This window comes from Solirhodobacter sp. (assembly GCF_964715405.1).
Genome location: NZ_CBAICG010000011.1, coordinates 1 through 111,308, shown reverse-complemented (window position 1 = coordinate 111,308; position 111,308 = coordinate 1). Strand labels below are relative to the sequence as shown.

The following is a 111,308-nucleotide window of genomic DNA, read 5'->3' as shown; positions in this document are numbered from 1 at the left end:
CAAGGCGCATCCGCAGAGGCAGTTACACCAGCGTCGACGATCTGGAAGCCGCCATCTACGACTACCTCGGGCAGCACAACACAAAACCAAAGCCGTTCACTTGGACCAAAACAGCCGAAGACATCCTCACCCGTGAACGACGCGCGCTGGACAAACTCGATGAAGTCAGAGGAAACAGGTAGCAAGCGTCAGACTCAGAACACTAGCCTTCACGAATGCGTGATCGGTTCGGGCGCTTCGGCAGGTCAAAAGGGGCTGATTTTTCGCTGTAGTAGATCTGTAGTAGGATTTTGGCGCTTGGAAATTGCGCAACAAAATCAACATCTTGCAAGGATGAATGGCAGCCCGTAGGGGAGTCGAACCCCTCTTACCAGGTTGAAAACCTGGTGTCCTAACCGATAGACGAACGGGCCGCGGTTGGTGGGGCGGATTTAGGGGAAGCGGCCGTGACTCGCAAGAGGAATTTTCGCAAATTCGTCATGCCATTGCGGGAACAGGGCTTCAGGCCCGCGCCGCATCCTCCAGCCGCAGTTGCACCTTGGTGCGGCCGCCCCAGGTGTTCAGCTCCAGCCGCCCGGCCAGATGGAAGCGGCTGGCGCCCGGCGCGTCCAGCAGCGGGCCAAGCGGGCCGTCGAAGGCGCCGAAGGCCACCGCCTCCAGCTTCGGGCAGGTGGTGTCGCCGAAGGTCAGGCGCAGGTGCTGCTCGCCCATTCGGCGGCTGCTGACGGCCTGCGCAGCGAAGGCGAAGCGGGGGGCGGGGGCGGCGGCGCCGAAGGGGCCCGCGGACTCGATCTGCTCGATCAGCGCGGGCGTCACCGTGCCGGGCATCAAGAGGCCGTCAAGCCGCAGGTCGGCGGGGCCGCCCGCGCCCGCGCCCTGCTTCGCGAGCAACTCGCCCAGCCGTTCCATCGCCGCCTCCAGCTTGTCGCGCGCGACGGTCAGGCCCGCCGCCATCTTGTGCCCGCCGCCCTTCAGGAGCAGTCCTTCGGCGGCGACCCGGTGGATCGCCGCGCCAAGGTCGACGCCGGAGACCGAGCGGCCGGAGCCCTTGCCCACGTCTCCGTCGAGGCCGATCACCACGGCGGGGCGGTTGGTGGCCTCCTTGAGCCGGGCGGCGACGATGCCGACCACGCCGGGGTGCCAACCCTCGCCCGCCGCCCAGACCAGCGGGCCATCAAGGCCCCGCGCCGCGGCTTGGCGCAGCGCGGCCTCGCGCACCCGCAACTCGATCTCGCGGCGTTCGGTGTTCAGGGCGTCCAGCCGTTCCGCCAGAGCCGCCGCCTCATGCGGGTCGGCGGTGGCCAGCAGCCGGGCACCAAGGTCGGCGGCGCCGATCCGCCCGCCCGCGTTGACGCGGGGGCCAAGCAGGAACCCGAGCGCATAGGGCGTCGGCGCCTCGGTCATCCGCGCCACGTCGGCAAGGGCGACCAATCCCGGCCGTTCGCGCCGCGCCATCACCTTCAACCCCTGCCGCACCAGCGCGCGGTTGACCCCGGTCAGCGGTGCCACATCGGCCACCGTCGCCAGCGCCACCAGATCGAGCATCGCCATCAGGTCGGGGCCGGGCGTGCCCTCGGCGCGCAGCAGCCGGTTCGCCTCGACCAGCATCAGGAACACCACCGACGCGGCGCAAAGGTGGCCCAGATCACCCGACTCGTCCTGCCGGTTGGGGTTCACCACGGCCAGCGCCGGGGGCAGCGTCTCGCCGCCCAGGTGATGGTCCAGCACCACCACGTCGCAGCCCTTCGCCGCCGCGATGGGCTCATGCGAGAGGGTGCCGCAATCGACGCAGAGGATCAGGTCATGCGCGGCGGCCAGCGCCTGCATGGCGGGCACGTTGGGGCCGTAGCCTTCATCGATGCGGTCGGGGATGTAGAGCGTCGCCTGCCGCCCCATCGCGCGCAGCCAGATCAGCAGCAGCGCGGCCGAGGCGCCGCCGTCCACATCATAGTCGGCAAACACCGCGACCCGCTCGCGCGCCCTCACCGCGTGCAGGAACCGCGCCGCCGCCGTGCCCATGTCGCGCAGGCTGAGCGGGTCGGGCAGCAGGTCGCGCAGCATCGGTTCCAGAAACCGCGCCGCCTCCTCGGGCGCCACACCCCGGCGCACCAGCGTCATCGCCAGCGGCGCGGGCAGCCGGGTGGTCTGCGCCATCGCCTCGGCCAGCCGGTCCTCCTCGGCCGTGGGGCCGACCCAGCGGCGGCCCGTCGCTGAAGTCTCGACCCCGAGGAAGGCGCGTGTCACATCGCCGCCGATCACTTCACCGGCGTGCGGTAGGTCATCCGCCGCACCGAGCCGGTCTTGGACCGCATCAGGATCGTCTCGGTGGTCAGCCAGCCGATCTCGCGCTTGATGCCGTGCACGATCGACCCGTCGGTCACGCCGGTCGCGGCAAAGATCACGTCGGCGGTCACCAGTTCGTCGCGGGTGTAGATGCGGTTCAGGTCGGCGATTCCGGCGCGGGCCGCACGCGAGCGTTCGTCATCGTTGCGGAACAGCAGCTTGCCATACATCTGCCCGCCCATGCACTTCAGTGCCGCCGCTGCCAGCACCCCTTCCGGCGCGCCGCCCGAGCCCATGTACATGTCGATGCCGGTGATCTCGTGTTCGGCACAGTGGATGACGCCGGCCACGTCGCCGTCGGTGATCAGCCGGATCGAGGCGCCCGTCTTGCGCACCTCGGCGATCATCGCCTCGTGGCGCGGGCGTTCCAGGATGCAGACGGTGATGTCGGAGGGCGCGCAGCCCTTGGCGCGGGCCAGCGCCGCGATCCGCTCGGTCGGCGACATGTGCAGCGTCACCGTGTCCACCGGATAGCCCGGCCCGATCGCGAGCTTTTCCATGTAGACGTCGGGCGCGTGCAGTAGCGTGCCGCGCGGCGCCATCGCGATCACCGTCAGCGCGTTCGGCATGTCCTTGGCGGTCAGCGTGGTGCCCTCCAGCGGGTCGAGCGCGATGTCGACAGCCGGGCCGCTGCCGGTGCCGACCTTCTCGCCGATGAACAGCATCGGCGCCTCGTCGCGCTCGCCCTCGCCGATCACCACGACACCGTTGATATCGAGCAGGTTCAACTGGTCGCGCATCGCGTTGACGGCGGCCTGATCGGCGGCCTTCTCGTCGCCGCGCCCGATCAGGCGGGCGGATGCCAGCGCCGCGGCCTCGGACACGCGGGCCAGGCCCAGCGACAACAGGCGGTCATGAAATTCGACGGCATCGGCCATGGGATCTTCCTTCGGGTGCAATGTCTCGCGCCCGTCCTAGCCCGAAGCGCGCCCCCGGAACAAGTCGCGCTTGCGCTAACAGACGCGGGAGCGCGCCATCGTCTGGCCCCGGCTGCGAACGATCACCTGCAGCAGCAGACCGATCATCAGTGCATTGCACAGGTGCCACAGGAAATGCGTGCCCAGCGGAAAGCCGGAACAGACCGTCCGGTCGATGGTGCGAAAGGCCAGAGAGAGACTGAACGTGGCGGCGGCGCCAAGGATCCAGCCGCGCATCGGGTGATGCCGGACCCAGGTGATCGCGGTGAAGACCGCCAGTGCCAGCACGGCCGGCGCATATTGGCCCGAGCCGTTCAGCGGGTCCGGCCGTGCCGGAAGTGTCGGCGCGGTGCCCTCCTGCGCTGCCGACCAGGCGATATAGAGGAAGAGGGCGAACAGCCCCACGGCGGTCAGCGGATGTGGCGTCCGCCGGCCCATCCGCGCGATGGCGACATAAACGAACACTGAAACGAAGGCCCAGATCGGCAGCGTGTCTGCCAGTTCCGACCAGCGCAGGGCGAAGGTATGGAACAGGAACGAACCCACCCCGATCGCCGCCGCCAGCGCGATCAGCGCCAGCACCAGCGGGTCACGGTCGCCGCGCGCCCGCGCCACCCGCGCGCCCCAGACTGCGGCAAGCAGGAAGGCGAGGTTGCTTAGTGCATTCACCGGCTCGGCCCAGAAGGCGGTGCTGGTGCGTTCGCAATAGAGGTCGACGGGCTGGAACCAGTCCATGCCCTCAGACCGGCTCGATGCGCAGCGCGACTGCTTCGCCCACCATCACGCCGGTGGCGGCAAAGCCCGCCAGCGCCAGGTCGATCGCGTCGCGCGTCGTCTTGTGCGTGACGATCAGCACCGGCGCGGTACCGTCGGCGTGGCCATATTGCCGCATCCGGTCGATCGACACGCCGGCCTCGCCCAGCACGGTGGCGATCTTCGCCAAAGCGCCCGGCTTGTCCTGCAGGGTCATGCGCAGGTAATGCGCCGCGGGCGCCGTCGCCTTGGCCGGGATCGGCGCCGTCAGCGAGGCGGCAGGTCGCCCGAAGGTGGACAGCCGCGTGCCGCGCGCCAGGTCGATCACGTCGCCCATCACCGCGCTGGCGGTCGGGCCTTCGCCCGCGCCCGCGCCGCGCAGCACGATCTGCCCGACCGAGTCGCCCTCCAGCACCACCATGTTGGTGCCGCCGGGCAACTGCCCCAGCGGGCTGTCGGCGGGCACCAGGCAGGGCGACATGCGCTGTTCCAGCCCGCGCCCGGTCATCTGCGCCACCCCCAGCAGCTTGATGCGCAGCCCCATGTCGGCGGCCTGCCGGATGTCGTCGATCGAGACGCGCTCGATCCCCTCCAGGTCCACCGCGTCGAAGCTGACGCGGGTGCCGAAGGCGATGGCCGCCAGCAGGGCCAATTTGTGCCCCGCGTCGATCCCGCCCACGTCCAGCGTCGGGTCGGCCTCGACATAGCCCAGCCCCTGCGCCTCGGCGAAGACCTCGGCATAGGGCAGGCCGGTGTTTTCCATCCGGGTCAGGATGTAGTTGCAGGTGCCGTTCATCACGCCCATCACGCGGGTGATCTGGTTGCCCGCCAGCCCCTCGGTCAGCGCCTTGATCACCGGGATGCCACCGGCCACCGCTGCCTCGAAGCGGATCACCGCGCCCTTTGCCTCGGCCGCCTCGGCGAGCCGCTGGCCGTGATGGGCCAGCAGGGCCTTGTTGGCGGTCACCACATCCTTGCCCGCCGCGATGGCGGCTTCGGTCGCGGCCCGCGCTGCGCCCTCGGACCCGCCCATCAGTTCCACGAAAATGTCCACGTCGGCGCGCTGCGCCAGCGCCACCGGATCGTCTTCCCAGGCATAGGCCGACAGGTCCACGCCCCGGTCGGCGGTGCGGTTGCGCGCCGATACGGCGGTGATCACCACCGGTCGCCCGCCGCGCGCCGCGATCAGGTCGGCGTGGCGCTGCACGATCTTCACGACGCCGCGCCCCACGGTGCCCAGTCCGGCGATGCCAAGGCGCAAGGGGTCGGGCATGGGGCTCTCCGTGGTTCGGGGGTTCCGGCGTCTGTTAGCCTGTTGCGCCCGGCCTTGCAACGCGCCGCTCAGCCACCGTCGCCGTTGCCGTCACGCGCCGCGAGCGCCGCGTTCAGCCGCGCCAGCGTCACCGGGTCCAGCACCGGCGGCGCCAGAGCCGCGGCGCGTGCCCGCAGCGCGCCAACCTGTGCATCCGTCGCGGACGCACGCTGGCTCAAAGTCGCGACTGCGGTGACGGCGGCGCTCCGCGCGGCGATCTCGGGCAGGGGTTGAAGCTTCGGATAAGGGCCGCTGACCTGCGCTGCGGCCTGTCCGGCCGCGCCGAGGTCGGGCAACTGCGCGCAGCCCGCAAGCAGCGCGGCGCAAAGGCAGGTCAGGGTCGCGCGGCGCATCGGCAGGTCCGGGTCTGGTTCCGGCACGACCTTAGCCCCGCGCCGGGTCGGGCCGCAAGCGCCACCCCTTGAACTGAACGGGCGTTCAGATCACTCTGGCGAGATGGCCCGCAAAACCGGATCACATGCCGAGATCACCGGCCCGCGCCTGCGCAGCGTGGCGCGCGACCTGTTCGCGCGGCACGGCTACGCCGCCGTCTCGATGCGCCAGATCGCCGCCGGGGTGGGGGTGCAGGCGGGGGCGCTTTATCTTTACACCCCGGACAAGCAGACGCTGCTGTACGACCTGATGCGCGGTCACATGGACGAGCTTCTCGCCGCGCTTGCCACCGAGCCGATGGCGGCGGACCCGCGCGCGCGCCTTGCCGCCTTCGCCCGCTTCCACGTCCGCTTCCACCTCGACCGCCCGGCCGAAGTTTTCATTGCTTACATGGAGTTGCGCAACCTGACGCCCGCGAATTTCGCCTTGGTCGAGCGCCAGCGCCACGCCTACGAGGACGCGCTGGAGGCGATCCTGCGCGATGGCGTCGCCGTCGGCGCCTTCCGGGTGCCCGATGCCAAACTCGCCACCCGCGCGCTGATCGCGATGCTGACCGGGGTCACGCAATGGTTCCGCGACGGCGGCCGCCTTGCCCGCGCCGAGGTCGAGGCGATCTATGCCGAGATGGCGCTGCGGGCGGTGGGGGCGGGTTAACAGAGTCTTGCCGGTGCGCGCCGAGGCCGTGTGAAAATCGCGGCGTCTCGGCATCAAGCGGCGGAAAAGGCGTGATTTTTCCGATACCGAAACCACACCGAAACCACACCGAAACCGCACCGACGTGGACACCGATTTCGGCCCCAAAGCGGCATCGCGGGCTACCGGTCGTCCAGCCCCTTGCCGTCAAGAATGCGCGGCACAGATTTCTCGATCCGCGCCGCGCGGGTTTTCGATTGCTTGGGCGCGGTGAAGAACAGGTTATAGGCCCGCCGCCGCCCCGGCGTCAGCGCGTCAAAGGCGGCCCGCAGGTCGGGGTCTTCGTCCAGCCGGGCGATGAATTCCTCGGGGTAGACAAGATCGGTGCTCAGGGGCTTGGGCACCTTCATCCCGGCCTGTTCGGCCGCGATGGCGCGGTCGATATAGCTGCGCAGCGTCGGTGCCATCGCCTCGATCTGCGCGACGCTGGTCAGGTGGATCATGCGCATGGACTGCGAGTTCTCGCCCGCCTTCCGGAGGATGCCATCAGGGTCGTCCAGCAGGGCGCCCTTGAAGAACATCAGCCAGCAGTGGTCCTTCAGCCCGGCGAGGGCGGCGACGTTGCCGGTGTTCAGGGAATAGCAGGGCTTGGCCCACTTCAGGTCTTCGGTCAGGGGCGTGTCGAGCAGGATCGCCCGGAGCGCGGAAAGTTCGTCGCGCCAGCTTTCGGCCCGGATCAGGAATTGATCGACCTTGGGGTTCATGGCTGATCCTTCGAACGGGCGGGCCGGAAGGAATCGTAGGCGATCGCCGGTTTTCTGTCCACCGGATCAGGTCGCCGGGCGGACGCCCGGCCCCGTGGGGCCGGACGCCCCGGGGGCGCCTAATGCGCCGGTTTGATGAACGTGCCGTTGCGCAGTTCGGCCATCGCCTGCACCAGTTCCTCGCGCGTGTTCATCACGATCGGCCCGTGCCAGGCCACCGGCTCTTCGAGTGGTGCGCCCGAGATCAGCAGGAAGCGGATGCCCGCGTCGCCCGCCTGCACCGTCACCTCGTCGCCCGCGCCGAAGCGGATCAGGGTGCGGTTGCCCGACAGGTCGCGCATGTTGACCTCGCGGCCCATCACCTCTTTTTCCAAGAGCACGCCCTGCGGGGCCGAGGCGTCGGCGAAGCGGCCCGCGCCCTGGAAGACATAGGCGAAGGCGTTGCGGCGGGTGTCGATGCCGAAGCTTTTGCGCTTGCCGGGTGGGACCGAGATATCAAGGTATTGCGGGTCGGCGGCGATGCCGTCGACCGGGCCGGACCTGCCCCAGAAATCGCCGGTGATGACGCGCACCACGGTGCCGTCATCCTCCACGATCTCGGGGATGTCGGCGCCCTTGACGTCTTGATAGCGCGGCTGCGTCATCTTGAGGTGCGAGGGCAGGTTGGCCCAGAGCTGGAAGCCATGCATCTGGCCCTTGGCGTTCCCCTTGGGCATTTCCTGGTGCATGATCCCGGAACCCGCGGTCATCCATTGCACGTCGCCCGCGCCGAGCAGGCCGCGGTTGCCCAGGGAGTCGCCGTGTTCGACGGTGCCCGACAGCACGTAGGTGATGGTTTCGATGCCGCGGTGCGGGTGCCAGGGGAAGCCTTTCAGGTAATCCTGCGGGCGTTCGTTGCGGAAGTCGTCGAACAACAGGAACGGGTCGGCTTCGCTGGGGTCGCCAAAGCCGAAGGCGCGGTGCAGGTGCACCCCGGCGCCTTCCATCGTGGGTTGGGCGCTGGACTTGGAAATGACGGGTCTGATCGACATGTGCGGTCTCCTTCGTTGGAACCGAAGGTAGTCCTTGCGACGGCGCGCGCAAGTCGCTGACCACGCGCGCTGAGTGTGCGCCACGACACAGAGCGGGGGCAGGCCCGGCCAAAGCGGATTGCGTTCCTCTTGAATCAGAATTCGCCCCAAGACTTGGGCGAACTCTGATGTCCTTGCGTCAGATAGAACGCAATTCGCTCTAGGAGCTGCTGTAGACCACCTGCGGGCTGATGCGCGGCCGTGTGATGACGTAGGAGTTGAGCATCTGCGGTTGCAGCCCGATCTTGAAGGCCGGCGTGTAGCCGATTTTCGTTTCGACCATGATCAGCGTGTCGCTGGCCGCGATCACCGGGAACCGCGAGATCAGGCTTTGCAAGGTTGTGCTGGTCAGCGCGGCGCCCGCCCCGCTCGCGTCAGACCAGACCACATAATACTGCCCGCTTGATCCCAGCGCGGGGTTCCACGAAATGCAGGTGACACGGATCGCGGTGCTCTCGGCCACGCTGCCGTCCAGGTAGGCGTAAAGCGTGTTCATGCCTGTGATGAACGCCGGCGTCACCGTCCCGGTCTGGCGCGAGATCGCATCGGCCAGCGTGTAGGTGGCCTTCTGGTTCCGGGCCAGGGTCTGGAACGCATCGAAATACTGATAGGTCGCAAGATGCGCCCAGATCAGCAATGGCAGTGCCACCAGTGCCTCGGCCGTCACGGCGCCGCGGGTGTCACGAAGAAAGGCGCCAAGTCGTGTTCTGATGCGGTTCATCCTGTCCTCAACTCGGTTCGTTGACAAAGGCCGAGGTCGCGATCAGCGCAAAGCCCCCGGTGGCGTCAAGCGGCAGGTTCAGACCCCAACTGGTGCCTGGGAACAGCGGGTTGACGATGGCGCAGACCCGGATCAGCATCATCTGGTCGCCCACGCCCTGCTGGACGGTGGTCACGGGCTGGATCGTCGCGGCGCGGTTGACGCAGGTGGCGCTGTTCGAGGGCATCGCCCAGGTCGCGGTATTGACGGGCGTCAGTTCGACCAGCAGCGAGGTGCTGCAGTTGGCGATCGTGATGGCATAGCTGCAGATTTCGGTGCTGATCGTCGCGTTCGTCGGGTTGGTGAAATGCCCCAGCCGCAGGTCGCGGACCGTCAGATCCAGCGCGCGCTGCAACATCGTGGCGCGGACCATCAGCCAGCCGGCCTCGAACGACTGGAAGAAGATCATCATGAAGATCGGGAACACCATCACGAATTCAACGGTGGCGTTGCCGGCCTCCGACCGTCTGGCGGCCCGAAGGCGCTGCCAGACGTTGTGCAACATCTTGGTCATTGCGTCAGCCTCAAGTGAACGATGCTCGATGCGATGGTCGCGAACACGGTCGAGATCTGGGTGCCTTCCGCGTCGAAGTAGAACGCCGGGCTGGTGGCGCAGTCGGTCAGCACCGAGGCGCCGTGCGTCGTCGTCTGGAAGCCGATCGCATAGATCAGCACCCCGTTCGCCTTGGCCGCCGTGCAGATGTTGTGCAGGTTCGTGTCCATGGTCGTGGCCTGCACCTGGGTGACGATCTTGTTCATCCAGGTGGTTGCACCCGAGCTGCCGTAGACCGCGCCGATGTAGGTGTTGACGAAATACTGCACCGGCCACTTCGCCCAGATCTGCGGCCAGGTCCATTGCGTCGCGGTCGCCGCCGCCTTTGTGTCGGACACGGTGATGTTGGTGCAGGACGAGGTGCAAGGCTGCGATTTCGCGCCCTTGTAGTAGTTGGACGTGTGCCACTTGGCGTCGTAGCTCCAGTAATAAGGGGTGGAGCCCTTGGTGGAGTCGTACCATGACCAGTAGGTGGAGGTGCCGCTGACGAAGTAGCCCGAGTTGCCGGAATAATAGCCGGGGTTGATCTGTCCGCGCGTGGTGTTCTCGCCGTCGGTCATGACGATCAGCACCTTCATGAAGTTGCGGTCGTTGTAGGCCGCCGGGCGCCCGGCATAGGCCGATGTCAGCGTGCCGGCCGAAATCAGGTTGTTCACCACCGGCTGGAAAGCCGGGTCCAGCGTCGCGGACGCCCATTTCACCCCGGTGTCGATCGAGGTGTTGCCGCTGGCCTGCAAGCTGTTGATCAGGGTATGCAGCGTCGCGGGGTTGTTCGAGAACACCACCGAGTCGCGGTAGGAGTTGCTGTTGCAGTCGATGTTCGACATCGAGCTGCCGGTATCCCAGCTATCCATGTACGGGGTGCGCTGCAACAGCGTGGTCGTGCTGACCGCGGTGGTGTTGAAATCGCTCGGCTGGAGGTCGATGCACTGGGAGACCGTATTCTCGCTCGTCACGTTCAGGTTGGCCATCAGCGTGTCGCCGATGCTGAGGTGCGAGTCGTAGGGCATCAGCGACATCGTCAGCGCGCCGGTTTCCACATTGGTGAACATCTGGTCGACGAAGCTGTTCGCCGCCGCGATCAGCGCGAGGATCTTGGTGGTGTACTGCGTCGTCGTGGTGCAGGTCGTCTTGCCCCTGCTGGTCGTGCAGGTGGTGGTCGTGCCCGACACCGCCTGCTGGGTCATCGAGCCCGAGTTGTCGAGCGCGATCGCGACCTCGACGTTGCCGATGCTTTCCTCGGCCGCGCTGGCCCCGTTCGCGGTGAGCGTCTGGATCCCCTCAAGCTTCATGAAATAGGTCGGCAGGCTCGCCGTGGTCGTCGCCGTCACCGAACGCGCGTTGGACGCGGTGTTGACCACGACCGACGTCAGATAGGGGGTCATCCCGGCCTTCGCGAAGTAGTCGTTCACAACCGCCGTCGGATCAAGCGTCTGGTCGAGGTTGGCGGCTGCCAGCACCGCCTCGTCGCTGGTGTTCTGGATCGCCGAGCGCATCCGTTCATGCCGCATCAGGTCGACCGCCATGCCGCTGCACATGAAGATCAGGATGATCAGCATCATCGCGAAGAAGGTCATCGTGCCGGTTTCGTCGGCGCGGAAATGCGACACCTTGAGCATGAGGGTCCGGGCAAGACCCTTGGCATCAGAGTTTCCGCGTTGAAATCGTTTCATGGCCTGCGTCTCCCGGCAGCTGTGCCGCTGATACTCATCAATCTTCACCGTCGACCCGGGCATTGGCGGCAGCCCGGACCGATCCATCATCTTGCATTTACACCAATGCCTGCGGCCGAATTATGGCGCCCTTAACCGGAAATCGGTCGAGATCGGGGCAGCCCTTCAACACTGCGCCGCGTTCGTCGGCATTGTTCCCGATCTGGCGACATCCGGCCATTCGGGCCGCCGCCGCCTGCGGGCGCCGTCGGCACGCGATCACCCCGTCGCGCCCGCACGACATGGCCCGATTCGCATTTCCACTTGCCAAAGGGGTGTTTTCCGGGGCGCAAACCTGTCAATTGTCGCCCCAGGGGAGGCCGCATCAAGGGCCCCCTTCGTCAGGGAGGACGATCTATGGCCGTCATGGGGGAACCGAGTTTCCGCGATTCCGTCGACATGATGTTCAACCGCGCGGTGGCGCTGATGGACCTGTCGCCGGGGCTGGAACAGAAGATCCGGGTCTGCAACTCGACTTACACGGTGCGCTTCGGCGTCCGGCTGCGCGGCAAGATCGAGACCTTCACCGGCTACCGCTCGGTGCATTCCGAACACATGGAGCCGGTCAAGGGCGGCATCCGCTATGCGCTGAACGTCAATCAGGACGAGGTCGAGGCGCTGGCGGCCCTGATGACCTACAAATGCGCGCTGGTCGAAACGCCGTTCGGCGGCTCCAAGGGCGGGTTGTGCATCGACCCGCGCCAGTATGAAGAGCACGAGCTGGAGCAGATCACCCGCCGCTTTGCCTATGAACTGATCAAGCGCGACCTGATCAACCCCAGCCAGAACGTGCCCGCCCCCGACATGGGCACCGGCGAGCGCGAGATGGCCTGGATCGTCGATCAATACGCCCGGATGAATACCACCGACATCAACGCCCGCGCCTGCGTCACCGGCAAGCCGATCAACGCGGGCGGCATCCAGGGCCGGGTCGAGGCGACCGGGCGGGGTGTGCAATACGCGCTGCGCGAGTTCTTCCGCTACCCCGAAGAGCGCGCCGCCTGCGGCCTGTCGGGCGATCTCGACGGCAAGACGGTGATCGTGCAGGGCCTTGGCAACGTGGGCTACCACTCGGCGCTGTTCCTGAGCACCGAGGACGGCTGCAAGGTGAAGGGCATCATCGAGTTCGACGGCGGGCTCTGGGACGAGGACGGGTTGGATATCCAGCGCGTCAAGGACTGGATGGCCACCCACAGCGGCGTGAAGGACTACCCCGACGCAACCTATGTGCCGAACGGCAACGTATTGCTGGAATCCGACTGCGACATCCTGATCCCGGCGGCGATGGAGGGGGTGATCAACCTGTCCAACGCCGACCGCATCAAGGCGCCGCTGATCATTGAGGCGGCGAACGGCCCGATCACCTTCGGGGCGGACGAGATCCTGCGCAAGAAGGGCATCGTCATCATCCCCGACATGTATGCCAACGCGGGCGGCGTGACGGTCAGTTACTTCGAATGGGTCAAGAACCTCGGCCACATCCGCTTTGGCCGGATGCAGCGGCGCCAAGAGGAAGCGCGCCACCAGATGCTGATCGACGAGCTGGAGCGGCTGTCGTCCGACAAGGGCCTTGGCTGGACGCTCTCACCCGGCTTCAAGCAGGGCTACCTGCGCGGGGCGGGCGAACTGGAGCTGGTGCGCTCGGGTCTCGATGACACGATGCGGACCGCCTACCAGTCGATGCGCGAGGTCTGGCACGGCCGCAACGACGTGACCGATCTGCGGGTCGCGGCCTATATCGTGGCGATCGGGCGGGTGGCGAAAAGCTACCGTTCCAAGGGGTTGTGAGGGCAGAAGCGAGGGGCTGTCTGTCCCTCGCGCTCCCCGAGGATACTTGCAGACCGAAAGTGGGGGGCGCCCCGCTCCGGTCTGGGCGGTCAGGGCAAAAACGACTGATTTTGTCGCATGCTGGCGAGGTTTCGGTCCGCCCGTCCTTGTAAACCGGGGATATTCCCGGTTCACTTGGACCGGAACGTGAAGGAGCGGCGTCATGCGCTATTCGGGCCTCAGGGTCATCAAGGAAGGGTTGTTCGGCAACAAGGGCTGGACACCCGCCTGGCGCAACCCGGACCCCAAGGCCGACTACGACGCGATCATCATCGGTGGCGGCGGGCACGGGCTGGCCACCGCCTACTATCTGGCCAGGAACCACGGGCTGACCAGGATCGCGGTGCTGGAAAAGGGCTACCTCGGCTCGGGCAACATCGGGCGCAACACCACCATCGTGCGGGCGAACTACTTCCTGCCGGGCAACAGCGAGTTCTACAGCCACTCGATGAAGCTGTGGGAGGGGCTGGAGGCCGACCTCAACTACAACGTGATGCATTCGCAGCGCGGGCTGATCAACCTGTTCCACTCCGACGGGCAGCGTGACGCCTTCGCCCGGCGCGGCAACGCGATGATCAATCAGGGCGACGACGCGATCCTGCTGGACCGCGAGGGGGTGCGCCAGCATCTGCCCTATCTCGATTTCGAGCAGACCCGCTTTCCGATCTACGGCGGCCTGTTGCACCCGCGCGGCGGCACGGCACGGCACGATGCGGTAGCCTGGGGCTATGCGCGCGGCGCCGATCAGCGCGGGGTGGACCTGATCCAGAACTGCGAGGTGACCGGGATCGACATCGAGAACGGCCGGGTGACCGGCGTGCAGACCACGCGCGGCGCGATCAAGGCGCGCAAGGTCGGCATGGTGGTGGCCGGGCGGTCGGGTCAGGTGGCGGCGATGGCGGGGATGCGGCTGCCGATCGAAAGCCACGTCTTGCAAGCTTTCGTGACCGAAGGGCTGAAGCCGGTGATCAACCACGTCATCAGCTTCGGCATGGGGCATTTCTACATCAGCCAGTCCGACAAGGGTGGCCTCGTGTTCGGCGGCGACCTCGACTTCTACGCCTCTTACGCCTCGCGGGGGAACCTGCCGATGGTCGAGCATGTGATGGAGGCGGGCATGACGCTGATGCCGATGATCGGGCGCGCGAAGCTGCTGCGGTCCTGGGGCGGGATCATGGACATGACGCCGGACGGCTCGCCCATCATCGACAAGACCCACATCGAGGGGCTGTTCGTCGATGCGGGCTGGAACTACGGCGGCTTCAAGGCCGTGCCCGCGTCGGGGTGGTGCATGGCGCATCTGATGGCGACGGGCGAAAGCCACGCCGTGGCGCGCCGGTTCAAGCTCAATCGTTTTGCGACGGGGCATCTTCTTGATGAAGAAGGCACCGGCAGCCAGCACAACCTGCACTGAGGGATCACAAATGCGCATCACCTGCCCCCTCTGTGGCCCCCGCGACCGGCGCGAGTTCACTTATTACGGCTCGGATGACTATCTGCGCCGACCCGGCGAGGGTGCGGCGCCCGAGGCGTGGGACGCCTACCTGCACCTGCGCGACAACCCCGCCGGGGTGACACGCGACCTGTGGTATCACGACATGGGCTGCTCTGCCTGGCTGGTGGTGGAGCGCAATACGGTGACACATGCGGTGCTGTCGGTGCGGCTGGCGGCTGAAGCGGAGGGCGCGGCATGAGGATCGACGGCAAGGGCCTGATCGACCGCAAGGCGCCGCTCAACTTCCGCTTCGACGGGGTGACCTACAGCGGGTTCCGGGGCGACACGCTCGCCTCGGCGCTGCTGGCGAACGACGTGCGGCTGATCGGCCGCAGCTTCAAGTACCACCGCCCGCGCGGCGTGCTGACGGCCGGGTCGGAAGAGCCGAACGCGCTGGTCGAGGTGCTGGAGGGCGCGCAACAGACGCCGAACGTGCGCGCCACGGTGCAGGAACTGTATGAGGGGCTGACGGCGCAAAGCCAGAACCGCTGGCCCTCGCTGCGCCATGACGCGCTGGCGGTAAACGACCTGATGGCGCCGTTCTTCAGCGCGGGGTTCTACTACAAGACCTTCATGTGGCCGCGCGCGCTCTGGGAACGGCTTTACGAGCCGATGATCCGCCGCGCGGCGGGGCTGGGCCGCCTGTCGGGCAAGCATGACGAGGGGCTTTATGAAAAGGCCTTCGCGTTCTGCGACGTGCTGGTGATCGGCTCCGGTCCGGCCGGGCTGATGGCGGCGCTGACCGCCGCGCGGGCCGGGGCCGAGGTGATCCTGGCCGAGGAAGACAGCCGCATGGGCGGCCGTCTGCTGGCCGATGCCGGCGAGATCGACGGCCAGCCGCAGCGCGACTGGGCCGAGGGCGTGCTGGCGGAACTGGCGGCGATGCCCAACGTGCGGCTGATGACGCGCACGGCGGTGACGGGGGCCTATGACCACGGCACCTATTCCGCGCTGGAGCGGGTGGGCCTGCACGTGGCCGCCCCCGGCGCCCGCCCGCGCGAGTGTTTCTGGCGCATCGTGGCGGGGCAGGCGATCCTGGCCGCAGGGGCCTTGGAACGCTCGATTGCCTTCGCCGACAACGACCGGCCGGGCATCATGATGGCATCGGCCGTGCGCGCCTATGTCAACCGCTGGGGCGTGGCGCCGGGCCGGGCGGTGACGGTCTTCGCCAACAACGACAGCGCGCGCAGGACGGCGGACGAGATGGTGGCGGCGGGCATCAAGGTGGCCGCCGTGATCGACAGCCGCCCCGACGCATCGGTCGATGGCGATTATCGCGTCTATCGCGGCGCGCAGGTGGTGGGCACGGCCGGGCGGCATGGCCTTGAATGGGTCGCCGTGCGCGACCAGAACGGCGAGCGGCGGATCGAGACCGATTGCCTTGCCGTCTCGGGTGGCTGGAACCCGACCCTGCACCTGACCTGCCACATGAACGGGCGGCCGGTGTGGACCCCCGAGATTGCCGCCTTCGTGCCTGCGCCTGGCGCGGCGCCGGGGCTGACGGCCTGCGGCGCGGCGGCGGGGGTGTTCACGACGGCCGGATGCTTGCAGGACGGCGCGCGCGCCGCCGGGGTGGCGCTGGCCGCGCTGGGCCGGGCCGCGCCCGACCTCGCGGTGCCGAAGGCCGAGGACGGCGCCTATGCGATCAGCCCGCTCTGGGTGGTCGAGGGCGACAAGCGCGCCTGGCTCGACTTTGCCAACGACGTGACAGTGAAGGACGTGCGGCTGGCGGCGCAGGAAAACTATGCGTCGGTCGAACACATGAAGCGCTACACGACCCAGGGCATGGCGCCGGATCAGGGCAAGAATTCCAACGTTGGCGCGCTGGCGGTGCTGGCCGATGCGACGGGCCGGGGCATCCCCGAGACCGGCACCACGACGTTCCGCCCGCCCTACGTTCCCACCTCGATCGCCGCGATCGGCGCCGGGGGCCGGGCCGAGGGCTTCGCGCCGCAACGCTTCACCACCAGCCATGACGCGAGCGTGGCGCGCGGCGCGCCGATGATCGAGGCCGGGCTCTGGTATCGCCCGAGCTATTTCCCGCGCCCCGGCGAGGCGAACTGGCGCGAATCCTGCGACCGCGAGGTGGGCTATGTGCGCGAGCGGGTGGGGGTCTGCGACGTCTCGACGCTGGGCAAGATCGACATTCAGGGCCGTGATGCGGGCGCCTTCCTCGACTTCGTCTACACCAACACGTTTTCCACCCTCAAACCGGGCCGCGTGCGCTATGGCCTGATGCTGCGCGAGGATGGGTTGGTGATGGACGACGGCACCACCGCCTGCCTTGCCGAAAATCACTACCTGATGACCACCACCACCGCGGCGGCGGGTCTGGTGATGCGGCACCTCGACTTCGTGCATCAGGCGCTGCGTCCGCACTGGGATCTGCGCTTCATCTCGGTCACCGAGCAATGGGCGCAGTTCGCCGTGGCGGGGCCGAGGGCGCGCGACCTTTTGAACTCGGTGCTGGACGAACGTCTGAAGCCCGAGGACTGGCCCTTCATGGGCTGCGGGTCGGTCAGCGTGTCGGGCGTGCAGGGGCGGCTCTTCCGGATCTCGTTCTCGGGGGAACACGCCTATGAAATCGCGGTTCCCGCCCGGTATGGCGCCGCGCTGTTCCGCGACCTCGTGGCGCGGGCCGAAACGATGGGGGGCGGCGCCTACGGGATGGAGGCGCTGAACGTGCTGCGGATCGAGAAGGGCCTGATCACCCATGCCGAGATTCACGGCCGCACCACCGCCTTCGACATCGGCGCGGAAAAGATGGTCGGCGCGAAGAAGGATTGCATCGGCAAGGCCTCTGCCGCCCGCCCCGGCATGGTGGGGCCCGAGCGCGAGCAACTGGTGGGCCTGCGCCCGATCGACCCCGACCGTCAGATCGGCGCGGGGGCGCATCTCTTCCGCAAGACCGACCCGGCGAAACGCGAGCACGATCAGGGCTATGTCACCTCGGTCTGCTGGTCGCCGACGGTGGACAGCTACCTTGGCCTTGGCTTCCTGATCGACGGGCGCGCCCGGCATGGCGAGACGGTTCGCCTCGTCGATCATCTGCGCAAGGTCGAGGTGATGTGCGAAGTGGTGGACCCCGTGTTCTTCGATCCGGAAGGAGGCCGTGCCCGTGGCTGAACTGATCGCAACCTCGGCGACCGAGGGGCTGGTGCCGGTCACGCATGGCGCCTTCACGCTGACCGATGCCGGGATTGCGCGCATCACCTCGGTGGCGCCGTTCGCGGGCCAGCAGGGGGCCGTGTCCGACGCGCTGACGGCGGCACTGGGGCTGGCCTTTCCGGCGCCGAACGCGACCCAGGCCAAGGGGGACGCGCGCATCGTCTGGTCCGGGCGGGGGCAGGTCTTCGTGCTGAACGCCGATCCGGTGGCGCTGGACGGGCTTGCCGCGCTGACCGATCAGACCGACGCTTGGGCCGCCCTGCGGCTGGCGGGGCCGGGGGCTGATCAGGTGCTGGCGCGACTGGTGCCGCTGGACCTGCGGCCCTCGGCCTTTGGCGAAGGTGCGGCGGCGCGCTCGGCGCTGGGTCACATGATGGCGGTGATCTGGCGCGACGGCGAGGGGTTGGTGATCCTCGTCATGCGCTCGATGGCCCGTACCGCGGTGCACGAGATCGCGGCGGCGATGTCGGCGGTCGCGGCGCGGACCTGAAGGGCTGACCCGACCGGCCCGGATGGGGCTGACAAGCTCTGGACTTGGCCCCCGCGGGGGCCGATATTCGCGCCATGAGTCTGCCCCCCGGATTTCTCGAAGAATTGCGCTCGCGCGTGTCGCTCTCCCAGGTGGTGGGGCGCAAGGTCGTGTGGGACATGCGCCGCTCGAACCAGGGCAAGGGTGATTACTGGGCGCCGTGCCCGTTCCATCAGGAAAAGTCGGCCAGCTTCCACGTCGATGACCGCAAGGGGTTCTACTACTGCTTCGGTTGCCACGCGAAGGGCGACGCGCTGACCTTTCTGCGCGAGACCGAGAACATGGGCTTCATGGAGGCGGTGGAACTGCTGGCACGCGAGGCCGGGATGCCGGTGCCCGCGCGCGATCCGGTGGCGGCGCAGCAGGCCGACCGGCGCGGGCAACTGGCCGAGGTGATGGAACAGGCGGTGCAGTTCTACCGGCTGCAACTGCGGGCCGGGGTGGGCGGCGTGGCGCGCGACTATCTGGCGCGGCGGCGGTTGCCGGAGGCGTCGCAGGCGCGGTTCGAGCTTGGCTGGGCGCCCGATGCGCGGCAGGCGCTGTGGTCGCATCTGCGGGCCAAGGGCGTGGCGGGCGACCTGGTCGTGGATGCGGGGCTGGCGGCGCGGCCCGAGGGCAGCGGCGAGCCTTATGACCGGTTCCGGGGCCGGGTGATCTTTCCGATCCGCGATGCGCGCGGGCGGGCGATCAGCCTTGGCGGCCGCGCGCTCGACCCCAACGCGCGGGCGAAATACATCAACGGGCCGGAAACCGAACTGTTCGACAAGGGCCGCAGCCTGTACAACCACGGCCCCGCGCGGGATGCCGCAGGCAAGGGCCAGCAACTGATCGTGGCCGAAGGCTACATGGACGTGATCGCGTTGGTCGAAGGCGGCTTCGAGGCAGCGGTGGCGCCGCTCGGCACGGCGGTGACCGAGGAGCAGTTGCGGCTGATGTGGCGCATTCACCCCGAGCCGGTGATTGCGCTGGACGGCGACGCGGCCGGGCTGCGCGCCGCGTTGCGGGTGGTCGACCTGGCGCTGCCGTTGCTGGAGGCGGGGCAGGGGCTGCGCTTTGCCATCCTCGAAGGCGGCAAAGACCCGGATGAGATCCTGCGCGGGCCGGGGGCTGCGGCGTTGCAAAAGCAACTCGACGCGGCGCTGCCGATGGTCGCGCTGCTTTGGCGGCGCGAGACCGAGGGCAAGGTCTTCGACAGCCCGGAACGCAAGGCGACACTCGACAAGACGCTGCGCGCCGCGCTGACGCGGATCAAGGATCCCTCGATCCGGGCGCATTACGGCGAGGCGATCAAGCAACTGCGGTGGGAGCTGTTCGGCACCCGGCGGCCGCCCGCCAACCGTCGGGGTTCGGCGTCCTTCACGCCCCTGGCGCCGCTGCCCTCGACCCGCGGCTCGCTGCTGGCCGCCGACGATGCGGCCACCGGCGAGCGGCTGCGCGAGGCGGTGATCCTGGCCACGCTGATCGCGCATCCCGCGCTGATCCACCGCTTCGAGGGCGAGATGGAGCGGCTGGAGTTGCACGGGGCGGGCTACGACCGGCTGCGCGACGCGATTCTGCGCCATGCCGACATCGACGATCCGGCCGCGCTCAGGGAAAAGATCGCGGCGGTGGCGGGCGATGACCTTGAAAGGCTGTTCGCGCTCGCCCACGTGCGGATCGCGCCACCTGTCCGCGAGGCGGGCGATTCCGAGCTAGCCGCGATGTGCCTGGCCGAGGAACTGGCGAAGCTGGAGGCCGCCCGCGGCGTGCAGCGGGAGATCAGCGAAGCGTCGGAGGATCTTGACGGCCTGGCCGACGAGGGCGTGACCTGGCGCCTGACGCAGGCCGCCGACGCCCACAACCGGGCCGGACGCGCGCATAACGAGGATGGCAACGACCTTGGCGAGGACCGCGCGGCCCTGTCGGCGCATCTGCAAAGCCTGATCGATGCCGAGGTCTGGGTAAAGAAAAAGGGCTGATCTCTTTCCGCCCCTGTGATTCGCGCTATTGATTCGATACACCGGCCGAACGATTCGGCCTTCGCGAGGAGCTTCCATGGCTGCCAAAGACACTGACGACGCCAAGACCGAAGAGCAGGAAGCCGACAGCTCGCTTGACATGAGCCAGGCGGCCGTCAAGCGGATGATCGCCGACGCGCGCGAGCGTGGCTACATCACCTATGATCAGCTCAATCAGGTTCTGCCGCCCGAACAGGTGTCGTCGGAGCAGATCGAGGACGTGATGTCGATGCTGTCCGAGATGGGCATCAACGTCATCGAGAACGACGAGGCCGAAGAGGGCGAGGCCGAGGGCGGCGAACTGGTCGAGGTTTCGACCTCGCGCGAGGTCGCGGTGTCCACCTCCACCACGGAAACGCTCGACCGCACCGACGATCCGGTGCGGATGTATCTGCGCGAGATGGGCTCGGTCGAACTGCTCAGCCGCGAAGGCGAGATCGCCATCGCCAAGCGCATCGAGGCCGGCCGCAACACGATGATCCTCGGGCTCTGCGAAAGCCCGCTGACCTTCCAGGCCATCACGATCTGGCGCGATGAACTGCTCAGCGAAGACATCCTGCTGCGCGACGTGATCGACCTTGAGGCGACCTTCGGCCGCACGATGGACGAAGACGGCGAACTTGAGGGCGCGAGCCTCGAGGGGGTCGAGGTCGGCGGCGGGTCCGCCCGCGCGGCGGGCGGTGCGGACGAGCCCGAGCTGGATGCCGACGGCAACCCGCTGATGCGCTCGGACGACGACGAGGAGGACGACGAGCAGTCCAACATGTCGCTGGCCGCGATGGAGGCCGCGCTGAAGCCGCGCGTGCTGGAAACGCTGGAACAGATCGCGGGCCACTACGTCCATCTTGCCGAGATGCAGGACCTGCGCATGTCGGCGACGCTGAACGAAGACAATACCTTCACCGCCGAGGCCGAGGCCGCCTATCAGAAGCTGCGCAGCGCGATCGTCGAGCTGGTCAACTCGATGCACCTGCACAACAACCGGATCGAAGCGCTGATCGACCAGCTTTACGGCATCAACCGCAAGATCATGTCGATCGACTCGTCGATGGTGAAGCTCGCCGATCAGGCCCGCATCAACCGGCGCGAATTCATCGACGAATACCGCGGTTACGAGCTTGACCCGACCTGGCTGGACCGCATGGCCGACAAGGCGGGGCGTGGCTGGCAGGCGCTGATCGAACGCAGCCGCGACAAGGTGGAGGAACTGCGGTCGGAAATGGCGCAGGTCGGCCAGTATGTGGGCGTCGACATTTCCGAGTATCGCCGGATCGTCAATCAGGTCCAGAAGGGCGAGAAAGAGGCGCGGCAGGCCAAGAAGGAAATGGTCGAAGCGAACCTTCGCCTCGTCATCTCCATCGCCAAGAAATACACCAACCGCGGGCTGCAATTCCTTGATCTTATTCAGGAAGGCAACATCGGCCTGATGAAGGCGGTGGACAAGTTCGAGTATCGGCGCGGCTACAAGTTCAGCACTTATGCAACATGGTGGATCCGGCAGGCGATCACCCGCAGCATCGCCGATCAGGCCCGCACCATCCGCATTCCGGTGCACATGATCGAGACGATCAACAAGCTGGTGCGCACCGGGCGGCAGATGCTGCACGAGATCGGCCGCGAGCCGACGCCGGAAGAACTGGCCGAAAAGCTGCAGATGCCGCTGGAAAAGGTTCGCAAGGTGATGAAGATCGCCAAGGAACCGATTTCGCTGGAAACCCCGATCGGCGACGAGGAAGACAGCCAGCTTGGCGACTTCATCGAAGACAAGAACGCCATCCTGCCGCTGGAATCCGCCATTCAGGAAAACCTGAAGGAAACCACGACGCGGGTGCTGGCCAGCCTGACCCCGCGCGAGGAGCGGGTGCTGCGGATGCGGTTCGGCATCGGCATGAACACCGACCACACGCTGGAAGAGGTCGGCCAGCAGTTCTCGGTGACGCGCGAGCGCATCCGCCAGATCGAGGCGAAGGCGCTGCGGAAGCTGAAGCATCCGAGCCGGAGCAGGAAGTTGCGGAGTTTCCTGGATCAGTGAGGGGGGAGGTGCTCTGTCGCCAGCGGGCGATCTAACGGTAAAGTCCTTGTTGTGCGATTTCCCAAGTCACGATAACGTTATGGCGGCGTGGCGATTGCAAAGGGATTAGGGATGCCGCTACTTGCTCTATTGGTTCCCGCGCTGGTGCAAGTGCTTACGAAGCCGTGGATTTACGTACTCGTAATATCTTGGTTTGTGGTCTCCCGCTTCAACATCGGCATCTTTGCTACGGAGGCGCGGGACACAATTCTTTCCTTATGGCCGCTCTTGATAATTTTTCTCGTTTTCTTGCTCTTGCGGGAGGTGGTGCGCCTCAAGCTTGGCAATCGAGGAAGAGATAAGTGATAATGAATCGCCGTGATACAGTTGTTGTTTTTCGTCAAATGCTGCTGATGGTATGTGGGTTTGTTGTCGGGTTGAGTGTGGCTGTTGTAAAGACCAACTCTCAAATTGCAAAGGTTATGCCGAATTCAGCGGTGAGAGAGGTTTTACTTTTCGCATCTCCTTTTCTTATTTTAGGGGTCATGTCATTCGGGCTTGCAAATCGGTCGTTTTCGACGCGGAATCTGTTGTCCGAGTGGGCTTTGATTGCTGTTGCCTACCTAGTTTTTTTGCTCGTTGTGCTGCCCGTGACGTTTCCTCGCCATATGCTTGAGTGCAAGGCGTGGGGCTGGTTTTGCATGAATCAGAGTCTTGGGCCAAACTTCATTTATGACCTGCCTGTGGCAATACTGATCTTTGTACTTGGCCGTTGGTTGTGGTCCCGCGAAATCAAACGTTCTGCATAGCGGTCAGGCTCTCGCGGGGATTGGCCGTCAACAGCGTGGCGGCTATGGCCAGTAGTGTTGACCACATGTACGCGATCACGTACATTCCCCCGCATGAAACACACCACCTCCACCGAACTGCGTGCGAACCTCTCGGCCATGATGGACCGGGTGAATGATGACCATGAGCCTGTGCTTGTGACGCGCGCGAACGGGCAGCCGGTCGTCATGATCTCGCTGGAGGACTACGAGTCGATGGACGAGACGGCTTATCTGCTGGCGACGAAGGCGAATCGTGAGGCCCTGCGGCGGTCGATCGCGCAGCTTGATCGCGGCGAGGTCGTGGTCAAGACGATGGAAGACCTCGACCGCCTCGCCGAGGGATGAACGTCAGTTTCACGGCCGACGCGTGGGAGCAGGTGCTGCATTGGCAGGCCACTGACACGGCGATATTCGGCAAGATCGCGACCCTGATCAAGGAATGCCAGCGTCATCCGTTTGAGGGCACCGGGAAGCCCGAGCCTTTGAAGGGCAACCTTGCGGGGTTCTGGTCGCGCCGCATCACCCGCGAGCATCGGCTGGTCTATAAACCGACCGCAGATGCGCTGATCATCGTCCAGTGCCGGTATCACTACTGACGGGCGTCAGGCGAGATACTTGCCGAACCACGCCACCGTCCGACCCCAGGCCAGTTCCGCCGCCGCCTTGTCGTAGCGGGGCGTTGTGTCGTTGTGGAAGCCGTGGTTGACGCCGGGGTAGATGTGCGCCTCGTAGACCTTGTGGTTGGCGTCGAGGGCGGCCTGATAGGCGGGCCAGCCGCCGGTGATGCGGGTGTCAAGCTCGGCGTAGTGGAGCAGGAGCGGGGCCTTGATGCGCGGCACGTCGTCGGCCTTGGGTTGCTGGCCGTAGAAGGGCACGGCGGCTGAGAGTTCGGGGTAGGCGACGGCCGCCGCGTTGGCGACGCCGCCGCCGTAGCAGAAGCCGACGATGCCGACCTTGCCGGTGCTTTCGGGGTCGGCCAGCAGCACCTCGACCGCGGCGAAGAAGTCGTTCATCAGCTTGACCGGATCGACCTGCTTTTGCAGCGTGGTGCCGTCCTCGTCGTTCCCCGGATAGCCGCCGACCGAGGTCAGCCCGTCGGGCGCGAGGGCGAGGAACCCGGCCTTGGCCAGCCGCCGCGCCACGTCCTCGATGTAGGGATTGAGCCCCCGGTTCTCGTGCACCACCACCACGGCGGGCAGTTTTGCGGCGCCGTTCGCGGGCCGCACGCGGTAGGCGCGCACCGAGCCGTTGCCGTTGGGCGAGTCGTAGTGCGTGTAGCCGGCGTGGATCGCGGGGTCGGTGAAGCTGACCTGCTGGGCCAGCGCGTAATCCGGGCTGAGCATCTTCAGCAACGCCCCGGCGGTCAGCCCGCCGACCGTCCATTTCGTGGCACGCTCAAGGAACTCGCGCTTGGTGATCACGCCGTGGGCGTAGTGATCGTAAAGGTCCAGCAGGTTCTGGTCGAAATCCCTGGCGGTCAGGCGGGTCATGGCGCGTCTCCTTGGTCTACCATGACAGCTAGGATAGCGGACAGGGCCGACAAGGTGGATCACCAAGCCGGGATCAATCGGTGCCCGCCCGTGTCGCGCGCGACACCCTGCGGCCCGGCGATCTAGTGGGCTTCGCGACCCTCTACCCAAACTGTGGCGGCTCGCCTATAGTGCCTGTGGACAAGTCAGGATCGCCCCCGAGGGAGAGAGCATGCGCTGCCCGTTCTGTGGAAATATCGACACCCAGGTGAAGGACTCGCGCCCCGCCGAGGATCACGTTGCGATCCGGCGGCGACGCTTCTGCCCGGCCTGCGGCGGGCGCTTCACGACCTACGAGCGCGTGCAACTGCGCGACCTCGTGGTGATCAAGAACTCTGGCAAGCGCGAGGATTTCGACCGCGACAAGCTGGAACGCTCGATCCGCATCGCCATGCAGAAGCGGCCGATCGACCCCGAGCGGATCGACCAGATGATCTCGGGCATCGTGCGGCGGCTGGAAAGCCTGGGCGAGACCGATGTGCCATCAAAGGTGATCGGCGAGATCGTGATGGAGACGCTGGCCCGGATCGACACCGTGGCCTATGTGCGGTTCGCCAGCGTTTACCGCAACTTCCAGGCGGCGGGCGATTTCGACAAGTTCATGCTGGAGCTGCGCCCGCAGCCCGGCGCGGAAGAGTGACAGCCGAAGACGACGCCCGGCACATGCGCCACGCGCTGTCGCTGGGCGCGCGTGGGCTGGGGCAGACCTGGCCCAACCCGGCGGTGGGCTGCGTGCTGGTGCATCAGGGCCGGATCGTCGGGCGGGGCTGGACGCAAGCTGGCGGCAGGCCCCATGCCGAGGTGCGCGCGCTGGCGCAGGCCGGGACGGCGGCACGCGGCGCCACCGCCTATGTCACGCTGGAACCCTGTGCCCACCACGGCAAGACGCCGCCCTGCGCCGAGGCGCTGATTGCCGCCGGGGTGGCGCGGGTGGCAACCGCGCTGACCGACCCCGACCCCCGGGTGGCGGGGCGCGGGCACGCGATGCTGCGGGCCGCGGGGATTGACGTCACCGAGGGGATCGAGGCCGCCGCCGCCCGCCGCGCCCATCGCGGGTTCCTGAGCCGCATCATGCAAGGTCGTCCGATGGTCACGCTGAAGCTGGCCACCAGCCTTGACGGGCGCATCGCCACGGCGGGCGGCGAAAGCAAATGGATCACCGGGCCCGAGGCGCGCCATGCCGTTCACGCGATGCGGGCCGCGCATGACGCGGTGCTGATCGGCGGCGGCACCGCGCGGGCCGACGATCCGCTGCTGACGGTGCGCGGCTTCGGGCCGCTGCGTCAGCCGGTGCGGCTGGTGGCGGCGCGGCGGCTCGATCTGCCCGAGGGCTGGCAACTGGCGCGGACGGTGGCCGAGGCGCCGCTGTGGCTGCTGCACGACCCGGCGCAGGTGACCGACGTGCAGCGCGCGCATTGGCTGGGCGTGGGCGCGCGGCTGATCCCGGTCGCGGCGCCGGACGGGGGGCATCTTGCCCCGGCGGCAATGCTGCAGGCGCTGGGGGCGGAAGGGCTGACGCGGGTGTTCTGCGAGGGCGGTGGCGCGCTGGCCGCATCGCTGCTGGCCGCCGGGCTGGTGGATGACCTGATGCTGTTTTCGGCCGGTCTGGCGCTGGGGGCCGAGGGGCGGCCGGGGATCGGCGCGCTTGGCATCGGCACGCTGGCCGGGGCGCCGCGCTTTCGGCTGCTGTCGGTCGAACCGCTGGGCGGCGACGTGCTGCAACGGTGGGAACGGGTCAGCCCTCGGCCGTGAACTGCGCCGAGACGGCAACCCAGCCCGGCCCCTGCCGCGTGACGACGGCCATCAGCACCGTGGCGATCCGTCCGCCATCGCTGCCATCGGCGTTCAGCACGCCACTGAGCACAAAGCGCTGATGCACTACCGCCGCGCCGGGGCCGAGGACGCGCAGCTTGGCGCGCCCGGTCACCAGCCGGGCCCGGGCGAAGGCGCCCTTGAATTCGGCCGTCAACGTGCGTTCGATCGCGACGCGACCCTCGGCCCAGTCGCCGGTCAGGCTGAGGAAATCCGCATCCTCGGCGAAAAGCTGGCCAAGGGTCGCGATGTCCTGCGCCAGCCACCCTTGCGCAAAGCTGCGGGCGAAGCCCTCGGCACTGTCGGCGGCCATCAGTTCCCCCGCACCATCTTGCCCGGATTGAGCAGCCCCGCCGGGTCGAGCGTCCGCTTGATCTGCCCCATCACATCCCACCCTGCGCCATGCTCACGTTCCATGTAATCGAGTTTCCCCATGCCGATGCCATGCTCGCCGGTCACCGTGCCGCCAAGGCGCAGCGCGCGGTCGGCCATCCGGTCGGTCAGCCGTTTCGCCTCGGCCGCCTCGGCCGCGTTGCCCGGCGTGACCAGCAGGATCGCGTGGAAATTGCCGTCGCCGACATGGCCGAGGATCGGGCCGGGGATGAACGAGGCCGCAATGTCGGCCCGCGTTTCCTCCACCGCCTCGGCAAGGCGCGAGATCGGCACGCAGACATCCGTCACCCAGGCGGTGCAGCCGGGACGCAGGGCGAGGCAGGCGTAGTAGGCGTTGTGCCGCATCCGCCACAGCGCCGCGCGGTCTTCGGGGCGCGAGGCCCAGCGAAAGCCTTCACCGCCCGCCTCGGCCACGATCTCGCCAAAGCGTTCGGCCTGTTCGGCAACGGCGGCAGGCGAGCCGTGGAATTCGACCAGCAGGTGCGGCTGTTCCGGCATCCCGGCGTGATCACGCGCGTTGAAGGCGGCGACGGTGGCGGCATCGACGAATTCGATCCGCGCCATCGGAATGCCCGACTGGATGGTGGCGATCACCGCCTCGACCGCCGGACCGATCGCCGGGAAGGCGCAGACGGCGGCCGAGACCGCTTCAGGCTGGCCCTGCAGGCGGAGCGTCAGTTCGGTGATCAGGCCCAGCGTGCCCTCGGCCCCGACAAAGAGCGCGGTGAGGTCATAGCCCGCCGAGGATTTGCGCGCCGCCGTGCCGGTGCGGATCACCCGGCCATCGGCCAGCACCACCTCCAGCGCCAGCACGTTGTCCCGCATCGTGCCGTAGCGCACCGCCGTGGTGCCGCTGGCGCGGGTGGAGGCCATGCCGCCGAGCGAGGCATTGGCGCCGGGATCGACCGGGAAGAACAGCCCCGTCGCGCGCAACGCGGTGTTCAGCGCCTCGCGGGTGAGGCCGGGCTGCACACGGGCCACCATATCCTCGCCCCGCACCTCCAGCACCTGTGCCATGCGGGCGAAATCCACCGTGACCCCGCCCTTCAGCGCCAGCGCGTGCCCTTCCAGTGAGCTGCCCGCGCCCCAGGCCGTGACCGGCACGCCGTGGCGCGCGCAGATCGCCATCAGCGCGGCGACCTCGGCGGTGGTTTCGGGGTAGGCGACCGCGTCGGGGGGCAGATGGGGGAAATGCGTCTCATTCCGGCCGTGCAACTCGCGATCGGCGGCCGAAGCGACCAGACGGGGGCCGAGTAGCGCGCCAAGCTCGCTCAACGCCGCGGGCGGCAGATTGGACATCCTGAACCTCGCACGGCTGGAGGCCGCGGGCCGCCGCGGCGCCCCTGTCATGGCAAAAGCGCGCTGCCTACGCAATGGGGCGCCGCCGGTTCAGACCCGTTCGAGCGCGACTTTGCCGGGGCGGAAGGCCCGATGCCCGGTTTCGACCAGCCCGGCCCGCCTGCGCGCACGACCCGGGCTCCCTGGGCAGTCCGGATGCAGAGGCGGGCGGGCCGGGCGACTTCCTTTCCAGCTCAGATCGGCGCGGTTGCAGCCATCAGCCAGACCAGCGCGCTGTCGCTGACGCGCGGGCCGATCATCGCCCAGACGGTGGCATGGTAGGCGTTCAGCCAGTCCCGTTCGCCGCGCGACAGGGCGTCGGCGTCGATCAGGCGGCGGTCGATCGGCACCCACGTCAGCGTTTCGAAGGCCAGCATGGCACGATGCGCGTCGCCACCGGGCAGGGGCGCTGCCTCTTGCACCACCACAAGGTTCTCGATGCGGATACCAAAGGCGCCCTCACGGTAATAGCCGGGCTCGTTCGACAGGATCATGCCGGGTTCGAGCGGCACCTCGGAAATGCGCGAAAGCCGCTGCGGCCCCTCGTGCACCGAAAGGTAGGCGCCGACGCCATGCCCGGTGCCGTGGTCGAAGTCCTGCCCCGCCAGCCAAAGGTTGTAGCGTGCGAAGCCATCGAGGTCGCGGCCCGCCAGCCCCTTGGGCCAGCGCACGCGGCTGATGGCGATCATGCCCTGCAACACGCGGGTAAAGGCGGCGCGTGCCTCGGCTTGCGGTTCGCCCAGGGCCACGGTGCGGGTGATGTCGGTGGTGCCGTCAGGATATTGCCCGCCCGAGTCGACCACCAGCAACTCGCCCGTCGCCAGCGCCCGGTTGGTTTCCTCGGTCACGCGGTAGTGCATGATCGCGCCGTGCGGGCCCGATCCGCAGATCGTCTCGAAGCTGATCTCGCGCAGGCTGTTGGTGGCGCGGCGGTAGCCTTCCAACGCGGTGACCACGTCGACCTCGGTCAAGTCGCCCGGCGCATTGGCGTCGAGCCAGGCGAGGAATTCCACCATTGCGGCGCCGTCGCGCAGGTGCGCCGCGCGCATCCCCTCGATCTCGGCCGCGTTCTTGCGTGCCTTGGGCAGCAGGCAGGGGTCTTGCCCGGCCACGGTCCTGATCCCCGCCGCGTCAAGGATGTGCCAGACCGCCAGCGGGGCCGTTGCGCGATCGACCCGCACGGGGCCGGTCAGCGCCTTCAGCGCGGCGGCGAAATCGGCGGGCAGCGCTAGCACCGCGTCGCCCAGATGCGCGCGCACCTCGGGCGTCAGCTTGGCGGGGTCGATGAACAGAGTGACCGACGCATCCGCGCGCAGGATCGCAAAGCCATGCACCACCGGGTTCCGCGCCACGTCGCTGCCGCGGATGTTGAACAGCCACGACACCGAGTCGGGCAGCGTGATGACGCAGGTGGCCTGCCCGGCCTTCGCCAGTTCGGCGGCCAGACGGGCGCGCTTGTCGGCCGATGATTCTCCTGCAAGCTCAAGTGGATGCACGATGACCTTGCCACACGGCGGGGCGGGTTGATCGGGCCAGATCGCATCCACCATGTTCGCCACCGGCTTCAGCGTGACCCCGGTTCCCTCCAGCGCGGCCTCGATCTTCGCGATCTCGTCGGCGGTGTGCAGCCAGGCGTCGAAGCCAACCGCGCCGCCGTTCGGCAACTGATCCTTCAACCAGTCGCCCGGCTTGATCTCGGGCCAGGGCACCGGGGTGTAATGCGCAAGGTCCACCTGTCCCTTGACCTGCACCCGGTAGCGTCCGTCGATGAAGACCCCCGCGATGGTCGGCAGCGCGATGCAGAACCCGGCCGAGCCGGTGAAGCCGGTCAGCCATTGCAACCGCTCGTCATGCGGGGCGACGTATTCGCCCTGATGCACGTCGGCGCGGGGGATGATGAAGCCGGTCAGGCGCTCGGCGGCAAGCTTTTCGCGCAGGGCTGCAAGGCGGGGCGGCCCCTGCTCGGGCCGGGCGGTCACTCCGAACGATTGGAACATCAGCGGCGCCCCCCATACATGCGGCCCATCGCACGGGCGCGCAACTTCGGATCGGCCTCGAACAGGCCCGCCAGTTGCTCGGTGATCGCGCCCGCCAGTTGCTCCACGTCGGTGATCGTCACGGCGCGCTGGTAATAGCGCGTGACGTCATGGCCGATGCCGATGGCGATCAGTTCGACGGCCTTGCGCCGCTCCACCATCGCGATCACGTCACGCAGGTGTTTTTCGAGGTAATTCGCGGGGTTGACCGACAGAGTTGAGTCGTCGACCGGCGCCCCGTCCGAAATCACCATCAGGATCTTGCGCGCCTCGGGCCGGGCCACCATCCGGCGGTGCGCCCATTCCAGCGCCTCGCCGTCGATGTTCTCTTTCAAGAGCCCCTCTTTCATCATCAGCCCAAGGTTCTCGCGCGAGCGGCGCATCGGCGCGTCGGCGGATTTGTAGATGATGTGGCGCAGGTCGTTCAGGCGGCCCGGCTGCTGCGGGCGACCGTTCGCCAGCCAGCGTTCGCGGCTTTGGCCGCCCTTCCAGGCGCGGGTGGTGAAGCCGAGGATCTCGACCTTCACCTGACAGCGTTCCAGCGTGCGGGCCAGCACGTCGGCGCAGATCGCGGCGATGGAAATCGGGCGGCCACGCATGGAACCGGAGTTATCCAGCAAGAGCGTAACCACCGTGTCGCGGAACTCGGTGTCCTTCTCCTGCTTGAAGGATAGCGGGGTGGTCGGGTTCGCGACCACCCGCGCCAGCCGCCCGGCGTCAAGGATGCCTTCTTCGAGGTCAAAGAGCCACGAGCGGTTCTGCTGCGCCTGAAGCCGCCGTTGCAGCTTGTTGGCCAGCCGCGACACGGCGCCCTTCAAGGGTTCCAACTGCTGGTCAAGGTAGGTCCGCAGCCGTTCCAGCTCGGCCGGGTCGGCCAAGTCCTGCGCGCGGATTTCCTCATCGAAATCCGTCGTGTAGACGGTGTAGTTCGGGTCCGCGTCGGAGTGGGGCGCGGGCGGCGGCGGTTCCAGCGGCGCCTCGCCGTCGGGAAGTTCCGCCTCGTCCGACATGTCGGCGTCGGGCGCTTCCTCCATCGAGACCTGGGCCTGGCTCTGGTCCTGCGTCTCGTCCTGGCTGTCCTCGGGGGCGGCGTCGGCCTCTTCGGTGTCGTCCTGATCGTCGCTCTGGCTATCGGGGTTGTCCTCGTCCTCCTCGGCCGAGTCCTCGCCTTCATCCTCGCCCTCGTCGGGGTCGTCGCCCAACTGGTCGCCATAGCCCAGATCGGCGATCACCTTGCGCGACAGCCGCGCGAAGGCCGCCTGATCGGCCAGCACCTCGCCGACCTTCTGCAGATCGCCGCCGGCCTGGCTGTCGATGAAGCCGCGCCACAGGTTGGTGACGTTCTCGGCGCCCTTGGGCAGGTCGCGGCCCGTCGCCAGTTGCCGCACGAGGAAGCCCGCGGCGGTCGCCAGCGGCGCATCCTCGCGCCGGGTGATCTGGCTGTAGCCCTTGCGGTCGGCCTCATGCGCGATCTTGGCGTCGATGTTGGTCGCCGTCCCCGGCATCTCGCGCGCGCCCACGGCCTCGCAGCGCGCGGTTTCCATCGCCTCGTAGAGGTCGCGCGCCATCTGGCCCTGCGGGGTGTATTTCGCATGCGTCTTGACGTCGTGGAAGCGGTGGCGCAGCGCAAAGGCATCGGCGGTGCCACGCGCCAGCATCACCTCGTCGCGCGTCATGCGGCGGCTGACCTGCGGCAGGCGCATGGTGTCGGCCGTCATCCCCGGCGGATCGACCGAGTAGCTGACCGTCATCTCGGCATCATGCGCGATCGTCTTGGTCGCCTCGGCGAGCGCCTTCTTGAACGGCTCGGCGGGGTTGTCGGGTTTGGTCATTGTGGCGCTTTCGATCTCAGCTTTGCCAATTCTCGCTCAAAGACCCTGGGCTCGAGCCTTTCTTGAATCGCGGAGGTAAATTCCCGCTTCAATAATCGAATGCGGTTTTCGATAGTTTCAGCGTTAGTCCGCTCGTTGCCGCTATTCTTGGAAAGAAATTGTTCCAACAGCAAGTCATAAACTTCAACCAGGCAATCTAGAGGAAGCTGTCTGATACCAGAGTAAGCGGCCTGTTTATTCTGGCCATATTTATCATGATCTTTGTTGGGCAACAGCCATCGACCAGTATCAATCAAGGCCGTAAGATCAGTTAAGATCGAAGAAATCTGCCCTGAATCACTAAGGTTACAAGTGAAATAAGTGTATGCCTCAGAGGTCGCATCCTGGCATCGCGATGCCCATTCAAAGATCGCCTTTCGGTGAGCTTGTGAAGCGTTAAATTCGGCTATTCTAATAGACGCTTCAGATAGCTTTCGTGAACGCCAGTTTGCGTGGATTGAGACTGCTGCCGCACCCAGAGACACTACTGCAGAGAAGGCAGCAATTAGAGTCTTTGGATCAATGTTCGCAATCCAATCATTCATACCGATTTCACCGCATCGCCGTGCTCGCCGCGCTTTCCGGCAGTTCCTCGTTGAAGCAGCGCTGGTAGAACTCGGCCACGGTCTGGCGTTCCAGTTCGTCGCACTTGTTCAGGAAGGTCAGCCGGAAGGCGTAGCCGATGTTGCGGAAGATCTCGGCGTTTTGCGCCCAGAACATCACGGTGCGCGGGCTCATCACGGTCGAGAGGTCGCCGTTCATGAAGGCGGTGCGGGTCAGGTCGGCGACCGTCACCATCTGGCCAACGGTCTTGCGGCCCTTGTCGGTGTTGTAATGCGGCGCCTTCGACAGCACGATCGCCACCTCGGCATCGTGGCTGAGGTAGTTCAGCGTGGCGACAAGGTTCCAGCGGTCAAGCTGCGCCTGGTTGATCTGCTGGGTGCCGTGGTAAAGGCCGGTGGTGTCGCCCAGGCCCACCGTGTTCGCGGTGGCGAACAGGCGGAAATAGGGGTTCGGCGTGATGACCTCGTTCTGGTCCAGCAGGGTCAGCTTGCCGTCCGCCTCCAGCACGCGCTGGATCACGAACATCACGTCGGCGCGGCCGGCGTCGTATTCGTCGAACACGATCGCGGTGGGGTTGCGCAGCGCCCAGGGCAGGATGCCTTCCTGGAATTGCGTCACCTGACGGCCGTCGACCAGCTTGATCGCGTCCTTGCCGATCAGGTCGATCCGGCTGATGTGGCTGTCAAGGTTGACGCGCACACAGGGCCAGTTCAGCCGGTTCGCGACCTGTTCGATGTGGGTCGATTTCCCGGTGCCGTGGTAGCCCTGGATCATCACGCGGCGGTTGTAGGCAAACCCGGCAAGGATGGCGAGCGTGGTGTCGGGGTCGAACTTGTAGGTCGTGTCCTCGGCCGGCACCCGTTCGGTGCGGGTCGGGAAGCCCTTGACCTTCATGTCGGTGTCGATGCCGAAGACATCGCGGACCGAGATTTCCTCGGTCGGTTTCGCGTTCACGTCGATCATGCCGTCGGCCATATTCGTTTCCCTTCCGGACGCCTTCCGCGCCCGTTCCTCAACTCAACCAAAGTGTGATGGAACATATCGCGGGGGGGTGCAAGGGGAAGGGCGACATGTGGTCGCCCGTTCGCGTCAGTCCTTGAAGAACCGGCTTTCCTTGATCTGGTCCCAGGCCCAGACCACCTCTTGCAACCGGTCCTCGTCGGCGCGGTTGCCGCCGTTCATGTCGGGGTGCAGGTCTTTCACCAGCACCTTGTACTGCTTGCGGATTTCCATCTTGGTCCAGTGGTCGCGGGCGTCGAGAATCTCCAGCGCCTTGCGCTCGGTCGGCGGCAGCTTGCGGGTGGTGCTTTGCGCGCGGCCCGGATTTTGCGTGGCATTCGGCCCGAGGATCTCCATCGGGTCTTCGACGCCCAGCCGCGACCAAGCACGGTCTTCCTCGCCGCGTTTGCCGAACGGCTTGGTCTCGCGGTTCCAGACGCGGTCGCTGTCGATGCTCTTCTGAAACTCCTCCTCGGTCTGGCCAGTGAAGAAATTCCACTTCAGGTTGTATTCACGGACATGGTCGCGGCAGAACCACAGATACTCATCCAGATGGTCGGGCGACTTCGGCGCGCGGTACTGCCCGGCCTCCTTGCAGCCGGGATGATCGCAGCCGCGAGTCGAGGTTTCGAAGGCGCCCGACATGCCCCGCCGGGTCTTGGTCCGGCGTTTCTTGTCCGCCGTGACGCGGATGTCGAACTCGAAGGGGGGACGTTGGGTCATGCGCGTGCCTTTCCGACTCGGACGCAAGAGTTTAGGGTTTTTCGCGTGACGTAGAAGGGGGCTGACCAGATAAAATGAGCATGAGCGCGGAAATCGAACGCCGACTGACGGCGGCCTTCGCCCCCGAGGCGCTGACGGTGGAGAATGAGAGCAGCCGCCACGCCGGACACGCCGGGGATGATGGCACCGGCGAGAGCCATTTTCGGGTCACCATCCGCGCCAAGGCGCTGGGCCCGATGAGCCGGATCGAGCGGCATCGCGCGGTGCACGCGGCTTTGGGCCCCGAGGTGGTGGGGCGCATCCACGCGCTGACGCTGGACGCGGCGGGCTGAGGCGTTACTCGGCGGGCGGCGTGGCCTTCTCTTCGCGCGGGGCCACGGTCGCCGGGCCTACCGATGGCGTGGCGCCACGGTCGCTGAACGGCGACACCAGCCGCGGCACGCTTTTGCGCGGGGTCGCCAGCGTGTGAATGCTGGCAAGCTTGGTGGCGACCGCATCAGACAGCGCATCGCTGGGCGGCAGGTCGGCGGCGACGGGTTCGGCGGGCTGCGGCACCACCGCCGCGGGCGCCGCCAGCGCGCGGCGGAACACCAGCATGTTCTGGTAGCTGGTCGAGAGGCGCTGGGCCAGACCGTGACGCTCTTCGCAGGGCAGGGTGTCGGCGCGCACATATTCCCAGCCATCGCGGCCAAGGCTGTTCATCAGCGTCGTCAGGGCAAGGGCAAAGCGGTCCTCGGTGCCCTTCACGCCACGCGCCTTTTCGCCCCGTTTGGGGGCTGGCACCACCTTGTACTCGTACCGCGTCATTCAAACCCCCGCTGGAAATTTCTTGCTTTGCGTCAAAGGTTAACCGCTTCCGGTTGTCGAGTCCAAGACAGGATTCGCCCCACCCGCCACCGCCCAGATGAGGGGTGCGCGAGAGGTGATGGCCCAACTGGTGGTGGGGCGTGCCGGAGGATGCGGCGCGGTGCCGGAAGACCGCAGCCGGGAATCAGAGCCCCAGCTTCTGCGCCACCATCGCATTCACCACGGCCGGGTTGGCCTTGCCGCCGGTCGCCTTCAGCACCTGGCCGGTGAACCAGCCCGCCAGCTTGGCGTTGACGCGGGCCTTTGCCACCTGATCGGGGTTGGCGGCAATCAGCGCATCCAGCGCCGCCTCGATGGCGCCGGTGTCGGTGACCTGCTTCATGCCGCGCGCCGCCGCGATCTCGGCGGGGTTGCCACCCTCGGTCCACAGAATCTCGAACAGGTCTTTTGCCATCTTGCCGCTGATCTCGCCCGAGGCCAGCAGGTCCAGCACGCCGCCCAACTGTCCGACTGTCACCGGGCTGTCGGCGACGTTGCGGCCTTCCTTGTTCAGCCGCCCGAACAGCTCGTTGATGACCCAGTTCGCGGCCTGCTTGCCATCCCGGCCCTGCGCCACCTGTTCAAAGAACGAACCCGAGTCGAGATCGGCGGTCAGCACGTTGGCGTCATAATCGGTCAGCCCGAAATCGGCCATGAAGCGCGCCTTCTTGGCGTCGGGCAGTTCCGGCATCGTCGCCTTGATGTGATCGACCCAAGCCTGCTCGATCTCCAGCGGCAGCAGGTCGGGGCAGGGGAAGTAGCGATAGTCGTGTGCCTCTTCCTTCGAGCGCATCGAGCGCGTCTCGTTGCGGTCGGGGTCGTAAAGCCGGGTTTCCTGATGCACGGTGCCGCCATCCTCCAGAATCGCGATCTGGCGGCGGGCCTCGTAGTCGATTGCCATCTGGATGAAGCGCATCGAGTTCATGTTCTTCAACTCGCAGCGGGTGCCCAGATGCGAAAAGTCCTGCGTCGCCTGATATTTCTCATACTGACCGGGGCGACACACCGACACGTTCACGTCGGCGCGCAGGTTGCCGTTCTGCATGTTGCCATCGCAGGTGCCGAGGTAGCGCAGGATCTGGCGCAGCTTGGCGACATAGGCCGCCGCCTCCTCCGGTCCGCGGATGTCGGGGCGGCTGACGATCTCCATCAGCGCGACGCCGGTGCGGTTGAGGTCGACGAAGGACATCGTCGGGTCCATGTCGTGGATCGACTTGCCCGCGTCCTGCTCCAGATGGATGCGTTCGATCCGCACCAGACGCGCGATGCCGGGGGCCATTTCCACCAGAACCTCACCCTCGCCGACGATGGGGTGGTAAAGCTGGCTGATCTGATAGCCCTGCGGAAGGTCGGGGTAGAAGTAGTTCTTGCGATCAAAAGCCGAGGTCAGGTTGATCCGCGCCTTCAGCCCCAGCCCGGTGCGCACCGCCTGTTCCACGCAGAATTCGTTGATCACCGGCAGCATCCCCGGCATCGCCGCATCGACGAAGGCGACGTTGGAATTGGGTTCCGCGCCGAACTGCGTGGACGCGCCCGAAAAGAGCTTGGCGTTGGACGCGACCTGAGCGTGGATCTCCATGCCGATCACCAGTTCCCAGTCGGCTTTCGCGCCCTGGATCACCTTGGGTTTCGGGGCGTCAAACGTCAGATCAAGCATCGCGGGCGTCCTTCTTGTCGGTCGGCCTAATTAGGCCAAGCCGGGGGCGCGGGGCAAGGGGCGGCTAACGCCAGAGGTGCGCCGACCCGGCCAGCAGCCCCTGCAGCTTGGCCAGCGCCCGGTTCACCGCGCCGGGGTGCGGGATCACGCCGCTGGCCAAGCGGTCGGCCACCACCTCGGCGGGGCAGGGCAGGCGGCTGACCGGGTCGTGATAGCGCGGGTAGGCGATCAGCGCGGCATGGGCCAGCGCGGTCCGGTCGGGGCGCTTGTGGCGGCGGGCAGGCACGCGGCCAAGGTCGCGCGTCAGGCCCCACCCGGCATAGAACGGCGCGCCGAGGCAGGTGACGGGGATGCCGCGCAACAGCGCCTCGAACCCCAGCGCCGAGGTCATCGTCCAGACCTCGTTGACCTCGGCCAGCAAGGCGGCCGGGTCGGCGTGGCGCACGACGGCATCGGCCAGCAGCGTCAGGTCTTGCTCGGGCACCGCGCCCTTGCGCAGCCCCGCCTCCACATCCGGGTGCGGTTTGTAGATCACCACCGCCTCGGGATTGTCGAGCCGGACCCGGCGCAGCAGACCAAGGTTGGTCGCCACCACGTCGGCGCCCTTCAGGATCGAGGCGTCATCCTCCACCTGACCCGGCACCAGGATGCGGTGGCCCGGCGGCAGATCGGGCAGCGCCGTGCCGCCAAGGTTGTATTTGGTGATCCCGTCGCGGATCAGCCGGGCCACCAGCCGCTCGGCCCGCAGCACCCCGCCGGGGGGCGGGCCCGCGGCGATCAAGCGCTCCAACCGGCTTTCGTGGCCGGGGTCGTAGTAGATGCCCAGATCGTCGGTCACCAGCGACAGCGGCGGCACCAGTTCGGCACCCAACCCGCGCGAGCGCAGGAAGCCGTCTTCCACGCGCCACAGCGGCACTTCGGCGTGCAGGCGCGGGTCGTCCTTTCCGGCCCAGACCAGCAGCGCGCGGCCCGAGGCGCGGGCGGCGACCAAGGCGTGCGCCGGGTCGTTGATGAACCGCAGCCGCCTTTCGCGGCCGAACACCTTCTGCAACGGCGCCCGTTTCCACAGCCGTATCCCGACCGCGATGTGCCCGGCGCGATCCTCGCGGAAGGCGCGCACCTCGGCCTCCAACTGGTCCACCGCCTCCTCGAACCGGCACAACCGATCGCGGCAGGGGTCGTACCAGGTGGGCGCCAGGATCATCGCGGCGGCGAAAAGCTGCACCTTGGTCAGCTTGCGTTCCCGGCGCGGCACCGGGTTTTCGTCGGCCGTCAGACCCCATCCGGCATAGAACGGCTGGCCGAACACGCGCGGGCGGTGGCCCGCCAGGATCGCCTCGAACCCCAGTTGCGACGACACGGTGTAAACCGCGATGGCGCCTTCCAGCAGCTTCCACGGCGACACGGGCGCGGTCAGCAGGCTGATGCGGTCGGTCGCGTGCTCCGGCCCGTAGTGGCCGGGGCGCAGGCCCGCGGTGGTTTCGGGATGCGCCCGGATCACGATGCGGGCGCCGGGGTGTTCCTCCTGCGCGAAGACCAGCATCTCGCGGAAGGTGTTGGCCGTGGCGCCGCCGTGGCGGATCGAGGCGTCGCCGCGGGTCTGGTCGATCACCAGCACATAACCGGGCGGGGGCGGCGGCAGGGCGGGATCGTGGCTGTTGTATTTCGACAGGTCGGCCGCGATCAGCCGCCCGATGCCGTCACGCGCGCGCGCCAGCAGCGCGCCATCATCCAGCGGATGCTTTGTCAGCAGCGTTTCCAGATCGCTTGGCACCGAGGCGTCGAAATGCACGCCGCGCCGGTCGATCAGCAGGCCCAACGGCGGCTCGCCCAGGCGGCCGGGGCGGATCGAGCGCAGAAAGGCATCCTCGATCCGCACCAGCGGAACATTGCGCCGCGCCGCCACCGCCTCGCCCCGCGCGGCCAGCGGGCTGCGCCCCCAGACGCCGACCAGATCGCCCGGTCCCGGCAGCCCCAGCGACGGCGGCAGGCCCGCCAGCGTCAGGATGCGGCGGACCCGGCCGGGGCGCAACAACCCGCCCGCGTAACAGAAAAGCCGCCGGGAAGACTTCTCCCCGGCGGCTTCGGTGTTTCGGTCGTCGGCCATGCGGCCTATTTGCCCGAGAGCGTCGTGCCCAGGCTGTTGCCCGTGGCGGCGGTGCTGAGGGTCTGGGCACTGTTGAGGGTGCCGGTGAACACCGACAGCGATTTCTGCCACTGGACGAAGGGCGCTTCGGTCACGAACACGGTATCGCCATCGCGGACCATGAAATCGCGCGCGTTGAACATGCCGTTCGGCGCGGTCAGGTCGAGCACATAGATCATCCGCTGGTCGCCGACCAGATCGCTGCGCCCCAGCACCGAGTTTGCGATCGGGGCGGGTTCATTGCGGAACACGAAGACCCCTTTGGGATCGGCGAGCCCGGTGTTCAGGCCGCCAACCTGCGCGATCGCCTCGATCGCCGACAAGGTCTGGGTGGTGAACTGGATGCGGCTCTGGGTGCCGGTTGCGCCCAGCACTGTGAAGGCGCGCAGGTCGCGCTGGACATAGATCTTGTCGCCGCCGCGCAGCGCGATGTCGAGCGCGGGGTTGGTGTAAAGGTCGTTCAGCCAGACGTTTTCGGATTTCCTGCCGCGCGTCACGATGATCTCGGCGGTATCGACCGCGATCCCGACGCCGCCGGCCTTGGCGATCATCGCCGACAGGGTGCGGGTGGATTGGGTGATCGGATAGACCCCCTGCACCGCCACCGAGCCCTCGACGGTCACCGCGGAGCCGTCGCCGGCAATGCGGCCGATCGAAACCTGCGGGTCGGGGGTCTGGGCCGCGAGCTTGCGGGTGATCTCGGAGCGCAGCGTCTCGGGCGAGTCGCCCGCGGCGTGGATGCGGCCCGCGTAGGGCACATAGATGAAGCCCTGGCCATCGACCTCGACATCGGCAAGCACGGTGGCCTTCTGCCCGGGCAGGCCCAACAGCGGGTTGGCCACGTTTTCATAGACCGACACGGTCAGCTTGTCGCCCGACTGGATGGTGTCGGGGCCAACCAGCCCGGCCTTGAGGAACGCCGAGGTGAACCCCAGCGCGGGCATCACCGAGGTGGCGCGGGTCACGCGGTCGTTCACCTGAACCACAAAGGCGTCACCCTTCTTGAGCTCGGAGCCGGCGAAGATTTCGCCTTTGCTCGGACCACTTCGCGGCACGCCGCAGGCGGCAACCGCCGCAACGAGGACGAAAAGGGCCAGACGTTTGGCCCCCTTGAACGGGATCGGGATCACTGCTCGGGCTCCTTCTCGGGAAACTGCCTCAAGTTTTTTGTGCAAACCTACAGAAAGGCGGGATAAAAAGCCAGACAGATCACACCGCCCTAGTTTACGAGCCGCAACTGTTGCCGCGGGGCCGCGTTTCCCGAGCGCAGGGCGTCATAGGGGTCTTCCGGCGCCAGGATCATGTCGATCACCTGCCGCAGCAATTCGCGCCGTCCGCGCGCCGAGTAGAAGCCGCCCGGCACCTGCGAGGTTTCGAGCAGGAAATGCCGGTAGTCGCGGTAGGCGCGGCTGTCGGGGCGCGTCGGATGGGCGAAGAACTCGGGCAGCGACTGGGTCGAGACGAACTCAGGCTTGGCGTAGACCGCCTTGCCGAAGACCTTGAGCGGCAGCCCGCGCCACAGCGCCTGTTGCGCGGCGGTGGAGTTCACGGTGACCACGGTGCGGGCATGGTTCAAAAGCCCGGCCAGCTTGCCGCCGCGCACGAAATGCACCCGGCTGGCAACGCCGTGCATCTGTGCAAGGTGGCGCAGGTCGTCCTTCAACGGCACGCGACCGTCTTCGAGCGGATGCGCCTTGAACACCAGATGGTGGTGCGGTGGCGCGCCCTTGGCGAAGCCCTCGACGCAAAGCGCGAGGAACTCGCGCATCGTGGTGAACGGGCTGTGCATCCGGAAGCTGGCATCATGTTCCAGTTGCAGCAGCACGAGATGATAGGGAAAGCCGCCGAACTTGATGCGCTGGGTTTCGAGGAAGCGTTCGACCTTGTGCACCGGCATCAGCAGCAGTCGGCGCAGGTAAAGCCGGAACTCGGCCGCCACGCCGATGTCGCGGTGTGGCCGGAAATTGCGATAGGCAGCGTTCCGCGTCAGCACGAACCAGTGGTAAAGCGCGCCGTAAAAGACATGGTGGCGCATGTCGCCCCAGCGCGCGGGCGCGTCCGGCAGGTCCATGTCCAGTTGCGCCAGCGCCACCTGCATCTGCGGCACCGTCATCTCCATCAGCCGGGAGTGGCCGTTCACCCCGCCGCGTTCGTAGGTCACCCAGAACGGCCGCAGATAGCCCTCTTCGAACACATGGACGGTCAGTCCCGCCGCCTGTGCGATCTCCACCGCCTGGGCGTGGATCGGGCGGGTGTCGCCATAAAGCACGATGTCGGTGATGCGGTGCGCGGCGATCAGCGCGCGGAAGGTCGCGGGCCAGTCTTCGGGGCGGCCGGTGTAGGGGATGTAGCCGCCGGCGCGGAACCAGAACGCGCGGTCGCCCTGATTGAAGCCGACGCGCCAGACCTCTGCCTTGGCCGCGCGCAGCATCGTGCCGAGGCGGTGGAAGAAGGGTCCGTGCGGCCCTTGCAGAAAGAGGAAGCGGCGACCCGCCCCCGAACCGTCATGCATTCTCGCCTTGTCCCTGTGCGCCGGGCGCGCGGCCCGGTCCGGGTATGGATTGTATCCCGATTGCCCACAATGCCCGATGCGGTGCGGCGCCACTGCGGCAAGCCTGCGACAAGATCGCGGCAAGGGATGAAGATTTCCCCTTTCCGGCGGCTCTTGTCAGGATCGCGCCGGGCGTTTACCCCGGTCGGGCAGGGGGATCGCAGCATGTTCACCGGGATCATCACCGACATCGGCCGTATCGTGGCGCTGGACCAGCGCGGCGACCTTCGCGCCCGGATCGCAACGCGGTATGACGTGATGGGAATCGACATCGGCGCCTCGATCGCCTGCGACGGGGTCTGCCTGACGGTCGTCGATACCGGAACGGCGCCGCAGGGCTGGTTCGACGTCGACATCTCGGCCGAGACGGTGTCGAAGACCAACATCGGCGGCAACCGCTGGAGCCCTGGGCGCCGCATCAACCTGGAACGCGCGCTGCGGGTGGGTGACGAGCTGGGCGGGCACATCGTTTCGGGCCATGTCGATGGCGTGGCCGAGGTGATCGCGATGCGGACCGAGGGCGACAGCACACGGGTGACCTTTCGCGCGCCCGAGGCGCTGGCGGGCTTCATCGCGCCGAAGGGGTCGATCGCGCTCAACGGCACTTCGCTGACCGTGAACGAGGTGCAGGGGGCAGAGTTCGGCGTGAACCTGATCCCGCATACCCGCAAGGTCACGACCTGGGGCGAGGTGGCGCTGGGCGATCTGATCAACCTCGAAGTCGATACGCTGGCGCGCTATGTCGCGCGGCTGCGCGAATGGGGCGGATGACCGGCGGACAGATGCTGGCGGGGCCGGGCCACAACGGCGGACCGACGCTGGAGCCGGGCTTCACCTGGCGCAAGCACTGCTGGACCAGGGCCCGCGCCGAGCTGCTGCCACACCTGCCGCTGGAGGTGCTGCGCACCCGCGTGCGGCGGGCGGCCGAGCTTGGGCTGGACTACCGCACCTATGCCTCGGTCCGCGCCGCGACGGGGCATGACGTGCTGGCCTTCCTGTTTTCGTCGAATGCGCTGCGGGTGTTCGCGCCGGCGCCCGCGCTGCCGCAGGACCGGGCCGCGAAGCTGGCAACGATCCGCGATGCGCTGCGGCTTGGGCTGGCCAGCGCGCGGCTCGAACCGGCCGATCTGGCCGCCACCGCATCGCTGGATGCGGCCCACCCCGCCCCCGCCGCCCTGGCGCCCTGGGCGTTGCAGCGGCAGGCCATCCGCGCGGCGCTTTCTCCCGCCCGCCTGCCGGGTGACCGGGTCATTCTGGTGGGCGACATGGCGCTGGAACGCGAGTGGTGCGCGGCGGGCGGCCTGGCCGGTTACCTGACGGCCGAGCGCTATTTCGGGGCGGCGCAAGCCTGAGCGGCTCTGGCCTTCGCCGCCGCCTTGCGCTAGGTGCAGGCGATGCGGAGGGCCCACCGATGACCGACACCAGCAAGACCGAATATTCCGATGCGATCTCCTCGATCGAGGAGATCATCGAGGACGCCCGCAACGGGCGGATGTTCATCCTTGTCGACCACGAGGATCGCGAGAACGAGGGTGATCTCGTCATTCCGGCGCAGATGTGCACGCCCTCGGCGATCAATTTCATGGCGATGCACGGCCGTGGGCTGATCTGCCTGGCATTGCCGGGCGCGCGCGTCGACGCGCTGGGCCTGCCGCTGATGAGCCCGAAGAACTCCTCGCGCCACGAAACCGCGTTCACCATGTCGATCGAGGCGCGCGAAGGCGTTACCACCGGCATCTCGGCGCATGACCGCGCGCGCACCGTCTCGGTCGCCATCGACCCGACCAAGGGCGCCGCCGACATCGCGACGCCGGGTCACGTCTTCCCGCTGCGCGCCCGCGAGGGTGGCGTGCTGGTGCGCGCCGGGCATACCGAGGCGGCGGTTGACGTCTCGCGGCTGGCCGGGCTGAACCCCGCCGGTGTGATCTGCGAGATCATGAACGAGGACGGCACGATGTCTCGCCTGCCCGACCTGGTGGCCTTCGCGCAGCGTCACAACCTGAAGATCGGCACGATTTCCGATCTGATCGCCTACCGCCGCCGCCATGACAACCTGGTGAAGGTGACCAAGGAGCGGATCATCCACTCGGAATTCGGCGGCGAATGGGCGATGCGCATCTATGCCGACGACACCCAGGGCGCCGAGCACATCGCGCTGATCAAAGGCGACCTGTCGGGCGAGGCGCCGGTGCTGGTGCGGATGCATACGCTGGACCCGCTTCTGGACGTGATCGGCCTTGGCGGGCCGGGCCGCGCGGCCGAATTCGGCCAGGCCATGCGGCTGATCGCGAAAGAGGGGCGGGGCGCGCTGGTGCTTTTGCGCGACACCCAGATGAAGCTGGTGACCGAGGATGCCGTGTCGCCGCAGACGCTGCGGCAATACGGCGTTGGCGCGCAGATCCTGTCGTCGCTCGGGATCAGCAAGCTGACGCTTCTGACCAACTCGCGCACACCCAGGGTGGTCGGACTGGAGGCCTATGGCCTGTCCATCGTGGGCACCCGCCCGATTCCGAAGGAGTGAGTGATGGCCGGAACCGAAACGCATACCACCCTGCCGCTGCCGGTTTTCGACAAGCCGGTGAAGGTGCTGATCGTGGTCGCGCCCTACTACAAGGACATCGCAGACGACCTGATCGCCGGGGCCCGTGCCACGCTCGACGCGGCGGGCGCCACGCATGAACTGATCGAGGTGCCGGGCGCGCTGGAAGTGCCGCCCGCCATCGCGCTGGCCGAACGGCAGGCGAACTTTGACGGCTACGTCGCGCTTGGCTGCATCATCCGGGGCGAGACGACGCATTACGACACGGTCTGCAACGACAGCTCGCACGGGCTGATGCTGCTGGGCCTGCAGGGCGCCTGCCTTGGCAACGGCATCCTGACCGTCGAAAACCGCCAGCAGGCCGTGGTGCGCGCCGACCCGGCCGAGCAGAACAAGGGCGGCGGTGCCGCTGCGGCGGCCTTGCACCTGATCGCACTTTCGCGCAAATGGGCGGCCCAGACCAAGGGGATCGGCTTCAAGCCCGCGGGCGAGCCGGTCCGCATCGCAGAGGACCACAGGACCGCATGACCGCGAAGCCCGACAAGCGCCGGATGCGTTCCGCCGCGCGCCTTTACGCCGTGCAGGCCCTGTTCCAGATGGAAGTCTCGGGCCAGACGGCCGAGGCCGTTGCCAGCGAGTTCGAGACGCACCGGTTCGGTGCCGTCTACGACGAGGACGAGATGGCAGAGGGCAATGTCGAACTGTTCCGCAAGCTGGTGGGCGACGCGGTGAACTGGCAGGCCCGCATCGACCAGATGACCGATCGCGCGCTGGTCGCCAAATGGCCGATCGACCGCATCGACCCGACGCTGCGTGCGCTGTTTCGTGCGGCGGGCGCTGAACTGATCCAGCCGGGCACGCCGCCCAAGGTGGTGATCACCGAATATGTCGACATCGCCAAGGCGTTCTTTCCCGACGGGAAAGAGGGCAAGTTCGTCAATGCCGTGCTCGACCACATGGCGCATGAAGCGCACCCGGAGGGACTCTGATCCGGCTGTGGCGCTTGGCCGCGGGAAATCCGCCGACCTGCGGAAAAGTCCGTTTGACTTTGCCCCCGAGCCGTTATGCTGTTGTCACAATGTGTAAGAGGAGTCGCCTGATGCCAAAGCTGGTTCGCCTGTACATTCTGCACGTCCTGATCGGCTTCGGCATCTCGGCAGCGTTCTGTGTCACGATTGTCTGGCTGAATGTGGCCGGGCTTCGCCATCTGGTGCTGGAGACCGACATGGGCTGGGTCGCGGCGGCGATGCTGTTCGTCTCGAACGGGGTCGTGTTCGCGGGCGTCCAGTTCGCGATTGCCGTGATGCTGCTGGCCGAGGATGACGAGGGCCCGCGCGGCGGTCGCCGCCAGCGGGTCGCCAAGGCTTGGCTGCCGGTCGCCATTCCGGCGCGCGAGAAGCCCGCGATGGACCGCCGTCCGCGCTGAGCGCCGCGACAGGTTTCATCGGTCCGCCCGGGCGTGATGCTCGCGGCGGGCCTTTTCATGTCTGCGCGCCGCATCGGCGGTGTGGGGAAGTGGTGGCGGGAACCGCGGCAACCGTGCGGGCGTGAATTTCCCGAGAGCCTGGATGACCAGGTGGGCGCCAGATACCGAGACCACGATCTCGGCAGAGCCAGCTCCCTCGGAGAAGCTTATCGGCCACTGGAAAAGGGCCCGTCACGGGAAGGGCAGAAGCCCGCCAAGGCCCAAGATAGTCCTGCCTCGCCGCCACGGCAAGGGCCCTGCTGATCGCGCGCCCACTGGACTTTTGTTCACGTCTTGTTCATATCTGTGCCATGCTCGACGATTATGCCCCCGGTCAGTTGCTTGCGCGTGGTGTTTGCCGCCACCTGCTGGGCCATGATTTCGTCAGCGTGGTCGAACTGGTCCCTGCGCCGGGCCTGCGTGTCGATGTGATGGCGCTGGGGCCGAGGGGCGAGGTCTGGATCGTTGAATGCAAGTCGAGCCGCATTGATTTCACCAGCGACCGCAAGTGGCAGGGCTATCTGGACTGGTGCGACCGCTTCTTCTGGGCCGTCGACGCCGACTTTCCCACCGAGCTTTTGCCCGACGACACCGGCCTGATCATCGCCGACGCCTATGACGCCGAGATCGTGCGGATGGCGGCCGAGGCAAGACTGCCGCCCGCCCGACGCAAGGTGATGGTGCAGAAATTCGCGCGCCACGCGGCGCTGCGGCTTCAGGCGCTGCGCGACCCGCGGCCGCGCGGCCTGCTGGGCGGGCCAGAGCCCGGCCCCGGCGAGGAAGACGAATAACCTACCGGCGCGGCTTCCTGGCCCCGCCCTGCGGCCTGGGGCTGCCCATCTCGCGCGCCATCCGGGCGGCCGCCAGCAGTTCCTCGGCGATCTCTTCGGCCTCCTCCGGTTCGAAGTCGAGCGGCAGATCGACGCCCTCGCCCTCGACGTAGATGCGCACCATGCCGAGCGTGGTCGGCCCGATCTGCAGGTTTGCGGCAATCTCGCTTTGCTTGTCGATGCTCATGGCGCCCTCCGTTTCGCCCTCGCTACCGCCGATCCCCGAGGCTGGCAAGGGCCGCAGCGCGGGCGGGTCGCGCTTGGCGGGCGCGTGCCGCCTGCCATTCGGCCCGCAGGGAGAGGGGTGATGGACGGCGACAGCATCGAACTGCGCGATCTGGCACTTGGCGACGCGGGCTGGGTGATCGCCCGGCACGCCGAGCTTAACGGGTCCGAAGAGGGCCACCGTGCCGCCTGCGCGCTTTACGCGACCGAGGGCTTCCGGAATGGTCGAAGCGGCACCGACACGGGCTTTCGGGCAGGAGGTGATCGACCAGACCTGGGAGATTTCGCTCTGACAGCGGGTCTGGCCGACATTGACCAGACACCCCTTGCAATCGCCCCCCCGCGGCGGTAGATCGCCCCGGAGTGCCGACATAGCTCAGTTGGTTAGAGCACCAGATTGTGGATCTGGGGGTCCCCCGTTCAAGCCGGGGTGTCGGTACCATCCAACCTATTGATTTTGTTTCTTGCTGTTTGACGCTATGCTTCAACGGGTTGCGAGCTGTGCGGGACGGTCGTCCTGGTTTCACCGGGAAGGGCCGGTGTGCCGAGGTCGGCGTAGCGTTCCACCATCGCCATCGAGGAGTGGCCGAGGATGACCCAGAGCACCATCAGACACTCCCGGACTGCGCCCACCAGGACGCGAAGGTGTGCCTAAGGTCATGATACCTTGGATCTTTTATCCCGGAGCGGGTGCGCGCCGAGGTCCAGAACCTGTTGAACTCGGGGTAGGGGCTCCAGACTCGACTCAGGGGGGCCTGATCGCAGAAAACAAGGTCGTCGAGGGTGTTCGCGCGCAGCTCCTTGGCCCCTACACACGGCCGCGCACCGTGCGGCACGACCCGCTGCTTTCCGTTCTTCACATCCACAGGGCGTTGTTGCAGAACTGCTGTTGAGGCGCGACGTCCCCTTGGCGTCAACCGCTCGTCGGTCCTGCGGCGCGTCACAATGGCCGGCCTTGCCCGCCTCTGGCAGGCCGAGCGGCGCCGCGCCGTTGCACCGCGTTGCGCGCGACGTGCAGGCCGGAATCTCATGCCGCGGCCCGGCAGGGTGCGGAAACATGTGGACAGCCACGCCTTTCCTGCTTCAGCCTTTCCGCGGAGGATGAACGACCAAAAGGAGGAGACCATGCTCGACGCAACCGTGCCCAACCGGGTGCAGACGTTTCTCGATGAGTTCGGCAAGGCGCTGGAGACCGGTGACGTGGCCCGCGCCGCGGCCATGTTCCTTGACGACGGCTACTGGCGCGACCTCGCCGCCTTCACATGGAACATCAAGACGGTCGAGGGCCGGGACCAGATCGCCGACATGCTGACCCACCAGCTTGCCGCAACCGGGCCGAGCGGCTGGCGCGTCGCCGAGGGCGAGATCCCGACCGAGGCGGATGGCGTCACCACGGCCTGGATCGAGTTCGAGACCGCGGTGGCCCGCGGCTACGGTCTGATCCGCCTGAAGGAGGGAAAGATCTGGACCCTGCTGACGACGATGGTCGAACTGAAAGGGCACGAGGAGCCCAAGGGATTTGCCCGGCCGCTCGGCGCCAGGCACGGCGCGGGCAAGAACCGCCTGTCCTGGAAGGAAGAGCGCGAGGCCGAGGCGCGGGAACTCGGCTATACCCGGCAGCCCTATGTGCTGATCGTCGGCGGGGGTCAGGGCGCCATCGCGCTTGGCGCGCGGCTCCGCCAGCTTGGCGTGCCCACGATCATCGTCGAGAAGAACGACCGTCCGGGCGATAGCTGGCGCCGCCGCTACAAGTCGCTCTGCCTGCACGACCCGGTCTGGTACGATCATCTGCCCTACATCAAGTTCCCGGAAAACTGGCCGGTCTTTGCGCCGAAGGACAAGATCGGCGACTGGCTGGAATTCTATACCAGGGTGATGGAGCTCAATTACTGGACGCGCACCACCTGCAAGTCAGCGAAATACGACGACGCGAAGAAGGAATGGACCGTCGTCGTGGATCGGGACGGCAAGGAGGTCGTGCTGCGCCCGCAGCAACTCGTGCTCGCCACCGGCATGTCGGCCAAGCCGAACATCCCGAAGTTCCCGGGGATGGAGAGTTTCAAGGGCGACCAGCACCATTCCTCGCAACACCCCGGCCCGGATGCCTACACGGGCAAGAAATGCGTGGTGATCGGCTCGAACAACTCGGCCCATGACATCTGCGCGGCGCTCTGGGAACACGATGCCGACGTGACCATGGTGCAGCGCAGTTCCACCCATATCGTGCGGTCAGAGACGCTGATGGATATCGGCCTCGGCGGGCTTTATTCCGAGCAGGCGGCGCGGGACGGGATGACCACCGAGAAGGCGGACCTGATCTTCGCCTCGATCCCCTACCGCATCCTTCACGCGTTCCAGATCCCGCTTTACGAGCAGATGCGCGAGCGCGACAAGGACTTCTACGCCGGGCTGGAAAAGGCCGGGTTCGAGCTCGACTGGGGCGACGACGGCTCGGGGCTCTTCATGAAATACCTGCGCCGTGGCTCGGGCTACTATATCGACGTCGGTGCCTCGCAACTGATCATCGACGGCAAGATCAAGCTCGTCCACGGCCAGGTCGCCGAGATCGTGCCCGAGGGCGTGAAGCTTGATGACGGCAGGGTGCTGCCTGCCGACCTGATCGTCTACGCCACCGGCTACGGCTCGATGAACGGCTGGGCGGCCGACCTGATCGGCCAGGAGGTCGCCGACAAGGTTGGCAAGTGCTGGGGTCTCGGCTCGGACACGACCAAGGACCCGGGTCCGTGGGAGGGCGAGGAACGCAACATGTGGAAGCCCACCCAGCAGGAGGTGGTGTGGTTCCACGGCGGCAACCTGCACCAGTCGCGCCACTACTCGCAATTCCTCGCCCTGCAACTGAAGGCGCGCCAGGAGGGCATTCCGACGCCGGTCTACGGGCTCCAGAAGGTGCACCATCTGAAGTGATCGGACGCCGCTCCCTGCGGTAGCCTGCCGCACGGGGCGGGCTACCGCGTTCCTCCGCGGGGCCACGCACGAGAAGGCGTTCGGCTCGGAACCGCCGTTGCTGTGTTCCCGACTCGACAAGGCTCTGAACCCGGTTCAGTCTAGGGCCAGGGTTTGACATCGCTTGCGGCTGTCTGGAAACGGGCCGCAATGGCCATCCGGATACCCAGATCGGGACCGAACTTGGCGATCCGTTCGTTCGGCTGTTTGTTGTCGACCTGTGAACAAGCGTCCAAGGTTGACCCCTTTCGGCGCTGAACGCTGACACTTGGAGGGCCGGGGAGTTTGCGGAAATATCAATACGTTGACAGAACATAGGTGGGGTCATGGCCGGGCGCCGATGGTGGGGTCAAACACAGCGCCGAAACACAAACGTCCCATCAACCCGGCGGCGCCCCCGCGGCGGTCTGGTCGAGCACCGCCAGATACCCTTTCGCCGCCACCCCGTAACCATCATCCGGGGCGAGTTTCATCACCGTCCGGTAGGCGGCACGCGCTTCGTCCGCCCGGCCCAGTGCCGCCAGCGCCTCACCGTCGATCAGCCAGCCCTCGGCGTTGCCCGCCTCGGCCGCGACCACCGCCGCCGCCTGCGCCCGCGCGTCTTCCGCCCGGTTCAGCGACAGCAGGATATCGGCTCGCGTCACCTCCCACGCCGTGCTGCCTGGCACCAGTTTCAGCGCCGCATCGACGGCCACCAGCGCCTCGGGGTACCTGTGCAAGACGTTCAGCATTTCAGCATGCTGGCCCTGAAAATCCGCCACGCCCGGGTCCGCCGCCACGGCCCGCGCCAACACCGCCTCGGCCTTGTCGAAGCTGCCTTGCGACGCGTCGATCGCGCTCATCAGCACGACGGACCCATAGTCCCCCGGCGCCACCTCCAGCGCCTGCCGGGCGTCGTCGGTCGCCTTGGCCATCTGCCCCGCGCGGAATTCCGCCTCGCCCGCCAGAAAGAAGTATTTCGCTGTGCCGGGGTCGAGCGCCTCGGCCTGCATCAGCAGCGCGACCGCGCCCGCCACATCGCCCCGCGCCTGCGCCAGTTTCGACCGGCCCAGCGCCAGGAACTTGTCGTCGCCATCGGTTGCTGCAAGTCCATCAAACACCTTGCCCGCCTCGTCCAACTGCCCCGCCGCCACCAATGCAACGCCAAGGTTGGTCGCCGCCACCGCAAAATCCGGCTTCAGACTCAAGGCGTTGCGATAGGCGACCACGGCGCCGGCGGCATCCCCCTGGCGCAGCTTGATGTTGCCGATCAGGTTGGCCGCCCAGACGGCATCGGGGTGGTGCATCCGCACCATTCGCTCGGCTTCAGCCAGCGCGGCATCGGGATCGGTCTCGGCCCGCGCGGCGGCGGCAGTGAAGGGGTCGAGCAGGTCCAGCACCCGCGCCGCCGCATCGCGGAAATAGTCGGCCTCGCTTTCGGTGCCGATCGGCGGCATCTGGATGATGTCCAGCTTGTCGCGCATCACCCGGATGCGCAGGCTCACCCCGTCGGGCGAACAGGCCGCATCGCCGCAGCGAAACTCGCCGCTGATCCGGGTCTGGTAAGTGTGAAAGAACTGCCGCACATAATAGACCAGCGAGTCGATCGAGACCCCGGAATCCGGGATCGCGAAATCCACCCGCTGGTTGGTCGGCAACGCCGCTATCGCCTGTTTCGACGTGCCCGCGCGAATCTCTTCCTCGTGCAGCCCATCCCACAGCCGGTTCGCCGCCACGTCCGGCGTCAGGCCCCGCGCGGCAAGCGCCGTCGGCACCGGGAAAGGCTGGATGATGACCTGGCTGTGCAGAAACTGGACGGCGACGACCGGCACGATCAGCAGGAACAGCGACAGCAGCGCCACATTGATGAGCAGCATTCGCAGGTCCGAGGTCAGCGTGACGAGCATCGGCACATGGATCCGGCTGTGGTGCGATTTCGCGGCGTCAGCGCCCGGTTTGTCGGCCCCGGCCGACGACTTTGCGGCGGCGGTCTCTGCCGCGGGCGCTTTTCTGCGTGCCGATCGTGCCACCATCACGCCTTTGCCACACTGCGCATCGTATGCCGCCCCACCGCGCAGGCTAGACCGGTGCCGACCGGCGATCAAGCAAGGCTTGAAAGGTGGCCAACGATGGTTGATGCCCTCGGCCTTGGCAGGCTTTTTCCGCATGCCCCAACGCTGTGGCGGTGTAACGCCAGATCGTCCCGCAGGTGAATGTCCACCTCGGCCGATAGTGAATGGCTTCAGACGGCGTTTCTGACCTTGCCGACATGCCAGGAGAGAAAGACGCCCGAGACCAGGAAACCAACTGCAAGCGCAATCAGTCCCGGCACGGTCTCGATGGCGGTGGACTGCCACGCCGTGATGAAGATCGCAAGGAACAGGTTGAACGCGCCCCACAGGAAGTTCGTAAGAGCAGGCGGATTGCCAATGCCGCGCGGTTTTGCGAAAGGCGTGGGGAATGGAACCCCGCTCAACCCGCAACTCAGATGCGGCAGGCAATTGCAGTAGAGTGCGCCCGCCAGGAGACATGTAACGTAAGGCACGAGGACTTCCTTTCAGACGACAATCGCGTGGAGAGCGGTGGAAACGGTCGCTGGGGGGAATACCTTGTCCGTGCTCCTTGCCACGGGCAAGCGGGCCCCGTCGCTGCCCCTGAACAGAGACAAGCACTGGCAGGCACCTGCGTCAACCGGATCGGCACGGGCCAGCCAAGGGCCGCGTCCCATTGACCGTTGGCGTTCTGTCCGGTTCAACCTTGCGATCATGGCGCTCGCCTGCGGCGCGTGGGATATGGACCGGGCCGACATGATCCGGCGCGGTCAAGACCGGCCTCGCGTCCGGGATGGCCTGGACGATCATCGGGCGGGTTCCGGAATTGAAGCGGCGGGCAGCGCGATGCTGGCAAGGCTGGAGCGGTCGAGATCGGCCAGAAACGCCGCCTCGGCGTGGCGCAACCGGGCCTTCAGCCGACAGCCGTGGGTAAGAGCGCAGGTGCCGCCGCCGAGGGCAAAACAATCAACCAGCGCCTGCCCTGCCTCAAGCACGCGGACAATCTCGCCCAGATTGATCTGGTCGGCGGGCCGCGCCAGAATCGCGCCGCCTCCGCCGCCGCGCCGGGTGGTGACAACACCCGCCTGCGCCAGCGCGGCGATGATCTTGGTCAGGTGGTTGCGCGACAGATCGAACTCTGCTGCAAGCTCGGCAGTGGTGAAGGCCCGTTCCGGGTCCGAGGCCATCCGCATCAAGGCGCGCAGGCCAAAGTCGGTGAATGAGGTCAGGCGCATCACGGCTCCGCTAATAGGCATTGAAAATACCTATTAGCGTGGTCAGCCCCTGACGCAAGCCCTGATCGAAGGCTGCGAACTTGCCCGACGGACGGATGTGGATGCTAATCCGATGTGGCGGCGTGCACGAGCGGCAGGGCGGCGGTTTTCAATTCCACGATCGCGGATGCGGCCGGATCACGCGGGCCGAGCCATGCCTCCAGCAGCGCGGGGTCTGATCCGACCTGAACCGCCATATCCCCGGCAAAGCCGAGGAAGGCGTCGAGATTGAGCCCGTTCACCCCGACGATCACCGGGATCGACAACGCCATCGCCTCGGCGATCAGGTCGCGAAATCCGCGACCCTCGGCCTCGTGCTTGCCGAATTTGTTGATGATGAGCACGTCAGCCCCGCGCGATAGCCGCCCCGTGACCAGCGCCACCGCCTGTTCCAGCGCCGAGGGGTCAAGCCGACAGCCCCTGGCCTGCGCCCCCAGCGATTGCGAGATGCGGATCACCGGACCATCGGGCAAGACCCGCACGTCCATGTCGCAAGGATTGGCTTCGCCACGGTCGGTGTTGGTCTGAACCACGCCGCAGGTCCGCCAACCGGCCTGTTGCAGGCGATCCGCCAGCCGGGACAGAAAGAGGTCGATGCCGCCACGGCCGGGCGCCATCGTGTAGGCCAAACGCATCCGGCCGCTCCTTTGCCAGGCTGTTTGCCCTGCGCAAGACGGCAGGACGTCAAGCAGGTCGCCCTGTCGGGCGGCTTCCGTTCCGGCCGGGATCATGATCCGACGCTCTGGCATCTCGTCCCAGGCCAGCCGCCGGTTTGCGCCATCTGCGGGCCTGGGCCGGGCGTGAAGCCGCCCGTCCTGTCGCACGGTCCCCGTCATTTCAGTGCCGTTCGTCCGGCGAGAGGGCGCCGGACTCCGGCCCTTGGTGGAGATGGAAATCCGCACCTTTGACATCTGCCGCAGCCATCAACCCTTCCGCAAAGTCACGCGCGGCGCGGGCCCAGGCGGCTTTTTCGGCGGCTTCGGCCAGCCGGGGGCGGACGGCGGCGAAGGGCAGAACCTGGCCCTCGGCACAGGCGTCAAGCCGGATGATGTGCCAGCCGAAACGGCTGCGCACCGGGGCGGCGGAGATCTGGCCGGGGTCGAGCCTGCGCAAGGCCGCCTCGAACTCCGGCACGGTATCGCCGGGCACCAGTTGACCCAGCATCCCGGCCGTGGCCTTGGAGGAGCAATCGCTGACCTCCCGCGCCAGACGGTCAAACGCTTTGGGATCAGCCAACAGCGTGGCATGGATTGCCGCAGCCCGCAGGCGGGCGGCGTTGACGGTTTCGCGGTCGGATGGATCGGCGGCGCACAGGATATGCGATGCCTCCCACAGCGGGGGAGAGCGGAACCTTGCCGGATCTTTGACCCACACGGCGACAAGATCAGCCTCTGACGGCGGGAAGACGTGAAGGGCCTCGTCCAGCAGCGCGCGGATTTGTGCTTCTTCGGGTGTCTCGGTCAGGCCCGGCGCCACGGCGGCAGGGACAGCCCGAATGCCGCGCCGCGCGGCTTCGTCCAACAGCAGTTTTCGCAGGGTCAGCGCCCGTGCCGCCATGCGCCAGGCCAGCCCCGGCTTGCCCTTGGGCGCCACATGGTTCTGCGCCTCGGCGGCGATGGCGGCAGAGGGGATCATCTCGCCGTTGACGGTGATCTCGGGGAACAGCGGGGCATGCATCGGCCTTACTCCGCCGGTTTGATGGTGGAACGGGGGCGCACTGTAGCCCGACGCGAGCGCACGATCTGCCAACCGGGCCGCAAGACGACATAGCGGACGGGGGCCGACAGCATGTGAACCAGACGGCTGAACGGGAACAGCACGAAGATCGTCAGCCCCAGAAAGATGTGCACCTGGAACAGCAAGGGCGCACCGATCGTATAGCTGGCCGCGCGGCCATCAAGGGTGAAGATCGCCTGCGCCCATTGCATGAATTTCACCATCTCGCCGCCGTCGAGGTTTTGCAGGGAAATGGTGATCGTCAGCATCCCCAGCGTCAACTGGATCAGCAGCAGGCCCAGGATCGCGATGTCCATGTAACTTGAGGTCGCCCGGATGCGCGGATCGGCCAGCCGACGATGGATCAGGATTGCCCCGCCAAACAGGGCGGCAAACCCTGCCACCCCGCCCACCACGACGGCCAGAATCTGCTTGGCGCCATGGCTGATCCCCAGAAGTTCAATCAGCCACAACGGCGTCAAGAGGCCGAAGAAATGGCCAAAGAAGATCGTCAGCACGCCGACATGGAACAGCACCGAACCCAGGATCAACTGCTTGCGGCGCAGAAGTTGCGAAGAGGAGGATTTCCAGGTGAACGGCACGGTCTCATAGCGCGCGATGGAGCCGAGGATCAGCACAGTCAGCGCGATGTAGGGGTAAATCCCGAAAATGAAGTGGTGCATCATCGTCTCCGTCATTCTGCCGCAACCGGGGATGCCGGTGCAGGGGTTGCGGGAATGTCCATGCCGGCCAGAAGGTCACGCACCTGCGGGCATCCGGCGTTGGGGTCCGGGCCGAAGGTGACTTCGGATTCGGCCCAGACCGCATCAAGGGCGGCAAGATCGGTCGGGTCATCCTCGGGCTGGTCCAGCATCGCGGCCACGGTTTCAGCGTCGGCCACGGTGCCGGACAACTGGCGCAGGCCGGCGAACACCGCCGCGTAGACGCTTTCGCGCCGGTCCAGCCGTTTGGCCAGGGTGGCGAAGATATGGGCGGCATCGGCCAGCATCTCACGCGCTTCGGGGGCGGGGCGGGTCGCCAGGAATTCCAGCAGGACCGGCAGATGGTCGGGCAGATCGCTGCTGATCGGGTCAAAGCCCGCCGCGCGGTAGGTTTCGACCAGCGACACCATCGCCGCACCCCGGTCGCGGCTTTCGCCGTGGACATGTTCGAAGAGGTTGAGCGACAGGGTGCGGGACCGGTCGAACAGCATCACATAGACTTCTTGCAGGTCGTAGAGATCACCGCCCGCAAGGGCCTCGACCAGCGGGCGCAGGTCGCGGCGGGCGGCGGCTGTCAGCCGGGATTCGGCGGCAAGCACGCCGCCGATCTCCGGCATCGCGCGCTGCAATTCCGCCGTGGGATAGCACAGGATCAGCGACAGGGCTTTCAGGGTGCGGTCCATCAGAAGGCCTCCGACGGCAGGGTCAGGGTCTTCTTCTTCTTGCCGCCAAACAGCGTGCCCTTGTCGATCGACCCGGTGGAACAGCCGTTGCCATCGGTAAATCCGCAGCCAGAGCGGATGTCGTAAGCCTCTTCCACCTGTTCGCGGTGGGTGGTGGGGATCACGAAACGGTCCTCGTAATCGGCCAGGGCCATGATCTTGTACATGTCCTCGATCATCGCGGGCGACAGGCCGACACGGGCGGCAATCGCTTCGTTGATCACGCCGTCCACGGTTTTTGACCGCATGTAGGACCGCATCGCAGCCATGCGTTCCAGCGCGGTGACGACCGGCTCCTCGGCCCCGGCCGTCAGCATGTTGGCGAGGTATTGCACCGGAATCCGCAGGGCACGCACATCGGGCAGATCGCCGTTCATGCCCAGATCACCGACCTGCGCCGCATTCTGAATCGGCGACAGCGGCGGAATGTACCAGACCATCGGCAAGGTGCGGTATTCGGGGTGCAGCGGAAAGGCGACTTTCCAGTCCATCGCCATCTTCCAGATCGGGCTGGCCTGCGCGGCTTTGACCCAATCCTGCGGGATGCCGTCGGCCAAAGCCTGCGCCACCACCGCCGGGTCGTTGGGGTCCATGAACACGTCCAGATGCGCCTGGTAGAGGTCGGTCACCTCTGGCACATTCGCCGCCTCGGCGATCTTGTCGGCGTCATACAGCATCACGCCGATATAGCGGATGCGCCCGACGCAGGTTTCCGAGCACACGGTGGGATTGCCGGATTCGATGCGCGGATAGCACAGGGTGCACTTCTCGGACTTGCCGCTTTCCCAGTTGTAATAAACCTTCTTGTAGGGGCAGGCCGAAACACACATCCGCCAGCCCCGGCATTTTTCCTGATCAATCAGGACGATGCCATCCTCTTCACGCTTGTAGATCGCGCCCGAGGGGCAGGCCGCCGCACAAGCCGGATTGAGGCAATGCTCGCACAGGCGCGGCAGGTACATCATGAAGGTGTTTTCGTACTGGCCGTAGATTTCCTTCTGGATGTTCTCGAAGTTGTAATCCCTGGACCGCGTGGCAAATTCGCCGCCCAGGATTTCCTCCCAGTTCGGGCCTTTGACGATCTTCTCCATCCGCTCGCCGGTGATCTTGGACCTTGGCCGCGCGGTCGGGAAAGCGGTCATTTCCGGGGCGGATTTCAGGTGGTCATAGTCGAAATCGAAGGGTTCGTAGTAGTCGTCGATTTCGGGCAGGTCGGGGTTGCCGAAGATGTTGGCGAGGATGCGCCACTTGCTGCCCTGCTTGGGTTGCAAGGTGCCCTTGGCGGTGCGCGTCCAGCCGCCATTCCAGCGCTTCTGGTTTTCCCAATCGGTCGGGTATCCGGTGCCGGGCTTGGTTTCGACATTGTTGAACCAGGCGTATTCGACGCCCTCACGGCTGGTCCAGACGTTCTTGCAGGTGACGGAACAGGTGTGACACCCGATGCATTTATCAAGGTTCAGCACCATGCCGATCTGTGCCCGGATTCTCATTCTGCGGCCTCCGTTGCCGGGGTATCAAGCCAGTCAACCTTGCGCATCTTGCGCACGATCACGAATTCATCGCGGTTGCTGCCCACCGTGCCATAGTAGTTGAAGCCATAGCTCAACTGCGCATAGCCGCCGATCATGTGGGTGGGCTTCAAGACCGTGCGCGTCACCGAGTTGTGGATGCCGCCCCGGTTGCCGGTCTTTTCCGAACCGGGGGTGTTCACGATCTTTTCCTGCGCGTGATACATGTAAAGCGTGCCCTGCTTGATCCGCTGGCTGACAACCACGCGGGCGGTCAGGGCGCCGTTGGTGTTGTAGGCCTCGACCCAGTCGTTATCGACCAGGCCCGCCTTTTGGGCATCAACCTCCGACATCCAGACCACCGGCCCGCCGCGGTTCAGCGTCAGCATCAGAAGGTTGTCGGAATAGGTCGAATGGATGCCCCATTTCTGGTGCGGCGTGATGAAGTTCAGCACGACATGCGGCTGGCCGACATCGGTATTCACTGCTTTGGTGATGGTTTTCAGGTCAACCGGCGGGCGGTAGCTGACAAAGCCCTCGCCAAAGGCGCGCATCCACAGATGGTCCTGATAGAGCTGCTGACGCCCCGACAGCGTGCGCCACGGGATCAGCTCATGCACATTGGTGTAGCCCGCGTTGTAGCAGACCGATTCCGATTCAATCCCCGACCAGGTGGGCGAGGAGATGATCTTGCGCGGTTGCGCCGCAATGTCGCGAAAGCGGATCTTGGTGTGATGCGCGCCTTCGGCCAGATGGGCGTGGTGGCGGCCGGTGGGTTTCTCCAGTTCCTCCCAGGCCTTCACGGCGACTTCGCCGTTGGTTTCCGGGGCCAGCATCAGGATCATCTCGGCCGCATTGATGGCGGTATCCAGCCGGGCCATGCCCTTGGTGACGCCCTCTTCCAGCACAACGCCGTTCAGATCGCGCAGGTGCTGCACCTCGACCTTGGTGTCCCAAGTGATGCCCTTCCCGCCATTGCCAAGCTTGTCCAGCAACGGCCCGACAGCCACGAACTTCTTGTAAAGGTTTGGATAATCCCGCTCCACCGCGATAAAGTTCGGTGCGGTCTTGCCGGGAACAAGGTCGCATTCGCCTTTCTTCCAGTCCTTCACATGCGGCTGCGCGAGTTCCCCGGCGGTGTCATGCAGCAGCGGCAGTTGCACGATGTCGGTTTCCACGCCCAAGACTTCGGGGGCAACTTCCGAGAACTTCCGGGCGATGGATTTGAAAATCTCCCAGTCCGATTTCGACTCGTAAGCCGGGTCCACCGCCGCTTGCAGCGGGTGGATGAAGGGATGCATGTCCGAGGTGTTGAGGTCGTCCTTCTCGTACCAGCTGGCGGTGGGCAGCACGATATCGGAATAGACGCAGGTGGTGGACATGCGGAAGTCGATCGTCACCAGAAGGTCAAGCTTGCCCTCCGGGGCTTCCTTGTGCCACTTCGCCTCGGTGGGCATCACGCCGCCCTCTTCACCCAGATCATGGCCCAGCACGCCGTGCTGGGTGCCCAGAAGGTGCTTGAGGAAATACTCATGCCCCTTGCCCGACGATCCCAGCAGGTTTGACCGCCAGACGAACAGGTTGCGCGGCCAGTTTTCCGGCGCGTCGGGGTCTTCGCAGGACATCTGCAAGGCGCCGGATTTCAGACTGTCGGCCACAAAGGCGGGAATGTCCTTGCCCGCCGCCTTGGCCTGTTTGGCCACCACCAGCGGGTTGGTTTTCAATTGCGGGGCAGACGGCAGCCAGCCCATCCGTTCAGCCCGGATGTTGTAGTCGATCAGGCTGACGTCCCAAGCCCCGTCAGGGGCGGTGGGCGACAGGATTTCCGAGGCGCGCAAAGTTTCATAACGCCACTGATCGGTGTGGGCATACCAGGCGCTGGTCGCGTTCATCTGGCGCGGCGGGCGGTTCCAGTCGAGCGCGAAGGCAAGCGGGGCCCAGCCGGTTTGCGGGCGCAGCTTTTCCTGACCGACGTAATGCGACCAGCCGCCGCCCTCTTGACCGATGCAGCCGCACATCACCAGCATGTTGATGATGCCGCGGTAAGCCATGTCCATGTGATACCAGTGGTTCAGACCGGCGCCGAGGATCACCATCGACTTGCCACGCGTCTTTTCGGCGTTGTCGGCAAAGGCGCGGGCGACGGCGATGATCTGATCGGCAGGCACGCCGGTGATCTTTTCCGCCCAGGCCGGGGTATAGGGTTCGTCCTGGTCATAGGTCTTGGCCACCGCCGCACCGCCCAGACCGCGATCCAGGCTGTAATTGGCGCACAACAGGTCGAACACCGTCGCCACCAGTGCGGTTTCGCCATTGGCCAGCGTCAGGCGTTTGGCGGGCACGTTGCGGGTCAGCACATCCGGGTGGTCGCATTTCACGAAATTGGGGGTGGCCTGACCGCCGAAGTAGGGGAAATCGACCCCGACGACCGTGTCATGGTCGCCTTCGAGGATCAGGCTCAACTGCAGGTTGGCCTCGACCCCCTTGGCGCGCTGTTCCAGATTCCACTTGCCCGTCTCGCCCCAGCGAAACCCGACAGAACCGTTGGGCGCCACGACGGTGCCCGAGGTTTCGTCAAAGGCAACGGTTTTCCAGCCGGGATTGTTCGCCTCGCCCAAGGCGCCGTCGAAGTCGTCGGCGCGCAGTTGGCGGCCCGGCACAAGGTGGCCGTTCTGTTCGTCCAGTCGCACCAGCAGGGGCATGTCGGTATATCGGCGGGCGTAATCCTCGAAATACTCGGCCTGCCGGTCAAGGTGATACTCGCGCAGGATCACATGGCCCATCGCCATCGCAAGCGCCGCGTCCGTGCCCGCCTGCGGGGCCAGCCAGATGTCACCGAACTTGGCCGCCTCGGAATAATCGGGGCAGATCACCGCAGAGCGCGCGCCGCGATAGCGCGCCTCGGTGTAGAAATGCGCGTCGGGGGTGCGGGTCTGCGGCACGTTCGACCCCCACAGAAGCAGGAACCCCGCGTTGTACCAATCCGCCGATTCCGGCACATCGGTCTGTTCGCCCCAGGTCTGCGGGCTGGCGGGCGGCAGATCGCAATACCAGTCGTAGAAGGACATGCAGGTGCCGCCCAGCAGCGACAGATAGCGGCTGCCCGCCGCATAGCTGACCATCGACATCGCCGGAATCGGCGAGAAGCCGAAGACGCGGTCGGGGCCGTAGGTCTTGGTGGTGTAGGCGTTGGCTGCGGCAATGATCTCGGTCGCTTCGTCCCATGTGGCGCGCACAAAGCCGCCCTTGCCACGGGTCTGCACATAGGACGCCCGCGCCTTGGGGTCGCCTTGCAGCGCGGCCCAGGCGGCGACCGGTGCCATCGTGGCGCGAAGCTTGCGCCACTCGCGCATCAGACGGCCCCGGATCAGCGGGTTTTTCACCCGGTTGGCGGAGTAAAGATACCAGCTGTAGGACGCTCCGCGCGCGCAGCCCCGCGGTTCGTGGTTGGGCATGCCGGCGCGGGTGCGCGGGTAATCGGTCTGCTGCGTCTCCCATGTCACGATGCCGGATTTGACGTAGATTTTCCAACTGCAGGACCCGGTGCAGTTCACCCCGTGGGTCGAGCGCACGATTTTGTCATGCCGCCAGCGGTTGCGGTAGACATCCTCCCAATCGCGGTTCTCACGCGTGACTTGGCCGTGACCGTCGGCAAACTGTTCAAGTTCCTTGGACTGGAAGAAATTCAAGCGGTCCAGAAGATGGCTCATGGCTTTGTCCCTCGGGCTCAGACGGATTGCGCAGAGGCGCTTGCGCCCCGGCCATGTTCGATGTCGTGCAGCAGGCCGCCGCGCCGGGTGTAAAAGGCCCAGGTCAGCACCAGGCAAAGGACGTAGAAGGCAAGGAACGCCCACAGCGCCGCCACCGGGCTGCCGGTCATCGCGATGGAACTGCCATAGGCCTTGGGGATGAAGAAGGCGCCGAAGGCTGCGATCGCGCTGGTGAAGGCGATGATCGCGGCACCTTCGCGGCCGGCCTGGCGCTGTTGATCCTCGCGGCCCAGCTTTGGCATCAGGCGCGGAATCTCGCGGCCCATGATGATCGGGATCATCTGGAAGGTCGAAGAGTTGCCGACCCCGGTCAGGAAGAACATCACCATGAAACAGCCGAAGAAGCCCCAGAAACTGCCCGCCCCGCCTGCCGAGGGAAGGAAGCTGATCACGCCGAACACCGCGATGATCATGCCGATGAAGGTCCAGAAGGTCACCCGCCCGCCGCCGAACCGGTCAGAGACCCAGCCCGTTCCGGCCCGGCTCAGCGCGCCGACCAGCGGGCCGAGGAACACGTATTGCAGCGCGTTGACGTCGGGGAACATCAGCTTGCTCAGCAAGGGGAAGCCTGCGGAATAGCCGATGAAGCTGCCGAAGGTGCCGGTGTACAGGATGCACATCAGCCAGTTGTGCTTGCGGCTGAAGATGATGGCCTGTTCGGCAAAGCTGGCCCTGGCGTCGGCAATGTCATTCATGCCAAGCCAGGCCGCAACCGTGGCGGCAATGATGAACGGCACCCAGACAAAGCCCGCGTTCTGCATCCAAAGCTGGCCACCCGCCGTCATGGTCTGCGGCTGACCACCCAGCGCGCCGAACACGCCCGCGGTGATGATGATGGGCACCAGGAACTGCATGACCGACACGCCCAGATTGCCCAGACCCGCATTCAGCGCCAGCGCGTTGCCCTTTTCCGCTTTGGGGAAGAAATAGGAGATGTTGGCCATCGACGAGGCAAAGTTGCCGCCGCCAAGGCCGCAGAGCAGCGCCAGCACCAGAAAGATCAGAAAGGGGGTGTGCGGGTTCTGCACCGCATAGCCGATTCCGACGGCGGGGATCAGCAGCGAGGCGGTCGAAAGTGTGGTCCAAAGCCGTCCGCCAAAGATCGGCACCAGAAAGCTGTAGAAGATCCGGAGGGCGGCACCGCTCAGCCCCGGAAGCGCCGCCAGCCAAAACAACTGTTCGGGCGTGAAGGCAAAGCCGATGGAGCGCAGCTTGGCCACCACAACCGACCAGACCATCCAGATCGAGAACGCCAGAAGCAGCGCCGGGATCGAGATCCACAAGTTGCGCCGGGCAATCCTGCGACCGTCCGCCTCCCAGAACGCCTTGTCCTCGGGGCGCCACTCGGTCAGCACGCGCGGCATCGTGGTGATGCCGGGCTGGTGGATGGCCTGCATTTCGGGGAATTCCGGCAGGCGGTCCAGTGCCGCGCCTTGCGCCGTCCGCTCCATCGCGCGGATCGACAGGTGCATCCATATCATGGCGATGGCGACGATGCCGAACAGCAGCATGAAACAGCTGGTATAGATGCCGGTCACATCCAGAAGAACGCCAAAGGTGATCGGCAGGACAAAGCCGCCCAGGCCGCCGATCATGCCCACCAGACCGCCCACGGCGCCCACATGGTTGGGGTAGTAGACCGGGACGTGCTTGAACACCGCCGCTTTGCCAAGGCTGAGAAAGAAGCCCAGCACAAACAGCGTCGCCACGAAGGGCCATTGCTCCATCTGGGTCGAAAAGGCGATCGGGCCGTCCTTGCCCTGAATGACGTAATCCGTCGGCGGATAGGACAGCATGAGCAGCAGGACAAGCGCGAAGCCGAAGGTCCAGTACATCACCGTCCGCGCGCCGAACCGATCGCTCAGATGGCCGCCATAGGCGCGGAACAGGCTGGCCGACAGGCTGAAGGTCGCGGCCGACATGCCCGCCGTTTCAACATCCACGCCATAAACGCTGATCAGGTAGTGCGGCAGCCACAGCGCCAGCGCCACAAACCCGCCGAACACGAAGAAGTAGTAAAGCGAGAAGCGCCAGACCTGAAGGTTCGCCAGGGGCGCGAACTGCTCTGCCAGCGTGGGCGCCTTGACGCCGGATTTGCGGCGGGCCACCAGTTCCGGGTCATCCTTGGCAAAGAGGAAGAAGATCACGCCCATCAGCGCAAGGCCGATCGCCCAGACATTGGCGACCCCATGCCAGCCGTAGGCCACCATGACGAACGGGGCCACGAACTTCGTGACCGCGGCCCCCACGTTGCCCGCGCCGAAGATCCCCAGCGCCGTGCCCTGCCTGCCCACCGGATACCAGCGCGAGACATAGGCGACCCCGATGATGAAGGATCCACCCGCAAGGCCGACGCCCAGGGCGGCCACCAGATACATCGGATAGGTATGGGCAAAGGTCAGCAGCCATGTCGCAACCGCCGCCAGCAGCATCTGCAAGGAAAACACGATGCGACCGCCATATTTCTCGGTCCACACGCCGAGAAACAGCCGAGTGAGCGACCCGGTCAGAATTGGCGTGGCAACCAGCAGGCCGAACTCGAACTCGTTCAGGCCCAGTTCAGCCTTGATCGCCACGCCGATGATGGAAAAGATCGTCCAGACCGCGAAACAGGCGGTGAAGGCCACGGTGCTGAGCGTCAGCGCGCGGCTTTGGTCGATTGATGTGACGGTGCTTGTGGCTTGCATGCCATCCCCCTTGGTCCAGATTTGAAGAGGGCATGACCCCCACACGGGCGGGCCGATTTGATTTAGGTCAATAATTTTGTCTAAGTGTCTGAAATAAATTAAAAAATGACAAAGTTCTAGCCTCGTCGCCAAAGCCGTCAAGCCGGACATGGCCAGATAGCAAGTGACAGGCGGACGATTTTCGGCCATGAACTTGATAATAATCAAGCGCGAACGAAAGAGAGCCGCAGTGCGATCAGCCGAAACTCCTCTGATCCGGTCCTTGCCGCTGTTTCGGGATATGGCTGAGGCGAACTTCGACACGCTGACGCGCGGCGCCTATGTGCAGAACTTCCCCCCACAGATCGAGTTGATCTCGGAAGGCGACCCCAGCGACTTTCTGCATGTGGTCATCGATGGCAGCGTCGAACTGTTCGCGGAATGGAACGGTCGGGAAACCTGCATGGCGACGGTGCGCCCGATTTCCACCTTCATTCTGGCGGCCACAATCCGCACCGCGCCCTATCTGATGTCGGGGCGGACGCTGGAAAAGACCCGGATCATCCTGTTGCCCTCGGTTGACGTGCGGGCGGTGTTTGACGAGGACGCGGCCTTTGCCCGCGCGGTCGTCACCGAACTTGCCAATTGCTACCGGGGGGTGGTCAAGCAGACCAAGAACCTGAAGCTGCGCACCTCGGTTGAGCGTCTGGCCAACTTTCTGGTCCGCAAATACACCGCCGCAGGGGCGCCAGCCGCCTTCGACCTGACGATTGAAAAGCGCCGATTGGCATCCTTTCTGGGCATGACACCGGAAAATCTGTCGCGCGCCTTCAAGGCTTTGCAAGCTTACGGCGTCGTGATCGAGGGTAGCACCGTGCGGATTTCCGACCCGGCAGACCTGATCAGTCTGGCCAAGCCGACGCCGCTGATCGACGATCTGTCGATGTGACACAGTGCGTTCGCCGGACACCGGCCGCCCGAAACCGGTCAAGAGGTCGGGCGGCGTTGGATCGAATGGGCATTTACAATACCTATTCAATGAGTCTATCCCTCTGGCAAGCTGCCGGAAGGACGCTGCCGATGACCGACGCCGCAGTCAGTCCGAACTCGCCCCGTGCCCGCCCGGCCGTGCCCGCCGACATGACGCGGCACACCGAACCGGATGACGCGATGCCCGCCCGCTGTGTCAAGGAGTGCCGTGGGCAGGGCTTTTGCGGCCGCGTGCGCGTGGCCCCGATGCGGGCCCCGGTCTTGGCCAAGCGGACCGCCAGCTTGATCCACATGACCATTCTTCCCGCGCGCGGCAACGCGGCAACGATCGCCGCGCGGGCCCGCCTGCCCAGCTTCAGCCGCAACGCCTGAACCGGAGAGATCACATGTCCAACCATCGCTTGCACACCCCCGTCTGTTCGCTTCTGGGCTGTGATGTGCCGATCCTGCTGGCCGGGATGGGCGGGGTGGCGCGGTCTGATCTTGTGGTCGCGGTGGCGCAGGCCGGAGGGTACGGCATCCTTGGCATGGTGCGGGAATCTCCGGCGCTAATCGGGCAGGAGATTGACGCGGTGCGGGCCGGAACCTCGCGCCCCTTTGCCGTGAACCTGATCCCCGCCGCCACCGATCCGGCGCTGCTGGAAGCCGAGTTGCAGGTCTGCTTTGACCGCGCCGTGCCGGCGATGTGCTTTTTCTGGGATGTCGTGCCTGAAGCCGTGGCGCGGGCCAAGGCGGCGGGCTGTCTGGTGTTGCACCAGGTGGGTTCGCTTGCCGCGGCCAAGGCGGCAGAGGCGGCCGGGGCCGATGTGCTGATCGTGCAAGGGGTCGAGGCGGGCGGCCATGTCCACGGCACGGTTGCAAGCCTTGTTCTGGTGGAACAGGTGGCCCGTGCTTCGTCTTTGCCCATCATCGCTTCGGGCGGCTTTGCCACCGGGGCGAGCCTGATTGCCGCGGTGGCCCTGGGCGCGCAGGGCATCCACTGCGGTACGGCGTTTCTGGCGACCAAAGAGTCCTTCGCGCATGACGACCACAAGGCGCGGGTGATTGGTGCAGCGGCCGAGGATACCGTCTTCACCGACGCCTTTGCGCTGAACTGGCCACCCAATTCACCGGTCCGGGTGATCCGCAATTCGGTGACCGAGGCGCTTGGCCACAGCCTGATGGGCCACCACCCCGACCGCCTGCCGCGCGAGGTGATCGCATGGGACGAGGGCCGCCCCCTGCTGAAGTACAGCACCGACTCGCCCCTGCGCACCACGACCGGCAATCTGGAGGCGATGGCGGCCTATGCCGGTCAGGGCGCCGCGCTGATCGACACCCTGCCCGGCGCCGCCGACCGCATCGCCAGCATCCTGACCGAGGCGCAGGTGGCCCTTGCGCGCCTGAACGGGATGACGCGGCCATCCGCAGGGGGCGGATCATGACCGGCACGCCCCCCCCCGCCTCGCCGCCTTGCCTCGCGTCCATGTTCGACCCGGCCGATGTCGATCCCGAACAGGCCCGCGATGTCGCACGCTGGCGCGCGGCCGAGCGCCAGCGGCTGCTTGCCGACCGTGCGGCGATGGCGGTCGAGGCGCGGCAACGGGCCTCTCATGCCATTGCGGGCCATCTTGACCGATTGCTGGCGGATCGGTTTGCCTCGCTGCAAGGCCTGACGATTTCCGCATGGTGGCCGATCAAGGCCGAACTGGACCTGCGCGCATGGCTTTCCGGTCTGCTCGCCCGTGGCGCGCAGGCCGCCCTGCCTATTGTGGCGACCCGTGGCGCCCCGCTGATCTTCCGCCCGTGGACACCGGACACAAGGATGGAACGCGGCTTCTGGAACATCCTCGTCCCCGCCGAGGGGCCAGAGGTTCAGCCCGACGCCACGCTCGCCCCCGTGGTGGGCTGGGATGCGGGGGGCTACAGGCTGGGCTACGGCGGCGGCTACTTCGACCGCACGCTGGCCGCCCTGTCGCCGCGCCCCTTCGCGATCGGCGTGGGTCTGGATGCCGCCCGCCTGCCCACGATTCTCCCGCAACCCCATGACATTCCGATGCAGGTCATCGTGACCGAGACCGGCATTCACCCCCCGAAAGAGCAGCCATGACCACCTCTGCCGACCGGATGCGCGCCTGGACCGGCCACGCGATCCTGAGCTGCGGCTTCCGCCCGTTCTTTCTGCTGGGGTCCATTTGGGCGGCAGTCGCGATGGTGCTCTGGATCGTGATGTTGACCGGCCACGACGTGGTGCCGACCGCCTTCGACCCGGTCTCGTGGCACGCGCACGAGTTTCTGTTCGGCTATCTCGGGGCGGTGCTGGCGGGGTTCCTGTTGACCGCGGTGCCGAACTGGACCGGGCGTCTGCCGATCGTCGGCCGACCGCTGGCGGTGCTGGCCGGCCTGTGGCTGGCGGGGCGGGTGGCGGTCGCCACCTCGGCGCTGCTGCCCTGGGGCCTGGTGGCCATCGTCGACCTCGCCTTCCCGGTGGCGCTGTTCGCCGCGTTGGCCCGCGAGGTTGCGGCCGGGCGCAACTGGAAGAACCTGCCCGTTCTTGGCCTGCTGCTGGGCATGACCCTGGCGAACGGGCTTTATCATCTTGAGGCGGCACAGGGCGGCTATCCGGCCAAAGGGATCGCCCTGCGCCTGGGCCTTGCGGTTGCCGTGCTGCTGATCTCGCTGATCGGCGGCCGCATCGTGCCGAGTTTCACCCGCAACTGGCTGGCGCAGCGCCGCAACCCGGCCCTGCCGGTGCCCTTTGGCCGCAGCGATGGCGTGGTTCTGGCGCTGACTGCGGTGGCGCTGGGCATCTGGATCTTCTGGCCCGAGCAGCGATTCACGGCGGCCAGTTGCGCCGTGGCAGGCGTGGCACAGGCCTGGCGGCTGTCGCGCTGGTCCGGCAGGCATACCGGGGCCGAGGCGCTGGTCTGGGTGCTGCACGCCGGATATGCCTGTGTGCCGCTGGGGTTCTTCGCCGTGGCAGCCGGAGCCTTTCTGCCGGCAATGGGCCCCGCCGCGCAGCATGTCTGGATGGCCGGGGCGGTCGGGCTGATGACGCTTGCGGTGATGACCCGCGCCAGCCTTGGCCACGCCGGGCGGCCCCTGCACGCCACCCTGCCGATCACGGCGATCTACGCCAGCCTGATCGTCGCCGTTCTGGCGCGGTTTGCGGCAGGTGCCTTGCCCGAGCAGACTTGGCCCCTCCACCTTGCCGCCTGCGCCTGGATCGCGGCCTTCGCAGGGTTTGCGGTGGTCTACTGGCCAATCCTCACGCGTCCGAAAACCGAAGGCCGCCGCCCGATGAAGGCGTCCTGAGCCTGATCGTCCGACGGCCTTGGCCCTTGCCGCTCCGTCACCAGCCTCACAGCCTTGATCTTGGACTCACGGCTGAACTTCCGTCTCGTCATCTGCAATCTCCAGTTCCTTGGTCATGATCCTCTCTTCGTGGCCACGAAACCGGCAGCAGACCGAACGCCACCCGCGCCTTGAACGCCGCGTCGTGGTTCCTGATTTTCGACATGTTCTGATCTCCTCGTTCCTGGAGACCAGCAGCGTTGAGATCGCAGCTTCCGTCACTGTCCAGTTTTCGGGGGGTAACTCACAGTCACGCTGACGCAGGCTGCCCGCACGCGGCGCTGTAATCCGACAGCACGCGTATCAGGGATGTGCGGATCAGGCTGCGGGCGGTCGGGGCTGAGGCGCCCGTCATCACCTGCGCATAGGAGGCGCCGAGGTATTGCGAAATCAACGGTTCGGGAACCGCTGTGTCGCCAAACAATGCCAGCAGCGCGGCGACGGCCTTCCTGGCGATATCCTCGTTCCAGTAATAGCGGATGCGGTCAGAATAGCTGAAATGCCGTTGAAGGCGCTGATGCAGGGCCGTGCCCGGATAGTATTTCTCCCAGTTCGCCGGCTTGTCGAGCATCAGCCGTTCCATCGTGTCGCGCAGCGTGGCGGAGCGATTTCCGAACAGGTGGTCGGCGATGTGGTCAAGTCCATAAAGCGTTTCGCGCAGCGCGAAGGTCAGGGCCGGCCCGACCTTCAGAATGGCAAAACCGTCCCGGACGAGGGCCGCCAGGGCCTCCGGGGTCTGGTAGTCGGTCGAATGGGCCTCGAACACCAGAGGTAGGTCGCCCAGAACAGCCACCAGCGCCTTGGCCGCGGGCGGATCATAGGCCACGACATTCTCGTTTCCGAATTCCACGCCCGGCTGGACCACGAGCCCGACAACCCGCGTGAAGGCGTGGCCGATGCCTTCGCGGTCGAAGGCGTCGCGGTGAATGTTCACCGTCTCGCGCGCGGCGTCAGGGGACGTCACGGCAAGGTGCTCGACCTCCTCCAGCGCGCCGCCGGGGATCGGCACTTCGGTTCCGATCACATAGACCGGCGCCGCGCCGCTTGCATGGCGTTCCGCCACCACTGCCAGCCTGGCGCTGCGTGCGGCGATCACCGGGTCGGGAAGCGGGGTCGGATCGTCGGCGCAGGACATGCTGGCATCAAGGTGGATCTTCTCGAACCCGGCCTCGGCATAGGCCGCCACCATCGTGGATGCCCGTTCCATCGCCGCGACGGCGCCGAGATGTTTCCACGGGTTCGGCCCCAGATGATCGCCCCCGAGGATCAACCGGGCCCGGTCGAACCCTTCATCCGCGGCGATCTTCTCGACGAACTGACGGAAATCGGCGGGCCGCATCCCGGTGTAGCCGCCCTCGTGATTGACCTGATTGCAGGTCGCCTCGATCAGCACCTCCTTGCCTTCGCGCCGCCCGAGGGCCAGCGCCGCCCCGATGACCTCGGGATGGGCCGAACAGACCGACGTGATCCCGACGGGCCGCCCGGCGCGACGGGACCGGGCAAGGGTGAGCAGCGTGGACGTGGTCATCGGACCCTCCTTGATCAGGATTGAATTTATGGCACCACATTTTCAGCATGGCAATCACAAACGATCATGTTCTTGATTGACACTGATCTAACGGGCGTTTCATATGATTTCGCCAAAGGGGGGAATCGGCTCAGCCATGAAGATCGACCGGGCGACGGCAATTCGGCAGCATCTGTTTGCCAAAGGGTATTCTTCGATCGGCGAGATCGCCGAAGCGGTCGGTGTTTCCGAGCCGACGGTGCGGCGCGATCTTCTTGCACTGGAGGCCGCAGGGGCCATCGTGCGCACGCACGGCGGGGCGCAGATCGCCGAAGCCTCGGGCGCCGAGGTCGCGTTTGAAAGCCGGGAACAGATCAACCTGCCGTTCAAACGCGCCATCGGCGAGGCCGCCTATCAGATGTTGCGCGCCGACACGGCGGTCTTTCTGGATGCGGGCACGACCGTCCTCCAACTGGCGCGGCGCCTGAAGCTGCACCCGATCAAGCTGAGGGTTTTCACCAACTGCCTGAGCGTGGCGCAGGTTCTGATGCCGGTGGCCGATCTCTCGGTCACGCTGCTGGGCGGGACGCTGCGCGCCCAGAATGCCTCGATGGTTGGCGCGCTTGCCGAAGACGCGCTTGACAGGCTGTGGTTCGATCAACTGTTTCTGGGCGTCGGGGCCATCTCGCCGGATGCCGAGGTCTACAGCTCGGACGAACAGGAGGCGCGGATCAATCGCCACATGCTGGCGCGCACCGACAAACCGATCGTTCTGGCCGACGCAGACAAGTTCGGGCGTCGGCTGACCTATCATGTCGCGGCGGTCGGGTCACGCACGCATGTCATTACCGATGCCCGACTTGATGCCGATTGGCGGCTGCGGCTGCGCGATCTCGGTTGCACCCTGACGGTAACGGGCGCGCCGTGATGAACCGCGTTCTGGGCCTCGACAGTGGCGGAACCAAGACGATTGCGGCCGTGGCCGACAGGTCTGGCACCGTGGTCGGCCTGCGATCCTGCCAAGGGCTTGACCCGACCACGAATGCCCGATGGGAAGAGCAACTGAGGGATTTGACCGCCCCCTTCGGCGCGGTCGAGGCCGCAACGCTCGGCCTTCCGTTTCATGGCGAGATCCCCGGGATTTCGGACCGCCAGAGCGTCTTTGCCGCCGGTCTGTTCGGCCCTCGCACGCAGGTACTGAACGACGTTGCTGTCGCCTTCGAAGGCGCGCTCGGCGGAAAGGAAGGTGTGCTGATCCTCGCCGGAACAGGGTCGATGGCCTGGGCTCGCGGGGCGAAAGGCATCGCCCGGACCGGCGGCTGGGGCCCGGCGTTCGGCGATGAAGGTTCGGCCTATTGGATTGGACGCGAGGCCCTTTCCCTCGTCAGTCGAGACTTGGACGGGCGTCGGCCGTCGGCCGCCTTCGCCGAAGCAATCCTGGGCGCCCTCGGGATCGCGGGGGCCGATCTGATCGGGTGGGCCCATGATCTGGCGCAGCCCCGTTCGGGCATCGCCTCGATCGCACTCCATGTTTCCGCGCTTTCCCGAAACGGCGACGCCGATGCGCAAGCCCTCATGTTTCAGGCGGCCACGCATCTGTCCGAACTTGGGCATGCCGCCGCGCGGGCCTCCGGCGCTACCTTGCCGTTGCGGTGGAGCTATGCGGGCGGGGTGTTCGACGATCTGGCCCTGCGAAGATCGGTCGCGGGCATGATGGGGCTGGAACCGGTTCCCCCATGCCTTCCCCCCGTCGGCGGCGCCATTCTGCATGCGGCCCGATCCGCAAGGTGGGTGGTCGATGATGCCTTCCTGGCCAACCTTGACCGATCACTGACGACGAAAACTGCACTGAAAACAGAGAGGTAACAAAATGAAAAGACGTTCTTTCCTGATGACTGCCGCGGCGGTTCCCCTGAGCTTCGGTCTTGCGTCGGCAGCCTGGGCCGATGGTGCGCTGTCGCTTCTGTTGCCGCCTTGGGGCACACTTCCGAAAGCGATGACGGACCAATACACCGCTGAAACCGGCGGAAAGCTGGATACCCAGACGCTGGGCTGGGACGAGATCCACACGAAGATCGTGACCTCGATGGTGGCCCACACCGCGCCTGCCAGCGGAACCGAGCTTGACTGGAGCTGGGTTGGTCAGTTCGGATCGGCAGGCTGGTATGACGATCTTGCCGGCGTGGTGAAGCCCGATGTCATGGCCGACATTCCGACCGCGGCGATCTTCACCTATGACGGCAAGCTGCTTGGCATTCCCTACAGCAACGACTTCCGCGTCATGATCTACAACAAGGCGCATCTTGACGCGGCCGGCGTGGCCGTGCCGAAGACGATGGACGAGCTTCTGGCCGCTGCGCGCGCCGTCAAGGCCAAGGGCGCGGCGCAGTACCCGATCGGGCTGCCGCTTTCCGCAACCGAAGGCTCCGCCACCGCCTGGTATCTGCTGACCAAGGCCTTCGGCGGCGATCTGTTCGATGCCAAATTCAACCCGCTGTTCGTCGACCCGACCTCCGCCGGTTACAAGGCGATGGAATTCGAAGTCAACGCGCTGAAAGAGGGGCTGATCGACCCGGCGGCGACGGGTCTGAAGGACACCGAGGTCCAGGAGGCGTTCAAGGCCGGCAAGGTGACGTTCGACCTCGCCGGGCAGGCAGGCATCCTTGCCGTCTATGCCGATCCGGCGAAGTCGCAGGTGGCAGGGGATGCCCATGCCGCTCTGATGCCGAACGTGACCGGCACGTCGCGCTCGTTCGGCCTTCCCGAGGCGATCGGCATTCCGGTGTCGGCGACGAACAAGGACCAGATGGCGACGTTCCTGAACTGGATGATGAAGCCCGACGTCATGATCGCCAACTACAAGTTGCTGGGCATCCTGCCGACCCGCACATCGGTTCTGGCCCAGTTGGGCAAGGACGGCACGCTGAGGGATGGGGATGTGCTTGCGGCCCAGGCGGCCGTCGCCGAGCCGCTGTTCGCGCAGGGCACCCCGAGCTGGTATCCGGAGTTTTCGGGTGCAGTCCAGACCGCCCTGAACGCGGCCGCCAAGGGCCAGATCAGCGTGGCCGATGCCGTGAAGCAGATCGCCGACACGGCCGCAAGAGCGCAGCAGTAACGGCGAAGGCGGGGCCAGGGCGATGTCAGAGATCCGATCAAGACGGCCCCGCCTTTCGCGAGATGGGTGGCTGGGGCTGATCCTGGCTTTCCCCGTCATTCTGATCATGGGGGGGCTGGTCATCCTGCCCCTCATCTCGACCTTCCTCGACAGTTTCTACCGGATCGACCCGATGAAACAGGGAACCCCCTTTGTCGGGCTGACGAATTACACCAACCTGTTCAGCAATCGCACCGTCCTGACCGCATGGGGAACGACAAGCGCCTATGTCGTGCTGGCCGTCCTGATCGAGACCATCGGCGGCCTGATGGCGGCGTTGCTTCTCAACCGGATCACGCGCGGGCGGCGCTGGCTGCTGGCCGCCGTGGTGCTGCCCTGGTGCCTTCCGCCGGTCGTGAACGCCGTCATCTGGATGTGGATCTACAATCCCAGCTATGGCCTGCTGAACGGAGCCTTGAAGAGTGTCGGGCTGATCCACGAAAACCAGGTCTGGTTCAACAACCGCGCCACCGCACTGTTTCTGATCTCGCTGGTTCATGCCTGGCGGATGATGCCCCTGACGGCAATCATCTTGCTGGCGGCCCTGCAATCCATTCCGGCCGAGCTTTACGAAGCGTCAAAGCTGGACGGCGCGACGGCATGGCAGCGATTGCGCAGCATCACCCTGCCATTGATCGCTCCGGGTCTGGCCATCGCCCTGTCGCAATCGACGGTGTTCGCGATCAACCTCTTTGACGAAGCCTGGATCCTGAACGGCACCTCGACCGATACGAGGTCGATCATGATCCAGACCTATATCACCGCCTTTCAGAACCTGAAGCTTTCCGCGGGCATGGCGCTGTCGATCCTGGCAATGGTCGCGTCGCTGGCGGTTTCGGCGATCTATGTGCTGCGGGTCTACCGCGAAACGAGGTTCGAATGATGACCGGCCGCGCTGCGAAGAAGATGCTGGGCCGGGTCGGGCTCGGGCTCGGGGTGGTGCTCCTGTTGCTGTGGTCGCTGGGCCCGGTCTACTGGTCGCTGGTCACCAGCCTGACACCGCCGACAGACCTTGTCTCGGGCAGCCTGCACCTTTGGCCACAGCACCTTTCGCTGGACAATTACGCCAAGCTTTTCGGCGCGACCTCCACCTCGCAGGGCAACGAAGTGCAGTCGGTCTGGCCGCAGTTCTCGCGCGCCTTGATCAACAGCCTGATCACCTCGCTTGTCGCAACCGTCGTTACCGTGATCATCGCGGCTTTCGGAGCCTGGGCCTTCGTCCGCCTGAGGTTCCCGGGGCGGGACGCCCTCTTCGTGGTGGTCGTGGCGACGCTGGCCGTCCCGGCCTACACCGTGATGATCCCGCTTTACCGCATGATGATCAGCGCCGGGTTGATCGACACCTACACCTGCGTGACGCTGATCTATGTCTCGGCCTTCCTTCCGCTGGCGCTCTGGCTGATGCGCTCGGTCTATCAGGCGATGCCCTTGTCGCTGGAAGAGGCGGCCTGGCTTGATGGAGCAAGCAAGCTCTACACCCTGATCCGGATCGTCCTGCCGCTTGCGGGCCCTGGCATCGTCGCCTGCGCGATCCTGACGTTTCTGTCCGCCTGGGGTCAGTTCATGGTGCCGCTGGTGTTCTCTCCCACCTTGGCGACTAAGCCCCTGACCGTGCTGATCCCCGAATTCGTGACACGCAACTTCGTCGACTACGGATTGATGAATGCGGCCGGCATGGTCGCCATCGTTCCGCCAGCGATCCTCGTCCTTTTCCTCAACCGCTTCCTCGTCCAGGGCCTGATGGCTGGGGCGAGCAAATAACTGAAAGAGAGCACCATGGCCTCGATGACCGAAACCGTTATCCGCAATCAGTTTCCCTATTGGACGAAGGCTTTGCACCAACCGGTCCAATTGGCCAAAGCGCGTGTCATCGTGCTGACCGGATGTGGAACATCCTATTATCTCGCGCAGTCCCTGGCTTGCGCCTTCAACGCGCATGGCCAGCAAGCCGTCGCGGTGCCCGGCGCGGAATGGGCGCGCCGACCGGAAAGCTATCTGGCTGATTTCTCTGACATTCTGGTGATCGGTCTGTCGCGGTCCGGCACCACCACCGAGACGATTCAGGCGCTCGAGACGAGCCGCGCGAGGGGGTGGGCCACGCTCGCGATCTCGTGCGAGAGCAACTCGACCGTCCTGAGCGCCGCGGATCGCGGGCTCTTTCTGCCGTCCGATCCGGCCGAAGGGATCGTGATGTCGGTCTCGGCAAGCCTGATGTTCCTTGGCGGGCTGCGTCTGGCGGGGATGGTTCTTCCGGATGCGGCAGTGGCAGCCGCCCAGCGGGGCCTTCAGCAGATGGACGCGGGCGCGAAAGCGATCCTGCAGGACCGCAGCCACTTCGTCTATCTTGGCGCAGGGGTGAACTATGGCATCGCGACCGAGGGGTCGCTGAAACTGCAGGAGATGAGCATTTCCTACAGTCAGGCCTTCCACCCGCTGGAATACCGTCACGGCCCGATCTCGTTGATCGACGGGAAATCCGTGGTGGTCGTGCTCTACTCGGACGACACGCGCGACGAAGAGGCGAAGGTCGCCGCCGATGTGCAGGCAAAAGGGGCCCGCGTCATCGGCATCAATGGCCCCGGCGATCTCGTGATCGAGCTTGGCATCACCGGCCCCGCCGCAGCTCTTGCCGCCCTTCCCGCGCTCCAGATTCTGGGCGAGCACGTCGCCGTGCTCAAGGGCATCGACACGGAAACACCGCGCCACCTGACCAAGGTTGTCGTGCTGAAGTAGACAGATCGAGCACCGGACGAAGATCCGCCAGCTTGCCAAAAGAGGGAACCGCCTTGGCTGAGGTATCCATAAGAGAACTGACCAAAGCTTACGGCACGACGAAGGTGATGCATGGCATCAGCTTTGACGTGGCCGACGGCGAGTTCGTGGCGCTGGTCGGCCCGTCCGGCTGCGGCAAATCCACCCTTCTGCGGATGATCGCGGGGCTCGAGGAAATCACCTCGGGCACCGTATCGATCGCGGGGCGCGTGGTGAATGAGGTTGAACCCAAGGAACGCGACATCGCGATGGTGTTCCAGAACTATGCGCTTTACCCGCATATGTCGGTGCGCGAAAACATGGCCTTCTCGCTGAAACTCCGCGGGACGACGAAGACCGAGATCGAACGCGGCGTGACCGAGGCCGCCGAGATCCTGGGCCTGACCCCCTATCTGGACCGGATGCCAAAGCAGCTTTCGGGTGGCCAGCGCCAGCGGGTTGCGATGGGCCGCGCGATCGTGCGTCACCCGGCCGTGTTTCTTTTCGACGAGCCGCTGTCGAACCTCGATGCGGCGCTTCGGGTGCAGATGCGCGCCGAAATCCGCGCCCTGCATGAACGCCTGGCCTCAACCTCGATCTTCGTCACCCATGATCAGATCGAGGCGATGACGATGGCCGACCGCATCGTGGTCATGCGCGCCGGGAGGCTGGAACAGGCAGGCGCCCCGCTCGAACTTTATGACCGCCCCGTCAACGCCTTTGTCGCAGGCTTCATCGGCTCGCCCGCGATGAACCTTCTGCCCGGCCGGGCCGAAGCCGGGAGGGTCCGCCTTGGACCCGACCTCTTGCTGCCGCTGGAAACCACCGCGACGGGCGATATCCTTTACGGGATCCGTCCGGAACACCTGGAACTGGTTCCCACCGGAACCCCCGGAGCCATCGACGCCAGGGCCACCGTGGTAGAGAGCACCGGCACGGCGATGTTTGTTGCCACCAAGGCGGCGGGCTTCGACCTTCACGCCCTCTTTTCGGACCGACCGCGGATCAGGCGCGGCGACGTGATCGGGCTCAGGCCGAAGGCAGGCCATTCACACCTGTTCGATGCCGTAACCCAGATGAGGATCGGCTGACCAAGGACCGGCCGCCGTTGCTGCTGCGGCGCCGCCCCTCTCGCGCCAACGGTAGGCTCGCGTGGGATGACACCGCCGCCGTGCTGTCACATGCCGGTCTGCGTCTGTTTGGCCTGATCGGTGATCGCGGCGCCGGCTTTCTGGATGTCTTTCCCGGCTCCGGCGACAGTGTCACAGGCGGCAAGCGCGAAAAGGGCGATCAGGGTGACGAGGTTGCGGGTCATCGGCAGGCTCCTTCAGGGTCAGTCGAGCCGGACCGTCGCGCCTTGCGGCAGGCGAGTCAACCGTGGGCGCGGCGGCATCGGCGGCAAGCCTCCCGACCCGCCCGGCATCAATCCTTTGTTAACCACGCGGCGGCCAGACTGCCGCTGCCACCGACGGAGAACCCGATGCGTCCCCTGACGATCCTGGTCGCCCTGCTGCTGTCCGCCTGCGACTCGCCCGCGCCGCGAATGATCGGGTCGAGCGAGACGAAGGTGACGCGCGGCGGGCACGAATATGCGGTCTACGTCGGGGGCGAAATGGTGGAGGTGATCCGCTTCGGCTATGTCCCCCGTGCCGAACAGGCGGCGGTGCAAGAGCAGATGGTGGCCCTGATCCCCGAAGTGACCGGCTGCATCGCCGATCCGCGCAGCCTGCAAGGCGACAGCGGCGAGATGCGGGCCCGGCTGCGCTGCCCGCGCGGGGGCTGACCATATTCTGGTGTAAAGGGAATGTGATTTGACCGATGTCAAGGCGGCGCGCGGCGAGTCGCGGCAACGTCACCTCATGACGCGCGTATGATCGGAGACTGACATGACCCGCCTGACGACAATCCTCTTTCTGATGGTCGCGACCACGCTGATGGGGGTGTTGATCGTTGCCGCCTTGGTGACCGGCAATGATACGCTTCGCCCGATCCTGATTGCTGCGGCGGTCGGCTTTGTGCTCGCCATTCCGGTAAGCTGGCAGATCGCCAAGGCTATTTCCTGACCGCACGGCTTCGTGCAGGATCAGTGTCAGGGCTTTCCGGACGATCGGGCCGGGCAAGCCCGGCGATGGACAGGGGATTTCATGCCGACACCCAAGGGTTATTCTCTGGGCCAGATTCGTTTGCACTGGATCGTGGCCCTGCTGCTGGTGCCGCAATTCATCCTGCATGACACGATCAAGGCCGCCTATATCGCCATCGGCAAGGGCGAGGGGTTCAGCTATTCGCCGGTGCTGGTGGCGCATATCGTTGGCGGGATCGCGATCCTGCTGTTGATGATCTGGCGGCTGGCGATGCGCTGGCGCCGTGGCGTGCCGCTGCCCCCGGCCGAGGAGTCCCCGGCGTTGCAGGCGGTGGCGAAGGCGGTGCATCTGGCGCTCTATGCGATCCTGCTTTTGATGCCGGTGTCGGGACTCGTCGCGTGGTTTGGCCATGTCGGTGCCGCGGCGCAGGTCCACGAGGTGATGAAGCTGCCGCTGCTGGTGCTGGTCGGGCTGCATGTCCTGGGCGCGCTCTACCACCAGTTTGTGCTGAAGAACGGGCTGATCGAGCGGATGAAGCGGGCGGGTTAGGCCAGGAAAGCCGCCACGGCCGCCTCGAACTCGCGCGGGCGATCAGCGTGCAGCCAGTGTCCGGCGCCCGGTATCTTGGCGAACCGCGCGGCCGGGAACAGCACCTTGATGGCCGGGCGATACTCCGGCAGGACATAGTGCGACAGCGCGCCGGTCAGGAACAGCGTCGGGCCGTCAAAGCGGCCCTGCACCTCGGGCCAGCCGGTGATGCGGGCCATCTCGGCCTCCAGCAGGTCGAGGTTCAGCCGCCAGCGCGGCGGGTCGGCCTTCAGGTCCAGCGATTGCAACAGGAACGCGCGGGTGCCTGCATCCTCGACCCTGGCCGCCAGCCGCCGGTCAGCCTCGCCCCGCGTGGTGAGGCCGGCCAGATCGAGGCCGCGCATGGCGGCGATCAGGTGGTTCTGGCTGTGGCCATAGGCGACCGGCGCGATGTCGGCGACGACCAGACGGTTCACCCGGTCGGGCTGCGTCAGGGCCAGCATCATCGCGGCCTTGCCACCCATCGAATGGCCCAGCACGTCGGACCGCCCGCCATTCGCCGCGATCACCCCAGCCAGATCGGCGGCGAGATCGTGGTAGCCGTGGCTGTCGGCCCAGAAGCTGCCCGCGTGGTTGCGCATGTCCACGGCGATGACCTGTCGCGTTTCAGCCAGACGGCGCGCGATCACGCCCCAGTTGCGGCCCGATCCGAACAGGCCGTGGGCGATCAGAAGCGGGGGCAGGGCGGTCGGCTGGCCGTGAAGTGTAGAACTGAGCATGCCGCCGGGATACCGCGGCGCGACGGGCGATGCCAGAGCCGTTGAGTGCGCCGGGAAGCGTCGTTACTGTGCGCCGAACAGGGGAGTTCGCGAATGAGTGCGGTGCCGGTGCAACAGATGGCCGACAGGGTCGCGCAGCTGATGGAGGATCGGCTGCACATTCGCGGCAACGGCCTGAAGGCCAAGCTGCGCCATGCACGGGGCGTGATGCCGCGCCGCGTGCAAGCCGAGGCGGCGGTGCTGGCGAAGGCCGCGGAAACGGCGCAGAACCCCAAGCTGATGATGCGGCTCGACCATGACCGCATCGCCGCGGCCTATGATACCTGCGTGCGCCATCTCGGCAGCGTGGGCCAATGGCAGCGCCACAAGGCCGCCGCCATCAACATCGGCGGCAGCATCGCGTTTCGGCTGTTCGTGGTGGCCGGGCTGCTGTTCGCGGTGCTGACCTGGCGCGGGTATCTGTAGCCGCGGGGCCGAAGCCCCCCCGCCCGCTCAGAGCCCCGGATAGATCGGGAACCGGGCGCAAAGCGCCTCGACCTTGGCTTTCACCGCGGCCTCGACTTCGGCGTTGCCATCCTCGCCATGCGCGGCAAGCCCATCGACGACTTCGACGATCCAGTCGCCGATCTGGCGGAACTCGGCCTCGGCAAAGCCACGGGTGGTGCCCGCCGGGGTGCCAAGCCGCACGCCCGAGGTGACGGTGGGCTTTTCCGGGTCGAACGGGATGCCGTTCTTGTTGCAGGTGATGTGGGCGCGGCCCAGCGCCTTTTCGGTGGCGTTGCCCTTGACGCCCTTGGGGCGCAGGTCGACCAGCATCACATGGGTGTCGGTGCCGCCGGTGACGATGTCCAGCCCGCCCTTCATCAACTGGTCGGCCAGCGCCTGCGCGTTGCGGATCACCAGCGCGGCGTAGGTCTTGAACTCGGGGCGCAGCGCCTCGCCGAAGGCCACGGCCTTGGCGGCGATGACGTGCATCAGCGGCCCGCCCTGAATGCCGGGGAAGATCGCCGAGTTGACCTTCTTCGCGATCTCTTCGTTATTGGTCAGGATCATCCCGCCGCGCGGCCCGCGCAGGGTCTTGTGCGTCGTGGTGGTCGCGACGTCGGCATGGGGGAACGGCGAGGGATGCGCGCCACCCGCCACAAGGCCGGCGAAGTGCGCCATGTCGACCATCAGATATGCGCCGACCGAATCCGCGATCGCGCGGAACTTTGCAAAGTCGATCTGGCGCGGCACGGCAGACCCGCCCGCGATGATCAGCTTGGGCTTGTGCTCGGTGGCCAGCGCCTGCACGGCGTCATAGTCGATCCGGCTGTCCTGCGGGCGCACGCCGTATTGCACCGCATGGAACCACTTGCCCGACTGGTTCGGCGCCGCGCCGTGGGTCAGGTGCCCACCCGAGGCGAGGTTCATGCCAAGGATCGTGTCGCCCGGCTTGATCAGCGCCTGGAACACGCCCTGGTTGGCCTGGCTGCCCGAATTCGGCTGCACATTGGCGAAACCGCAGCCGAACAGTTGCTTGGCGCGCTCGATGGCGAGGTTTTCCGCCACATCCACCCATTCGCAGCCGCCGTAGTAGCGCTTGCCCGGATAGCCCTCGGCATACTTGTTGGTCATCACCGAGCCCTGCGCCTCCATCACGGCGGCCGAGACGATGTTTTCCGAGGCGATCAGCTCGATCTCGTCGCGCTGGCGGCCCAGTTCGGAGCGGATCGCGCCGTAAAGCTCGGGGTCGCGGGTTTCCAGTTTCTCGGTGAAGAAACCGGCATCGCGTTGCGCGGCGGGGGTGGGGGCGTTCATCGGCGTCTCCTCCGGGAAAATTGGGGTTGGGGGGTGTTTATCCGATGAACGGGCCACTCGAAAGCCCGGAATGCGACACTCGGGCCCTCGCGGGCGAAGCACGCCCTGCGACCGGGCCCCTACGGGCGAAGCACGCCCTGCGACGCGAAATTGCCGGGGCGACAACGCGAGGGGTTGAGTTCGCCGGTCCGGGCTGAAAACACTGGCCTGATCGTCCGACGCGGACGGCCGGGGAGGGCAGGATGAGCGAGAGGCTGGACGCGAAAGCCTGTTTCATGGCGAGCGACATGCCCGAGGCGCAAGCTGCCCTGAAGGCGCTGGTGGCCCGCTATGGCCAGCGCCCGTTGGCCGAGGCGGCCTGCATCGTGGCGCTGGGCGGCGACGGCTTCATGCTGCAAACGCTGCATGCGACCGGCGCGCTTGACCTGCCGGTCTACGGGATGAACCGCGGCACCGTCGGCTTTCTGATGAACGAGTTCAACGCCGACGGGTTGGCCGAGCGGCTGGCCACCGCCGAGGAGGCGGTGATCAACCCGCTGTCGATGCGGGCGGTCGATACCGGCGGCAAGGCGCACACCGCACTGGCGATCAACGAGGTGTCCTTGTTGCGGGCCGGGCCGCAGGCCGCGAAACTGCGCATCTCGGTCGATGGCAAGGTGCGGATGCCGGAACTGATCTGCGACGGCGCGCTGCTCTGCACCCCCGCCGGATCGACCGCCTACAACTATTCCGCCCACGGGCCGATCCTGCCGATCGGCTCCGAGGTGCTGGCGCTGACGGCGATGGCGGCATTCCGGCCCCGGCGCTGGCGCGGCGCGATCCTGCCCAAGGCGGCGCTGGTGCGCTTTGACGTGCTGGAACCCGACAAGCGCCCGGTGATGGCCGACGCCGATGGCCGGTCGGTGCGCAATGTGCTGTCGGTCGAGATCCGCAGCGAGCCGAAGGTGCGCCACCGCATCCTGTTCGACCCCGGTCACGGGCTGGAGGAACGGCTGTTCCGCGAACAGTTCACCTGACGGCGGGTGCCACTACTCGGCCGCGTCGCTGCGCTGCCAGGTTTCGCGCTTGCGGTAAAGCGTCGAGGGCGACACGCCCAGCACCTTGGCCGCGCGCGGCACCGATCCGTCTTCGGCCGTGATGGTGGCCTCGATCACGATCTGCTCGATCTCCGCCAGCGTGCGGCCGATCAAGCCCTTGACGGCGAGGCCGGGCAGCGCGGCGTCGGCAGGGTGCTCGGCGGCGCGTGGCCTCAACTCGGTCTGAAGGTCGGCGGGCAGCATCGCGGGGGTGACGATCTCGCCCTCGTTCAGCACCACGACATTGCGCAGCACGTTGAGAAGCTGGCGCACGTTGCCCGGCCAGGGCAGGCGGCAGAACAGGCCGCTCACCGCTTCGTCGAGCGCGCTGAAATGGCGACCCTCTTCGTCGGACAGGCGGCGCAGCGCGGCGGTGGCGATGGCGATCACGTCCCGGCCGCGGTCGCGCAGGGGCGGCATGTGGATCGGCACGACGTGCAGCCGGTAGTAAAGGTCTTCGCGGAAGCGGCCGCGCCGAACCTCCTCCATCGGGTCGCGGTTGGTGGCGCAGACGATGCGCACGTTCACCTTGCGCGGCCGGGTCGCGCCGACCGGCTGCACGGTGGAGGTTTGCAGGAAGCGCAGCAGCTTGGTTTGCAGGCCGAGGTCCATCTCGCAGATTTCATCGAGGAACAGGGTGCCGCCATCGGCCGCCGCCGCCGCGCCGATCTTGTCGGCGATGGCGCCGGTGAAGCTGCCGCGCAGGTGGCCGAAGACCTCGGATTCCAGCAGGTCGGGCGGAATCGCGCCACAGTTCAGCGCGATGAACGGGCCGCGGGCGCGGTTGGAATTGTCATGCACCGCCTGCGCGCACAGCTCCTTGCCGGTGCCGCTTTCGCCGGTGATGAAGACGGTGGCCATCGAGCGCGCGACCGAGCGGATCTTGGCGTAGACCGCCGTCATCGCCGCCGAGGTGCCGATGAAATCGCCCAGCGGCGTCGGGTCGGGTGGGGTTGCCGATGTCGGGCGATGGTTCAGCCGCGCATTCTCGACCGCGCCCAGGAACCGCTGGTCGTCGAACGGCTTGACGACAAAGTCATAGGCGCCCGCCCGCATCGCCTCGACCGCCTTGTTGATCGAGCCGTTGGCGGTGATGACGATCACCGCCGTCTCGGGGCGCAGGCGCAGCATCTCGGCCATCAGGTCGAGCCCGTCGCGGTCGGGTAGCCCGAGGTCCAGCAGAACGATTTTCGTGCCGGTCTCGCGGAAGGCGCGCAGACCCGCCTCGGCGGTGTCGGCGCTGTGCACCGCATTCCCGGCGCCGCGCAGGATCGCCTCGTAGATCATCCGCAGCGATGGCGTATCTTCGATCAGCAAAAGCGGGGCTGCGTCGGTCACGATGCCTCCCGCGTCGGATAGATCTGGCCAGATACGAAGTGGATCAGGTCGTCAAGCAGGGCCAGCGCCTCCTGCCCGAGGGGGACGACGGCGGCCATGTCGTGCCGGTGCGCCGCGCTGTTCAGGGTGCGGGCGACCTGCATCAGGCGGTTCGCGCCGACCGCGCCCGCGACGGCGATCAGCACATGCGTCTGGGACCGGATGCCACCGCGGTCGGGTTCCGCCAGCCCCTGCACCAGCCCACGCTCGACCGTCTGCAGGTCGGCCAGCAGGCGGCCGAGCAGTTCCGCGCGCCCTTCTGTTCCGGCGATTTCCAGCAGCGCCTGAAACCGGCCGGTGTCCATCGACGGGGATTCCTCATCTGCCTCCGGGGCCGGGCCGTCGCCGCCCGTCCGTTGCAGCAGGTTGGCGATCGCCGTTCCGAACGTGTCGAGCCCGCCCACCGGCTTGGCCAGGATGCTGTCGGCCCCCGCGGCATAGATCGCCTCGCGGTTGGCGCGCAGCACATAGGCGGTGACCGCCATCACCGGCATGGTGGCATGGCGGCCACCATCGGCGCGGATCGCCCGCATCACCTCGATGCCCGACAGGCGCGGCATCTCGATGTCGATCAGCGCCAGATCGAAGGCCTCGCCCTCCAGCCGGTTCAGCGCCTCGATGCCGTCGGAAACGATCACGACCTCGGCGCCAAGCGCGTTCAGCATGTGGCGCAGAATGGTCTGGTTGGTCTCGCTGTCCTCGGCCACCAGCACCTTCATGCGGCCGAGGTCAGGCAGGCCGTCGGTCGCCTCGGGCGGGCCCGCCTTGGGCAGCCACGACGCCACGGGCAGCGTCAGCATGACCTCGGCGCCCCCTTCGGGCCGGTTCGTGACCCACACCGCGGCGCCGATGCGGTCGGACATCTGCTTGGTGATGTGCAGCCCGAGCCCGGACCCTGCCTTGCGGGTGCCGTTCGGACGATTTGCGAATTCGAACAGATGCTCCAGCGCGTCGGGGCAGAAGCCCGGCCCGTCATCGCGGACGCGAAACACCAGATCGCCCGCGCAGTTCTGCATGACCCCGACCTCGATCCCGCCGGTATCGGTGTATTTCACCGCGTTGGACAGCACGTTGGACAGGATGCGTTCCAACGCGATGCGGTCGAGCGCCACGACACGCGGCACGTCGGGCGTGATCGTCATCGAGAACGCCAGACCCTTTTCCCGCGCCCGGCCCGACCAGCGCATCTCGACATCGTGCAAAAGCCGGGTCAGCGGCAGGCTGACCGGCAGCGGATCGGTGACGGCCTCGCCGACCATCGCGGCAAGCCCGTCCTCCAGCAGCAGGGCCAGCACCTCGCTGGCCGCGCGGATGCGTTCCAGTTGCAGCCGGATCGGTTCATCCAGCCCCGCCGGCTCGATCAGGCGCAGCCCGCCGATGATGTCGGACACCGCGGCGCGCAGGTCATGGCCCAGCAGGGCAAGCCGCGATTCCTCGCCCGCGGGACGGGCGATCCAGTCGGCAAGATTGGCGGGGCGACCCGCGTCTGCCGCCGCAGAAGGAAAGGCCAGAGGTCTGGGCAAGGGGGACTCAATTCGGAGTTGCAATCCCGACATGGTATGACATGAAAACGGCTTCGCCAACATGTCCATCCGGATTGGTCCGCGGAGGGTGCGCTTGACCTTGCGTCAATTCCCCCCGCTATGCCCCTGCCAGCCCCAGCCCCTGCATGGCGATGCGGATTTCGTCAAGGATCGCCGGGTCGTCGATCGTGGCGGGCATCTTGAACGCTTGCCCGTCGGCGATCTTCACCATCGTCGCGCGCAGGATCTTGCCGGACCGGGTCTTGGGCAGGCGGTCCACCACGCAGGCGAGCTTGAACGCCGCGACCGGGCCGATCTGGTCGCGCACGAGGGTGACGACCTCTTTCGCGATCTCGGCGTGCGGGCGGTTGCAGCCCTTGTTGAGGCAGACGAGGCCCAGCGGCGCCTGGCCCTTCAACTCGTCCGCGATGCCGATCACCGCGCATTCGGCAACGTCGGGATGCGAGGCCAGCACCTCTTCCATCGCGCCGGTGGACAGGCGGTGGCCCGCGACGTTGATCACGTCGTCGGTGCGCGCCATGATGTAGACGTAGCCGTCGGCGTCGATGTAACCCGCATCGCCGGTTTCATAGTAGCCGGGGAAATGGCTCAGGTAGCTCTTGCGGAACCGGTCCTCGGCATTCCACAGCGTCGGCAGGGTGCCGGGCGGGAGCGGCAGTTTCACCGCGATCGCGCCGAGGGTGCCGGGCGGCACCGGGTGGCCGCCTTCGTCGAGCACCTGAATGTCGTAGCCCGGCATGGCGACCGAGGGCGAGCCGATCTTCACCGGCAGATGCTCGATCCCCATCGGGTTGGCGGCGATGGCCCAGCCGGTTTCGGTTTGCCACCAGTGGTCGATCACCGGCACGCCAAGCTTGGCCTGCGCCCATTCGATCGTCGCGGGGTCCGCGCGTTCACCGGCAAGGTAGACGATGCGGAGGGAGGACAGGTCGTAGCGGCCGATCAGCTTGCCGTCGGGGTCGTCGCGCTTGACGGCGCGGAAGGCGGTGGGGGCGGTGAAGAAACTGGCGACCTTGTGATCCGCGATCACCCGCCAGAAGGTGCCCGCGTCGGGGGTGCCGACGGGCTTGCCCTCGAACACGATGGTGGTGTTGCCGTGGATCAGCGGCCCGTAGCAGATGTAGCTGTGGCCGACGACCCAGCCCACGTCGGAGGCGGCCCAGAACACCTCGCCGGGGTTGACGCCGTAGATGTTTTTCATCGACCAGTGCAGCGCGACCAGATGCCCGGCGGTGGGGCGCACGACGCCCTTGGGCTGCCCGGTGGTGCCCGAGGTGTAGAGGATATAGGCCGGGTGGTCGCCCTCGACCGGCACGCAGTCGGCCGGTTCGACGCCATACTGGACCGAATGCCAGGCGAAGTCGCGGCCGGGGATCAGCTTGGCAACCTCTTGTTCGCGCTGAAGGATGATGCAGAAGTCCGGCTTGTGGCTGGCCATGTCGATGGCGCCGTCGAGCAGCGGCTTGTAATGCACCACCCGGCCCGGCTCGATCCCGCAGGAGGCGGCGAGGATGGCTTTCGGCTTGGCGTCGTCGATCCGGACCGCCAGTTCATGCGCGGCAAAGCCGCCGAACACCACCGAGTGGATCGCGCCGAGGCGGGCGCAGGCCAGCATCGCCTCCAGCGCCTCGGGCACCATCGGCATGTAGAGGATGACGCGGTCGCCCTTGGTGATGCCCTTGGCTTTCAGCGCCCCGGCGAGGGAGGCGACACGGGTCTGCAACTCGGCATAGGTGATCTTGTGCACGGTGCCGGTAACCGGGCTGTCGTGGATGATCGCGACCTGCGCGCCGCGGCCCGCCAGAACGTGCCGGTCCACCGCATTCCAGCAGGTGTTGACCATGCCGTCCTTGAACCATTCGTAAAACGGGGCGTTCTCGGCAAAGAGCGCGCGGGAGGGTTTGCGCACCCAGTCGATGGCCTCGGCCGCCTGCATCCAGAACCCTTCGGGATCGGCCTTCCAGCCTGCGTAGACGTCTGCGTATGCCATTGTATACCTCCCCGGTCGCTGTGCGGTTTGTTACGCGCTGCGGGGCGATGAGGCAAGATTGTTGCCCGGCGAAATCTGCGTCGCTTTGCCACCGTTTGCGGTAACGCCGGAAAGCAAGGCGGGGGGCTGTCTGTCCCCCGGCGGCGGATGTCATCCGCCGCTCCCCCCCGAGAATATTTTCACCAATGCGAAAGAGCGGTCAGGAGTATTTCGCGACCGGCGTGCCCGCGATGGCCGAAACGTTCAGGAGCCCGCGCGCGGTGATCGAGGGGGTGACGATGTGGGCACGGTTGCCCATGCCCATCAGGATCGGCCCGACCTCCAACCCGTTGGCGCGCGCCTTGAGGATGTTGCGCACCCCGTTCGCGGCGTCGGTGTTGGCGAAGACCAGCACGTTGGCCGGACCCTCGAACCGTGCGTTTGGGAAGACGCGCGCGCGCTGCTCGGGGTCGAGCGCCGAGTCGATCGGCATTTCGCCTTCATAGGTGAAGTCGGGCTCCATCTGATCCAGCAGGTCCATCGCGGCGCGCATCCTGAGGCCCGAGGAGGTTTCGAGGTTGCCGAACTGCGAATGCGAGCAGAGCGCGATCTTGGGGGTGACGCCGAAGCGGCGCACATGGCGCGCGGCGCCGATGACCGAGTCGGCGATCTGGTCGGGCGTGGGTTCCGGGTGCACCTGCGTGTCGCAGATGAAGAGCGGGCCGTCTTCCATGATCATCAGCGAGAGCGCGCCAACCGGCCGGAGGCCGCCACGGGCCAGCACTTGCCGGACGTAGTTCAGGTGCCACAGATACTGGCCGAAGGTGCCGCAGATCATGCTGTCGGCCTCGTCACGGTGCACCATGACGGCGGCGATGGCGGTGGCGTTGGTTCGCATGATCGCCTTGGCAATATCGGGTGTCACGCCACGGCGCTGCATCAGGCTGTGATAGGTTTCCCAGTAGTCGCGGTAACGGGGATCGTTTTCCGGGTTCACGATGCCGAAATCGCGGCCCGGCCGGATCGGCAGGCCGGCGCGTTCGCAGCGCCGTTCGACCACCTCGGGGCGGCCGATCAGAATCGGCACCACGGTGGTTTCCTCCAGCATCGCGTTGGCGGCGCGCAGCACGCGTTCATCCTCGCCCTCGGCGAAGACGACGCGGCGACTGGCGCCGCTGGCGGCATCGAAGACCGGCCGCATGATCAGGGCGGAGCGGAACACCGAGCCGTCGAGCCTGGCCTTGTAGGCGGCGGGGTCGGCGATCGGGCGCATGGCGACGCCGGTTTCCATCGCGGCCTTCGCCACGGCGCAGGCGACGACGCCCATCAGGCGCGGGTCGAACGGTTTCGGGATCAGGTAATCGGCGCCGAAGGTCATCTGCTCGCCGCGGTAGGCGGCGGCGGCCTCGGCGCTGGTGGTGGCGCGGGCGAGGGCGGCAATGCCCTCGATGCAGGCCAGTTCCATCTCGTCGTTGATCGTGGTGGCGCCGACGTCGAGCGCGCCGCGGAAGATGAACGGGAAACAGAGGACGTTGTTGACCTGGTTGGGGTAATCCGACCGGCCGGTGGCGATGATCGCGTCGGGCGCCACCGCGCGGACTTCATCCGGCATGATCTCGGGCGAGGGGTTGGCGAGGGCAAAGACGATCGGGCGGGGTGCCATCTTCTGCACCATCGCAGCGGTCAGCACGCCCTTGCCGGACAGGCCGAGGAAAAAATCGGCGCCGTCGATCACGTCATCCAGCACCCGTTTGTCGGTGGCCTGGGCAAAGGCCGATTTCTGCGGGTTCATGTCGATCTCGCGGCCTTCGTAGACGAGGCCGTGGATGTCGCAGAGCCAGATGTTTTCCCGCCGGGCGCCCAGTTTGACCAGCATGTTCAGGCAGGCGATGCCCGCCGCGCCGCCGCCGGTGGACACGATCTTGACGTCTTCGAAGCGTTTGCCGGCCACCATCAGCGCGTTGGTGGCGGCGGCGCCGACCACGATGGCGGTGCCGTGCTGGTCGTCATGGAAGACCGGGATGTTCATCCGCTCGCGGCAGAGTTTTTCCACGATGAAGCAGTCGGGGGCCTTGATGTCCTCCAGGTTGATGGCGCCAAAGGTGGGCTCCAGCGCGCAGACGAGGTCGGCCAGCTTGACCGGGTCGGGTTCGTTCAACTCGATGTCGAAGCAGTCGATGTTGGCGAATTTCTTGAACAGGACCGCCTTGCCCTCCATCACCGGCTTGGCGGCCAGCGGGCCGATGTTGCCAAGGCCGAGGACGGCGGTGCCGTTCGTCACCACGCCGACGAGGTTGCCGCGCGAGGTATAGCGGCTGGCGGTGGTCGGGTCGGCCTTGATCTCGAGGCAGGCTTCGGCCACGCCGGGGCTGTAGGCGCGGCTCAGGTCGCGGCCATTGGCCAGCGGCTTGGTGGCGCGGATCTCCAGCTTTCCGGGCTTGGGAAACTCGTGATAGTCGAGCGCCGCCTGCCGCGCGTTGTCGTGCCGTGCCTCGTCCATCATCCGTCTCCCAAGATTGGTTTAACGTTAAACAATCTTTCCTCGGCGCGAAAGTGCGCTGCCGCCGGCACTGTTTCAAGCGGAACTTGCAAATCACGGTGCCGCGCCGCACTCTCGCCCGCAGCGAGAGGAGCCGCAAGATGCCCGATACTGGCGCGCCCGCGACGGAGCCCGAAATCCGCGCCGAAATCCGCCTGCCGACGCAGGAACTGCGGGCCGACCTGCCGTTCTTCACGAAGGTGCTGAAGATGCGGCTGGACAGCATCTACCCGGCCGACAACCCCGAGGTCGCGGTATTTTCCGGCCACGGCCTGCGGCTGCGGGTGGAGAAGGGCGCGCCCGAGGCACCCGGCACGATCCGCATCCTGACCGACGACCCTGACGGTTTCGCGGGCGGGCAGCGTGTGCTGACCGCGCCGAACGGCACGAAGGTGGAGATCGCCGAACTGAACCCGCCGCTGGTGCTGCCGCCGACGCAGCACGCCTTCGTCGTGCGCCGCCTCGCCGATCAGGCGCCCTGGGTGATCGGGCGCGCTGGCATGCAGTACCGCGACCTGATCCCCTCGCGCCTTGGCGGCTCGATCATCGCCAGCCACATCCGCATCCCCGATGGCGGGCCGGTGCCCGACATGGTGCATTTCCACAAGATCGGGTTTCAACTGATCTTCTGTTACAAGGGCTGGGTCGACGTGGTCTACGAGGATCAGGGCGGCCCGATCCGGCTGACGGCGGGCGACTGCTTCATCCAGCCGCCCGAGATTCGCCACCGCGTGCTGCATGCTTCGGACGGCATCGAGGTGATCGAGATCGGCGTGCCCGCCGAACATGTGACCGAGATCGACCATGTGATGACGCTGCCGACCGCGCAGCAGCGCCCCGACCGCGAATGGCAGGGCCAGCGCTTCGTGCACAACGTCGCGGCCGGTGCCGCCTGGGCGCCATTCCGCATCCCCGGTTTCATCGCGCGCGACACCGCCATCGCCGCCAACACGAAGGGCGTGGCCGGGGTGCAGGTGATCCGGCGCGGCGAGGGCGCTGCCTCCTGGGCGCGGCACGACGCCGACATCCTCTTTACCTTCGTGATGGCGGGCGGGCTGACGCTGGAAGGCGAGGGCAAGGATCCTTGGCGCCTCACCGCGGGCGACGCCTTTGTCATCCCGCCCGGCATGGCGACGCGCTACGGCGATCCGACCGATGACGTCGAACTGCTGGAGGTCGCGTTGCCGGGGGTCTTTAATACCACCGCGCTCTGACCCTTTCTAACTGGCGAAAATATCTCGGGGGTACGGGGGCAGGGCCCCCGGCCTCTTGTGCTGCGCCGCGCGCCGCCGCAGAGTCCGGTGAAACCGAAGGAGGCCCCATGACCCTGCTCACCGCCGCCACTTCCGTGCGCGAAAACGCCTATGCGCCCTATTCCCGCTTCAAGGTGGGGGCCGCGCTGCGGTCCACTGCCGGGCGCACGCACGTCGGTTGCAACGTCGAAAACGTCGCCTACCCCGAGGGCACCTGCGCCGAGGCGGGCGCCATTGCCGCGATGGTGGCGGCGGGTGACACGCGGATCGCCGAGATCGTGGTGATTGCCGACAGCCCGTCCCCTGTCACCCCCTGCGGCGGCTGCCGCCAGAAGATCGCGGAATTCGCCGATCCGACGGTGAAGGTCACCATGTGCACCACCGACGGGCTGGCGCAGACGATGACCGTTGCCGACCTGCTGCCGGGCGCCTTCGACGTTTCGCAGATGGACCGCGCGTAAGATGGACGCGCGCGGGCTGATCGCCGGGCTTCGACAGGGCCGCACGCCGTCGGCGGAAGACCTCGCCTGGTTCGCGCGCGGCCTGGCTTCGGGCGAGGTCAGCGATGCGCAGGCGGGCGCCTTCGCGATGGTGGTCTGCCTGAAGGGGCTGGGCGAGGCGGGCCGCGTGGCGCTGACCCGCGCGATGCGCGATTCGGGCGCGGTGCTGGAATGGGATCTGCCGGGGCCGGTGCTGGACAAGCATTCCACCGGCGGTATCGGCGACTGTGTCTCGCTGCTGCTGGCCCCGGCGCTGGCGGCCTGCGGGGCCTACGTTCCGATGATCTCGGGCCGTGGCCTTGGCCATACCGGCGGCACGCTGGACAAGCTGGAGGCGATTCCGGGGCTGCGCGCCGATGTGACCACCGAGCGGTTGCGCAAGATCACCGCCGATATCGGCTGCGCCATTGTGGCGGCGAACGTCGACATCGCCCCCGCCGACCGCCGCCTTTACGCGATCCGCGATGTCACCGGGACGGTGGAGTCGATCGACCTGATCACCGCCTCGATCCTGTCCAAGAAGCTCGCGGCGGGGCTGGAGGGGCTGGTGCTGGATGTCAAGATGGGCTCCGGTGCCTTCATGAAGACCCCCGAGGAGGCGCGCGCGCTGGCCCGGGCGCTGGTCGCCACGGCGCAGGGCGCGGGCTGCATGACGCGGGCACTGATCACCGACATGAGCCAGCCGCTGGCCGCTGCGGCCGGCAATGCGCTGGAGGTGATCGAGGTGATGGAAACGCTGACCGGCACCTCGGTGAACGCCGCGCTGTGGGATCTGACGGTGGCGCTGGGTGGCGAAGCGCTGGCGCTGGGCGGGCTGGCGGCGGACGCCGAAGATGGCGAGGCGCGCATCGCCCAGGCGCTTGAAACCGGCCGCGCGGCCGAGATTTTCGGCGAGATGGTCGCGGCACTGGGCGGGCCCGCCGATTTCGTCGATCGCTGGCCCGACCGGCTGCCCGCCGCCCCGGTGGTGCGCGAAGTCGCGGCAACCCGCGAAGGCTTTGTTGCCACCATCAACGGCGAGTCGCTGGGGCTGGTGGTGGTCGATCTGGGTGGCGGGCGGCACCGCGAAGGCGACCGCATCAACCCCTCGGTCGGCCTGTCCGAGGTCGCCGGGATCGGCGAGCATGTCTCGCCCGACCTGCCGCTGGCGCTGATTCACGCCGCCACCGAGGCTGACGCCGACCGGGCCGAGGCCGCCGTGCGCGCGGCCTTCACGGTGACCGAGGCGCCGGTGCAAGACCCGCCGCTGGTCTGGGAAAGGATCGGCTGATGGCGCGCGCCTTCCTGATCGTGATGGATTCCGTCGGCTGCGGCGGCGCGCCCGACGCGGGCGCGTTCTTCAACGGCGGGGTGCCCGATACCGGGGCGAATACGCTGGCTCATATCGCCGAGGCCTGCGCGGCGGGCCGGGCGGACGAGGGGCGCAGCGGCTCTTTGCGGCTGCCCACGCTCGACGCGCTGGGGCTGGGGGCGGCGATCCGGCTCGCCTCTGGCACCGATGCGCCGGGGCTTGGCGCGGTGCCGCGTGGGCGGTGGGGGGCGGCCACCGAAGTGTCAAACGGCAAGGATACGCCCTCCGGCCATTGGGAACTGGCGGGGGTGCCGGTGCCGTGGGACTGGACCTATTTCCCGGACACGCGGCCCGCGTTTCCCGAGGCGCTGGCGGCCGAGGTCTGCCGTGCTGCCGGGACGGCGGGCATCCTGGGCAACTGCCATGCCTCGGGCGTGCCGATCATCGAGGCGCTGGGGTCCGAGCATCTGCGGACCGGATGGCCGATCTGCTACACCTCGGCGGACAGCGTGTTCCAGATCGCGGCGCATGAGGAAGCCTTCGGCCTCGACCGCCTGATCGCGCTCTGTCAGGCGGTGGCGCCAGGTTTGCACGCGATGAAGGTGGGGCGGGTGATCGCGCGGCCCTTTACCGGCGCGCCGGGGCATTTCACCCGCACCCCGAACCGGCGCGACTTCGCCATCGCGCCGCCCGCGCCGACGCTGCTGGACTGGGTGCAGGGCGCCGGTCGCGCGACCCATGCGGTGGGCAAGATCGGCGACATCTTTTCGATGCAGGGGGTGGGGAAGCTGCACAAGGGCAAGTCTGATGCTGCACTTTTCGAACATCTGATGGGGCTCGCTGAGGGTGCCGAGGATGGTTCCTTGACCTTTGCCAACTTTGTCGAGTTCGACAGCCTCTATGGCCACCGGCGCGACGTGGCGGGCTATGCCTGCGCGCTGGAATGGTTCGACAGTTGCGTTGCGGGGGTTCTTGCGCGCCTCGGACCCGGCGATCTTGCGCTGTTCACCGCCGATCACGGCAACGACCCGACATGGAGCGGCAGCGACCACACCCGCGAACGGGTGCCGGTGCTGGTGCACGGGGTCGGAACGGGCGAGATCGGGCTGGTGGCGTTTACCGACGTGGCGGCCTCGATCGCCGCGCATCTGGGCGTGCCCGCACAAGGGCCGGGACGGAGTTTTCTATGAGTGCCAAGGACTTCCCCAAGGTCGAACTGCACCTGCATCTGGAAGGCGCGGCGCCGCCCGCCTTCATCCGGGGGCTGGCGCGGGAAAAGCACATCGACATTTCCGGCATTTTCGCGGAAGACGGCAGCTATACCTTCACCGACTTCTGGCATTTCCTGAAGGTCTATGATGCGGCAACTTCGGTGCTGCAAACGCCCGAGGATTACCGCCGCCTGACCCTCGCCGTGCTTGGGGAAAGCGCCGCAAGTGGCGTGATTTACAGCGAAACTTTCCTGTCACCTGATTTCTGCGGCGGCCGCGATCTGGGTGCCTGGAAGGAATACCTGCACGCGATTCAAGAGGCGGCGGCCGAGGCCGAGCGCAAGGACGGCATCGTGTTGCGCGCCATCGTCACCGCCGTGCGCCACATCGGCCCCGAAGCGTCGCGCGAAACCGCCCTTTGTGCGGCGGAGACAGTGGGTGATTTCCTCACCGGATTCGGCCTTGCCGGTGACGAAAAACTCCACAAGCCCAAGGACTTCGCTTACGCTTTTGACATGGCCCGCGAGGCTGGTCTGCGGCTGACCGCGCACGCGGGCGAATGGGGCGGGCCGGATTCGGTGCGCGATGCGCTGACCGACCTGAAGGTGGAACGCATCGGCCACGGCGTGCGCGCCATCGAAGACCTGGCACTGGTGGATGAACTGGCCGAAAAGGGCATCGTGCTGGAGGTCTGCCCCGGCTCGAACATCGCGCTGGGCCTTTACCCGACCTGGCGCAAGCATCCGATTGCCGAACTGGACCGGCGCGGCGTCAAGGTCACGATCTCGACCGACGATCCGCCCTTTTTCCACACCACGATGGCGCGCGAACATGACCGGCTGGCCGATGCCTTCGACTGGGATGATGGCCAGTTCCGCGCCATCCACCGCACCGCCGCCCACGCCGCCTTCTGCGACGAGGCCACCCGCGACCGCATTCTGAAGCGACTGGAGCCCTGACCATGACCGAACCCCTGACCCCGCATCTGACGGTCGTCGATCACCCGCTGGTGCAGCACAAGCTGAGCATCATGCGCGACAAGGAGACCTCGACCGCCGGGTTCCGGCGGCTCCTGCGCGAGATCAGCCAGTTGCTGGCCTACGAGGTGACGCGCGGCCTGCCGATGACGACGCGGCGGATCGAGACGCCGCTTTGTGCGATGGATGCGCCGTCGATCGACGGCAAGAAACTGGTGCTGGTGTCGATCCTGCGGGCGGGCAACGGGCTGCTGGATGGAATTCTGGAACTGGTGCCGGCCGCGCGGGTCGGGTTCGTCGGATTGTACCGCGATCCGGAAACACTCAAGCCAGTGCAATACTACTACAAGGTGCCCGCGGAACTGGATGACCGGATGGTGATCGTGGTCGATCCGATGCTGGCGACGGGCAATTCCTCGGTGGCGGCGGTCGATCTGCTGAAGGCGTCGGGCGCGCGGAATATCCGGTTCTTGTGCCTGCTCGCGGCACCGGAAGGCATCAAACGGATGCAGGAAGCCCATCCGGATGTGCCAATCGTCACAGCAGCGGTGGATAGCCACCTCAACGACCATGGATATATTGTCCCAGGGCTAGGGGATGCGGGAGATCGCATGTTCGGCACAAAATAAAGGGTAGCCCCCCTTTACTGACCCGGTTCACTCCGGCATGATTCGCCCCAGTCCTTCGAAGGGGGTTTCTCATGCGGTTCTGGCTTGGCGTTGCGGCGATCGTAGTGGGTGTATCCGGTCCGATTGTTTCCAAAGCGGATTCGATTGCCCGCGTTGGCGGGCCGAGTGAGACGCCTCCGGCAAGCTTCACCGGCCGCCAGTACGTCGATAGCCGCGGTTGCGTTTTCATGCGCGCGGGCTATGGCGGGGTGGTCAAATGGGTGCCGCGGATCGACGACTCGCATCAGGTGCTGTGCGGCTATCAACCGACGATGGCCGGAACGATGGTTGCGACCGTGGCGACCCCGGCGCCCGCGCCAATGCAGCCCATGATGGTGGCGAGCGCGCCGCCGGTCGTCCTGGCGCCGATGCAGCCCATGATGGCACGGGCGCCGCAGCCGATGATGGTGGCCGCCGCGCCGCAGCCGATGATGGCTCCCGTATATGTTCCGGCCCGTGCCTCCGTCGTCGCGGCGGCGGTCGATCTGACCGTCGTCGCTGTTCCGCCGGGCTATGTGCTGGCCTGGTCGGATGACCGGCTGAACCCGATGCGCGGCCGTGGCAGCGCGGAAGGGCAGGCGGCAATGGCCCGCATCTGGAGCCGGACCGTGCCGATGAAGCTGCTGCCAGCGCAGGGCGTTTCGGTGCAGCCGTCGAGCATTGTCGATACCGCCTATCAGGCTCCGGTGGTGCGGATGGCGGCCTCGAACACCCCCGCGGCGCCGGAGGTGGCCACGGGATATGCAGGTGTCGGCCATTACGTGCAGGTTGGCAGTTTCGCGGTGCCCGCGAACGCGGCCGGTGCGGCGGGCCGGTTGCGGGCGCTGGGCCTGCCGGTTGCGACGGGCGGCGGGCGCGGCGTGCAGGTGGTGATGGCGGGCCCCTTTGACGACCCCTCGGCGCTGTCGGCGGCGCTGCAAGCGGCGCGCGGCGCGGGCTTCGGCGACGCTTTCGTGCGGAACTGACCGCTCAGGGCGAACAGATGCCCTGAAGTGCAACCCAGTCATCATCCGCCAGCACCGGCCGCGGCGCCGGAGCCTGCGGCTGAAGCACGGGATCGGCTTCGATCAGGCCCTGGGTGACCTTGCCCTGCGGATCAACCGCCTGCGCATAGGGCGTCAGCGGCACGCCGACCGCCGCAAAGCTGCGGATCAGAAGATCGTCGGGCACCGCCGGTTCGCCTGTGGAAAGCAGCGCCTCGCCATAGCCCGCGATCGCCCCGGATGGCAGCCGCCCGGTGGTCAGCAGCCCGAAGGTGGCGCGCAGGCCGGCCCACTTCAGCAGCGGCACGAGCGGGTCTGATGCGTCGGCGCGGGCGCGTTCGGCCAGCAGGTAGCCCGCCGCCGCCTCCGGGCTGTCACGGTCTTCGATCAGGTGTCGGTTCAGCAACAGGATGCCGCCGGGAAGATGCGCCACCGGCACCGGCATGTCGCGCAGAACCACGATCACCGGGGGGGTAGGCCCGGCGAAAAGCCGACTTGTCAGCCGCGCGAGCGGTCGGCGCGCCGTGGCCGACGAGCAGGGCGTTCCGCTGACATGTTGCAGGTCGGCCAGAACGGCCCGCCCGATTTCCTGCCGTTTGGGCCAGGGCACGACCCGCGCGGTATGGGTGATCAGCGCCCCCGGCAGCCAGAACACCGTGATCGCCAGACCCGCGAGCATGGCGCCGCCCAGCAGCCAGTGGCGCATCCGCCCCGGATGCGGGCGCTGTGCCTCGACGGCGTCGTGCACGGTTTCAAGCGCGCCGATCATGTCGCGGTCGTCGATTTCCAGCGTCTCGCCGACGTCGGCACCAGGGCCGTAAAGCGCGGGCAGCGCACCGGGATTGAGCCGCGCCACCGCCGGCAGCGACCAGTGGCTGAGCGCGGTCTCGCTGCGGCCATCCGAAATGATCAGCGACGCCTCGCGGAACGAGACGATCACATCACGTCGCTGGGCCTCGGGCGTTTCGCGCCACAGACCCTGGCATTCCAGCCTCTGGTACTTCTTCAGCGCCGTCATTCGCGGCCTTGGCCCTGCTCTTCTCGCCAATCTTGCGGCGATACTAGACCAGTGGGCGGAGGGTCACAATTGAAAGCCGCCGGTGCGGCCCGGCGGCGACCTGTTCCTGGCCTGCGATGTCGCTGCCGGGCAGGCAATTGCCCCGGCGCCGGGGCAGAGCGGGGGATGGAAAGAGGAACCGCCCCGTGACCGCCCCCGGACCGCATCTGCCGAACCGCCCGCTGGTGGCCGCCGGATTCATGGCGGTCGCGGCTGTGATCATCGGTTTTACCGACAATTTCGTGCGCCTGATCGCCGCGGATCATGGCTTGTGGCAGTTCCACGCCCTGCGCAGCGCGCTGGCGCTGCCGATGATGCTGGTGGCCGCGCCGGTGTTGGGGATGCGGCTGCGGCCGCGCCGGTGGGGTGGGGTGATCGCGCGCAGCGCCGTGATGTCGACCGCGATGGTGATCTACTTTGGCTGCCTCGCCTTCCTCTCGGTCGCCGAGGTGGCGGCGGCGCTGTTCACCGCGCCGATCTTCGTGCTGCTGATCTCGCGCGTCGCCTTCGGGCAGCGGTTTGGGCCCTGGCGGCTGTTCGCGGTCCTGCTGGGCTTTGGCGGCATCGTGCTGATGCTGGACCCCGGCGCCGGGGCGGTGCGGCTGGTGGCGCTGGCGCCGATCGGGGCGGCCGTGCTTTACGCCATGTCGAACATCGCCACGCGCCAGTGGTGCGGCGGCGAGAGCGCGGCGACGCTGACGCTGGGCTTCTTTGTCGGGCTCGGCATTTGGGGTGCGGCGGGGCTCGGTCTGGCGGCACTGGTTCCGCATCTCGTGCCCACGGGCGCGGACGGCTTCATCCTGCGCGGCTGGACCCCGCTTGATCCGCTGTTTCTGGAAATCGCCGTGATGCAGGCGGCGGGGTCGCTGATCGGCGTCGGCCTGATGGTGCGTGCCTATCAGGCCGCGGAGGCGAGTCAGGTCGCGGTGTTCGAGTATCTTCTGCTGATCGCCTCGGCGATCTGGGGCCATGTGCTCTGGGGGCAGACCTTCGGAGCGTCGGCGCTGCTGGGGATGGCGGCGATCATCGCGGCGGGGTCGATCATCGCGCTGCGCTCACGCTTTACCCCGGCGAAAGATCGGGCCAGACTGCCCGCATGATCCTGTCGCGCGGCCGCCGCTATCTGTTCATCCATATCCCCAAGACCGGGGGCACCGCGCTGAGCCTCGCGCTGGAGGCGCGGGTGCTCAAGGATGATATCCTGGTGGGCGACACGCCAAAGGCGCGGGCGCGGGCGGGGCGGCTGAAGGGGGTCAGGACGGCGGGGCGGCTCTGGAAGCATTCGACGCTGGCCGACCTGGACGGGTTGGTGACGGCGGAGGAGTTGCCGGGATTGTTCGTGCTGACCCTCGTGCGCAACCCGTGGGACCGGGTGGTGAGCTATTACCACTGGCTGCGCGCCCAGAATTTCGCGCATCCGGCGGTGGGGCTGGCCAAACTGCTCGGGTTCGCCGATTTCCTCGATCACGCGCAGACGCGGGCGTCGCTGGCGGCCTGGCCCTATGGCGCCTATGTGCGGGGCCGCGACGGGGCAGAGCGGTGCGATCTGTTCGCCCGGCTGGAGCATCTGGAGGGCGACCTCGCCCCGTTCGAGGCGCATCTGGGCTTTCGCCTCGGGCCCGTCGCGCGGGCCAATGCCTCGGCCCGGCCGCGTGACTGGCGGCCGTTCTACACCGATGCCACCGCCGCCCTGATCGGCGAGCTTTGCGCCGAGGATGCGGCGCGCTTCGGCTACCGGTTCGACGATCCGGCGGGGTAGGGCGGGGTTTCCCCCGCCCGCCACAGTCACGCCGCCTTGGCCTGCCCGCCAAACCGGCCATAGAACGTCTCGCCCTTTTCGGCCATCTCGACCAGCAGCCGCGGCACGGCAAAGCGCGAGCCGTAGGTTTCGGTCAGGTGGTGGCAGATCTCCACCGCCCGGCCCGCGCCGAGGATGTCGAGCCACGAGAACGGCCCGCCCGACCAGGGCGCGAAGCCCCAGCCAAGGATCGCGCCGACATCCCCCTCGCGGATGTCCATCAGCACGCCCGCCTCCAGCGCCCGCACCGCCTCCAGCACCTGCGCGAACAGCAGGCGGTGCTGCACCTCGGTCACCCCGGGTTGCGCCTTGGCGAGCGGGAACTGCGGCGCAAGACCGGACCACAACCCCTCGCGCTTGCCCGCCTCGTCATAGGCGTAAAAGCCGGATTTCGACTTCCGCCCCATGCGGCCCTGATCGTACATCCAGAACAGCACGGCATCGACCTCTTCATCAGGATAGGCCGCGCCCATCGCCGCCTTGGTGGCCTTGGCGATCTTCACGCCCAGGTCGATCGAGGTTTCATCGACCAGTTGCAGCGGCCCCAGCGGCATCCCCACCATCTTGGCGGCATTCTCGATCAGGATCGGGTCGACACCTTCGGCGACCATCCGCATCCCCTCGTTGATGTAGGGGATGATGCAGCGGTTGGCATAAAAGAAGCGCGCATCATTCACCACGATGGGCGTCTTGCGGATTTGCCGCACGAAGTCGAGCGCCTTGGCCACCGCGCGGTCGCCGGTGGCGTGGCCGCGGATGATCTCGACCAGCGCCATCCTGTCGACCGGGCTGAAGAAGTGGATGCCGATGAACTGCGCCGGGCGTTTGGAGACCTTCGCCAGATCGCTGATCGGCAGGGTCGAGGTGTTGGTGGCGAAGATGCAATCGCCGGTCACCACGGCCTCGACCTTCGCGGTCACCTCGGCCTTCACCTTGGGGTCTTCGAACACCGCTTCCACGATCAGATCGCAGCCCGACAGCGCGGCGTAATCGGTGGTGGCGGTGATGCGGGCCAGCACCTCGGCCTTCTTCTCGGCCGTCACCTTCCTGCGGGCGATGCCCTTGTCCAGCAGGTCGGCGGAATGCGCCTTGCCCTTGTCGGCGGCGGCCTGCACGGCGTCGATCAGCACGACCTCGATTCCCGCCAGCGCCGAGACATAGGCGATGCCCGCCCCCATCATGCCCGCGCCCAGCACGCCGACCTTCTTCACGCTCTGGTCGGCCACGCCCTGCGGGCGCACCGCGCCTTTCTCCAGCGCCTCCTTGCTCAGGAACAAGGATCGGATCATCGCGGTGGACGAGGGGTTGAGAAGGACGTTGGTGAACCAGCGCGCCTCGATCTTCAGCGCGGTGTCGAAGGGCACCAGCGCGCCTTCGTAAACCGCCGACATCAGCGCCCTTGCGGCAGGATAAACCCCCATCGTGCGGCCCATCACCATCGCGTTGGCACCGACGAAGGTCATGAAGCCGGCCGGGTGGTAGGGCGTGCCGCCCGGCATCTTGTAGCCCTTCTGGTCCCAGGGTTTCACCAGATCGGCGTCCTTGGCGGCCAGCACCCAGGCCTTGGCGGCGGCGACCGGATCGGCCACCACTTCGTCGATCAGGCCCAGCGCCTTGGCGCCCCTCGGGTCGTTCAGCTTGCCTTCCAGCAACAGCGGCGCCGCCGCGATGGCGCCCATCTTGCGGATCAGCCGGGTGGTGCCGCCCGCGCCGGGGAAGATGCCGACCAGAATCTCGGGCAGGCCGATCTTGGCCTTCGGGTTGTCGGCGGCAAAGATGCGGTGGGTCGCCAGCGGCAGTTCCAGCCCGATGCCCACGGCGGTGCCGGGCAGCGCGGCGGCGATCGGCTTGCCGCCCTTCAGCGTCTTGGGGTCCATCCCCGCCCGCTCGATCTTGCGCAGAAGCGCGTGAATGCGCATCGTGCCCTCGAACAGCCCCTTCGCCGGGTCGCTGCCCGCAGCTTCTTTCATCTTGGCGATGACGTTGAGGTCCATCCCCCCGGCAAAGTCCTTCTTGCCGCTGGTGATGACGATGCCCTTCACGGCCGCGTCGCCAAGCGCCACGCCGATCAGCACGTCAAGCTCGGCAAGCCCGTCGAGCGACATCACGTTCATCGACTTGCCCGGCACGTCCCAGGTGATCACGGCGACGCCCTCGGCATCCACGTCATAGGTGAAATCGGTCATTGGTCTATCCTCCTGCGCCCGCGGTTCAGACGCGTTCGATGATGGTCGCGGCGCCCATGCCGGACGCGATGCAAAGCGTGGCAAGGCCGACTCCCTGGCCGGTGCGCTCCAGCTCGTCGAGCAGGGTGCCGATGATGATCGCGCCGGTCGCGCCCAGCGGGTGGCCCATCGCGATGGCGCCGCCGTTGACGTTGACGCGGGCCGGATCGGCGCCGAAGGCCTGCATGAAGCGCAGCACGACGGCGGCAAAGGCCTCGTTGACCTCGAAGAGGTCGATGTCGGAGATCGACATGCCCGCCTCGCGCAGGATCTTCTCGGTCACCGGCACCGGGCCGGTCAGCATGATGGTGGGGTCGGTGCCGATCTTCGCGGTCGCCCGGATGCGGGCGCGCGGCTTCAGCCCGTGCGCCTTGCCGAACTCGGCGTTGCCGATCAGCACGGCGGCCGCGCCATCGACGATGCCCGACGAGTTGCCCGCGTGGTGAACGTGGTTGATCGCCGCCAGATGCGGATAGCGCAGCCGCGCCACATTGTCGAAGCCGGGCATCCCCTCGCCGATCTCCTTGAAGCTGGGCTTCAGCGCGCCAAGCGACTGCATGTCGGTGCCGGGGCGCATGAATTCATCGCGGTCGAGGATCGCGAGGCCGTTCTGATCGCGCACCGTCATCACCGATTTGGCGAACCGGCGCTCGGACCAGGCAACGGCGGCACGGCGCTGGCTTTCCACCGCCAGCGCGTCCACGTCATCGCGGCTGAAGCCGTATTCGGTTGCGATGATGTCGGCCGAAATGCCCTGCGGCACGAAATAGGTCTTCATCGCCAGCGAGGGGTCCACCGCGATGGCGGCCCCGTCCGAGCCCATCGCGACCCGGCCCATCATCTCGACCCCGCCCGCGATATAGGCTTGCCCGGCGCCGCCCCGCACCTGATTGGCGGCCAGGTTCACCGCCTCCATACCCGAGGCGCAGAACCGGTTGATCGCTAGGCCGGGAATGGATTCATCCAGGTCGGACAGCAGCACGGCCGAGCGGGCAAGACAGCCGCCCTGCTCGCCCACTTGCGTGACATTGCCCCAGATCACATCCTCGACGGCATGGCCTTCCAGCCCGTTGCGCGCCTTGACCGCGTTCAGCACCCGCGCCGACAGCGCGACCGAGGTGACCTCGTGCAGGCTGCCGTCGGGGCGGCCGCGCCCGCGCGGGGTGCGGACGGTGTCGTAGATGTAGGCGTCGGTCATGGCGTCCTCCTCAGGCCCGGTCGGACGGTTTGCCGGGCATCAAGTCATAGGGGTGTTTCCAGCCCGGCTGCGCCGCGATGCGGTCAAGCCAGGCGTCGATGGCGGTCCATTCGGTGCGGTCGAAGCCGAAGGGCTCGGGGTAATAGAGGTAGCCGCAGCAGGCGAGGTCGGCGATGGTGACATGGTTTCCGACGATCCAGCTGCGATCCTCCAGATGGCGGTCAAGCGTGGCATAGGCGGCCTTCACGCGGCCCTGCAGCCACTCGATGACCGGCAGCGGCCGCTTGTCCTCGGGCAGGAAGTTCATCAGGAACCGCAGCGTGCCGACCTGCGACGACATCTTGTGATTGTCCCAGAACACCCAGCGCAGGATGTCGCGCCGTTCGGCCGCGGACCGGCCGCCCAGCTTGCCGGTCTTCGAGCTGACATAGTCCTGAATCACGCCCGACTGGCTGAGCGTGACGTCGCCGTCAGTCAGCACCGGCACCTCGCCCATCTCGTTCATCGCGCGGAAGGCAGGGGTGCGGGTTTCGCCGTGGAAGAAATCGACGTAGACCGGCTCCCACTCCATATCGGCGAGGGCCAGCGTCAGCGCGGCCTTGTAGGCGTTGCCACTTTCGCCAAAGCAGTAGAGTTTCGCTGTCATCGGATGGTGCTCCTGTGTCCGGTCGGGCAGGCGGGGGTTTCACACCCCCGCACCCCCGTGGAGTATTTCCCCCAAGAAGAATGGGCGCGGTAACGCCTTATTAGGGTTAATCGCGCTAGCCTCAAGGCGCGGTACAGGCTGGAGAGCCGATGACCGCCCAAGGAGAAGCCGCCCCGGCCGCGTGCGAAGCTCTCGCGTGGAGGCATGGCCTTCCGTGGGCCGGGGCGTACCCCTGCCAATTCTTCTTGGCACAAATACTCATCTTCGGGCGGGGCCCGGCGCGCGCTCACCGTTGACGCTCCTCAAGCTCGGCCTTGAACAGGCGCAGGCGGTGACCGAGGGTGTCGGCGTTGGTCACGCTGCCGAAGTTCTCGAACAGGAAGACGAGGGCTTCGTCCTGGCTGATGCTGCTTTCGGCGGCGAAGATGCGCAGTCGGCGGTAGGCATCCTCGGTCAGCGAGACCGGAAAACGGCGGGTGTAGCGCAGGCGTTTGGGCATCTCGTCCTCCCCGGGTGCAGCCCGAGCCTAGAATGCCCCGGCGTCGAGCGCCATCACCGGTTCGGCGCCGCTTTCGATCCGGGCGAGGTGCATCCCGGTGGCGGGCAGTTGCCGCGCCATGTAATAGCGCCCGGTGGCGATCTTGGTGTGGTGGAACGCTTCGTCGGCGGTGCCCGCCGCGAGCGCGTCGAACGAGGCCTTTGCCATCTTCGCCCACATCAGCCCGAGGCAGGTATGGCCGAACAGGTGCAGGAAGTCGGTGGAGCCCGCCAGCGCCGCGTTGGGGGTCTTCATACCGTTCTGCATGAAGAACATCGCTGCCGCCTGCAGGTCTTTGGAGGCTTTCTTCAGCGGCTCGAGGAAGCCCTGTTGCAGCCCCTCGTGGTCGGCGTTGTCCTTGATGAAGCCCTTCACCATGTCGAAGAAGGCCATCACGTGCTTGCCGCCGTCCTGCGCCAGCTTGCGGCCGACAAGGTCGAGCGCCTGGATGCCGTTGGCGCCCTCGTAGATCATCGCGATGCGGGCGTCGCGAGCGAATTGCGACATGCCCGAGTCCTCGATATAGCCATGTCCGCCGAAGATCTGCTGCGCCTGCACCGCCATGTCGAAGCCCTTGTCGGTCTGGAAGCCCTTGATGACCGGGGTCAGCAGCGAGATCATCCCCTCCGCCCTGGCGTCGCCGGTGCGGTGGGCGCGGTCGATCAGTTCGGCGCCCCAGTAGGTCAGCGCGCGGGCCCCCTCGACGAAGCTTTTCTGGTCCATCAGGCTGCGGCGGATGTCGGGGTGCACGATCAGCGGATCGGCCGGTCCGGTCGGGTTCTGGGTGCCGGTCACGGCGCGGCCCTGCAGGCGGTCCCTGGCATAGGCCACCGCCGACTGATAGGCGGCTTCGGCCACCGCGTAGCCTTGCAGGCCGACGCCAATGCGGGCCTCGTTCATCATGGTGAACATCGCGCGCATGCCCTTGTGCACCTCGCCGATCAGGAAACCGGTCGCGCCATCGTAGTTCATCACGCAGGTGGCGTTGCCGTGGATGCCCATCTTTTCTTCGAGCTTGCCCGCCGCGACCGCGTTGCGCGCACCGAGCGACCCGTCGGCATTCACGAGGAACTTCGGCACGATGAACAGGCTGATGCCCTTCGTGCCCTCGCCGCCGCCCGGCGCCTTGGCCAGCACCAGATGGATGATGTTCTCGGCCATGTCATGCTCGCCGGCCGAGATGAAAATCTTCTGGCCAGTGATGCGGTAGCTGCCATCCGCCTGCGGGTCCGCCTTTGTCCGCAACAAGCCCAGATCGGTGCCGCAATGGGGTTCCGTCAGGTTCATCGTGCCGGTCCAGTCGAGGCTGACCATCTTCGGCAGGTAGGTCGCCTTCTGCGCGTCCGAACCGTGGGCGAGGATCGCGCCGATCGCGCCGTGGGTCAGGCCCTGGTACATGTTGAACGCCATGTTGGACGACACGAACATCTCGCCCACCACGGTGCCCATCAGGTAGGGCAGGCCCGCGCCGCCGAATTCCTCGGGCAGGTCGAGGCCGTTCCAGCCGCCGTCCTTCATCGCGTCGAAGGCGGCCTTGAAGCCGGTGGGGGTGTAGACCACACCGTTTTCCAGTCGGCAGCCTTCGCGGTCGCCCACCGCGTTCAGCGGCGCCAGCACTTCCGAGGCGAGCTTGCCTGCCTCTTCAAGGATCGCGCTGGTGGTGTCGCGGTCGAGGTCGGCAAAGCCGGGCACGTCGCTTTCGCTGATCTTCAGCACGTCGTGCAGCAGGAACTGGATGTCCTTGGTCGGGGCGGCGTAGGCGGGCATCGGGTCGTCTCCTTGGCTATACGGCGGCGGGTTTGGTCTGAAGCCGGGCGAGCTGATCGTCGCCCCAGGCAAGTTCCGCTTTCAGGTCGGCGATCGCTTCGTCAAGTTCGGCGCGCTGCTGCTCCATCAGGGCCAGGCGGCCCCGGGCGATTTCGGCGGCGCGGCGCATCTGCGCCTCGTTGCTGCTGTCGCGGGCGTAAAGGTCCAGCAGTTGGCGGATGTCTTCGAGGCTGAACCCGAACCGCTTGCCGCGCAGGATCAGCGACAACCGGGCGCGGTCGCGCCGGGTGTAAATGCGTTTCTGGCCGACGCGCAACGGCGCCAGCAGTTCCTTGGACTCGTAGAATCGCAGCGTGCGCGGGGTCACCAGGAAGGCCTCGCACATCTCGCGGATCGTCAACAGGGCATCGGTCATGGTATCGGGAATCTGGTTCATGTCGCAAAGTGATGGCCGCCCGCCCGGCGTCGCGCAAGCCTGCCTGACGTGCGCGTCAGCGAAACGCTGCGTCACGGGGGTGGCGGGGGAACAGCAGCAGGCAGGCGCCCATCACCCCGGCGATCGCGCCCGAGGCGCCGACCATCGGCAGGGTCGAGCCGGGATCGCCCGCGGCCTGCGCGGCGGCGGCGAGGCCGCAAAGCAGGGAGACGGCGAGAAAGCCGAAAGGCCCGAAGGCATTCTCGATGGTGTCGCCGAAGGTCCACAAAAACAGCATGTTGCCGACCAGGTGCAAGAGGCTTGCGTGCAGCAACATCAAGGTGAAAACGGTCCCTCCCCCGTTGCCGGTGGTGACGCGGGCGGGGATCAGCGCCCAGTCGGCGTCGAAGCGGTGCAGGTCGGCCGCGCTGCCGAAGTGGGGCAGGGTGGCGAGAAACACCCGCGTGGTCGCCACGATCAGCGCGACCGTGACGAAGGGTGTGCGGCCCGAGGGGGTGTGGTCGCGGATCGGGAACCTGGGCGAAGGGGTTCCGATCCGGTCCGTTGCGTCACGCGGCGGCGACCTCGGCCAGCAGTTGCGCGTTGCCGCCCGAGGCGGTGGTGTCGATGCAGACGTGGCGTTCCAGCAGCACACGGCCCGCATCGGGCGCCTCGGTCACCAGCGGCAGGATCGGGCCGGGCCGCTGCGCCAGCGCCTGCGCACAGGCCCGCGCCTCGGTCGCGCCCCCCCACCAGAGCGCCAGCGAAAACCCGGTGAGCGTGGTCAGCGCCGCGGGCGGCAGCGCGCCCTCGGCCGCCACCGCGATGCCGCCCGCCGCCTGCACCCCCGCCACCTGCCGCGCCGCCGCCTCGGCCCCCGGACCAAGGCAAAGGACCGCCGCGCGGGCGTAAAGCGACAGCCGGTTCGACTCGCCGGTCGGCCCCGGCAGGTCGGCGACCCGCACCGTGCCCTGCGGCACCCGCGCGGCGGTCAGCGCCGCCTGCACCCGCATCGGGTCGGCCGCGCGCTCCCAACGGCCACCGGTCGGGCAGGGGGCGGCGGTGAAGCGGCTCAGATACTCCGGCCCGCCCGCCTTCGGCCCGGTGCCGGAAAGCCCCTCGCCGCCGAAAGGCTGGCTGCCGACCACGGCGCCGATCTGGTTGCGGTTGACGTAGGTGTTGCCGACGTGCAGCCGGTCCACCACCTGTTGCACACGGTCGTCGATGCGGGTGTGCAGCCCGAAGGTGAGGCCGTAGCCGGTGGCGTTCACCGCGTCGATCACCCGGTCGATCCCGGACGCCTTGAAGGTGGCGATGTGCAGCACGGGGCCGAAGATTTCCCGCTCCATCTGCGCGATGCCGTCCACCCGGATCACGGTCGGGGCGATGAAATGCCCCGTGGCGGGGCGCGGCAGTTCCTTCAGCACGCGGCCCTCGGCGCGGGCCTGCGCGATGTAGGCGGCGATCTGGCCCTTCGCCTCGGCGTCGATCACCGGGCCGACGTCGGTCGCCAGATCCCAGGGATCGCCCAGCGTCAGTTCGTCCATCGCGCCGAACAGCATCTCCTGCACGGTATGGGCGACGTCCTCCTGCAGGTAAAGGCAGCGCAGGGCGGAACAGCGTTGCCCGGCCGACTGGAACGCGCTGGCCAGAACATCCCGCACTGCCTGTTCGGGCAGGGCGGTCGAGTCGACCATCATCGCATTCAGCCCGCCGGTTTCGGCGATCAGCGGCGCGGTCGGGTTGCCGGTGGTGGCCATCGCCCGGCGGATCGCCTGCGCGGTTTCGGTCGATCCGGTGAAGGCCACACCCGCGATGCGCGGATCGGCGGTCAGCGCCGCGCCGACGGTGGCGCCATCGCCCGGCAGGAATTGCAGCGTGGCCAGAGGAACCCCGGCCTGATGTAGCAGGCGCACCGCCAGCGCGGCGATCAGCGGGGTCTGTTCGGCGGGCTTGGCGATCACCGCGTTGCCCGCCGCCAGCGCAGCCGCCACCTGCCCGGTGAAGATCGCCAACGGAAAGTTCCACGGGCTGATGCAGGCGAAAATGCCGCGCGAGGCGGCCGTGAGCTTTTCCGCGCCCTCGGCGTAGTAGCGCAGGAAATCGGCGGCCTCGCGCAGTTCGCCCACCGCGTCGGCCTGCGTCTTGCCCGCCTCGCGGGCGAGCAGCGCGAACACCGGGCCGAACTCCGCCTCGTAGAGGTCGGCGGCCTTGCGCAAGACCGCCGCCCGCTCGGCCGGGGTGGCCTGCCAGACGCGGGCCGAGGTCAGCGCCACCTCGACGTCCGCCGCGACAGCGGGCGTCACCATCCCCACCCGGTCCTCTGGCCGCGCCGGGTTCGTCACCGGAAGCGCCGCGCCGTCCGCCACGGCCTCCGCGACCATCGGTGCGGCATGGAACGTCTCGTGCCGGCAGGGCGTCCGCGCGGCCTCGATGGCCGCAAGGTCGCCGACCTCGGTCAGGTCATGCCCGCGCGAGTTGCCGCGCGGGGCGAACAGGTCCGGGCCGCGCCGGATCGCCGGGTTGGCGGGCTGCGGCAGCACCGCCTCGATGGCGGCGAAGGGGTCGGCGGCCACCGCCTCGGGCGGCACCTCCGCATCGACGATCTGGTTGACGAAGCTGGAGTTCGCGCCGTTTTCCAGCAACCGGCGCACCAGATAGGCCAGCAGGTCGCGATGCGCCCCCACCGGGGCGTAGATGCGGCAGCGCGTGCCCTGATCGGTGTGCACGATGTCGTGCAGCCGCTCGCCCATGCCGTGCAGGCGCTGGAACTCGAACGCGGTCTTGTCGTGGCCCATGTCGAGGATCGCGGCCACCGTATGCGCGTTGTGGGTGGCGAACTGCGGGTAGATGCGCCCGGTCATCCCCAGCAGCTTCTTCGCGTTGGCGATGTAGCTGACGTCGGTCGCCTGCTTGCGCGTGAAGACCGGGAACGAGGTCAGGCCCAGCACCTGCGCCCGCTTCACCTCGGCGTCCCAGTAGGCGCCCTTCACCAGCCGCACCATGATCCGGCGGTCCAACCGTTCGGCCAGCGCGTGCAGCCAGTCGAGCACCGGCCCGGCGCGGCGGCCATAGGCCTGCACCACCACCCCGAACCCGTCCCAGCCCTTCAGCGCCGGATCGGCCAGCACCGCCTCGATCACCTGCAACGACAGGGTCAGCCGGTCGGCCTCTTCCGCGTCGATGTTGAAGCCAAGGCCCGCCGCCTTGGCCAGACCCGCCAGCGCGCGGACGCGGGGCACCAGTTCCTCCATCACCCGGTCGCGCTTGGCCACCTCATAACGCGGATGCAACGCCGAGAGCTTCACCGAGATGCCGGGGTTCTCGCGGATGTCGCGGCTCTTGCAGGCCCCGGCAATCGCCCCGATCGCCCTGGAATAGGCCAGGTGATAACGCCGCGCGTCATTTTCCGTCCGCGCCGCCTCGCCCAGCATGTCGTAGCTGTAGGTATAGCCCTTCGCCTCCAGCGTTTTAGCGCGGTCCATCGCCGCGTCGATGGTTTCGCCCAGCACGAACTGGCGCCCCATCTCCTTCATCGCGCGGGCCACGGCGGTGCGGATCACCGGCTCGCCCAGCCGTTTGACGGCATTGCGCAGGTGCCCCACGATGCCCGGCGCGCGGTCCTCCAGCACCTTGCCGGTCAGCATCAGGGCCCAGGTCGAGGCGTTCACCAAGCTGGAGGCCGAGCGGCCGAGGTGGCGGCCCCAGTCACTGGGAGCGATCTTGTCCTCGATCAGCGCGTCCATCGTTTCGGCGTCGGGCACGCGCAACAGCGCCTCGGCCAGGCACATCAGCGCGATCCCCTCCTCGGTCGACAGCCCGTATTCGGCGAGGAACACCTCCATCAGCCCCGGCTTCACGCTGGCACGGATGCGGCGGACCAGATCGGCCCCCGCGGCGGAAATCCGGGCGCGGGTGGCGGCGTCGAGCCCCGCCTCGGCGATCAGGCGGGCCAGCACGGCGCCCTCGGGGGCCAGCGTGTCGGCCTCGATCCGGGCCAAGAGGTCGGTCAGTGCAGCATCCAAGGCGATTCTCCCCGTTTTGCCCATCATAGCGGGCTGGACGCGGGCCGAATTCCCGAAGATGATCCTCAGGCAGGCCGAATGACCCGCAATGAGGGCGCATGACCATCCACAAAGCCTCAGCTGACCTTGACAGCTTCGATCAGGCGATCCTGCGGGTGCTGGCCACCGACGGGCGGATCAGCGTGACGGAACTTGCCCGCCGCATCGGCCTGTCGAAATCGCCGACGCAAGCGCGGGTGAAACGGCTGGAGGAGACCGGCGTGATCACCGGCTACCGCGCCGCGCTGGACCCGATCCGCATGGGGCTGGCGCATGTCGCCTTCGTCGAGGTGCGGCTGTCGGATACCCGCGAGGCGGCCTTGCAGGCGTTCAACCGCGCGGTGGGACAGGTGCCCGAGATCGAGCAATGCCACATGATCGCGGGCGGGTTCGACTATCTCTTGAAGGTGCGCACCACCGACATCCACGATTACCGCCGCGTCCTGGCCGAACGGCTGTCGGCGCTGCCACACGTCGCCTCCACCTCGACCTATGTCGCGATGGAGGCGGTGAAGGAAGGCCCGCTCTAGGCGCTTGATTTCCGCGGCGCGCGGCCCATCCTTTGGGGGATGCGCGCCCTGATCCTCCTGATGCTTGCCGCCGCACCCGCAGCGGCCCAGACCTGCCCCAGGGCGCCCGACCTTGCGGCCGAGCGGGCGGCGCTGATCGCCCAGATGCAGCGCGCCCCGACACCCGAGGCGGCCGCGGATGCGATGAACCGCATGTGGCTGCTGCTGACCGGGGCGCCCGATCCGAAGGCGCAGGACCTGCTCGACCGTGGCATGGCCGAGCGGCAGGACGAAGACCTCGACTCCGCCCTGGCGGCCTTTGATCAGCTTGTGCAGTACTGCCCCGATTTCCCCGAGGGCTACAACCAGCGCGCCTTCGTCGAGTTCCTGTCCGCCGACTATCAGGGCGCGCTGGACGATGTGAACCGGGTGCTGGCGATGCAGCCCAACCACATCGGCGCGCTGTCGGGCAAGGCGCTGACGCTGATGGGCCTTGGCCGGGTGGACGAGGCGCAGGCCGTTCTGCGCGCGGCGCTGGCGCTGAACCCCTGGCTGCCCGAGCGCGGCATGCTGATCAAGCCGCTGGGCCAGAGCTTCTAGCACCAGCCCCCGCCTGCCGCTAAGGTCGCGCCGGGCGCCCGCGTGGTGGAACGGTAGACACTGGGCTGTTAATTTTCACGCAAAACTGACCCGGGTTTTCCATCGAGAACTGACCCACCTTGGTGGTTATGTTCCAGGCGTCAGGTTTGGGTCAAGGCATGTGTGCCCCCCTTCTTTTTCTGCGTTGCGGCGGCGGAGCTGGCCTTGAAGCGGA

General features: G+C 66.9%; 105 protein-coding genes, 2 tRNA genes and 1 pseudogene. 53 read left to right on the top strand and 55 right to left on the bottom strand.

Annotated features, from left to right (window positions below; genetic code table 11):
• A pseudogene (locus AC11WY_RS07290) lies at nt 1–182 on the top strand (IS630 family transposase); the annotation flags it as partial.
• A 156-nt stretch (nt 183–338) separates the two neighbouring features.
• Here the strand turns inward: AC11WY_RS07290 and AC11WY_RS07285 are convergent.
• From AC11WY_RS07285 to AC11WY_RS07260, 6 genes are all read right to left on the bottom strand, one after another.
• Nucleotides 339–413 (bottom strand) — tRNA-Glu (locus tag AC11WY_RS07285).
• Nucleotides 414–501: 88 nt separating this feature from the next.
• Nucleotides 502–2,244, bottom strand: coding sequence for a single-stranded-DNA-specific exonuclease RecJ (recJ, locus tag AC11WY_RS07280; protein ID WP_482923990.1), 1,743 nt, complete (start codon nt 2,242–2,244; stop codon nt 502–504).
• Between the two features lie 11 nt (nt 2,245–2,255).
• Nucleotides 2,256–3,221 (bottom strand): class II fructose-bisphosphatase, encoded by a 966-nt coding sequence (gene glpX, locus AC11WY_RS07275; protein ID WP_482923988.1) that lies wholly within the window; start codon nt 3,219–3,221, stop codon nt 2,256–2,258.
• A 75-nt stretch (nt 3,222–3,296) separates the two neighbouring features.
• Nucleotides 3,297–3,995, bottom strand: a complete 699-nt coding sequence (locus tag AC11WY_RS07270; protein ID WP_482923987.1) for a ceramidase domain-containing protein — start codon at nt 3,993–3,995, stop codon at nt 3,297–3,299.
• Nucleotides 3,996–3,999: 4 nt separating this feature from the next.
• A complete protein-coding gene (locus AC11WY_RS07265) occupies nt 4,000–5,286 on the bottom strand; it encodes a homoserine dehydrogenase (RefSeq protein ID WP_482923985.1) in 1,287 nt (428 codons plus the stop codon).
• Between the two features lie 68 nt (nt 5,287–5,354).
• The gene (locus tag AC11WY_RS07260) at nt 5,355–5,678 is read right to left on the bottom strand and encodes a hypothetical protein (protein ID WP_482923984.1); all 324 of its coding nucleotides are present in this window, start codon (nt 5,676–5,678) and stop codon (nt 5,355–5,357) included.
• Between the two features lie 103 nt (nt 5,679–5,781).
• On the opposite strand from AC11WY_RS07260, the gene AC11WY_RS07255 reads away from it, so the two are divergent.
• Entirely contained in the window at nt 5,782–6,372 is a 591-nt protein-coding gene (locus AC11WY_RS07255; RefSeq protein WP_482923982.1) for a TetR/AcrR family transcriptional regulator, read from the top strand.
• A 161-nt stretch (nt 6,373–6,533) separates the two neighbouring features.
• On the opposite strand, the gene AC11WY_RS07250 is transcribed toward AC11WY_RS07255, so the two are convergent.
• From AC11WY_RS07250 to AC11WY_RS07230, 5 genes are all read right to left on the bottom strand, one after another.
• Nucleotides 6,534–7,115 carry a YdeI/OmpD-associated family protein gene (locus AC11WY_RS07250; protein ID WP_482923980.1) on the bottom strand — a complete coding sequence of 194 codons (582 nt, stop codon included), beginning with the start codon at nt 7,113–7,115 and terminating at the stop codon, nt 6,534–6,536.
• A 119-nt stretch (nt 7,116–7,234) separates the two neighbouring features.
• On the bottom strand, nt 7,235–8,146 hold the full coding sequence (locus AC11WY_RS07245; protein ID WP_482923979.1) for a pirin family protein: 912 nt from the start codon (nt 8,144–8,146) through the stop codon (nt 7,235–7,237).
• A 199-nt stretch (nt 8,147–8,345) separates the two neighbouring features.
• On the bottom strand, nt 8,346–8,906 hold the full coding sequence (locus AC11WY_RS07240) for a TadE/TadG family type IV pilus assembly protein (RefSeq protein WP_482923978.1): 561 nt from the start codon (nt 8,904–8,906) through the stop codon (nt 8,346–8,348).
• A gap of 7 nt (nt 8,907–8,913) precedes the next feature.
• The gene (locus tag AC11WY_RS07235; protein ID WP_482923976.1) at nt 8,914–9,459 is read right to left on the bottom strand and encodes a TadE/TadG family type IV pilus assembly protein; all 546 of its coding nucleotides are present in this window, start codon (nt 9,457–9,459) and stop codon (nt 8,914–8,916) included.
• On the bottom strand, nt 9,456–11,171 hold the full coding sequence (locus AC11WY_RS07230) for a TadE/TadG family type IV pilus assembly protein (protein WP_482923974.1): 1,716 nt from the start codon (nt 11,169–11,171) through the stop codon (nt 9,456–9,458). Before AC11WY_RS07230 ends, AC11WY_RS07235 begins: the two co-directional genes overlap by 4 nt.
• A 396-nt stretch (nt 11,172–11,567) precedes the next feature.
• Between AC11WY_RS07230 and AC11WY_RS07225 the strand changes: the two genes are divergently transcribed.
• The 10 genes from AC11WY_RS07225 to AC11WY_RS07180 all read left to right on the top strand — a co-directional run bounded on the left by AC11WY_RS07225 (nt 11,568) and on the right by AC11WY_RS07180 (nt 23,663).
• Nucleotides 11,568–12,998, top strand: a complete 1,431-nt coding sequence (locus AC11WY_RS07225) for a Glu/Leu/Phe/Val family dehydrogenase (RefSeq protein ID WP_482923972.1) — start codon at nt 11,568–11,570, stop codon at nt 12,996–12,998.
• 202 nt (nt 12,999–13,200) lie between these two features.
• Nucleotides 13,201–14,451, top strand: coding sequence for a sarcosine oxidase subunit beta family protein (locus tag AC11WY_RS07220; protein WP_482923970.1), 1,251 nt, complete (start codon nt 13,201–13,203; stop codon nt 14,449–14,451).
• Nucleotides 14,452–14,461: 10 nt separating this feature from the next.
• The gene (locus tag AC11WY_RS07215; RefSeq protein WP_482923968.1) at nt 14,462–14,731 is read left to right on the top strand and encodes a sarcosine oxidase subunit delta; all 270 of its coding nucleotides are present in this window, start codon (nt 14,462–14,464) and stop codon (nt 14,729–14,731) included.
• A complete protein-coding gene (locus tag AC11WY_RS07210) occupies nt 14,728–17,658 on the top strand; it encodes a sarcosine oxidase subunit alpha family protein (RefSeq protein WP_482923966.1) in 2,931 nt (976 codons plus the stop codon). The genes AC11WY_RS07215 and AC11WY_RS07210 overlap by 4 nt, the downstream gene beginning before the upstream one ends.
• Nucleotides 17,651–18,190, top strand: coding sequence for a sarcosine oxidase subunit gamma (locus tag AC11WY_RS07205; RefSeq protein ID WP_482923964.1), 540 nt, complete (start codon nt 17,651–17,653; stop codon nt 18,188–18,190). Before AC11WY_RS07210 ends, AC11WY_RS07205 begins: the two co-directional genes overlap by 8 nt.
• Before the next feature lie 74 nt (nt 18,191–18,264).
• Complete coding sequence (dnaG, locus tag AC11WY_RS07200; RefSeq protein WP_482923962.1) at nt 18,265–20,187, top strand: DNA primase; 1,923 nt, start codon at nt 18,265–18,267, stop codon at nt 20,185–20,187.
• A gap of 76 nt (nt 20,188–20,263) precedes the next feature.
• Nucleotides 20,264–22,258: an RNA polymerase sigma factor RpoD gene (gene rpoD / locus AC11WY_RS07195; RefSeq protein WP_482923960.1), complete on the top strand. Its 1,995-nt coding sequence runs from the start codon at nt 20,264–20,266 to the stop codon at nt 22,256–22,258.
• A 347-nt stretch (nt 22,259–22,605) separates the two neighbouring features.
• The gene (locus tag AC11WY_RS07190; protein ID WP_482923959.1) at nt 22,606–23,046 is read left to right on the top strand and encodes a hypothetical protein; all 441 of its coding nucleotides are present in this window, start codon (nt 22,606–22,608) and stop codon (nt 23,044–23,046) included.
• Between the two features lie 93 nt (nt 23,047–23,139).
• Nucleotides 23,140–23,412: a type II toxin-antitoxin system Phd/YefM family antitoxin gene (locus tag AC11WY_RS07185; protein WP_482923957.1), complete on the top strand. Its 273-nt coding sequence runs from the start codon at nt 23,140–23,142 to the stop codon at nt 23,410–23,412.
• Nucleotides 23,409–23,663: a Txe/YoeB family addiction module toxin gene (locus AC11WY_RS07180; protein WP_482923955.1), complete on the top strand. Its 255-nt coding sequence runs from the start codon at nt 23,409–23,411 to the stop codon at nt 23,661–23,663. The genes AC11WY_RS07185 and AC11WY_RS07180 overlap by 4 nt, the downstream gene beginning before the upstream one ends.
• Before the next feature lie 6 nt (nt 23,664–23,669).
• Here the strand turns inward: AC11WY_RS07180 and yghX are convergent, their stop codons facing one another.
• Nucleotides 23,670–24,557, bottom strand: a complete 888-nt coding sequence (gene yghX / locus AC11WY_RS07175; RefSeq protein WP_482923953.1) for a YghX family hydrolase — start codon at nt 24,555–24,557, stop codon at nt 23,670–23,672.
• A 211-nt stretch (nt 24,558–24,768) separates the two neighbouring features.
• On the opposite strand from yghX, the gene nrdR reads away from it, so the two are divergent.
• Both nrdR and ribD read left to right on the top strand, forming a co-directional pair.
• On the top strand, nt 24,769–25,236 hold the full coding sequence (nrdR, locus tag AC11WY_RS07170; protein WP_482923951.1) for a transcriptional regulator NrdR: 468 nt from the start codon (nt 24,769–24,771) through the stop codon (nt 25,234–25,236).
• Nucleotides 25,233–26,348 (top strand): bifunctional diaminohydroxyphosphoribosylaminopyrimidine deaminase/5-amino-6-(5-phosphoribosylamino)uracil reductase RibD, encoded by a 1,116-nt coding sequence (gene ribD, locus AC11WY_RS07165; RefSeq protein WP_482923949.1) that lies wholly within the window; start codon nt 25,233–25,235, stop codon nt 26,346–26,348. The genes nrdR and ribD overlap by 4 nt, the downstream gene beginning before the upstream one ends.
• Here the strand turns inward: ribD and AC11WY_RS07160 are convergent.
• The 7 genes from AC11WY_RS07160 to AC11WY_RS07130 form a co-directional block, all read right to left on the bottom strand.
• The gene (locus AC11WY_RS07160; protein ID WP_482923947.1) at nt 26,332–26,721 is read right to left on the bottom strand and encodes an SgcJ/EcaC family oxidoreductase; all 390 of its coding nucleotides are present in this window, start codon (nt 26,719–26,721) and stop codon (nt 26,332–26,334) included. The two genes, ribD and AC11WY_RS07160, sit on opposite strands and share 17 nt — an antisense overlap.
• Entirely contained in the window at nt 26,721–28,100 is a 1,380-nt protein-coding gene (locus tag AC11WY_RS07155) for an FAD-binding oxidoreductase (protein ID WP_482923945.1), read from the bottom strand. Before AC11WY_RS07155 ends, AC11WY_RS07160 begins: the two co-directional genes overlap by 1 nt.
• Nucleotides 28,101–28,333: 233 nt before the next feature.
• Nucleotides 28,334–30,136, bottom strand: coding sequence for an aminopeptidase P family protein (locus tag AC11WY_RS07150; protein ID WP_482923943.1), 1,803 nt, complete (start codon nt 30,134–30,136; stop codon nt 28,334–28,336).
• A complete protein-coding gene (cobT, locus tag AC11WY_RS07145) occupies nt 30,136–32,007 on the bottom strand; it encodes a cobaltochelatase subunit CobT (protein WP_482923941.1) in 1,872 nt (623 codons plus the stop codon). The genes AC11WY_RS07150 and cobT overlap by 1 nt, the downstream gene beginning before the upstream one ends.
• Nucleotides 32,004–32,591, bottom strand: a complete 588-nt coding sequence (locus tag AC11WY_RS07140) for a hypothetical protein (RefSeq protein WP_482923939.1) — start codon at nt 32,589–32,591, stop codon at nt 32,004–32,006. Before AC11WY_RS07140 ends, cobT begins: the two co-directional genes overlap by 4 nt.
• Before the next feature lie 7 nt (nt 32,592–32,598).
• A complete protein-coding gene (gene cobS, locus AC11WY_RS07135; RefSeq protein ID WP_482923938.1) occupies nt 32,599–33,585 on the bottom strand; it encodes a cobaltochelatase subunit CobS in 987 nt (328 codons plus the stop codon).
• A gap of 114 nt (nt 33,586–33,699) precedes the next feature.
• On the bottom strand, nt 33,700–34,332 hold the full coding sequence (locus AC11WY_RS07130) for a J domain-containing protein (RefSeq protein WP_482923936.1): 633 nt from the start codon (nt 34,330–34,332) through the stop codon (nt 33,700–33,702).
• Between the two features lie 74 nt (nt 34,333–34,406).
• Here AC11WY_RS07130 and AC11WY_RS07125 point away from each other — a divergent pair, with 74 nt between their 5' ends.
• Nucleotides 34,407–34,664: a BolA family protein gene (locus AC11WY_RS07125; protein ID WP_482923934.1), complete on the top strand. Its 258-nt coding sequence runs from the start codon at nt 34,407–34,409 to the stop codon at nt 34,662–34,664.
• Nucleotides 34,665–34,668: 4 nt separating this feature from the next.
• Here the strand turns inward: AC11WY_RS07125 and AC11WY_RS07120 are convergent, their stop codons facing one another.
• The 5 genes from AC11WY_RS07120 to AC11WY_RS07100 all read right to left on the bottom strand — a co-directional run bounded on the left by AC11WY_RS07120 (nt 34,669) and on the right by AC11WY_RS07100 (nt 41,493).
• On the bottom strand, nt 34,669–35,139 hold the full coding sequence (locus AC11WY_RS07120) for a DUF4177 domain-containing protein (protein ID WP_482923932.1): 471 nt from the start codon (nt 35,137–35,139) through the stop codon (nt 34,669–34,671).
• A 184-nt stretch (nt 35,140–35,323) separates the two neighbouring features.
• Nucleotides 35,324–36,835, bottom strand: a complete 1,512-nt coding sequence (gene gatB, locus AC11WY_RS07115) for an Asp-tRNA(Asn)/Glu-tRNA(Gln) amidotransferase subunit GatB (RefSeq protein WP_482923930.1) — start codon at nt 36,833–36,835, stop codon at nt 35,324–35,326.
• A gap of 64 nt (nt 36,836–36,899) precedes the next feature.
• Nucleotides 36,900–38,942 carry a capsular polysaccharide biosynthesis protein gene (locus AC11WY_RS07110; RefSeq protein WP_482923928.1) on the bottom strand — a complete coding sequence of 681 codons (2,043 nt, stop codon included), beginning with the start codon at nt 38,940–38,942 and terminating at the stop codon, nt 36,900–36,902.
• A 5-nt stretch (nt 38,943–38,947) separates the two neighbouring features.
• A complete protein-coding gene (locus AC11WY_RS07105) occupies nt 38,948–40,111 on the bottom strand; it encodes a polysaccharide biosynthesis/export family protein (RefSeq protein ID WP_482923926.1) in 1,164 nt (387 codons plus the stop codon).
• 89 nt (nt 40,112–40,200) lie between these two features.
• Entirely contained in the window at nt 40,201–41,493 is a 1,293-nt protein-coding gene (locus AC11WY_RS07100; protein WP_482923925.1) for a capsule biosynthesis protein, read from the bottom strand.
• Between the two features lie 204 nt (nt 41,494–41,697).
• Here AC11WY_RS07100 and AC11WY_RS07095 point away from each other — a divergent pair, with 204 nt between their 5' ends.
• From AC11WY_RS07095 to AC11WY_RS07065, 7 genes are all read left to right on the top strand, one after another.
• The gene (locus tag AC11WY_RS07095; protein ID WP_482923923.1) at nt 41,698–42,303 is read left to right on the top strand and encodes a riboflavin synthase; all 606 of its coding nucleotides are present in this window, start codon (nt 41,698–41,700) and stop codon (nt 42,301–42,303) included.
• The gene (locus AC11WY_RS07090; protein ID WP_482923921.1) at nt 42,300–42,884 is read left to right on the top strand and encodes a hypothetical protein; all 585 of its coding nucleotides are present in this window, start codon (nt 42,300–42,302) and stop codon (nt 42,882–42,884) included. The genes AC11WY_RS07095 and AC11WY_RS07090 overlap by 4 nt, the downstream gene beginning before the upstream one ends.
• A 59-nt stretch (nt 42,885–42,943) precedes the next feature.
• Nucleotides 42,944–44,053 (top strand): 3,4-dihydroxy-2-butanone-4-phosphate synthase, encoded by a 1,110-nt coding sequence (gene ribB, locus AC11WY_RS07085; protein WP_482923919.1) that lies wholly within the window; start codon nt 42,944–42,946, stop codon nt 44,051–44,053.
• A 3-nt stretch (nt 44,054–44,056) separates the two neighbouring features.
• Complete coding sequence (locus AC11WY_RS07080) at nt 44,057–44,599, top strand: 6,7-dimethyl-8-ribityllumazine synthase (RefSeq protein WP_482923917.1); 543 nt, start codon at nt 44,057–44,059, stop codon at nt 44,597–44,599.
• Nucleotides 44,596–45,060, top strand: coding sequence for a transcription antitermination factor NusB (nusB, locus tag AC11WY_RS07075; protein ID WP_482923915.1), 465 nt, complete (start codon nt 44,596–44,598; stop codon nt 45,058–45,060). The genes AC11WY_RS07080 and nusB overlap by 4 nt, the downstream gene beginning before the upstream one ends.
• 110 nt (nt 45,061–45,170) lie before the next feature.
• Nucleotides 45,171–45,497 carry a hypothetical protein gene (locus AC11WY_RS07070; protein ID WP_482923914.1) on the top strand — a complete coding sequence of 109 codons (327 nt, stop codon included), beginning with the start codon at nt 45,171–45,173 and terminating at the stop codon, nt 45,495–45,497.
• Nucleotides 45,498–45,847: 350 nt separating this feature from the next.
• A complete protein-coding gene (locus tag AC11WY_RS07065) occupies nt 45,848–46,327 on the top strand; it encodes an MmcB family DNA repair protein (RefSeq protein WP_482923912.1) in 480 nt (159 codons plus the stop codon).
• A gap of 1 nt (nt 46,328) precedes the next feature.
• On the opposite strand, the gene AC11WY_RS07060 is transcribed toward AC11WY_RS07065, so the two are convergent.
• On the bottom strand, nt 46,329–46,553 hold the full coding sequence (locus tag AC11WY_RS07060) for a DUF6324 family protein (RefSeq protein WP_482923910.1): 225 nt from the start codon (nt 46,551–46,553) through the stop codon (nt 46,329–46,331).
• A 120-nt stretch (nt 46,554–46,673) separates the two neighbouring features.
• On the opposite strand from AC11WY_RS07060, the gene AC11WY_RS07055 reads away from it, so the two are divergent.
• Both AC11WY_RS07055 and AC11WY_RS07050 read left to right on the top strand, forming a co-directional pair.
• A complete protein-coding gene (locus AC11WY_RS07055) occupies nt 46,674–46,943 on the top strand; it encodes a hypothetical protein (RefSeq protein ID WP_482923909.1) in 270 nt (89 codons plus the stop codon).
• Between the two features lie 13 nt (nt 46,944–46,956).
• Nucleotides 46,957–47,033, top strand: a tRNA-His gene (locus AC11WY_RS07050).
• A 35-nt stretch (nt 47,034–47,068) separates the two neighbouring features.
• On the opposite strand, the gene AC11WY_RS07045 is transcribed toward AC11WY_RS07050, so the two are convergent.
• Nucleotides 47,069–47,200 (bottom strand): hypothetical protein, encoded by a 132-nt coding sequence (locus tag AC11WY_RS07045; RefSeq protein WP_482923907.1) that lies wholly within the window; start codon nt 47,198–47,200, stop codon nt 47,069–47,071.
• Nucleotides 47,200–47,622, bottom strand: coding sequence for a tyrosine-type recombinase/integrase (locus tag AC11WY_RS07040; protein WP_482923995.1), 423 nt, complete (start codon nt 47,620–47,622; stop codon nt 47,200–47,202). Before AC11WY_RS07040 ends, AC11WY_RS07045 begins: the two co-directional genes overlap by 1 nt.
• Nucleotides 47,623–47,716: 94 nt before the next feature.
• Between AC11WY_RS07040 and AC11WY_RS07035 the strand changes: the two genes are divergently transcribed.
• Nucleotides 47,717–49,516 carry an NAD(P)-binding domain-containing protein gene (locus AC11WY_RS07035; protein ID WP_482923905.1) on the top strand — a complete coding sequence of 600 codons (1,800 nt, stop codon included), beginning with the start codon at nt 47,717–47,719 and terminating at the stop codon, nt 49,514–49,516.
• Between the two features lie 140 nt (nt 49,517–49,656).
• Here the strand turns inward: AC11WY_RS07035 and AC11WY_RS07030 are convergent, their stop codons facing one another.
• The 11 genes from AC11WY_RS07030 to AC11WY_RS06980 form a co-directional block, all read right to left on the bottom strand.
• Nucleotides 49,657–49,791, bottom strand: a complete 135-nt coding sequence (locus AC11WY_RS07030; RefSeq protein WP_482923903.1) for a DUF4389 domain-containing protein — start codon at nt 49,789–49,791, stop codon at nt 49,657–49,659.
• Between the two features lie 144 nt (nt 49,792–49,935).
• Nucleotides 49,936–51,441, bottom strand: a complete 1,506-nt coding sequence (locus tag AC11WY_RS07025; RefSeq protein ID WP_482923901.1) for a tetratricopeptide repeat protein — start codon at nt 51,439–51,441, stop codon at nt 49,936–49,938.
• Nucleotides 51,442–51,776: 335 nt separating this feature from the next.
• A complete protein-coding gene (locus AC11WY_RS07020; protein WP_482923900.1) occupies nt 51,777–52,079 on the bottom strand; it encodes a hypothetical protein in 303 nt (100 codons plus the stop codon).
• Nucleotides 52,080–52,391: 312 nt separating this feature from the next.
• Nucleotides 52,392–52,820: an Rrf2 family transcriptional regulator gene (locus AC11WY_RS07015; RefSeq protein ID WP_482923898.1), complete on the bottom strand. Its 429-nt coding sequence runs from the start codon at nt 52,818–52,820 to the stop codon at nt 52,392–52,394.
• Nucleotides 52,821–52,924: 104 nt separating this feature from the next.
• The gene (locus tag AC11WY_RS07010; RefSeq protein WP_482923896.1) at nt 52,925–53,494 is read right to left on the bottom strand and encodes a DUF2478 domain-containing protein; all 570 of its coding nucleotides are present in this window, start codon (nt 53,492–53,494) and stop codon (nt 52,925–52,927) included.
• A 202-nt stretch (nt 53,495–53,696) separates the two neighbouring features.
• Nucleotides 53,697–54,536 (bottom strand): peptidylprolyl isomerase, encoded by an 840-nt coding sequence (locus tag AC11WY_RS07005; protein ID WP_482923895.1) that lies wholly within the window; start codon nt 54,534–54,536, stop codon nt 53,697–53,699.
• A gap of 5 nt (nt 54,537–54,541) precedes the next feature.
• Nucleotides 54,542–55,258 carry a respiratory nitrate reductase subunit gamma gene (gene narI, locus AC11WY_RS07000; protein WP_482923893.1) on the bottom strand — a complete coding sequence of 239 codons (717 nt, stop codon included), beginning with the start codon at nt 55,256–55,258 and terminating at the stop codon, nt 54,542–54,544.
• A gap of 11 nt (nt 55,259–55,269) precedes the next feature.
• Complete coding sequence (narJ, locus tag AC11WY_RS06995; RefSeq protein ID WP_482923891.1) at nt 55,270–55,980, bottom strand: nitrate reductase molybdenum cofactor assembly chaperone; 711 nt, start codon at nt 55,978–55,980, stop codon at nt 55,270–55,272.
• Entirely contained in the window at nt 55,980–57,509 is a 1,530-nt protein-coding gene (gene narH / locus AC11WY_RS06990; RefSeq protein ID WP_482923889.1) for a nitrate reductase subunit beta, read from the bottom strand. The genes narJ and narH overlap by 1 nt, the downstream gene beginning before the upstream one ends.
• Nucleotides 57,506–61,237 (bottom strand): nitrate reductase subunit alpha, encoded by a 3,732-nt coding sequence (locus AC11WY_RS06985; protein ID WP_482923887.1) that lies wholly within the window; start codon nt 61,235–61,237, stop codon nt 57,506–57,508. Before AC11WY_RS06985 ends, narH begins: the two co-directional genes overlap by 4 nt.
• Nucleotides 61,238–61,254: 17 nt before the next feature.
• A complete protein-coding gene (locus AC11WY_RS06980; RefSeq protein WP_482923885.1) occupies nt 61,255–63,984 on the bottom strand; it encodes a nitrate/nitrite transporter in 2,730 nt (909 codons plus the stop codon).
• 187 nt (nt 63,985–64,171) lie between these two features.
• On the opposite strand from AC11WY_RS06980, the gene AC11WY_RS06975 reads away from it, so the two are divergent.
• From AC11WY_RS06975 to AC11WY_RS06955, 5 genes are all read left to right on the top strand, one after another.
• Nucleotides 64,172–64,912: a helix-turn-helix domain-containing protein gene (locus AC11WY_RS06975; RefSeq protein WP_482923884.1), complete on the top strand. Its 741-nt coding sequence runs from the start codon at nt 64,172–64,174 to the stop codon at nt 64,910–64,912.
• Nucleotides 64,913–65,043: 131 nt separating this feature from the next.
• Nucleotides 65,044–65,325: a hypothetical protein gene (locus AC11WY_RS06970; RefSeq protein ID WP_482923882.1), complete on the top strand. Its 282-nt coding sequence runs from the start codon at nt 65,044–65,046 to the stop codon at nt 65,323–65,325.
• Between the two features lie 14 nt (nt 65,326–65,339).
• Nucleotides 65,340–66,377, top strand: coding sequence for an NAD(P)H-dependent flavin oxidoreductase (locus AC11WY_RS06965; RefSeq protein WP_482923881.1), 1,038 nt, complete (start codon nt 65,340–65,342; stop codon nt 66,375–66,377).
• On the top strand, nt 66,374–67,042 hold the full coding sequence (locus AC11WY_RS06960; RefSeq protein WP_482923879.1) for a 5-formyltetrahydrofolate cyclo-ligase: 669 nt from the start codon (nt 66,374–66,376) through the stop codon (nt 67,040–67,042). The genes AC11WY_RS06965 and AC11WY_RS06960 overlap by 4 nt, the downstream gene beginning before the upstream one ends.
• Nucleotides 67,039–68,247, top strand: coding sequence for an NnrS family protein (locus AC11WY_RS06955; RefSeq protein WP_482923878.1), 1,209 nt, complete (start codon nt 67,039–67,041; stop codon nt 68,245–68,247). The genes AC11WY_RS06960 and AC11WY_RS06955 overlap by 4 nt, the downstream gene beginning before the upstream one ends.
• A 289-nt stretch (nt 68,248–68,536) precedes the next feature.
• Here AC11WY_RS06955 and AC11WY_RS06950 read toward each other — a convergent pair whose 3' ends face one another.
• Complete coding sequence (locus tag AC11WY_RS06950) at nt 68,537–69,814, bottom strand: D-tagatose-bisphosphate aldolase, class II, non-catalytic subunit (RefSeq protein ID WP_482923876.1); 1,278 nt, start codon at nt 69,812–69,814, stop codon at nt 68,537–68,539.
• A gap of 136 nt (nt 69,815–69,950) precedes the next feature.
• On the opposite strand from AC11WY_RS06950, the gene AC11WY_RS06945 reads away from it, so the two are divergent.
• The 7 genes from AC11WY_RS06945 (at nt 69,951) to AC11WY_RS06915 (ending at nt 76,789) form a co-directional block, all read left to right on the top strand.
• Nucleotides 69,951–70,721: a DeoR/GlpR family DNA-binding transcription regulator gene (locus AC11WY_RS06945; protein WP_482923874.1), complete on the top strand. Its 771-nt coding sequence runs from the start codon at nt 69,951–69,953 to the stop codon at nt 70,719–70,721.
• Nucleotides 70,721–71,659 carry a BadF/BadG/BcrA/BcrD ATPase family protein gene (locus AC11WY_RS06940; protein WP_482923872.1) on the top strand — a complete coding sequence of 313 codons (939 nt, stop codon included), beginning with the start codon at nt 70,721–70,723 and terminating at the stop codon, nt 71,657–71,659. The genes AC11WY_RS06945 and AC11WY_RS06940 overlap by 1 nt, the downstream gene beginning before the upstream one ends.
• Nucleotides 71,660–71,663: 4 nt before the next feature.
• Nucleotides 71,664–72,908, top strand: a complete 1,245-nt coding sequence (locus tag AC11WY_RS06935; RefSeq protein WP_482923870.1) for an extracellular solute-binding protein — start codon at nt 71,664–71,666, stop codon at nt 72,906–72,908.
• A gap of 106 nt (nt 72,909–73,014) precedes the next feature.
• A complete protein-coding gene (locus tag AC11WY_RS06930; protein ID WP_482923868.1) occupies nt 73,015–73,830 on the top strand; it encodes a carbohydrate ABC transporter permease in 816 nt (271 codons plus the stop codon).
• On the top strand, nt 73,830–74,708 hold the full coding sequence (locus tag AC11WY_RS06925) for a carbohydrate ABC transporter permease (protein ID WP_482923866.1): 879 nt from the start codon (nt 73,830–73,832) through the stop codon (nt 74,706–74,708). Before AC11WY_RS06930 ends, AC11WY_RS06925 begins: the two co-directional genes overlap by 1 nt.
• Before the next feature lie 15 nt (nt 74,709–74,723).
• Nucleotides 74,724–75,680: an SIS domain-containing protein gene (locus tag AC11WY_RS06920; protein ID WP_482923864.1), complete on the top strand. Its 957-nt coding sequence runs from the start codon at nt 74,724–74,726 to the stop codon at nt 75,678–75,680.
• Nucleotides 75,681–75,733: 53 nt separating this feature from the next.
• On the top strand, nt 75,734–76,789 hold the full coding sequence (locus AC11WY_RS06915; RefSeq protein WP_482923862.1) for an ABC transporter ATP-binding protein: 1,056 nt from the start codon (nt 75,734–75,736) through the stop codon (nt 76,787–76,789).
• A gap of 86 nt (nt 76,790–76,875) precedes the next feature.
• Here the strand turns inward: AC11WY_RS06915 and AC11WY_RS06910 are convergent, their stop codons facing one another.
• Nucleotides 76,876–77,013 carry an entericidin A/B family lipoprotein gene (locus tag AC11WY_RS06910; RefSeq protein WP_482923861.1) on the bottom strand — a complete coding sequence of 46 codons (138 nt, stop codon included), beginning with the start codon at nt 77,011–77,013 and terminating at the stop codon, nt 76,876–76,878.
• Nucleotides 77,014–77,178: 165 nt separating this feature from the next.
• Between AC11WY_RS06910 and AC11WY_RS06905 the strand changes: the two genes are divergently transcribed.
• From AC11WY_RS06905 to AC11WY_RS06895, 3 genes are all read left to right on the top strand, one after another.
• Nucleotides 77,179–77,481, top strand: a complete 303-nt coding sequence (locus AC11WY_RS06905) for a hypothetical protein (RefSeq protein ID WP_482923859.1) — start codon at nt 77,179–77,181, stop codon at nt 77,479–77,481.
• 103 nt (nt 77,482–77,584) lie between these two features.
• Nucleotides 77,585–77,761: a CTP synthetase gene (locus AC11WY_RS06900; protein WP_482923858.1), complete on the top strand. Its 177-nt coding sequence runs from the start codon at nt 77,585–77,587 to the stop codon at nt 77,759–77,761.
• An 81-nt stretch (nt 77,762–77,842) separates the two neighbouring features.
• On the top strand, nt 77,843–78,331 hold the full coding sequence (locus tag AC11WY_RS06895) for a cytochrome b (RefSeq protein ID WP_482923856.1): 489 nt from the start codon (nt 77,843–77,845) through the stop codon (nt 78,329–78,331).
• Here the strand turns inward: AC11WY_RS06895 and AC11WY_RS06890 are convergent.
• Nucleotides 78,328–79,089: an alpha/beta fold hydrolase gene (locus AC11WY_RS06890; protein WP_482923854.1), complete on the bottom strand. Its 762-nt coding sequence runs from the start codon at nt 79,087–79,089 to the stop codon at nt 78,328–78,330. The genes AC11WY_RS06895 and AC11WY_RS06890 overlap by 4 nt on opposite strands.
• Nucleotides 79,090–79,182: 93 nt before the next feature.
• Here AC11WY_RS06890 and AC11WY_RS06885 point away from each other — a divergent pair, with 93 nt between their 5' ends.
• Nucleotides 79,183–79,554 carry a hypothetical protein gene (locus AC11WY_RS06885; protein ID WP_482923853.1) on the top strand — a complete coding sequence of 124 codons (372 nt, stop codon included), beginning with the start codon at nt 79,183–79,185 and terminating at the stop codon, nt 79,552–79,554.
• A gap of 27 nt (nt 79,555–79,581) precedes the next feature.
• On the opposite strand, the gene glyA is transcribed toward AC11WY_RS06885, so the two are convergent.
• Nucleotides 79,582–80,889: a serine hydroxymethyltransferase gene (glyA, locus tag AC11WY_RS06880; RefSeq protein WP_482923851.1), complete on the bottom strand. Its 1,308-nt coding sequence runs from the start codon at nt 80,887–80,889 to the stop codon at nt 79,582–79,584.
• A gap of 242 nt (nt 80,890–81,131) precedes the next feature.
• Here glyA and AC11WY_RS06875 point away from each other — a divergent pair, with 242 nt between their 5' ends.
• Nucleotides 81,132–81,905, top strand: a complete 774-nt coding sequence (locus AC11WY_RS06875) for an NAD kinase (protein ID WP_482923850.1) — start codon at nt 81,132–81,134, stop codon at nt 81,903–81,905.
• A gap of 12 nt (nt 81,906–81,917) precedes the next feature.
• On the opposite strand, the gene AC11WY_RS06870 is transcribed toward AC11WY_RS06875, so the two are convergent.
• From AC11WY_RS06870 to AC11WY_RS06855, 4 genes are all read right to left on the bottom strand, one after another.
• On the bottom strand, nt 81,918–83,252 hold the full coding sequence (locus AC11WY_RS06870; protein ID WP_482923993.1) for a sigma-54-dependent transcriptional regulator: 1,335 nt from the start codon (nt 83,250–83,252) through the stop codon (nt 81,918–81,920).
• Nucleotides 83,253–83,299: 47 nt separating this feature from the next.
• The gene (locus tag AC11WY_RS06865; protein WP_482923848.1) at nt 83,300–84,865 is read right to left on the bottom strand and encodes an ATP-binding protein; all 1,566 of its coding nucleotides are present in this window, start codon (nt 84,863–84,865) and stop codon (nt 83,300–83,302) included.
• Nucleotides 84,866–84,983: 118 nt separating this feature from the next.
• Nucleotides 84,984–86,876 carry a propionyl-CoA synthetase gene (locus tag AC11WY_RS06860; RefSeq protein WP_482923846.1) on the bottom strand — a complete coding sequence of 631 codons (1,893 nt, stop codon included), beginning with the start codon at nt 86,874–86,876 and terminating at the stop codon, nt 84,984–84,986.
• 199 nt (nt 86,877–87,075) lie between these two features.
• Complete coding sequence (locus AC11WY_RS06855) at nt 87,076–89,355, bottom strand: NADP-dependent malic enzyme (RefSeq protein ID WP_482923845.1); 2,280 nt, start codon at nt 89,353–89,355, stop codon at nt 87,076–87,078.
• Between the two features lie 140 nt (nt 89,356–89,495).
• Between AC11WY_RS06855 and AC11WY_RS06850 the strand changes: the two genes are divergently transcribed.
• The 7 genes from AC11WY_RS06850 to AC11WY_RS06820 all read left to right on the top strand — a co-directional run bounded on the left by AC11WY_RS06850 (nt 89,496) and on the right by AC11WY_RS06820 (nt 96,259).
• Nucleotides 89,496–90,608, top strand: a complete 1,113-nt coding sequence (locus AC11WY_RS06850; RefSeq protein ID WP_482923843.1) for a cupin domain-containing protein — start codon at nt 89,496–89,498, stop codon at nt 90,606–90,608.
• A 107-nt stretch (nt 90,609–90,715) separates the two neighbouring features.
• A complete protein-coding gene (locus AC11WY_RS06845) occupies nt 90,716–91,108 on the top strand; it encodes a cytidine deaminase (protein ID WP_482923841.1) in 393 nt (130 codons plus the stop codon).
• Nucleotide 91,109: 1 nt separating this feature from the next.
• On the top strand, nt 91,110–92,417 hold the full coding sequence (locus AC11WY_RS06840; protein ID WP_482923839.1) for a thymidine phosphorylase: 1,308 nt from the start codon (nt 91,110–91,112) through the stop codon (nt 92,415–92,417).
• Nucleotides 92,417–93,628 carry a phosphopentomutase gene (locus AC11WY_RS06835; RefSeq protein WP_482923838.1) on the top strand — a complete coding sequence of 404 codons (1,212 nt, stop codon included), beginning with the start codon at nt 92,417–92,419 and terminating at the stop codon, nt 93,626–93,628. The genes AC11WY_RS06840 and AC11WY_RS06835 overlap by 1 nt, the downstream gene beginning before the upstream one ends.
• On the top strand, nt 93,625–94,608 hold the full coding sequence (locus AC11WY_RS06830) for an adenosine deaminase (protein WP_482923836.1): 984 nt from the start codon (nt 93,625–93,627) through the stop codon (nt 94,606–94,608). Before AC11WY_RS06835 ends, AC11WY_RS06830 begins: the two co-directional genes overlap by 4 nt.
• A gap of 2 nt (nt 94,609–94,610) precedes the next feature.
• Nucleotides 94,611–95,255 (top strand): uracil phosphoribosyltransferase, encoded by a 645-nt coding sequence (upp, locus tag AC11WY_RS06825; RefSeq protein WP_482923835.1) that lies wholly within the window; start codon nt 94,611–94,613, stop codon nt 95,253–95,255.
• A gap of 71 nt (nt 95,256–95,326) precedes the next feature.
• Nucleotides 95,327–96,259 carry an SPOR domain-containing protein gene (locus AC11WY_RS06820; RefSeq protein WP_482923833.1) on the top strand — a complete coding sequence of 311 codons (933 nt, stop codon included), beginning with the start codon at nt 95,327–95,329 and terminating at the stop codon, nt 96,257–96,259.
• A gap of 4 nt (nt 96,260–96,263) precedes the next feature.
• Here AC11WY_RS06820 and AC11WY_RS06815 read toward each other — a convergent pair whose 3' ends face one another.
• The gene (locus tag AC11WY_RS06815; protein ID WP_482923832.1) at nt 96,264–97,295 is read right to left on the bottom strand and encodes a hypothetical protein; all 1,032 of its coding nucleotides are present in this window, start codon (nt 97,293–97,295) and stop codon (nt 96,264–96,266) included.
• 185 nt (nt 97,296–97,480) lie between these two features.
• Between AC11WY_RS06815 and AC11WY_RS06810 the strand changes: the two genes are divergently transcribed.
• Both AC11WY_RS06810 and AC11WY_RS06805 read left to right on the top strand, forming a co-directional pair.
• On the top strand, nt 97,481–98,434 hold the full coding sequence (locus tag AC11WY_RS06810; RefSeq protein WP_482923830.1) for a DMT family transporter: 954 nt from the start codon (nt 97,481–97,483) through the stop codon (nt 98,432–98,434).
• A complete protein-coding gene (locus AC11WY_RS06805) occupies nt 98,431–99,093 on the top strand; it encodes a sulfotransferase family protein (protein ID WP_482923828.1) in 663 nt (220 codons plus the stop codon). Before AC11WY_RS06810 ends, AC11WY_RS06805 begins: the two co-directional genes overlap by 4 nt.
• 26 nt (nt 99,094–99,119) lie before the next feature.
• Here the strand turns inward: AC11WY_RS06805 and AC11WY_RS06800 are convergent, their stop codons facing one another.
• From AC11WY_RS06800 to putA, 8 genes are all read right to left on the bottom strand, one after another.
• Complete coding sequence (locus tag AC11WY_RS06800; protein WP_482923827.1) at nt 99,120–101,318, bottom strand: 3-hydroxyacyl-CoA dehydrogenase NAD-binding domain-containing protein; 2,199 nt, start codon at nt 101,316–101,318, stop codon at nt 99,120–99,122.
• A 25-nt stretch (nt 101,319–101,343) separates the two neighbouring features.
• Entirely contained in the window at nt 101,344–102,555 is a 1,212-nt protein-coding gene (locus AC11WY_RS06795) for an acetyl-CoA C-acetyltransferase (protein ID WP_482923825.1), read from the bottom strand.
• Nucleotides 102,556–102,565: 10 nt separating this feature from the next.
• Nucleotides 102,566–103,201 (bottom strand): glutathione S-transferase family protein, encoded by a 636-nt coding sequence (locus tag AC11WY_RS06790; protein ID WP_482923824.1) that lies wholly within the window; start codon nt 103,199–103,201, stop codon nt 102,566–102,568.
• Nucleotides 103,202–103,487: 286 nt separating this feature from the next.
• Nucleotides 103,488–103,700: a hypothetical protein gene (locus AC11WY_RS06785; protein WP_482923822.1), complete on the bottom strand. Its 213-nt coding sequence runs from the start codon at nt 103,698–103,700 to the stop codon at nt 103,488–103,490.
• Nucleotides 103,701–103,727: 27 nt separating this feature from the next.
• Nucleotides 103,728–105,506: an acyl-CoA dehydrogenase C-terminal domain-containing protein gene (locus AC11WY_RS06780; protein WP_482923820.1), complete on the bottom strand. Its 1,779-nt coding sequence runs from the start codon at nt 105,504–105,506 to the stop codon at nt 103,728–103,730.
• Between the two features lie 16 nt (nt 105,507–105,522).
• Entirely contained in the window at nt 105,523–105,921 is a 399-nt protein-coding gene (locus AC11WY_RS06775) for a MerR family transcriptional regulator (RefSeq protein WP_482923991.1), read from the bottom strand.
• Nucleotides 105,922–105,997: 76 nt separating this feature from the next.
• Complete coding sequence (locus AC11WY_RS06770; RefSeq protein ID WP_482923818.1) at nt 105,998–106,396, bottom strand: rhomboid family intramembrane serine protease; 399 nt, start codon at nt 106,394–106,396, stop codon at nt 105,998–106,000.
• Nucleotides 106,397–106,490: 94 nt separating this feature from the next.
• A complete protein-coding gene (putA, locus tag AC11WY_RS06765; protein ID WP_482923816.1) occupies nt 106,491–109,973 on the bottom strand; it encodes a bifunctional proline dehydrogenase/L-glutamate gamma-semialdehyde dehydrogenase PutA in 3,483 nt (1,160 codons plus the stop codon).
• A gap of 71 nt (nt 109,974–110,044) precedes the next feature.
• Here putA and AC11WY_RS06760 point away from each other — a divergent pair, with 71 nt between their 5' ends.
• Both AC11WY_RS06760 and AC11WY_RS06755 read left to right on the top strand, forming a co-directional pair.
• Nucleotides 110,045–110,515, top strand: coding sequence for an Lrp/AsnC family transcriptional regulator (locus AC11WY_RS06760; RefSeq protein WP_482923814.1), 471 nt, complete (start codon nt 110,045–110,047; stop codon nt 110,513–110,515).
• A gap of 60 nt (nt 110,516–110,575) precedes the next feature.
• Nucleotides 110,576–111,094 (top strand): tetratricopeptide repeat protein, encoded by a 519-nt coding sequence (locus AC11WY_RS06755; protein WP_482923812.1) that lies wholly within the window; start codon nt 110,576–110,578, stop codon nt 111,092–111,094.
• Nucleotides 111,095–111,308 lie beyond the last annotated feature (214 nt).

Excerpts from the sequence above, each read along its gene's own strand:
- AC11WY_RS06785 (WP_482923822.1), bottom strand. The coding sequence starts at position 103,700 with ATGCCCAAACGCCTGCGCTACACCCGCCGTTTTCCGGTCTCGCTGACC.
- AC11WY_RS06960 (WP_482923879.1), top strand. The coding sequence starts at position 66,374 with ATGACCGGCACGCCCCCCCCCGCCTCGCCGCCTTGCCTCGCGTCCATG.
- AC11WY_RS07005 (WP_482923895.1), bottom strand. The coding sequence starts at position 54,536 with ATGCATGCCCCGCTGTTCCCCGAGATCACCGTCAACGGCGAGATGATC.
- AC11WY_RS06945 (WP_482923874.1), top strand. The coding sequence starts at position 69,951 with ATGAAGATCGACCGGGCGACGGCAATTCGGCAGCATCTGTTTGCCAAA.
- AC11WY_RS06780 (WP_482923820.1), bottom strand. The coding sequence starts at position 105,506 with ATGCCCGCCTACGCCGCCCCGACCAAGGACATCCAGTTCCTGCTGCAC.
- cobT (WP_482923941.1), bottom strand. The coding sequence starts at position 32,007 with ATGACCAAACCCGACAACCCCGCCGAGCCGTTCAAGAAGGCGCTCGCC.
- AC11WY_RS06855 (WP_482923845.1), bottom strand. The coding sequence starts at position 89,355 with ATGGACGAGGCACGGCACGACAACGCGCGGCAGGCGGCGCTCGACTAT.
- AC11WY_RS07080 (WP_482923917.1), top strand. The coding sequence starts at position 44,057 with ATGGCCGGAACCGAAACGCATACCACCCTGCCGCTGCCGGTTTTCGAC.
- AC11WY_RS06775 (WP_482923991.1), bottom strand. The coding sequence starts at position 105,921 with ATGACCGATGCCCTGTTGACGATCCGCGAGATGTGCGAGGCCTTCCTG.
- AC11WY_RS07265 (WP_482923985.1), bottom strand. The coding sequence starts at position 5,286 with ATGCCCGACCCCTTGCGCCTTGGCATCGCCGGACTGGGCACCGTGGGG.
- AC11WY_RS07220 (WP_482923970.1), top strand. The coding sequence starts at position 13,201 with ATGCGCTATTCGGGCCTCAGGGTCATCAAGGAAGGGTTGTTCGGCAAC.
- glpX (WP_482923988.1), bottom strand. The coding sequence starts at position 3,221 with ATGGCCGATGCCGTCGAATTTCATGACCGCCTGTTGTCGCTGGGCCTG.
- AC11WY_RS07250 (WP_482923980.1), bottom strand. The coding sequence starts at position 7,115 with ATGAACCCCAAGGTCGATCAATTCCTGATCCGGGCCGAAAGCTGGCGC.
- dnaG (WP_482923962.1), top strand. The coding sequence starts at position 18,265 with ATGAGTCTGCCCCCCGGATTTCTCGAAGAATTGCGCTCGCGCGTGTCG.
- AC11WY_RS07260 (WP_482923984.1), bottom strand. The coding sequence starts at position 5,678 with ATGCGCCGCGCGACCCTGACCTGCCTTTGCGCCGCGCTGCTTGCGGGC.
- AC11WY_RS07095 (WP_482923923.1), top strand. The coding sequence starts at position 41,698 with ATGTTCACCGGGATCATCACCGACATCGGCCGTATCGTGGCGCTGGAC.
- putA (WP_482923816.1), bottom strand. The coding sequence starts at position 109,973 with ATGATGGGCAAAACGGGGAGAATCGCCTTGGATGCTGCACTGACCGAC.
- AC11WY_RS07120 (WP_482923932.1), bottom strand. The coding sequence starts at position 35,139 with ATGACGCGGTACGAGTACAAGGTGGTGCCAGCCCCCAAACGGGGCGAA.
- AC11WY_RS06950 (WP_482923876.1), bottom strand. The coding sequence starts at position 69,814 with ATGACCACGTCCACGCTGCTCACCCTTGCCCGGTCCCGTCGCGCCGGG.
- AC11WY_RS06920 (WP_482923864.1), top strand. The coding sequence starts at position 74,724 with ATGGCCTCGATGACCGAAACCGTTATCCGCAATCAGTTTCCCTATTGG.
- AC11WY_RS07140 (WP_482923939.1), bottom strand. The coding sequence starts at position 32,591 with ATGAATGATTGGATTGCGAACATTGATCCAAAGACTCTAATTGCTGCC.
- AC11WY_RS06860 (WP_482923846.1), bottom strand. The coding sequence starts at position 86,876 with ATGGCATACGCAGACGTCTACGCAGGCTGGAAGGCCGATCCCGAAGGG.
- AC11WY_RS07130 (WP_482923936.1), bottom strand. The coding sequence starts at position 34,332 with ATGACCCAACGTCCCCCCTTCGAGTTCGACATCCGCGTCACGGCGGAC.
- AC11WY_RS06820 (WP_482923833.1), top strand. The coding sequence starts at position 95,327 with ATGCGGTTCTGGCTTGGCGTTGCGGCGATCGTAGTGGGTGTATCCGGT.
- upp (WP_482923835.1), top strand. The coding sequence starts at position 94,611 with ATGACCGAACCCCTGACCCCGCATCTGACGGTCGTCGATCACCCGCTG.
- AC11WY_RS07045 (WP_482923907.1), bottom strand. The coding sequence starts at position 47,200 with ATGGTGCTCTGGGTCATCCTCGGCCACTCCTCGATGGCGATGGTGGAA.
- AC11WY_RS06815 (WP_482923832.1), bottom strand. The coding sequence starts at position 97,295 with ATGACGGCGCTGAAGAAGTACCAGAGGCTGGAATGCCAGGGTCTGTGG.
- cobS (WP_482923938.1), bottom strand. The coding sequence starts at position 33,585 with ATGGCCGACGGCATGATCGACGTGAACGCGAAACCGACCGAGGAAATC.
- AC11WY_RS06890 (WP_482923854.1), bottom strand. The coding sequence starts at position 79,089 with ATGCTCAGTTCTACACTTCACGGCCAGCCGACCGCCCTGCCCCCGCTT.
- AC11WY_RS07070 (WP_482923914.1), top strand. The coding sequence starts at position 45,171 with ATGCCAAAGCTGGTTCGCCTGTACATTCTGCACGTCCTGATCGGCTTC.
- nusB (WP_482923915.1), top strand. The coding sequence starts at position 44,596 with ATGACCGCGAAGCCCGACAAGCGCCGGATGCGTTCCGCCGCGCGCCTT.
- AC11WY_RS06905 (WP_482923859.1), top strand. The coding sequence starts at position 77,179 with ATGCGTCCCCTGACGATCCTGGTCGCCCTGCTGCTGTCCGCCTGCGAC.
- AC11WY_RS07185 (WP_482923957.1), top strand. The coding sequence starts at position 23,140 with ATGAAACACACCACCTCCACCGAACTGCGTGCGAACCTCTCGGCCATG.
- nrdR (WP_482923951.1), top strand. The coding sequence starts at position 24,769 with ATGCGCTGCCCGTTCTGTGGAAATATCGACACCCAGGTGAAGGACTCG.
- AC11WY_RS06895 (WP_482923856.1), top strand. The coding sequence starts at position 77,843 with ATGCCGACACCCAAGGGTTATTCTCTGGGCCAGATTCGTTTGCACTGG.
- AC11WY_RS07015 (WP_482923898.1), bottom strand. The coding sequence starts at position 52,820 with ATGCGCCTGACCTCATTCACCGACTTTGGCCTGCGCGCCTTGATGCGG.
- AC11WY_RS07180 (WP_482923955.1), top strand. The coding sequence starts at position 23,409 with ATGAACGTCAGTTTCACGGCCGACGCGTGGGAGCAGGTGCTGCATTGG.
- AC11WY_RS07055 (WP_482923909.1), top strand. The coding sequence starts at position 46,674 with ATGGACGGCGACAGCATCGAACTGCGCGATCTGGCACTTGGCGACGCG.
- AC11WY_RS07100 (WP_482923925.1), bottom strand. The coding sequence starts at position 41,493 with ATGCATGACGGTTCGGGGGCGGGTCGCCGCTTCCTCTTTCTGCAAGGG.
- yghX (WP_482923953.1), bottom strand. The coding sequence starts at position 24,557 with ATGACCCGCCTGACCGCCAGGGATTTCGACCAGAACCTGCTGGACCTT.
- AC11WY_RS06900 (WP_482923858.1), top strand. The coding sequence starts at position 77,585 with ATGACCCGCCTGACGACAATCCTCTTTCTGATGGTCGCGACCACGCTG.
- narH (WP_482923889.1), bottom strand. The coding sequence starts at position 57,509 with ATGAGAATCCGGGCACAGATCGGCATGGTGCTGAACCTTGATAAATGC.
- AC11WY_RS07110 (WP_482923928.1), bottom strand. The coding sequence starts at position 38,942 with ATGGCCGACGACCGAAACACCGAAGCCGCCGGGGAGAAGTCTTCCCGG.
- AC11WY_RS07160 (WP_482923947.1), bottom strand. The coding sequence starts at position 26,721 with ATGGCCGCCGACAGTGCCGAGGGCTTCGCCCGCAGCTTTGCGCAAGGG.
- AC11WY_RS07155 (WP_482923945.1), bottom strand. The coding sequence starts at position 28,100 with ATGTCCAATCTGCCGCCCGCGGCGTTGAGCGAGCTTGGCGCGCTACTC.
- gatB (WP_482923930.1), bottom strand. The coding sequence starts at position 36,835 with ATGCTTGATCTGACGTTTGACGCCCCGAAACCCAAGGTGATCCAGGGC.
- AC11WY_RS06845 (WP_482923841.1), top strand. The coding sequence starts at position 90,716 with ATGACCCTGCTCACCGCCGCCACTTCCGTGCGCGAAAACGCCTATGCG.
- AC11WY_RS06955 (WP_482923878.1), top strand. The coding sequence starts at position 67,039 with ATGACCACCTCTGCCGACCGGATGCGCGCCTGGACCGGCCACGCGATC.
- narJ (WP_482923891.1), bottom strand. The coding sequence starts at position 55,980 with ATGGACCGCACCCTGAAAGCCCTGTCGCTGATCCTGTGCTATCCCACG.
- AC11WY_RS06755 (WP_482923812.1), top strand. The coding sequence starts at position 110,576 with ATGCTTGCCGCCGCACCCGCAGCGGCCCAGACCTGCCCCAGGGCGCCC.
- AC11WY_RS06805 (WP_482923828.1), top strand. The coding sequence starts at position 98,431 with ATGATCCTGTCGCGCGGCCGCCGCTATCTGTTCATCCATATCCCCAAG.
- AC11WY_RS07150 (WP_482923943.1), bottom strand. The coding sequence starts at position 30,136 with ATGTTCCAATCGTTCGGAGTGACCGCCCGGCCCGAGCAGGGGCCGCCC.
- AC11WY_RS07210 (WP_482923966.1), top strand. The coding sequence starts at position 14,728 with ATGAGGATCGACGGCAAGGGCCTGATCGACCGCAAGGCGCCGCTCAAC.
- AC11WY_RS07270 (WP_482923987.1), bottom strand. The coding sequence starts at position 3,995 with ATGGACTGGTTCCAGCCCGTCGACCTCTATTGCGAACGCACCAGCACC.
- AC11WY_RS06930 (WP_482923868.1), top strand. The coding sequence starts at position 73,015 with ATGGGGGGGCTGGTCATCCTGCCCCTCATCTCGACCTTCCTCGACAGT.
- AC11WY_RS07010 (WP_482923896.1), bottom strand. The coding sequence starts at position 53,494 with ATGCGTTTGGCCTACACGATGGCGCCCGGCCGTGGCGGCATCGACCTC.
- AC11WY_RS06885 (WP_482923853.1), top strand. The coding sequence starts at position 79,183 with ATGAGTGCGGTGCCGGTGCAACAGATGGCCGACAGGGTCGCGCAGCTG.
- narI (WP_482923893.1), bottom strand. The coding sequence starts at position 55,258 with ATGCACCACTTCATTTTCGGGATTTACCCCTACATCGCGCTGACTGTG.
- AC11WY_RS06830 (WP_482923836.1), top strand. The coding sequence starts at position 93,625 with ATGAGTGCCAAGGACTTCCCCAAGGTCGAACTGCACCTGCATCTGGAA.
- AC11WY_RS07035 (WP_482923905.1), top strand. The coding sequence starts at position 47,717 with ATGCTCGACGCAACCGTGCCCAACCGGGTGCAGACGTTTCTCGATGAG.
- AC11WY_RS07240 (WP_482923978.1), bottom strand. The coding sequence starts at position 8,906 with ATGAACCGCATCAGAACACGACTTGGCGCCTTTCTTCGTGACACCCGC.
- glyA (WP_482923851.1), bottom strand. The coding sequence starts at position 80,889 with ATGAACGCCCCCACCCCCGCCGCGCAACGCGATGCCGGTTTCTTCACC.
- AC11WY_RS07235 (WP_482923976.1), bottom strand. The coding sequence starts at position 9,459 with ATGACCAAGATGTTGCACAACGTCTGGCAGCGCCTTCGGGCCGCCAGA.
- AC11WY_RS06790 (WP_482923824.1), bottom strand. The coding sequence starts at position 103,201 with ATGACAGCGAAACTCTACTGCTTTGGCGAAAGTGGCAACGCCTACAAG.
- rpoD (WP_482923960.1), top strand. The coding sequence starts at position 20,264 with ATGGCTGCCAAAGACACTGACGACGCCAAGACCGAAGAGCAGGAAGCC.
- AC11WY_RS06840 (WP_482923839.1), top strand. The coding sequence starts at position 91,110 with ATGGACGCGCGCGGGCTGATCGCCGGGCTTCGACAGGGCCGCACGCCG.
- AC11WY_RS06975 (WP_482923884.1), top strand. The coding sequence starts at position 64,172 with ATGAACTTGATAATAATCAAGCGCGAACGAAAGAGAGCCGCAGTGCGA.
- AC11WY_RS06870 (WP_482923993.1), bottom strand. The coding sequence starts at position 83,252 with ATGATCTACGAGGCGATCCTGCGCGGCGCCGGGAATGCGGTGCACAGC.
- AC11WY_RS06850 (WP_482923843.1), top strand. The coding sequence starts at position 89,496 with ATGCCCGATACTGGCGCGCCCGCGACGGAGCCCGAAATCCGCGCCGAA.
- AC11WY_RS06965 (WP_482923881.1), top strand. The coding sequence starts at position 65,340 with ATGTCCAACCATCGCTTGCACACCCCCGTCTGTTCGCTTCTGGGCTGT.
- AC11WY_RS07090 (WP_482923921.1), top strand. The coding sequence starts at position 42,300 with ATGACCGGCGGACAGATGCTGGCGGGGCCGGGCCACAACGGCGGACCG.
- AC11WY_RS06875 (WP_482923850.1), top strand. The coding sequence starts at position 81,132 with ATGAGCGAGAGGCTGGACGCGAAAGCCTGTTTCATGGCGAGCGACATG.
- AC11WY_RS06940 (WP_482923872.1), top strand. The coding sequence starts at position 70,721 with ATGAACCGCGTTCTGGGCCTCGACAGTGGCGGAACCAAGACGATTGCG.
- AC11WY_RS06800 (WP_482923827.1), bottom strand. The coding sequence starts at position 101,318 with ATGACCGATTTCACCTATGACGTGGATGCCGAGGGCGTCGCCGTGATC.
- AC11WY_RS06985 (WP_482923887.1), bottom strand. The coding sequence starts at position 61,237 with ATGAGCCATCTTCTGGACCGCTTGAATTTCTTCCAGTCCAAGGAACTT.
- AC11WY_RS06980 (WP_482923885.1), bottom strand. The coding sequence starts at position 63,984 with ATGCAAGCCACAAGCACCGTCACATCAATCGACCAAAGCCGCGCGCTG.
- AC11WY_RS07230 (WP_482923974.1), bottom strand. The coding sequence starts at position 11,171 with ATGAAACGATTTCAACGCGGAAACTCTGATGCCAAGGGTCTTGCCCGG.
- AC11WY_RS06925 (WP_482923866.1), top strand. The coding sequence starts at position 73,830 with ATGACCGGCCGCGCTGCGAAGAAGATGCTGGGCCGGGTCGGGCTCGGG.
- AC11WY_RS07060 (WP_482923910.1), bottom strand. The coding sequence starts at position 46,553 with ATGAGCATCGACAAGCAAAGCGAGATTGCCGCAAACCTGCAGATCGGG.
- AC11WY_RS06760 (WP_482923814.1), top strand. The coding sequence starts at position 110,045 with ATGACCATCCACAAAGCCTCAGCTGACCTTGACAGCTTCGATCAGGCG.
- AC11WY_RS06935 (WP_482923870.1), top strand. The coding sequence starts at position 71,664 with ATGAAAAGACGTTCTTTCCTGATGACTGCCGCGGCGGTTCCCCTGAGC.
- AC11WY_RS07255 (WP_482923982.1), top strand. The coding sequence starts at position 5,782 with ATGGCCCGCAAAACCGGATCACATGCCGAGATCACCGGCCCGCGCCTG.
- AC11WY_RS07245 (WP_482923979.1), bottom strand. The coding sequence starts at position 8,146 with ATGTCGATCAGACCCGTCATTTCCAAGTCCAGCGCCCAACCCACGATG.
- AC11WY_RS06835 (WP_482923838.1), top strand. The coding sequence starts at position 92,417 with ATGGCGCGCGCCTTCCTGATCGTGATGGATTCCGTCGGCTGCGGCGGC.
- AC11WY_RS07065 (WP_482923912.1), top strand. The coding sequence starts at position 45,848 with ATGCTCGACGATTATGCCCCCGGTCAGTTGCTTGCGCGTGGTGTTTGC.
- AC11WY_RS07190 (WP_482923959.1), top strand. The coding sequence starts at position 22,606 with ATGAATCGCCGTGATACAGTTGTTGTTTTTCGTCAAATGCTGCTGATG.
- AC11WY_RS07125 (WP_482923934.1), top strand. The coding sequence starts at position 34,407 with ATGAGCATGAGCGCGGAAATCGAACGCCGACTGACGGCGGCCTTCGCC.
- AC11WY_RS07040 (WP_482923995.1), bottom strand. The coding sequence starts at position 47,622 with ATGAGATTCCGGCCTGCACGTCGCGCGCAACGCGGTGCAACGGCGCGG.
- AC11WY_RS07225 (WP_482923972.1), top strand. The coding sequence starts at position 11,568 with ATGGCCGTCATGGGGGAACCGAGTTTCCGCGATTCCGTCGACATGATG.
- ribB (WP_482923919.1), top strand. The coding sequence starts at position 42,944 with ATGACCGACACCAGCAAGACCGAATATTCCGATGCGATCTCCTCGATC.
- AC11WY_RS07025 (WP_482923901.1), bottom strand. The coding sequence starts at position 51,441 with ATGCTCGTCACGCTGACCTCGGACCTGCGAATGCTGCTCATCAATGTG.
- AC11WY_RS06970 (WP_482923882.1), top strand. The coding sequence starts at position 65,044 with ATGACCGACGCCGCAGTCAGTCCGAACTCGCCCCGTGCCCGCCCGGCC.
- AC11WY_RS06910 (WP_482923861.1), bottom strand. The coding sequence starts at position 77,013 with ATGACCCGCAACCTCGTCACCCTGATCGCCCTTTTCGCGCTTGCCGCC.
- AC11WY_RS07215 (WP_482923968.1), top strand. The coding sequence starts at position 14,462 with ATGCGCATCACCTGCCCCCTCTGTGGCCCCCGCGACCGGCGCGAGTTC.
- AC11WY_RS06795 (WP_482923825.1), bottom strand. The coding sequence starts at position 102,555 with ATGACCGACGCCTACATCTACGACACCGTCCGCACCCCGCGCGGGCGC.